83 protein-coding genes, 4 tRNA genes and 1 pseudogene are annotated in these 82,192 nt (G+C 71.1%); 50 read left to right on the forward strand and 38 right to left on the reverse strand.

Annotated features, from left to right (window positions below; translation table 11 throughout):
• Positions 1–198: 198 nt before the first annotated feature.
• The 3 genes from Dsi01nite_RS08240 to Dsi01nite_RS08250 form a co-directional block, all read right to left on the reverse strand.
• The gene (locus Dsi01nite_RS08240) at positions 199–1,008 is read right to left on the reverse strand and encodes a M20/M25/M40 family metallo-hydrolase (protein WP_203845446.1); all 810 of its coding nucleotides are present in this window, start codon (positions 1,006–1,008) and stop codon (positions 199–201) included.
• A gap of 231 nt (positions 1,009–1,239) precedes the next feature.
• The gene (locus tag Dsi01nite_RS08245; RefSeq protein ID WP_203845447.1) at positions 1,240–1,764 is read right to left on the reverse strand and encodes a hypothetical protein; all 525 of its coding nucleotides are present in this window, start codon (positions 1,762–1,764) and stop codon (positions 1,240–1,242) included.
• Positions 1,765–1,960: 196 nt separating this feature from the next.
• Positions 1,961–2,533 carry a hypothetical protein gene (locus Dsi01nite_RS08250; RefSeq protein ID WP_203845448.1) on the reverse strand — a complete coding sequence of 191 codons (573 nt, stop codon included), beginning with the start codon at positions 2,531–2,533 and terminating at the stop codon, positions 1,961–1,963.
• A gap of 144 nt (positions 2,534–2,677) precedes the next feature.
• Here Dsi01nite_RS08250 and Dsi01nite_RS08255 point away from each other — a divergent pair, with 144 nt between their 5' ends.
• Both Dsi01nite_RS08255 and Dsi01nite_RS08260 read left to right on the forward strand, forming a co-directional pair.
• Positions 2,678–3,028: an ankyrin repeat domain-containing protein gene (locus Dsi01nite_RS08255; RefSeq protein ID WP_373318744.1), complete on the forward strand. Its 351-nt coding sequence runs from the start codon at positions 2,678–2,680 to the stop codon at positions 3,026–3,028.
• On the forward strand, positions 3,025–3,231 hold the full coding sequence (locus tag Dsi01nite_RS08260) for an RNA-binding S4 domain-containing protein (RefSeq protein ID WP_203845450.1): 207 nt from the start codon (positions 3,025–3,027) through the stop codon (positions 3,229–3,231). The genes Dsi01nite_RS08255 and Dsi01nite_RS08260 overlap by 4 nt, the downstream gene beginning before the upstream one ends.
• Here the strand turns inward: Dsi01nite_RS08260 and Dsi01nite_RS08265 are convergent.
• The 4 genes from Dsi01nite_RS08265 to Dsi01nite_RS08280 form a co-directional block, all read right to left on the reverse strand.
• Positions 3,228–4,190: an acetylxylan esterase gene (locus tag Dsi01nite_RS08265; protein WP_203845451.1), complete on the reverse strand. Its 963-nt coding sequence runs from the start codon at positions 4,188–4,190 to the stop codon at positions 3,228–3,230. The two genes, Dsi01nite_RS08260 and Dsi01nite_RS08265, sit on opposite strands and share 4 nt — an antisense overlap.
• A gap of 176 nt (positions 4,191–4,366) precedes the next feature.
• Positions 4,367–5,080 (reverse strand): carbohydrate-binding protein, encoded by a 714-nt coding sequence (locus tag Dsi01nite_RS08270; protein WP_203845452.1) that lies wholly within the window; start codon positions 5,078–5,080, stop codon positions 4,367–4,369.
• Between the two features lie 30 nt (positions 5,081–5,110).
• A complete protein-coding gene (locus Dsi01nite_RS08275; RefSeq protein ID WP_203845453.1) occupies positions 5,111–5,698 on the reverse strand; it encodes a transcriptional regulator in 588 nt (195 codons plus the stop codon).
• A gap of 37 nt (positions 5,699–5,735) precedes the next feature.
• Entirely contained in the window at positions 5,736–6,740 is a 1,005-nt protein-coding gene (locus Dsi01nite_RS08280) for a LacI family DNA-binding transcriptional regulator (RefSeq protein ID WP_203845454.1), read from the reverse strand.
• Between the two features lie 204 nt (positions 6,741–6,944).
• Here Dsi01nite_RS08280 and Dsi01nite_RS08285 point away from each other — a divergent pair, with 204 nt between their 5' ends.
• The gene (locus Dsi01nite_RS08285; protein ID WP_203845455.1) at positions 6,945–7,268 is read left to right on the forward strand and encodes a hypothetical protein; all 324 of its coding nucleotides are present in this window, start codon (positions 6,945–6,947) and stop codon (positions 7,266–7,268) included.
• 127 nt (positions 7,269–7,395) lie between these two features.
• Complete coding sequence (gene ctaD / locus Dsi01nite_RS08290) at positions 7,396–9,132, forward strand: aa3-type cytochrome oxidase subunit I (RefSeq protein ID WP_203845456.1); 1,737 nt, start codon at positions 7,396–7,398, stop codon at positions 9,130–9,132.
• A 577-nt stretch (positions 9,133–9,709) separates the two neighbouring features.
• On the opposite strand, the gene Dsi01nite_RS08295 is transcribed toward ctaD, so the two are convergent.
• From Dsi01nite_RS08295 to Dsi01nite_RS08315, 5 genes are all read right to left on the reverse strand, one after another.
• Complete coding sequence (locus tag Dsi01nite_RS08295; protein ID WP_203845457.1) at positions 9,710–9,985, reverse strand: hypothetical protein; 276 nt, start codon at positions 9,983–9,985, stop codon at positions 9,710–9,712.
• A gap of 772 nt (positions 9,986–10,757) precedes the next feature.
• Positions 10,758–11,135 carry an STAS domain-containing protein gene (locus tag Dsi01nite_RS08300; RefSeq protein ID WP_203845458.1) on the reverse strand — a complete coding sequence of 126 codons (378 nt, stop codon included), beginning with the start codon at positions 11,133–11,135 and terminating at the stop codon, positions 10,758–10,760.
• A gap of 213 nt (positions 11,136–11,348) precedes the next feature.
• Positions 11,349–11,921, reverse strand: a complete 573-nt coding sequence (locus Dsi01nite_RS08305) for an isochorismatase family protein (RefSeq protein WP_203845459.1) — start codon at positions 11,919–11,921, stop codon at positions 11,349–11,351.
• Positions 11,918–13,204 (reverse strand): nicotinate phosphoribosyltransferase, encoded by a 1,287-nt coding sequence (locus Dsi01nite_RS08310; RefSeq protein WP_373318743.1) that lies wholly within the window; start codon positions 13,202–13,204, stop codon positions 11,918–11,920. The genes Dsi01nite_RS08305 and Dsi01nite_RS08310 overlap by 4 nt, the downstream gene beginning before the upstream one ends.
• 14 nt (positions 13,205–13,218) lie before the next feature.
• On the reverse strand, positions 13,219–15,843 hold the full coding sequence (locus Dsi01nite_RS08315; RefSeq protein WP_203845461.1) for a LuxR C-terminal-related transcriptional regulator: 2,625 nt from the start codon (positions 15,841–15,843) through the stop codon (positions 13,219–13,221).
• Between the two features lie 160 nt (positions 15,844–16,003).
• Here Dsi01nite_RS08315 and Dsi01nite_RS08320 point away from each other — a divergent pair, with 160 nt between their 5' ends.
• The 6 genes from Dsi01nite_RS08320 to Dsi01nite_RS08345 all read left to right on the forward strand — a co-directional run bounded on the left by Dsi01nite_RS08320 (position 16,004) and on the right by Dsi01nite_RS08345 (position 20,200).
• Positions 16,004–17,497: a dynamin family protein gene (locus Dsi01nite_RS08320; RefSeq protein ID WP_203845462.1), complete on the forward strand. Its 1,494-nt coding sequence runs from the start codon at positions 16,004–16,006 to the stop codon at positions 17,495–17,497.
• Positions 17,498–17,512: 15 nt separating this feature from the next.
• Positions 17,513–17,809, forward strand: a complete 297-nt coding sequence (gene clpS, locus Dsi01nite_RS08325) for an ATP-dependent Clp protease adapter ClpS (RefSeq protein WP_033366007.1) — start codon at positions 17,513–17,515, stop codon at positions 17,807–17,809.
• Entirely contained in the window at positions 17,785–18,306 is a 522-nt protein-coding gene (locus Dsi01nite_RS08330) for a DUF2017 domain-containing protein (RefSeq protein WP_203845521.1), read from the forward strand. Before clpS ends, Dsi01nite_RS08330 begins: the two co-directional genes overlap by 25 nt.
• 68 nt (positions 18,307–18,374) lie before the next feature.
• Complete coding sequence (locus Dsi01nite_RS08335) at positions 18,375–18,866, forward strand: M67 family metallopeptidase (RefSeq protein WP_203845463.1); 492 nt, start codon at positions 18,375–18,377, stop codon at positions 18,864–18,866.
• Between the two features lie 66 nt (positions 18,867–18,932).
• On the forward strand, positions 18,933–19,244 hold the full coding sequence (locus tag Dsi01nite_RS08340) for a MoaD family protein (RefSeq protein ID WP_203845464.1): 312 nt from the start codon (positions 18,933–18,935) through the stop codon (positions 19,242–19,244).
• Between the two features lie 5 nt (positions 19,245–19,249).
• Positions 19,250–20,200 (forward strand): PLP-dependent cysteine synthase family protein, encoded by a 951-nt coding sequence (locus Dsi01nite_RS08345; protein ID WP_203845465.1) that lies wholly within the window; start codon positions 19,250–19,252, stop codon positions 20,198–20,200.
• Positions 20,201–20,252: 52 nt separating this feature from the next.
• Here Dsi01nite_RS08345 and Dsi01nite_RS08350 read toward each other — a convergent pair whose 3' ends face one another.
• Complete coding sequence (locus Dsi01nite_RS08350; RefSeq protein WP_203845466.1) at positions 20,253–20,603, reverse strand: hypothetical protein; 351 nt, start codon at positions 20,601–20,603, stop codon at positions 20,253–20,255.
• Positions 20,604–20,946: 343 nt separating this feature from the next.
• Between Dsi01nite_RS08350 and Dsi01nite_RS08355 the strand changes: the two genes are divergently transcribed.
• The 6 genes from Dsi01nite_RS08355 to rdgB all read left to right on the forward strand — a co-directional run bounded on the left by Dsi01nite_RS08355 (position 20,947) and on the right by rdgB (position 26,276).
• On the forward strand, positions 20,947–21,699 hold the full coding sequence (locus Dsi01nite_RS08355; protein ID WP_203845467.1) for an MBL fold metallo-hydrolase: 753 nt from the start codon (positions 20,947–20,949) through the stop codon (positions 21,697–21,699).
• 66 nt (positions 21,700–21,765) lie between these two features.
• Positions 21,766–22,917 (forward strand): glycosyltransferase family 4 protein, encoded by a 1,152-nt coding sequence (locus tag Dsi01nite_RS08360; protein ID WP_203845468.1) that lies wholly within the window; start codon positions 21,766–21,768, stop codon positions 22,915–22,917.
• Complete coding sequence (locus tag Dsi01nite_RS08365) at positions 22,914–24,110, forward strand: glycosyltransferase (RefSeq protein WP_203845469.1); 1,197 nt, start codon at positions 22,914–22,916, stop codon at positions 24,108–24,110. Before Dsi01nite_RS08360 ends, Dsi01nite_RS08365 begins: the two co-directional genes overlap by 4 nt.
• Complete coding sequence (locus Dsi01nite_RS08370; RefSeq protein ID WP_203845470.1) at positions 24,107–24,940, forward strand: SGNH/GDSL hydrolase family protein; 834 nt, start codon at positions 24,107–24,109, stop codon at positions 24,938–24,940. Before Dsi01nite_RS08365 ends, Dsi01nite_RS08370 begins: the two co-directional genes overlap by 4 nt.
• Positions 24,941–24,954: 14 nt before the next feature.
• On the forward strand, positions 24,955–25,683 hold the full coding sequence (gene rph, locus Dsi01nite_RS08375; RefSeq protein WP_203845471.1) for a ribonuclease PH: 729 nt from the start codon (positions 24,955–24,957) through the stop codon (positions 25,681–25,683).
• Positions 25,680–26,276, forward strand: coding sequence for an RdgB/HAM1 family non-canonical purine NTP pyrophosphatase (rdgB, locus tag Dsi01nite_RS08380; RefSeq protein WP_203845472.1), 597 nt, complete (start codon positions 25,680–25,682; stop codon positions 26,274–26,276). Before rph ends, rdgB begins: the two co-directional genes overlap by 4 nt.
• A 564-nt stretch (positions 26,277–26,840) precedes the next feature.
• Here rdgB and hutH read toward each other — a convergent pair.
• The 6 genes and pseudogenes from hutH to Dsi01nite_RS08410 form a co-directional block, all read right to left on the reverse strand.
• Positions 26,841–28,361, reverse strand: a complete 1,521-nt coding sequence (hutH, locus tag Dsi01nite_RS08385) for a histidine ammonia-lyase (protein ID WP_203845473.1) — start codon at positions 28,359–28,361, stop codon at positions 26,841–26,843.
• The gene (gene hutI / locus Dsi01nite_RS08390) at positions 28,358–29,527 is read right to left on the reverse strand and encodes an imidazolonepropionase (RefSeq protein WP_203845474.1); all 1,170 of its coding nucleotides are present in this window, start codon (positions 29,525–29,527) and stop codon (positions 28,358–28,360) included. Before hutI ends, hutH begins: the two co-directional genes overlap by 4 nt.
• Before the next feature lie 647 nt (positions 29,528–30,174).
• Positions 30,175–31,491 (reverse strand): annotated as a pseudogene (locus Dsi01nite_RS57220) (formimidoylglutamate deiminase); the annotation flags it as partial.
• Positions 31,488–32,693, reverse strand: a complete 1,206-nt coding sequence (locus Dsi01nite_RS08400; protein WP_203845522.1) for an allantoate amidohydrolase — start codon at positions 32,691–32,693, stop codon at positions 31,488–31,490. The gene Dsi01nite_RS08400 and the pseudogene Dsi01nite_RS57220, both read right to left, overlap by 4 nt.
• A 109-nt stretch (positions 32,694–32,802) precedes the next feature.
• The gene (gene hutU / locus Dsi01nite_RS08405) at positions 32,803–34,452 is read right to left on the reverse strand and encodes a urocanate hydratase (protein ID WP_203845476.1); all 1,650 of its coding nucleotides are present in this window, start codon (positions 34,450–34,452) and stop codon (positions 32,803–32,805) included.
• 13 nt (positions 34,453–34,465) lie between these two features.
• Positions 34,466–35,314, reverse strand: a complete 849-nt coding sequence (locus Dsi01nite_RS08410) for a MurR/RpiR family transcriptional regulator (RefSeq protein ID WP_203845523.1) — start codon at positions 35,312–35,314, stop codon at positions 34,466–34,468.
• A gap of 108 nt (positions 35,315–35,422) precedes the next feature.
• Here Dsi01nite_RS08410 and Dsi01nite_RS08415 point away from each other — a divergent pair, with 108 nt between their 5' ends.
• The 3 genes from Dsi01nite_RS08415 to Dsi01nite_RS08425 are packed head-to-tail and all read left to right on the forward strand — an operon-like array spanning position 35,423 to position 37,516.
• The gene (locus Dsi01nite_RS08415) at positions 35,423–36,238 is read left to right on the forward strand and encodes an MOSC domain-containing protein (protein WP_203845477.1); all 816 of its coding nucleotides are present in this window, start codon (positions 35,423–35,425) and stop codon (positions 36,236–36,238) included.
• A 38-nt stretch (positions 36,239–36,276) separates the two neighbouring features.
• Positions 36,277–36,966, forward strand: a complete 690-nt coding sequence (locus Dsi01nite_RS08420; protein ID WP_203845478.1) for an HAD family hydrolase — start codon at positions 36,277–36,279, stop codon at positions 36,964–36,966.
• Positions 36,967–37,024: 58 nt separating this feature from the next.
• A complete protein-coding gene (locus Dsi01nite_RS08425) occupies positions 37,025–37,516 on the forward strand; it encodes a hypothetical protein (protein WP_203845479.1) in 492 nt (163 codons plus the stop codon).
• Positions 37,517–37,909: 393 nt separating this feature from the next.
• Here Dsi01nite_RS08425 and Dsi01nite_RS08430 read toward each other — a convergent pair whose 3' ends face one another.
• From Dsi01nite_RS08430 to bcp, 6 genes are all read right to left on the reverse strand, one after another.
• Positions 37,910–38,641 carry a DUF7873 family protein gene (locus tag Dsi01nite_RS08430; RefSeq protein WP_203845480.1) on the reverse strand — a complete coding sequence of 244 codons (732 nt, stop codon included), beginning with the start codon at positions 38,639–38,641 and terminating at the stop codon, positions 37,910–37,912.
• A gap of 50 nt (positions 38,642–38,691) precedes the next feature.
• Positions 38,692–38,764 (reverse strand) — tRNA-Leu (locus Dsi01nite_RS08435).
• Positions 38,765–38,790: 26 nt separating this feature from the next.
• Positions 38,791–39,645 carry a transglutaminase family protein gene (locus Dsi01nite_RS08440; protein ID WP_275423342.1) on the reverse strand — a complete coding sequence of 285 codons (855 nt, stop codon included), beginning with the start codon at positions 39,643–39,645 and terminating at the stop codon, positions 38,791–38,793.
• A complete protein-coding gene (locus Dsi01nite_RS08445; RefSeq protein WP_203845481.1) occupies positions 39,630–40,577 on the reverse strand; it encodes an alpha-E domain-containing protein in 948 nt (315 codons plus the stop codon). The genes Dsi01nite_RS08440 and Dsi01nite_RS08445 overlap by 16 nt, the downstream gene beginning before the upstream one ends.
• A gap of 8 nt (positions 40,578–40,585) precedes the next feature.
• Positions 40,586–42,154 carry a circularly permuted type 2 ATP-grasp protein gene (locus Dsi01nite_RS08450; RefSeq protein WP_239135771.1) on the reverse strand — a complete coding sequence of 523 codons (1,569 nt, stop codon included), beginning with the start codon at positions 42,152–42,154 and terminating at the stop codon, positions 40,586–40,588.
• Positions 42,155–42,230: 76 nt separating this feature from the next.
• A complete protein-coding gene (gene bcp / locus Dsi01nite_RS08455; protein ID WP_203845482.1) occupies positions 42,231–42,713 on the reverse strand; it encodes a thioredoxin-dependent thiol peroxidase in 483 nt (160 codons plus the stop codon).
• Positions 42,714–42,835: 122 nt separating this feature from the next.
• On the opposite strand from bcp, the gene Dsi01nite_RS08460 reads away from it, so the two are divergent.
• From Dsi01nite_RS08460 to Dsi01nite_RS08475, 4 genes are all read left to right on the forward strand, one after another.
• Positions 42,836–44,569 carry a copper resistance CopC/CopD family protein gene (locus tag Dsi01nite_RS08460; RefSeq protein ID WP_203845483.1) on the forward strand — a complete coding sequence of 578 codons (1,734 nt, stop codon included), beginning with the start codon at positions 42,836–42,838 and terminating at the stop codon, positions 44,567–44,569.
• 538 nt (positions 44,570–45,107) lie between these two features.
• On the forward strand, positions 45,108–46,916 hold the full coding sequence (locus Dsi01nite_RS08465) for a hypothetical protein (RefSeq protein WP_203845484.1): 1,809 nt from the start codon (positions 45,108–45,110) through the stop codon (positions 46,914–46,916).
• 257 nt (positions 46,917–47,173) lie between these two features.
• Positions 47,174–47,812 carry an oligoribonuclease gene (gene orn, locus Dsi01nite_RS08470; RefSeq protein WP_203845485.1) on the forward strand — a complete coding sequence of 213 codons (639 nt, stop codon included), beginning with the start codon at positions 47,174–47,176 and terminating at the stop codon, positions 47,810–47,812.
• Positions 47,813–47,865: 53 nt separating this feature from the next.
• Positions 47,866–47,941: transfer RNA gene (locus Dsi01nite_RS08475), tRNA-His, on the forward strand.
• A gap of 61 nt (positions 47,942–48,002) precedes the next feature.
• Here the strand turns inward: Dsi01nite_RS08475 and Dsi01nite_RS08480 are convergent.
• The 4 genes from Dsi01nite_RS08480 to Dsi01nite_RS08495 all read right to left on the reverse strand — a co-directional run bounded on the left by Dsi01nite_RS08480 (position 48,003) and on the right by Dsi01nite_RS08495 (position 52,521).
• Entirely contained in the window at positions 48,003–49,256 is a 1,254-nt protein-coding gene (locus tag Dsi01nite_RS08480; protein ID WP_203845486.1) for a delta-60 repeat domain-containing protein, read from the reverse strand.
• Positions 49,257–49,331: 75 nt separating this feature from the next.
• The gene (locus Dsi01nite_RS08485; RefSeq protein WP_203845487.1) at positions 49,332–49,742 is read right to left on the reverse strand and encodes a globin; all 411 of its coding nucleotides are present in this window, start codon (positions 49,740–49,742) and stop codon (positions 49,332–49,334) included.
• Complete coding sequence (locus tag Dsi01nite_RS08490) at positions 49,739–51,241, reverse strand: MFS transporter (RefSeq protein ID WP_203845488.1); 1,503 nt, start codon at positions 51,239–51,241, stop codon at positions 49,739–49,741. The genes Dsi01nite_RS08485 and Dsi01nite_RS08490 overlap by 4 nt, the downstream gene beginning before the upstream one ends.
• A 242-nt stretch (positions 51,242–51,483) precedes the next feature.
• On the reverse strand, positions 51,484–52,521 hold the full coding sequence (locus tag Dsi01nite_RS08495; RefSeq protein WP_239135773.1) for a mechanosensitive ion channel family protein: 1,038 nt from the start codon (positions 52,519–52,521) through the stop codon (positions 51,484–51,486).
• 201 nt (positions 52,522–52,722) lie between these two features.
• Between Dsi01nite_RS08495 and Dsi01nite_RS08500 the strand changes: the two genes are divergently transcribed.
• Positions 52,723–53,265 carry an HNH endonuclease gene (locus Dsi01nite_RS08500; protein WP_203845489.1) on the forward strand — a complete coding sequence of 181 codons (543 nt, stop codon included), beginning with the start codon at positions 52,723–52,725 and terminating at the stop codon, positions 53,263–53,265.
• A 13-nt stretch (positions 53,266–53,278) separates the two neighbouring features.
• On the opposite strand, the gene kynU is transcribed toward Dsi01nite_RS08500, so the two are convergent.
• Positions 53,279–54,529 (reverse strand): kynureninase, encoded by a 1,251-nt coding sequence (gene kynU / locus Dsi01nite_RS08505; protein ID WP_203845490.1) that lies wholly within the window; start codon positions 54,527–54,529, stop codon positions 53,279–53,281.
• A gap of 115 nt (positions 54,530–54,644) precedes the next feature.
• On the opposite strand from kynU, the gene ctaJ reads away from it, so the two are divergent.
• Positions 54,645–54,947 (forward strand): aa3-type cytochrome oxidase subunit CtaJ, encoded by a 303-nt coding sequence (gene ctaJ / locus Dsi01nite_RS08510; RefSeq protein WP_239135774.1) that lies wholly within the window; start codon positions 54,645–54,647, stop codon positions 54,945–54,947.
• A complete protein-coding gene (locus Dsi01nite_RS08515) occupies positions 54,934–55,338 on the forward strand; it encodes a DUF5130 family protein (protein WP_203845491.1) in 405 nt (134 codons plus the stop codon). Before ctaJ ends, Dsi01nite_RS08515 begins: the two co-directional genes overlap by 14 nt.
• Before the next feature lie 254 nt (positions 55,339–55,592).
• On the opposite strand, the gene pepN is transcribed toward Dsi01nite_RS08515, so the two are convergent.
• Entirely contained in the window at positions 55,593–58,136 is a 2,544-nt protein-coding gene (gene pepN, locus Dsi01nite_RS08520; protein ID WP_203845492.1) for an aminopeptidase N, read from the reverse strand.
• Positions 58,137–58,344: 208 nt separating this feature from the next.
• Between pepN and Dsi01nite_RS08525 the strand changes: the two genes are divergently transcribed.
• From Dsi01nite_RS08525 to Dsi01nite_RS08535, 3 genes are read left to right on the forward strand one after another with little or no spacing between them, the layout of a single operon-like run.
• Entirely contained in the window at positions 58,345–58,974 is a 630-nt protein-coding gene (locus Dsi01nite_RS08525) for a DsbA family protein (RefSeq protein WP_203845493.1), read from the forward strand.
• Positions 58,975–59,000: 26 nt separating this feature from the next.
• A complete protein-coding gene (locus tag Dsi01nite_RS08530) occupies positions 59,001–59,357 on the forward strand; it encodes a hypothetical protein (RefSeq protein ID WP_203845494.1) in 357 nt (118 codons plus the stop codon).
• A gap of 14 nt (positions 59,358–59,371) precedes the next feature.
• On the forward strand, positions 59,372–59,689 hold the full coding sequence (locus Dsi01nite_RS08535) for a DUF3817 domain-containing protein (protein ID WP_203845528.1): 318 nt from the start codon (positions 59,372–59,374) through the stop codon (positions 59,687–59,689).
• On the opposite strand, the gene Dsi01nite_RS08540 is transcribed toward Dsi01nite_RS08535, so the two are convergent.
• Positions 59,657–60,589 carry a cation diffusion facilitator family transporter gene (locus Dsi01nite_RS08540; RefSeq protein ID WP_203845495.1) on the reverse strand — a complete coding sequence of 311 codons (933 nt, stop codon included), beginning with the start codon at positions 60,587–60,589 and terminating at the stop codon, positions 59,657–59,659. The genes Dsi01nite_RS08535 and Dsi01nite_RS08540 overlap by 33 nt on opposite strands.
• 120 nt (positions 60,590–60,709) lie before the next feature.
• Between Dsi01nite_RS08540 and Dsi01nite_RS08545 the strand changes: the two genes are divergently transcribed.
• From Dsi01nite_RS08545 to Dsi01nite_RS08565, 5 genes are all read left to right on the forward strand, one after another.
• Entirely contained in the window at positions 60,710–61,135 is a 426-nt protein-coding gene (locus Dsi01nite_RS08545; RefSeq protein ID WP_203845496.1) for an ATP-binding protein, read from the forward strand.
• Positions 61,136–61,278: 143 nt separating this feature from the next.
• Positions 61,279–61,470, forward strand: coding sequence for a hypothetical protein (locus Dsi01nite_RS08550; RefSeq protein ID WP_203845497.1), 192 nt, complete (start codon positions 61,279–61,281; stop codon positions 61,468–61,470).
• Between the two features lie 17 nt (positions 61,471–61,487).
• Positions 61,488–62,654, forward strand: coding sequence for a DUF1015 family protein (locus Dsi01nite_RS08555; protein ID WP_203845498.1), 1,167 nt, complete (start codon positions 61,488–61,490; stop codon positions 62,652–62,654).
• Positions 62,655–62,710: 56 nt separating this feature from the next.
• Entirely contained in the window at positions 62,711–62,899 is a 189-nt protein-coding gene (locus Dsi01nite_RS08560) for a hypothetical protein (RefSeq protein ID WP_203845499.1), read from the forward strand.
• 12 nt (positions 62,900–62,911) lie between these two features.
• Entirely contained in the window at positions 62,912–63,385 is a 474-nt protein-coding gene (locus Dsi01nite_RS08565; protein WP_203845500.1) for a ribose-5-phosphate isomerase, read from the forward strand.
• Positions 63,386–63,423: 38 nt separating this feature from the next.
• On the opposite strand, the gene Dsi01nite_RS58695 is transcribed toward Dsi01nite_RS08565, so the two are convergent.
• Complete coding sequence (locus Dsi01nite_RS58695; protein ID WP_308442027.1) at positions 63,424–63,771, reverse strand: hypothetical protein; 348 nt, start codon at positions 63,769–63,771, stop codon at positions 63,424–63,426.
• A gap of 526 nt (positions 63,772–64,297) precedes the next feature.
• The gene (locus Dsi01nite_RS08575; protein WP_203845501.1) at positions 64,298–65,524 is read right to left on the reverse strand and encodes a GNAT family N-acetyltransferase; all 1,227 of its coding nucleotides are present in this window, start codon (positions 65,522–65,524) and stop codon (positions 64,298–64,300) included.
• A 105-nt stretch (positions 65,525–65,629) separates the two neighbouring features.
• Here Dsi01nite_RS08575 and Dsi01nite_RS08580 point away from each other — a divergent pair, with 105 nt between their 5' ends.
• Positions 65,630–67,324, forward strand: coding sequence for a protein kinase domain-containing protein (locus Dsi01nite_RS08580; RefSeq protein ID WP_203845502.1), 1,695 nt, complete (start codon positions 65,630–65,632; stop codon positions 67,322–67,324).
• Entirely contained in the window at positions 67,324–68,037 is a 714-nt protein-coding gene (locus Dsi01nite_RS08585; protein WP_239135780.1) for a tyrosine-protein phosphatase, read from the forward strand. Before Dsi01nite_RS08580 ends, Dsi01nite_RS08585 begins: the two co-directional genes overlap by 1 nt.
• 33 nt (positions 68,038–68,070) lie before the next feature.
• Here Dsi01nite_RS08585 and Dsi01nite_RS08590 read toward each other — a convergent pair whose 3' ends face one another.
• Positions 68,071–68,454, reverse strand: coding sequence for an excalibur calcium-binding domain-containing protein (locus Dsi01nite_RS08590; protein WP_203845504.1), 384 nt, complete (start codon positions 68,452–68,454; stop codon positions 68,071–68,073).
• A 151-nt stretch (positions 68,455–68,605) separates the two neighbouring features.
• Between Dsi01nite_RS08590 and Dsi01nite_RS08595 the strand changes: the two genes are divergently transcribed.
• On the forward strand, positions 68,606–69,451 hold the full coding sequence (locus Dsi01nite_RS08595) for a hypothetical protein (protein ID WP_239135776.1): 846 nt from the start codon (positions 68,606–68,608) through the stop codon (positions 69,449–69,451).
• Positions 69,452–69,722: 271 nt separating this feature from the next.
• Positions 69,723–70,472, forward strand: a complete 750-nt coding sequence (locus tag Dsi01nite_RS08600; protein WP_203845505.1) for an SDR family NAD(P)-dependent oxidoreductase — start codon at positions 69,723–69,725, stop codon at positions 70,470–70,472.
• Positions 70,473–70,495: 23 nt separating this feature from the next.
• Here Dsi01nite_RS08600 and Dsi01nite_RS08605 read toward each other — a convergent pair whose 3' ends face one another.
• On the reverse strand, positions 70,496–71,308 hold the full coding sequence (locus tag Dsi01nite_RS08605; protein WP_203845506.1) for an SDR family oxidoreductase: 813 nt from the start codon (positions 71,306–71,308) through the stop codon (positions 70,496–70,498).
• A gap of 130 nt (positions 71,309–71,438) precedes the next feature.
• On the opposite strand from Dsi01nite_RS08605, the gene Dsi01nite_RS08610 reads away from it, so the two are divergent.
• From Dsi01nite_RS08610 to Dsi01nite_RS08630, 5 genes are all read left to right on the forward strand, one after another.
• The gene (locus Dsi01nite_RS08610; protein ID WP_203845507.1) at positions 71,439–72,086 is read left to right on the forward strand and encodes a DUF2625 family protein; all 648 of its coding nucleotides are present in this window, start codon (positions 71,439–71,441) and stop codon (positions 72,084–72,086) included.
• On the forward strand, positions 72,087–72,842 hold the full coding sequence (locus tag Dsi01nite_RS08615; protein ID WP_203845508.1) for an alpha/beta fold hydrolase: 756 nt from the start codon (positions 72,087–72,089) through the stop codon (positions 72,840–72,842).
• A 5-nt stretch (positions 72,843–72,847) separates the two neighbouring features.
• Positions 72,848–73,249, forward strand: coding sequence for a YciI family protein (locus Dsi01nite_RS08620; RefSeq protein WP_203845530.1), 402 nt, complete (start codon positions 72,848–72,850; stop codon positions 73,247–73,249).
• A complete protein-coding gene (locus tag Dsi01nite_RS08625) occupies positions 73,233–74,435 on the forward strand; it encodes an RNA polymerase sigma factor (protein ID WP_203845509.1) in 1,203 nt (400 codons plus the stop codon). Before Dsi01nite_RS08620 ends, Dsi01nite_RS08625 begins: the two co-directional genes overlap by 17 nt.
• A gap of 70 nt (positions 74,436–74,505) precedes the next feature.
• Positions 74,506–74,661 (forward strand): hypothetical protein, encoded by a 156-nt coding sequence (locus tag Dsi01nite_RS08630; RefSeq protein WP_203845510.1) that lies wholly within the window; start codon positions 74,506–74,508, stop codon positions 74,659–74,661.
• Between the two features lie 77 nt (positions 74,662–74,738).
• On the opposite strand, the gene Dsi01nite_RS08635 is transcribed toward Dsi01nite_RS08630, so the two are convergent.
• Positions 74,739–74,812, reverse strand: a tRNA-Gly gene (locus tag Dsi01nite_RS08635).
• 142 nt (positions 74,813–74,954) lie between these two features.
• Here Dsi01nite_RS08635 and Dsi01nite_RS08640 point away from each other — a divergent pair.
• From Dsi01nite_RS08640 to Dsi01nite_RS08670, 7 genes are all read left to right on the forward strand, one after another.
• A tRNA-Pro gene (locus tag Dsi01nite_RS08640) sits at positions 74,955–75,028 on the forward strand.
• Between the two features lie 74 nt (positions 75,029–75,102).
• The gene (gene tig / locus Dsi01nite_RS08645) at positions 75,103–76,473 is read left to right on the forward strand and encodes a trigger factor (protein ID WP_203845511.1); all 1,371 of its coding nucleotides are present in this window, start codon (positions 75,103–75,105) and stop codon (positions 76,471–76,473) included.
• A gap of 139 nt (positions 76,474–76,612) precedes the next feature.
• Positions 76,613–77,263 carry an ATP-dependent Clp protease proteolytic subunit gene (locus Dsi01nite_RS08650; RefSeq protein WP_203845512.1) on the forward strand — a complete coding sequence of 217 codons (651 nt, stop codon included), beginning with the start codon at positions 76,613–76,615 and terminating at the stop codon, positions 77,261–77,263.
• 11 nt (positions 77,264–77,274) lie between these two features.
• Positions 77,275–77,934, forward strand: a complete 660-nt coding sequence (locus tag Dsi01nite_RS08655) for an ATP-dependent Clp protease proteolytic subunit (protein ID WP_203845513.1) — start codon at positions 77,275–77,277, stop codon at positions 77,932–77,934.
• A gap of 246 nt (positions 77,935–78,180) precedes the next feature.
• On the forward strand, positions 78,181–79,479 hold the full coding sequence (clpX, locus tag Dsi01nite_RS08660) for an ATP-dependent Clp protease ATP-binding subunit ClpX (RefSeq protein WP_203845514.1): 1,299 nt from the start codon (positions 78,181–78,183) through the stop codon (positions 79,477–79,479).
• Between the two features lie 194 nt (positions 79,480–79,673).
• On the forward strand, positions 79,674–80,507 hold the full coding sequence (locus Dsi01nite_RS08665) for an EamA family transporter (RefSeq protein ID WP_203845515.1): 834 nt from the start codon (positions 79,674–79,676) through the stop codon (positions 80,505–80,507).
• A 16-nt stretch (positions 80,508–80,523) separates the two neighbouring features.
• Positions 80,524–81,318: a carbon-nitrogen hydrolase family protein gene (locus tag Dsi01nite_RS08670; RefSeq protein WP_203845516.1), complete on the forward strand. Its 795-nt coding sequence runs from the start codon at positions 80,524–80,526 to the stop codon at positions 81,316–81,318.
• Positions 81,319–81,380: 62 nt separating this feature from the next.
• Here Dsi01nite_RS08670 and Dsi01nite_RS08675 read toward each other — a convergent pair whose 3' ends face one another.
• Positions 81,381–81,593 (reverse strand): hypothetical protein, encoded by a 213-nt coding sequence (locus tag Dsi01nite_RS08675; RefSeq protein WP_203845517.1) that lies wholly within the window; start codon positions 81,591–81,593, stop codon positions 81,381–81,383.
• Positions 81,594–82,192 lie beyond the last annotated feature (599 nt).

Below are 82,192 nucleotides of genomic sequence, written 5' to 3' on the forward strand. Positions count from 1 at the left end.
ACCTCCGCCTCAGCCGCGCCTGCGGCTGTGTCCGTGGTCCGGCGGCATGCTGCGTTCGTCGACCCGCGACCTCGATCACCCGCGACCTCGATCACCCGCGACCTCGATCACCCGCGACCTCGATCACCCGCGACCTCGATCACCCGCGACCTCGATCACGCCGGCCGGGACACCCCGGCCGGGATCGACGGCGGGGGGTCAGCCGGCCAGGCGGGTGACGGTCCTGACCGCGGCGGCCGTCACGCGGGCCGCGAAGTCCAGGTCGAGCCGGTCGAGGGTGTCGGTGTCCGCGTGGTAGTCCGGGTTGCGGAACTCGGCGGTGTCGGTGACCAGCAGCGAGCGTCGGCCCGTCGACCAGTACGGCACGTGGTCGCTGCGCAGCACGACCTCCATCGCCTCGGTCGGCATGACCAGCGGAAACGTGGGCAGGTGCGGCGTCGCCGCGGCCGCGAACAGGTCGGCGAGCCCGGCGGAGGCCGGGTTGGCGATCAACGCGATGAAGTCGCCGACCGTCGGCGGGTCCAGCAGGAACGACGGCGCGGACTGCGTCGGGGACGTCCGCCCGATCATCTCGAACACGATCGACTCCGTGTCGGGGGTGATCTGCCGGACGTGGGCGGTGCTGCCCTGGAACCCGTCCTCCTCGCCGCCGAACAGGCAGAAGCGGATCGTGCGGGCCGGCAGGTCCAGGTCGCGCAGCGCGCGGGCGGCCTCCAGAACCCCGGCGACCCCGCTGGCGTTGTCGTCCGCGCCGGGGGTGCCCTCGACCGTGTCCCAGTGCGCGGCCAGCTCGACCGCGTCGTCGGACGTGCCGCCCTCGATCTCGGCGACGAGGTTCACGTCGTGCAGTTCGCTGCCATACCGCTCGACCCGCACCACCAGGCCGAGACTGCTGAGCTCGTCGGTGATGTACCGCAGCGCGGCGGGCACACCGGGCAGATCGCCGCAGCGTGGCCCGTGAGCGACGAGCGCGGCGACGTGGTCGCGGAGACGGTCGGCGGAGATCATGTGCACCAGGATATGGAACAGCCCCCGAGGTTCCTGCGCTGGCTGCGCGCGGGCCGGTTGGACTGACACCGGAAAGCCTCGGGGGCTGGGAAACTGTCTCGTATTCGCCTGCCACCATCCGGGCGGCCGCACGAAGTGCGAGTCCAGAGGACGGCGGCTAGCGGACAGTCACCTCATGAGTCCCATTGCTACACAACGTTGGACCACCTCCTTTCCCATGTACGACCCAACTTAGCCACGGGCGTCGAGGCTCTGCAACGGTTTTTCGGGAGCAGGCTGGTTGTCTTCCCGCTCGAGGCGCTTGATCAGCCGCCGGACGATCAGCAGGGGGATGATGCCGAACACGCCGAACGAGATGTCCAGCACCGTCCACCAGCCCGGGATCCCGCGGACCGGCCCGGCGAACAGGGCCAGGGGCACGATGCCGACGCAGGCGATCATCCCGAACTCGATCACCCAGATGTTGCGCACCGGGTCGCGCAGCGGCCCCCAGAACGCGACCGCGATCACCAGGTGCGCGAAGGCCAGCCAGTCGGTGCCGTACATGATGAACGGGTAGCGGTCGTTGGTCTCGGTGATGCCCTGGTCGACCCGCGCGATCCAGGCGACCAGGGCATCGGGTGCGACGTCGATCCGGTCGAGCACGGACCGCAGCCAATGCACCTCGTGCTCGAGGGGGAACGCGGTCACCCCGCTGGCCACCAGGCCGATCAGGAACAGCACGAGCCAGACGCGGATCTTGCGCCGTGTGGTCATGCCCGCAGCGTAGGACCGGGCAAAGCGCCGCAACGGCCCCCGACACGAGATCTGCACAACATGAGGCACGACACGTGAAGCACGACACATGAAGCACGACACATGAAGCACGACATGTGAGGCACGACACGTGAAATACGGCACGACGACGCCGCGCTCCCAAGGGGGTAGGAGCGCGGCGCCGCGGTGAGGGAGATCAGTACCCGCCGTTGCCGCTGTCCCCGGTGACGGCCTGGGCCTTCTTCCCCTCGGGCGTGAAGGCGAACCACACGCCGCCCACGCCCTGTCCCTTGGTCTCGCCGACCTTCGTGTCCCCGGCGAACCGGTACGCGGGCCAGCTGTTGATGGTCAGCTGCAGCGAGCCGTCGCTGCGGGTGACCTTGCCGATCAGCTTCTGGTCGACGCCCTCGATCTTCATGTTCTCCACATATGGGACGTACGGCCACTTCGCCAGGCAGTCCGCCTCGCAGTTGGACTTCGGCGGCTTCGGGGTGTCCTTCTCGAAGCGGTACAGGGTCCAGCCCTTCCAGTCGGTCACCACCTTGCCGAGCGTGGCGTCCTCGTGGACCTTCACGCCGGCGACGTTCGCGGCGGCCGAGGGCGCGGCGCTGGTCGCGGCGGCGGCCGGGGCCTCGGTGCCCGCGGCGGCCGCCGGGGCCTCGGCACCGGAAGCGGCCTGGCCACCCTTGGTCAGGTCGATCGAGTCACAGGCGCTCAACGAGAGGGCGGCCGCGGCGGCCACCGCAAGGGTCAGGACGATCTTCCGCATGTTCGGTCTCCTAGTTCGCAGCGTTGCCCAGTGACACGGCGGGCGTCTCACCCCGGTTCGGCGGCCGGGGGTCGGCTGGGCGACAGCTACGCTGCGAGCGTGAGTGAACCGATCGACCCGGACGTGCTGGAGTTCGCGCACCGCATGTTCGACCTGGCTCGCTCCGGTGCCGCCGACGAGCTCGCCGCCAACGTCGACGCCGGGCTGCCGGTGAACCTGACCAACGACAAGGGCGACACGCTGCTGCTGCTGGCCGCGTATTACAACCACCCGCCGGCGGTCGCCGCGCTGCTGGCCCGGGGCGCCGACCCCGACCGGGCCAACGACCGCGGTCAGACCGCCCTGGCCGCCGCGGTCTTCCGCCGGTCCGCGGACTCGGTGCGCACCCTGCTGGACGCCGGCGCGGACCCCGCCGCCGGTGGGCCGTCGGCCCTGGAGACGGCCCGCTTCTTCGACCTGCCCGAGATGCTGACGCTGCTGGAGCGTGCCCGATGATCGACGTTCAGATCCGTGACGACATGATCCGGCTGGGGCAGTTCCTGAAGCTCGCCAACGTGCTGGAGACCGGCGGCGAGGGCAAGGACCTGATCGCCTACGGCGAGGTCACCGTCAACGGCGAGGTCGACCGGCGGCGCGGCCGCCAGCTGCACCGCGGGGACGTCGTGCACACGCTCGGCCAGACGTTCAGAGTTGCCTAGACCAGCGCGTTGGCGAAGGCCACCGCACGGGACGAGAAGTGGCCCTGGCCTCCGTCGTGGCCGTCCCACTCGTACAGCTCCAGCTCCTTGGGCCCGCGCAGCGCGTTGTACGCCGCGAACACCGTCGACGGCGGGCAGGTCAGGTCCATCAGCGCCGCGGACAGCAGGGCCGGTGCGGTGATCCGGGCCGCGAAGTGCGCCCCGTCCACGTAATCCACAGTGGACAGCGCGAGGGCGGCCCGGGACGGGTTCAGCCGGCAGAAGGCGGCGAACTCCGCGTAGGGCGCGCGGTCGGTGATCGTCACCGCGCGGCGGATGTCGCACAGGAACGGCACGCCGGCGATGACGCCCGCGAGGTCGCCGGGGGAGCTCAGGCCGGCCGCGGCGAGGGCCAGGCCGCCGCCCTGGCTGATGCCGCTGACCAGCACACCCGACGCGAACGGCAGCGCCCGGGCGGTCTCGACGGCCCGGACGGCGTCGGTGATGAGCCGGCGGTAGTAGTAGGTCTGCGGGTCGAGCACGCCTCGGGTGAGGAAGCCCGGCGTCTGCGGCCCGGAGCCGTCCGGGTCCGGGGTGTCGCCGGCCCGCCAGCCGCCGCCCTGGCCGCGGGTGTCCATGACGAGGTGGGCGTACCCGGCCGCGGACCACAGCAGCCAGTCGTGCGGGTAGCCGCGGCCTCCGCCGTACCCGATGAACTCGACGACGACCGGAAGCGGCCCCTCGACACCCGCGGGCCGGTTGAGCCACGCCTTCACGGGCTGGCCGCCGAAGCCGGTGAACGTGACATCGGTCGTGTCGACGGCGCGCAGGCCGGTGTCGACCGGGCTGAGGACGGCGGGCGCGGCGAGCCGGCGGGCCTCGTCGAGGGTCGCGGCCCAGAACGCGTCGAAGTCGGTGGGCTCGGGCGTCGCGCAGCGGTGCTGTCGCAGCTCGGCGAGGGGCAGGTCGAAGAGCGCCATGCCGGCGACCCTATTACCAGGAACTTCCCAGCGCGATTACGGGTCCGACACAGGTCCGGCCCGCATATTTGAGATGTGACCGGCGCCGGACAAAACCGGAAGCCTCCCTGGATGGTCCACCCGGCGCACGGTCACGCCAAACGTTCCACATCAACATGTTGCCGCGGCTGGGGTGGTCAGCGGGGGGCAACGGTGATGCGATCGAGGTCGGGACACCATCTGCCGGTGGTGTTTCCGGCCTCGATCGTGTTCTGCCCCACCTCGAGGCGGACGGTCAGTGTGACGGTCGCCACCCGGTCCCAGGCGCCGCTGGCGGGGAACCGGATCTGCTGCCAGGCGCCCCGGCCGGTGCGCAGCCGGCAGGAGCGCTCCTCGGTGGACAGGTAGGCGACGGTGACGGTGGCCTCGCCGGCGCGCTGCGCGGTGATTCCGGTGAACTCCAGGACGCGGTTGTTGCCGACCCCCGTGACGGCCCGGCCGCCCGACGCGGTGGAGACCTCGCGGACGGTCATCTGACTGGGCCGCCGGTTCGCCGAAGCTTCCGCTTCTATCGTTTTGGCAGGTGTACCGCCGGCGCTCGGCGAAGTCGTCGGCGACGACGACGGTGGGCTGCTGGACGCCGGGGCGCCGGTGACGCTGCGGCTGGGCCTGGCGCTGGGGGACTGGGCGGCGGCGGACGTCGCGGCCGCGGTGCTCTCCATGGGTGGCACGACCGGCGCCGGCGCTTCGAACGACACCTCGGCCTGGGGACGCGGGGCGCTGTCACCGCCGGCCATGGTCCGCAGCAGCAGTGCCACCAGCGCGACGACGACGAGCACCGCGACGAACACGTAGCGTGGCGGACCTGCCCTGCGCCTTCCGGTGTACGCGGGCGGGCCCACCTCGATCATGCCCGGCACGCTAGCGGGTTCCGGTGACGTTTAGGAGTCGGGGACCCGACCGGCGGCCACCGGTACACACGCGGAGACTGCGATCTCGATCGACGTCAGGTGGGGCAGCCCGGCCGGCGCCGGGTCCCAGCCGGGTCCGGCCGCCGCGAACCGGGTGCCCGGGAACCGGTCCGCGAACGCGAGCAGCGTGGCCGGGTCGGCGGTGCCCGGCTGCTGCGACCACACGATCGCGGTGCCGGGCACGGTCCGCCGCACCGCCGCCCTCAGCGCGCTCCACGGCACCTCGGCGCCGAGCAGGAACGTGCCGATCCGCCGCTCGAACAGTGCCGCGGCCAGGGCGCGCAGCGGCAGCGAGTGCGCCTCGCGGGGCGCGCACGCCAGCAGGACGTGGTTGGTCCTGATGTCGTCGTGGCGGGGCGCGCTGACCAGGTCGAGACCGTGCGCGACGCCCTGGCTGAGCGCGTGCTCGACGGCGACGTCCCCGGTCACCTGGTGCAGCGCCGGGACGCACACCTCGCTCCAGATCCGCAGCACGCCGTGTTCGTCCATCAGCTCCCGGACGGTGCGTGCGACCGTGCCGGTGTCGAGCGACCGGGCCGCCTCCAGTAGCCGTTGCATACTCTTCTGTTCGTGCGGCGGGCGCTGTTTGGATGCGCTATGCCGACTGCCTCCTTACCAGGGTGGTCGGCAGCACCGGGCACGGCTCCGCGTGGTCGCCGTTCATGAGTGCCAGCAGCTGGCGGGCCGCGGCGGCGCCGATCTCCTCGACCGGCTGCTTGATCGTGGTCAGCGGTGGCTGGGTGAAGGCGGCCAGGGGCAGGTCGTCGAAGCCGATGACCGCGACGTCCTCCGGCACCCGCCGGCCCGCCTGCCGCAGCGCGTGCAGCGCCCCGACGGCCATCAGGTCCGACGCGGCGAACACCGCGTCGAGGGTCGGCCGGTGGTCGAGCAGCCTGGTCATGGCGTGCACGCCCGCGGGCCGGGTGAAGTCGCCGTAGGCGATCGGACCCGGCTCCAGCCCGGCCCGCTCCAGTCCCTCGCGGAACCCGGCGAGCCGGTCCACGCCGGCGGAGACGTCCGGCGGTCCGGCGATCGTGACGATCCGTTTCCGTCCGGTGCGGGCGAGGTGCTCGACGGCCTGCCGGGCGCCGCCGCGGTTGTCGGCGTCGACATACGGCAGCGTGCTGGTCTGCAGCGGCCGGCCGATGAGCGTGACCGGCACGCCCAGGGCGGGCAGCGTCACGACCAGCGGGTGGCTGCTGCGGCAGTAGATCAGCAGCACCCCGTCGATGTGGCCGCTGCTGAGGTACCGCTGCAGCGACGCCGGTCGTTCCCCGGCGGCGAGCAGCATGGGCATGTCGCGTTCGGCGAACGCGGCACTGGCGCCCGCGAGGACGCGGGAGTAGAACGGATCGGCGAACAGTCGTGCGTTGGGCTCGCAGACCACGGCGGCGACCGAGCGGGGGCGACGGTCGACGGCGCGGGCGGCGCGCTGCCGGACGTAGCCGAGCCGGTCGACGGCGTCACGGACCTGCTGGCGGGCAGTGGGGCTGACTCGGGCGGAGCCGTTGAGGACGCGGGATGCGGTGGCGGAAGAAACACCGGCGAGCGCGGCGACATGGGCAAGGGTGGGGTGTTCGGCAGCGGCGGTAATCGACATCGCGACCTCCTCGGATAGCAAGGCGTCGATTTTGGGAGCGCTTCCATACCGGAGCGTCGTACACGGTTTCCGCACTGTCAACACGAGATTGCCGCCAGGTTTCACCACCGGCGTTTCGACTGTAAATTTCACCGGCCGTCACGCGGGAGATCACTGCGGTGACGGCTCTGGTGTGACCTGCGTGGATCTCCTAGCCTGCATGGCATGCGTGACTGGATAGCCGTCATCATCACTGTCCTGGGCGTCCTGCTGGTGCTCGCCGGCGCGACCCTGATCCTGCTCCGGGCTCTTCCGGCCCGGACACCCGCGCCCGTCGCGGCGCCGCTCGTCGCGGACGCGGACGATGCGGCCTTTGAACCCACCCCGGTGCCGGTGGGAGCTCGCCTCGCGAGCGTCTGGAAGGAGCCGACCGCGGCCGACCGGTTGATCTTCTGGGGCATCGTCCTTCTGGTGCTGGCCGCGATCGCCGCGGGCGCCATCACCTTCAACCTCGGCGCGGCGGGAGGCTCGGTGCCTGCTACCCGGTAGGTCTTGTGCCCCCAGCGTTTTTGTGTCGGAGCGGGAGACTATTCTGCCTCCGAGGTGACGTGTTGATCGTGCGGGCACCTCGCGGAGCTGGCTCGCCAGCGGGTTCAACAGCCTCAGGAGGCCTTTCGTGACCACCGTTGCACCAAAGCCGATCGTCACCAGGCCTTGGCCGGTGCATCAGCCGGTCAAGGGCTCGGCGTTCGCTCGGCTGTTGCGCACCACGGACGCGAAGCAGATCGGCCTGATGTATCTCATCACGTCGTTCGTGTTCTTCATGGTGGGCGGCTTCATGGCGCTGCTCATGCGCGCCGAGCTGGCCCGGCCGGGTCTGCAGTTCCTCTCCCCGGAGCAGTACAACCAGCTGTTCACGATGCACGGCACGATCATGCTGCTGTTCTTCGCGACGCCGATCGTGTTCGCCTTCGCGAACTACATCACGCCGCTGCAGATCGGTGCGCCGGACGTGTCGTTCCCCCGGCTCAACGCGTTCGCCTACTGGCTCTACGCGTTCGGTGGATCGATCACCCTGATCGGCTTCATCACGCCGGGCGGCGCCGCGGACTTCGGCTGGTTCGCCTATGCCCCGCTCAACAGCATCATCCACTCGCCCGGCGTCGGTGCCGACCTGTGGATCGTCGGCCTGGTCCTCTCCGGCCTCGGCACCATCCTCGGCGCCGTCAACATGATCACCACCGTGCTGACCCTCCGGGCGCCCGGCATGACCATGTTCCGCATGCCGATGTTCACGTGGAACATCCTGGTCACCAGCGTCCTGGTCATCATGGTCTTCCCGATCCTGGCCGCCGCCCTGCTCGCCCTGGAGGCCGACCGCCGCCTCGGCGCCCACGTCTACGACGCGGAGACCGGCGGCGCGATGCTCTGGCAGCACCTGTTCTGGTTCTTCGGCCACCCCGAGGTCTACATCGTGGCGCTGCCGTTCTTCGGCATCATCACGGAGGTCATCCCGGTCTTCAGCCGCAAGCCCGTCTTCGGCTACAAGGGCCTCGTCGGCGCGACCATCGCGATCGGTGCCCTGTCGATGAGCGTGTGGGCCCACCACATGTTCGCGACCGGTCAAGTGCTCATGCCGTTCTTCTCGTTCCTGAGCTTCGTCATCGCCGTCCCGACCGGCATGAAGTTCTTCAACTGGATCGGCACCATGTGGCGCGGCCAGATCACCTTCGAGACACCGATGCTCTTCGCCATCGGCTTCCTGGTGACCTTCCTCTTCGGTGGTCTCTCCGGCGTCCTGCTCGCCAGCCCCCCGATCGACTTCCACGTCTCGGACACGTATTTCGTGGTCGCCCACTTCCACTACGTGCTCTTCGGCACGATCGTCTTCGCGGTCTACGCCGGCATCTACTTCTGGTTCCCGAAGATGACCGGCCGCATGCTCGACGACCGGCTCGGCAAGGTCCACTTCTGGCTCACCACGATCGGCTTCCACACCACGTTCCTGGTGCAGCACTGGCTCGGCACGCAGGGCATGCCCCGCCGCTACGCCGACTACCTGGCGTCCGACGGCTTCACCACGCTGAACACGATCTCGACCATCGGCTCGTTCATCACCGGCCTCTCCACGCTGCCCTTCCTCTGGAACGTGTGGAAGTCCTACAAGACCGGCCGCGTCGTCGAGGTCAACGACCCGTGGGGCCACGGCATGTCCCTCGAGTGGGCCACCTCCTGCCCGCCCCCGCTGCGCAACTTCGACAGCATGCCCCGCATCCGCTCGGAGCGCCCCGCCTTCGACGCCCGCTTCCCGGCCCACGCCCCAGGTCACTCCCTGGACGCTCCGCCGCCCGGCGGTGCCCGCCCCTTGAGCCATGAGGCCGACGGCGGCGCCACCTACGAGGAACAGCGCTGACCAGTTCGACCCCGAGCAGCCCCGATCTCCCAAGGCCACCGTTCCAGGCCGCGGGAGGCCGGGGCTCGCTTTTTTCTGTCGCGCCTTGTGGTTCGCCGCTCCTGGTCGTCATTCGGGTGCTGCCACACCGTCGCTGAAACGACCCGGTGGATTCGGGCCTGGCCTGGGATCACCGCGACCACGGCACGGGCCATGCCCACGCCACCCTGTCGCCTGGCCGCGTGGTGCCACGAAAGTCCGCCGCCGTGTGGGCGAATATTTGAAGGTCTGGACGACCGGCACCCACGGACCGCAACGCACCCGGCAGTGCGACAAGGGCTGCATGGCCGGTCGGTAATGCCACACCGCCGGGCGGCAGGAACTTCGGACACATAGCCCAGATCGGGGCGCGGATACGCCCGCGCCAGGGTCTGTCGATCTTGCGGGTTGCTTCTCGAAGCCGGCGACGTGTGGGGTCGTGTCCGCTGTCGTGGTGTTCGAGTGGCCGGGTGGCGCCTTGGATCACGAACGATCCGTCGCATCCGCTGCCGCGTCTCGGTGAAAGGGCGGGAGGCGTCCGCATGCCCCCTCACACCCTTCACGCTTCCCGGCGGACATCCGCGCGATGTCCCGTCCCGGGCCCTCGGTCGGTGCCGGCACGGTGACCGCTCGCGACGTGCGTCGCCCAGACCGTCGCCTGCCGCGCGGGGTCGAGCGGTCGGGCGGGCAGATCGAGGTTGTGCACGGGCGATGCGGACAGCCAGCCCGCGACTTCGATCACCAGGAAGATCGGCTCCCGGCGGGGGAACAAGCAGGCGAACAGGCTGATCCCGGGGCCTCGGCAGCGCCGGATCGTGTGCCGGACTTTCTCCACAACCGGAAGCATCCCCGGGCCCCCGACCCTGGACATCGTTCCGCTTGTCGCGTCACCGCCCGCTGGACAAGGCTCCGCACGGCTCGACGGTGCGGACCGGTCGTCCCGGCGGGCCACGGGACGACTTCGATCCAGCCGTGAGCAGGTGTCACGGCCGCGTGCGCGGGGCCACAGCACGGAACGGCGGTGTGGGCCGAAGTGCAGCGGGTCTGCCATCAGGCTGCCTGAAGCGGGCGGGCCCGCACAGCCCTACACCACCTCCGTGGACGCGACCGCACGGCACGACCGAGGGCTGCCGGAACCACCGGACCGAGGACCCCGGCCAGCCCGCCGCAATGTCAATCCGCAACAGCCTCCCGGGCGACCGGTCTCGGTCTTCGATCACCTACAAGCGCCGGCACTGGGGCGACGAAGGCCCGGTGCGATCACGGCAGGTAAGCGGGTGCCCGGCCGGGGAGTCCGCTGCGTCCCGGGTCCACGTCTTGAGGTCGGCCACCAAGAGCGGATCCCGCGACCAGCCGAACGATGTTCGAGGTCCGGCACGGCGTCGACCGGATTCACGCTTCCGGGTGAATCGGTGCAAGTGCGGAGGTATCGGAGATGGCGTCAGGGTGCGCGGTGGGCAGGCATGCGGGATGGGGCCTAGGAAGCGTTCAGTGGATCGCTGCGGGCCGTAACGGGCCGGCCGGTACCCCGGGAACCAGAATGGAGAGCGGCAGCGCGGACCTTGGACGTGCGGGGTCCAAGGTCCGGACCGTGTCTTCCTTCGTGGTCAGGCGGGCTGGGTGACGCCGCGCTCGCGGGGCTGGGGGAGCCGGCCGGAAACGGTGCCCGGCGGGATCGGAACCCCGAGGATGTCGCTGACGCCGACCACCGCGAAGAGGCGCGCGATGAACGGGTTGGGGCGCCGGATGTGCAGCTTGACGCCCATGCTGTGGCAGATGCGCTTGGCGACCACGAGGGTGCCGATGCCGGTGGAGTCGAGGAACGTTACGCCGGCGAGGTCGATGACGAGCGTGTCGATGTTGCCGTCGAGCACTGAACTCACCGCTGTGCGGAGCTCCTGAGCGGTCTCATAGTCGATTTCGCCGCTCAGGCTCAGCAGTGCTTCCCGCTGATCTGAAGGACGATTTTCGATCGACAACTTCACGTGACCCTCCTGGTGCTGAGTCGTCCACCATGGACGACCCTTCGAGGTCCCGCAAGCGTAGCGAAGTCTTCCCTTTTTCGCCACGCTCCGTGTAGGTGGTCCTTACGTTGTGACGTGAGAAGTCCTCACATCGGGTGCGGAACCGCTTGCCGGGATGACGGTACACGTCGGTTGTTACACGGCAAGTCCAGTTACGTGCCATCCACCGGATGGTCAGCTTGATGCCACGACCGGTTCACCCACGAGCGTCACCCCGGCGGCGCGCAGCTCATCAAGGGCGGCGTCCACGGTTGGCCGGGCGACCCCCGCGGTCAGGTTCAGCAGCACAGATGTAACAAATCCCGCGCGCTGGGCATCGATCGCGGTCGCTCGCACGCAGTGGTCGGTGGCGATGCCCACCACGTCGACGGCGGTGACCGATCGGGCGCGGAGCCAGGACGCGAGGTCGACGCCGGACGAGGATCCCTGGAAGCCCGAGTACGCCGCGGTGTACTCACCTTTGGTGAACACGGCCTCGACGTGGGATACGTCCAGTGACGGATGGAGATCAACGCCGCCGGTGCCGACCACGCAGTGCACGGGCCAGGTGTTGACGTAGTCCGGCGGGTCGCCGAAGTGCCCGGCGGGGTTGATGTGGTGGTCCTGGGTGGCCACCACGTGGTCCCAGGAGCCGGCGGCCACGGCGGCGGAGATCGCGACCGCGACCCCGGCGCCGCCGCCGACGGCCAGGGAGCCGCCCTCGCAGAAGTCGTTCTGGACGTCGACGATCACCAAGGCGCGAGTCATGCGGAGCCCCCAAGCATCTGGACGGGAACCGCCGGGTCGCCGGCGGACAGCTTCAGCCCCTCCCAGGGGATCGAGATGAGGCACTGGCGCAGGTGCTCGCGGGAGGCGGCCAGGTCGGGCAGGTCGGGCACCAGCGCACCGCCGCGGACGAAGGCCCGCTGCAGCGCGCGGTCGTTGGGCTCCGGGGCGGGGGTGCCCATCGACACGACCACCTCCTCGGTGGCGGTGCCGGTCGGCTTGTGCCGGCGGACGGCGGTCTTGCGGCCGCCGACGGTGCCCTTGTTCTCGGAGCGCTTGACCACCGGCCGGCCGTCGACCTCGACCAGCTTGTAGACCAGGCCGGCGGTCGGGGCGCCGGAGCCGACCACGACGGCGGTGCCGGCGCCGTACGCGTCGACGGGCTCGGCGGCCAGGGCGGCGATCGCGTACTCGTCGAGGTCGCCGGAGACGATGATCTGGGTCTCGGTCGCGCCGAGGGAGTCGAGCAGGGCCCGGGAGTGCGCGGCGAGGACGGACAGGTCGCCGGAGTCGATGCGCACGGCGCGCAGGTCGGGGCCGGCGACCGCGATCGCGTTGCGGATGCCCTGAGCGATGTCATACGTGTCGACCAGCAGCGTGGTCTGCTTGCCGAGCGTGGCCACCTGCGAGGCGAACGCGGCCTGCTCGGTGTCGTGCAGCAGCGTGAAGGCGTGCGCCGCGGTGCCGGTCGTCGGGATGGCATAGCGCCTGCCCGCCTCCATGTTGGAGGTGTACGCGAAGCCGGCCAGATACGCGGCCCGCGCCGCTGCGACCGCGGCCTCCTCGTGGGTGCGGCGGGAACCCATCTCGATCACGGAGCGGCCGCGGGCGGCGGTGACCATGCGGGCCGCACCGGCGGCGATCGCGCTGTCGTGGTTGAGGACCGACAGGATCAGCGTCTCGAGGACCACGCACTCGGCGAACGTGCCGCTGACGGTGAGGATCGGCGAGCCGGGGAAGAACAGCTCGCCCTCGGCGTAGCCGTCGATGTCGCCGGTGAACCGGTACGCCGCCAGCCACTCGGCCGTCGGCGCGTCCACGATCCCGCGGTCGAGCAGGAACTCGACCTCGGCCGCGGCGAACCGGAAGTCGGCCAGATGCGCGAGCAGCCGTCCGGTGCCGGCCACGACGCCGTAGCGCCGCCCCGTCGGCAGGCGGCGGGCGAACACCTCGAAGACGCAGCTGCGCGACGCGGTGCCGTCGCGCAGCGCCGCCGACAGCATCGTCAGCTCGTAATGGTCGGTCAGCAGCGCGCTACTCGTCACGCCACCAAGACTATTCACTCCTCCGGGGGCAGCGAGCGCAGGGCCGCGGCCAGTTCTGCGCGACCGGTCACACCGAGCTTGGCGTAGACCCGCATGAGGTGGTTGTCGACGGTCCGGGAGGACAGGTACAGCTGGTCCGCGATCTCCTTCGAGGGGACACCCGCGGCGGCGAGCCGGGCGATCTGCCGCTCCCGGCCGGTGAGCATGGGCTGCGGCACGACCAGCGCGGGCGTGACCGCGGTCGGGCACAGCGTGCGCAGCTCGGCGAGGCGCTGCGCGGCCCGCGGCGTCTGCGGGGAGCGGATGCCCCGCAGCAGGGTGACGGAGCCGGCGGCGGCCTCCGCGGCGTACAGGTTGAGCTCCTGATCGGCGAGTTCCTCGGCGACGGCCAGGAGGCTGCCGCCGTCCTCGCCGGCGATCGCGCGGATGTGCCAGGCCATCGCGGGGGCGGTGCGGCCCTCGACGCTGTGCGACAGCGCGTCGAGCCGGTCGCAGACCTCGCCGGCGAAGCCCAGCCGGCCCAGGTGGTACAGCGCGAACATCTCGTGCGCGGCGAACCCGTCGCTGCGCGTGCGCGCCGCGAGCAGCCGGAGCACCTCGGCGGCGGTCGACAGGTCACCGGAGGCGACGGCGACCCACGCGCGGGCCTCCTCGAGCCAGGGGTACAGGCACTCCATGGAGCGGTAGTGGGAGCTCTCGGCGATCGCGAAGGCCTCGGCGGCGGCGGGCCCGTCGCCGGTGAGGGCGGCGACGTGCGCGCGTTCGGCGTGCGCGAGGGCGACGAAGACCTTCCCGGTGGCCAGGGCGGCACACGCCTGTGCCGCGGCGCGGGCGGCCTCGGGCAGCCGGCCGCGGAGCCGGGCCGCCTGGGCGCGGACGATCTGCAGATAGCCCGAGCCCATGTTGAAGTTGCCGGCGTCGGCCATGCCGGCGAACTCGGCGGCGACGATCGCGTCGACGGCCTCGAGGTCGGCGGCGAGGATCATCGCGGTGCCGCGGGCGAGCTCGATGCCGAGCTGGATGTAGGGGACCTCGGCCCGCCACTGGGCGGCCTCGGCGTCGATCGCGGCCATCGCCTTGACGGTCTGCACCGGGGTGCCGCGCATCGCCTGGAGCTGGCCCATGTTGCTGCGGGCCAGGGCCCGGGGGCCGGGTGCGCTGGCGGCGCTGTCGAGGACCTGGCGGGCCAGGGTCAGCGCCTGCGCGTTGTCGCCGCGGTGCAGCCGCATCGTCGACTCGACGGCCAGGACCAGGGAACGCTCGCGCAGGTCGTTGAGCTTGTACGCCTGCCGGTTGATGTCCTCGATGGTGCCCGTGTCGCCGAGCCCCCACTGCGCGGTGATGTGCCGGATGGCCAGCCACCGGCTGCGCTGGGACTCGTCGACGGTCTGCTCCTCGTTGGCGTCGAGGATCGCGACGGCCTCCTCGGGCATGTTGACGAACATGAGGATCGTCGCGAGGGTCTCCGCGGCGTCGAACCCGCCGCCGGCGGCGAGGGCGGCCTTGCCCAGCCGCATGGCCAGGGCCATGTCGTAGGTGGCGAACGCGAGCCGGCACGCCATCAGCAGCTGCTGCGGGTCGCGGGCGGTGTCGCTGTCCAGGCGCCACACGGCGACGCGGAGCAGGTCGTCGCGGCGCCGGGCGCCGCTGCTCTCCACGAGGGTGGCCAGGTCGGCGAGGAGCCGGCGGACCCGGGTGACCGGGCAGCGGCGGCGCACGACCTCGCCGTACAGGGGATGGGCCAGGCGGACCGTGGTGCGCCGGTCCTCCACGACGACCCGGATCAGCTGCCGCTCCTCGGCGGTCTCCACGGTGTTCAGGTCGGTGGCGTTGACCAGCAGCGGCAGGCCGATCGGCTCACCGAACGCCACCAGCTCCAGCACGGCGCGCTCCTGCGGGGTGAGCTTGCCGATGCGGGCGTCGACGACCTCGGTCAGCGTCGGGGCGAGGTCGACCTTGCCCGTCCAGCGCTGCATCCCGTAGCTCTCGATGATCTCGCCGCTGGCGTGCGCGGCGATGACCAGCTCGCGCAGCAGCAGCGCGTTGCCCTGCGACAGCTGCTGGAGCCGGTCGACGGAGGCCGAGTCGACCGGGCCGCCGAGCACCTGCAGCAGCAGGTCGGAGGTCTCCTGCAGGGTCAGCGGGGTGAGCTCGATCCGCTCGACCAGGTCGTCCTTCCACAGGGCGCTGATCGGGTCGTGCACCGGCTCGCCGGTGCGCACGGTGCCGATCACCGTCGCGTTCTCGGACCGGGCCACGTAGTAGACGAGGGCGGCGGACAGCGGGTCGAGCAGATGGGCGTCGTCGATCGCCACGACGATCGGCCGGCCGGCGGCCTGGCGGTGCAGCGCGTCGACGGCCCAGCGCAGCAGGCCGGCCGGCGAGCCACCCGCCGGCTGGTCGGGCGGCAGCACCTGGGCCAGCCCGCCGAGCGGGAGACCCGCCGTGGCGGCGTTGGCCGTCGCGGTCCAGACGGCGAGCCGGTCCTGGTCAAGGGCGTTGACGCCCTCACGCAGCAATCGGCTCTTGCCGATGCCTGGCGGGCCGCCCAGAATTAAGCCGCGACCGGTTGAGCCGGTGGCTGCCTCGGAGAGACGGACCAGTTCAGCGTTTCGACCGACAAAGCTCCAGGGGGGCACCGTCGCAGCATATCGATAGCTCGATTACTGCGCGTACCCGCCGAAGCACGAACTTGAGTAGTGCGTTCGGACCCGTTTGAGTAGCCGGAGTACTGCCTCCGTAAGTGGCTGTTCACGTAGCGTTCCGATGCTTACCGGCCCGTGCACAAGGAGGTCGCACATGGGGTCTGGGATCATGCAGGCGCCGCTGATCGATCTGACAGTCACGACGCCCGGGGGTCCAGTGTCCGCCATGCCGGTCCGCGGCAGCAGGAGTCATCGACAGGCGGAGCCCCGTTCCGCTTCGGGTGCCCGCAGCTACGCGGTGATCGCCGGCTCGCCCCGCAGCGGCAAGACGGCACTGCTCAACGCGCTGATCCGGCGCGCCGAACCGGTCCCGGCCGGTGACGCCTGGCTGGTCTACCGGCACGGCGACAAGCCCGAGACCAGGGCGTTCGTCCCCGGGCACCGGGAGCCGCGCACGGTCGTCGGCGCCTTCGTCCCCACCCAGCGCGACCCGCGTCCCGGACCGACCCGTCCCGCCCGGCGCATCGAGATCACCCACCCGGCGAGCCTGCTCAAGCGCGTCGCGTTGGTCGACACGCCCGGCAGCGGGGGCCTGGACGCGGCCAACGCCGAGATCATCCTCGACGCGGCCGAGCGGGGCCTCGGGCTGCTGTTCGTCGTCGACGCCGCCGCCCCGCTGGCCCGGGCCGACCTGGACCTGCTCGCCGCCGCCGTGGAGCGGGTCGAGCGGGTCGCGTTCGTGCTGACCCGCATCGACCAGCACGACACCTGGCCGGAGATGCTGGTCGCCAACCGGGCGCTGCTCGCCTCCCGCGGCCAGATCCTGGCCGCCGCGCCCTGGTTCCCGGTGTCGCTGGACCCCGACGCGGTCTTCGGTGTCGCCGAGCTGCGCCACGAGCTGGAGACCTGGGCCGAGGCGCGGCCCGCGCCGGTCGGGGTCGCCGCCGCGACCGTCTCCGGCGCCGGCGACGAGTGGCAGGACCTGCTCGAGCGCGAGATCGCCAACCGGCGGGTCGCCGCGGTCCAGCGGGTCTCGATCGATCTGGCGACGATCCACGTGCGGTGCGTGCAGGAGCTCGGCTCGGGCAAGGGCTGCCCGGAGCTGCCGCACGTGCTCGACCGGGAGCTGCACGCGCTGTCCGTGCGCACCACCCGCCAGCTGCACGCCGACACCCGCGAGGCGATCGGCGCGGTCTTCACCGAGCTGCTGGACACCGCGCCCGACGAGGTGGTCCTGGCCAGGGTCGCCGCGGCCGCCCGCCGCACGGTGGACTCCCTGCGTGAGGACGACCGCGACCGCAACCACGCGCTGCTGCTCACCGCCACGTCGGCGGTGGCCTCGGTGGCCGGTGCGACGGCCGTGGACAACCTCTCCGCCGTCGGCGGCGCCGAACCCGCCGACCAGGTGCTCCCCTCGCTGGGCATCGCCCTCAACGCCAGCTGCTACGCGCTGTGGCAGCCGAAGGTCGCCCCGGGCGGTCCGCCCAAGCACGCCGACAAGAAGGACTGCCGCCGCTGGTTGCAACACGCACTGCGCGAGATCGAGGTCGAAGTGGGTCACGAGCTGGGCGAGCGCTACGCCGGACTGCGTCAGGCGCTGCTCATCATCGGTGGGGACGCGGTCGACCATGGCGTGCTGCTCGCTTGATGGCACCATGTTGGTATGGCGGCGCCGCAGGTCGTACCGATCGAAGAGACCCGTCTCGAGGCTGACGAGGTGCCCGAGACCGACCGTCCGTGGGTGACCGTGGTCTGGAACGATCCGGTCAACCTCATGAGCTATGTGACCTGGGTCCTGCAGAAACTGTTCGGATTCAGCAAGGAGAAGGCTGAGCGCCTCATGCTCGATGTGCACCACAAGGGCAAGGCGATCGTCTCCAGCGGTCCCCGGGAGAAGATGGAGTACGACGCCTCCAGGCTGCAGGCCTACGGGCTCTGGGCGACGGTGGACAAATCGTGACGATGTTCGTCCGGAACGGCACCGTGTGCGTCGCCCGGTTCGGGCCGGCCGAGGCGGCCGTGCTCAACGAGGTCATGCTCGAGGTCATCACGCTGCTGTCGGAGGGGTTCGACCGCACGGATCCGGTGATCACGCGGCTCTTCCCGGACATGTACCGCAACGACGCCTCCGCGTCCGAGGAGTTGCGGCGCTACCTGGAGGACGACCTGCGCTCGGCGAAGCTGGAGCAGGCCGCGTTGCTGCTGGACGTGCTCCCGGTCGAGGGTGGCGAGGTGGCCCTCGACGAGGAGCAGGCCGAGGCCTGGCTGCGCGCCCTCACCGACGTGCGGCTCACCCTGGGGTCCCGGCTCGGCATCGATGACGATGACGTCGACGTCGAGGAGGAGCTGGACGAGGCGATCCTGAAGGACCCCACGTCGGCGCGTGTCGGGCAGCTCTCGGTGTACCAGTATCTGACGTATCTGCAGGAGAGCCTGGTCGGCGCGCTCATGGGGTGAGGCCGGCGCACTCACGTGGTGAGGTCGGTCACGAGCGAGTTGCGCTCAGGTTTCGGTAGGCTGTGGGCGTGCTGACCATCGACGCCGCGATCCTCGACGCGATCGTTGCGCACGCCCGGCGGGATCACCCCGACGAGGCGTGCGGGATCGTCGCGGGTCCGGCCGGCTCGGACAGCCCGACCCGGCACGTGCCGATGGCCAACGCGGCCCGCTCGATGACGTTCTACGAGTTCGACTCGGTGGAGCAGCTGCGGCTGTGGCGCGAGATGGACGACGCCGACGAGGAGCCGGTGATCGTCTACCACTCGCACACCGCCACCGAGGCGTATCCGTCCCGGACGGACGTGTCGTTCGCCGGTGAGCCGAATGCCCACTATCTGCTGGTTTCGACCAGGGATCCCGAGCGGACCGAGATCAGGTCGTTCCGCATCGTGGACGGAGCCGTCACCGAAGAGCCGGTTCAGGTAGTTAATGCAGTCGTGGACTCACACGCCGTCCAGTCATATCTCTTCGGGCAGAGCCCGACGACCGTCGACTACGAGTGTCGCGCAGGCAGTTGATCGCCGCCTGCCGTCGCACCGTATCCAGTCGTCCTGTTCGCCGCTCGTACACAAGAGGAAATGATCATGGCTATCGAGGTTCGCATCCCGACCATCCTGCGCACCTACACCGGCGGTGCCAAGACCGTCGAGGGCGCTGGTGACACCATCGCCGACCTGCTCTCCGACCTGGACAGCCGGCACTCGGGCATCAAGGCCCGCCTGCTGACGCCGGAGGGCGGCCTGCACCGCTTCGTCAACGTCTACGTCAACGACGAGGATGTCCGCTTCCTGGGCGCGCTCGACGCGAAGCTCAACGACGGCGACTCGGTGACGATCCTGCCCGCCGTGGCGGGTGGCGCGTTCGCGTTCGCGGCCGCCCACGCACTGCGGGGCTGATCTTCGTGGCGCGCTACGAGTCCGTGCTCGAGGCGTGCGGAAACACGCCGCTCGTCGGGTTGCCCAGGCTTTCGCCGAGTCCCGAGGTCCGTCTGTGGGCCAAGCTCGAGGACCGCAACCCGACGGGCAGCGTGAAGGACCGGGTCGCACTGTGGATGGTGAAGGCGGCCGAGGAAGCGGGCCGCCTCCGCGCCGGTGACACGATCATCGAGCCGACCAGCGGCAACACCGGCATCGCCCTCGCCATGGTGGCCAAGCTGCGCGGCTACCGCCTCGTGTGCGTCATGCCGGAGAACGTGTCGGCCGAGCGGACCACGCTGCTGCGGATGTATGGCGCTGAGATCATCTTCTCGGAGGCCGCCGGCGGGTCCAACCGGGCCGTCGCGGTCGCGAAGGAGATCGCCGCGGAGCACCCGGACTGGGTGATGCTCTACCAGTACGGCAACGAGGCCAACGCCAGGGCGCACTACGAGTCGACCGGTCCGGAGATCCTGCGGGACCTGCCGACCATCACGCACTTCGTGGCCGGGCTCGGCACCACGGGCACGCTGATGGGCGTCGGGCGCTACCTGCGCGAGAAGGTCGAGGACATCGAGATCATCGCCGCCGAGCCACGATACGGCGAGCTGGTCTACGGCCTGCGCAACCTCGACGAGGGCTACGTGCCGGAGCTGTACGACGCGAAGGTCCTCACCCGGCGCTTCTCCGTCGGCACCCGCGACTCGGTGCTGCGCACCCGGCAGCTGGTCGAGGTCGAGGGCATGTTCGTGGGCTTCTCCGCGGGCGCGGTGCTGCACGCCGCGCTCGCCGTCGCCCACCAGGCGCTCAAGGCCGGCAAGCGGGCCGACGTGGTGTTCCTGGTCGCCGACGGCGGCTGGAAGTACCTGTCGACCGGCGCCTACGGCGGCACCCTCGCCGACGCGGAAAGCGCCCTCGACGGGCAACTCTGGGCGTAAGCCTGGGTCGAGGTAGGAGCCCCGGGCGCCGACACCTACCTCGACCTGGGCCTTACAGCCCGGTCACGATCCAGCCCAGCACCAGACTGACCGACGCGGTGCCCAGCAGCGCGAAGGGCAGCCGTCGCTTGTGCACGCTGGCGAACGCGGCGATCGTGCACGTCAGCCCGATCAGCCCGATGACGGTGACGGTCGGCGCGTACCAGGCCCGGGACGCGCTGACCAGCCCGACGAACGCCCGCAGCGCCACCGCCATCCCGCCCAGGCCGAGCACCGCCGCCCAGCCGCACACGGCGGCCAGGTGACGCGGCTCCGGCGAGGGGTCCCGCTCGGTCGGTAGCCGGAAGGCGTCGGGAAGGTGCCGGCGCAGCCGCCTGGTCGTCCTGGACACGTCAACGGGCACGTCCACTCCTGCGGGGGTCGTTTGGTGGCTTACGAATCTCAACGAGCCCGGGCGTGAGGCGTCACGCAACCCTGTCACGTTGGCGACATCTGCCGTCCGATCGTTCAGCCTTGCCTGCCAGTCCGGCGTAGGCTGCGCCACGTGACGGACTTGCCCATCGGCAGCAACCGGCCGGGCAACCCCCGCCGGTGGCGTCCGTCCACGCCCGGTTGTTGTGCAGGTGCCGTCATCCGGCGCCCCGGGGTCACGAACTATCCTCACCTGACCGGCGTGATCCACACTGGCGCGGCGACGTGACCAGAGCGATGGGAGACGACGTCTTGGCGTTGTTGTTGGGGGAAGCATGAGGCTCACCGTTCTCGGCTGCGCCGGCAGCTTCCCGGGTCCCGAGGCGCCCTGCTCGGCGTATCTCGTCGAGGCGGACGGATTCCGGCTCCTGGTGGACTTCGGCCCCGGGTCGATGTCGACACTGCAGCGGTTCTCAGGCCTGTACAACGTCGATGCCATCCTGCTGACGCACCTGCACTGCGATCACATGCTCGACGCGTGCTCCTACATCGTGGCCCGGCGCTACGCGCCGTCCGGCCCGCTGCCGCCGCTGCCGGTCTACGCGCCGGTCGCCGCGCCCGAGCGCATCTCGGCCGCGTACGGCGGGGAGAACGAGCCGATGGCGATCAGCGACGTCTACACGTTCTACGCGTTGCAGCCGGGCAGCTTCCCGATCGGGCCGCTCCACGTCACCGTCGACCGGGTCAACCACCCCATAGAGACCTACGGCGTGCGCATCGAGCACGAGGGCCGGGTCATCACGTACTCCGCCGACACCGCCGCCTGCGACCAGCTGATCCGCCTCGCCCAGGGCGCGGACCTGTTCCTGTGCGAGGCGAGCTACCTCGACGGCGCCGACAACCCGCCGGACCTGCACCTCACCGGGCGCGAGGCGGCGGAACACGCCACGAAGGCGGAGGTCGGGCGGCTGCTGCTGACGCACCTGGTGCCGGCGTGGGGGAGCGAGGCGCTCACCCTGGAGGCCGCGCAGGCCGCGTTCGAGGGGCCGATCGACATCGTCCGACCAGGCGCGAGGTACGACATTTAGGCAGCGTTTGCCGATTCGTCAGTCGATGGTGGCCGCCCGCACGGTCTCCGCCCCCATGGTGACGGCATGCGGATCGCGATCGTCACCGAATCGTTCCCGCCCGATGTGAACGGCGTCGCCCACTCCGTCGTCCGGGTCGCCGAACACCTCGTCGCGCGTGGCCACGAGCCGCTCGTGATCGCACCTCAGCCCTCCTCAGGGGCGCGGTCGGTCACCGGCGCCTTCCCGTACGAGATCATCCGGGTCCCCTCGGTCGCCACCCCCGGCTATGGGACCTTCCGCCTAGGGTTGCCCAGCCGCCGCCTGGCCGCCGCCCTGCGCGCCCACCGCACCGACCTGGTCCACCTGGCCAGCCCGTTCGTGCTCGGCGCCCGCGGCATGACGGTCGCCGCGTCGCTCGGGCTGCCGACGGTCGCGGTGTACCAGACCGACGTGCCCGCGTACGCCCGCCTGTACTACCACTCCGGCCTCGGCGAGCAGGCCGCGTGGCGCTGGCTGCGCCGCATCCACAACGCCGCCGACCGGACCCTCGCACCGTCGACCGCGGCCGCCACCGCCCTGCACAGCCACGGCATCGAACGGGTCTGGCTGTGGCGCCGCGGCGTCGACGCGGCCCGCTTCGACCCCGGCCGCCGTAGCGACGGCCTCCGCCGGGCACTGCTCGGCGCCGATCGGACCGTGCTCGTCGGATACGTCGGCCGCCTCGCCGTGGAGAAGCGCGTCGACCTCCTCGCCCCGGTCAGCCGCATCCCCGGCGTCCGGGTGGTGGTGGTCGGCGACGGACCGGCCCGCCCGGCCCTGGAACGCGCCATGCCCGGCGCGGTCTTCCTGGGCGAACGCCGGGGTGACCAGCTCGCCCGGATCTTCGCCAGCCTGGACGTGTTCGCGCACACCGGACCGTTCGAGACGTTCGGCCAGACCGTTCAGGAGGCGCTCGCATCGGGCGTGCCGGTGGTCGCGCCCGCTCAGGGCGGCCCCCTCGACCTGGTCGACGACGGCCGCACCGGGATCCTCGTGCCGCCCTGCGACGCGCTCGCGCTGCGCGACGCGGTCGCGGGGTTGGCCGCGGAACCCGAGCGGCGGCAGGCGATGGGTCTCGCGGCCCGGGTCGCCGTCGCCTCCCGCAGCTGGGCGGCCGTCGGCGACCAACTGATCCGGCACTACACCGACGTGCTGCCCCTGTCCGGGGCGACGGCCGTGCCGGCGGTGTCTGCGTGAGGATCGTGCGCCTGGCGAACTTCGTCATGCCCCGCTCCGGCGGCCTCCGCACCGCCCTTCGCGCCCTAGGCGAGGGGTACGTCGCCGCCGGGCACGAGTCGATCCTGATCGTGCCCGGAGAGGCGCACTCCGACGTGTCGGACGCGCAGGGCCGGGTGATCACGCTGCCCGGCCCGGTCGTGCCCGGCACCGGCGGCTACCGGGTGCTCATCCACCGGCGCCGGCTCGCCCGGTTGCTGGACCGGCTCCAGCCGGACCGGCTCGAGGTCTCCGACCGGTTCACGCTGCGCTGGACCGGCCGGTGGGCCCGCGACCGGGGCATCCCCGCGGTCATGGTGTCCCACGAGAGCCTCGCCGGCCTGCTGAGCTTCGCCGGGCCGGCCGGTGCGGCGTGCGCGGACCTGCTCAACGCCCGGAGCCACCGCGCCTATGACCAGGTCCTGTGCACCACCGCCTGGGCCGCCGCCGAGTTCGACCGGATCGGTGCGGGCAACCTTGTGCGCGTACCACTCGGCGTGGATCTTGATCTTTTCCACCCTTCGCGATCGTCCGCCGCGGTGCGGGCGCGCTTCGCGACCCCGGACCAGGTGCTGCTGGTGCACTGCGGGCGGCTGTCGACCGAGAAACGGCCCGAACGCTCCGTCGAGGCGCTCATCGCGCTGCGTGCCAGGGGCGTCGACGCGGTCCTCGTCGTGGCCGGCGACGGCCCGCTGCGGCCCCGGCTGCAGGAGCAGGCCGCCGGCCACGCGGTGCACTTCACCGAGTTCGTCGCCGACCGCACCGCCGTCGCCACCCTCCTGGCGACCGCCGACGTGGTCCTCGCTCCCGGCCCGATCGAGACGTTCGGCCTGGCGGCCCTCGAAGCCCTCGCGTGCGGGACGCCGGTCGTGGTGTCCGCCGAGTCGGCCCTCCCCGAGGTGGTCGGAGACGCCGGTGCGGCCGTTCACTCGGATTTCGCGGATGGGGTACAGCAGGTGCTCGCGCTGCCGTCCTCCGAACGCCGGCTGGTCGCCCGCGACCGCGCCATGCGGTTCTCCTGGCCCGTCGCGGTCGCGGGGTTCCTCCGCGTCCACGGGGCGGCTCCGTCGTTGCCGGCCGGTGCTGTGGCCGTTCACGGGGCGGCGGCGTCGTTGCCGGCCGGTGTTGTGGCCGTTCACGGGGCGGCGTCGTCGTTGCCGGCCGGTGTGCCGTGACCGTCTTCGTCGCGCTCGGTGACTCCACCACCGTCGGCTTCGGCGACCGGTTGCCCGACGGCTCCTGGCGCGGGTGGGCCCAGATCCTCGCCGCCGCGCTCGGTGCCCGCCTGCACAACCTCGCCGACAGCGGCGCGCAGACCGCCGACGTGGTCGCGGGGCAGCTGCCCCGGGCCCTCGACCTGCGCCCCGACATCGCCGCCGTCCTCGTCGGCACCAACGACACGCTGCGCAGCCCGTTCGACCCGGCGCGGGTCGCGGCGAACCTGGAGCGCACCGTGGCGGCCCTGCGCGCCGGCGGCGCCGAGGTCCTCACCATCCGGTTGCCCGACCCGGGCCGCATGTTCGGGCTGCCCGGACCCCTGGCCCGTCCCCTCGCCCGCCGGATGCGCGACCTCAACGCCGCCGCCGACCTTGTCGCCGACCGCCACCGCACCGTGCACTTCGACGCGGCCGGCCACTCCGACTCGTACGACCGCCGCATGTGGAGCGTCGACCGGCTCCACCCGAGCGAACGCGGTCACCGCTTCCTCGCCTGCTCGTTCTTCGACCTGCTCGCCGCCCGCCTCGGCCCCGGCATCGGCAACCGCCCGGACCCGTCGCCGAGCAGCCCACCCCCGACCCGCGCCGCGCAGGCCTGGTGGATGGCGACCCAGGGCACCCGCTGGATGATCCGCCGCTCGACGGACCTGCTGCCGGGCCTGCTCGGCCTCGCGTACGCCGAACTGCGCACCCCCACCGCCTCGCCTGCGGGGCTCCCCACCGCCTCGCCCGCGGGGTTCCCCACCGCCTCGCCTGCGGGGCTGCCGCTGTCCGACCGGGTCGCTTGACTAGGCTGGACGGCATGGCTCGACCGGATGCTCGCGCAGCAGATCAACTTCGACCCGTATCGATCACCCGCCAGTGGAGCATGCACCCGGAGGGGTCCGTGCTCGTCGAGTTCGGTAACACCCGGGTCCTGTGCACGGCCAGTGTCACCGAGGGGGTGCCCCGCTGGCGCAAGGGCTCCGGCCTGGGCTGGCTCACCGCCGAATACGCGATGCTGCCCCGCGCCACGACCACCCGCAACGACCGCGAGAGCGTCAAGGGCAAGATCGGCGGGCGCACCCACGAGATCTCCCGCCTCATCGGCCGCAGCCTCCGCGCCTGCATCGACCTCAAGGCGCTCGGCGAGAACTCGATCGTCCTGGACTGCGACGTCCTGCAGGCCGACGGCGGCACCCGCACCGCGGCCATCACCGGCGCCTACGTCGCCCTCGCCGACGCCGTCGGCTTCCTGGCCGCCAACAAGAAGCTCGCCGGCAAGCCCGCGCAGGTCCTGCACCGCTCCGTCGCCGCGGTCAGCGTCGGCATCATCGCCGGCGAGCCCCGCCTCGACCTCTGCTACGAGGAAGACGTCATCGCCGACGTCGACATGAACGTCGTCTGCACCGGCACCGGCGACTTCGTCGAGGTCCAGGGCACCGGCGAGCAGGCCGTCTTCTCCCGCGCCGAGCTCGACCTGCTCGTCGACCTCGGCGCCCTCGGCTGCGCGGAGCTGACCGCCCTCCAGCAGAAGGCGATCGCCGGATGAAGCTGCTGCTCGCGACCCGCAACCAGAAGAAGCTCGTCGAGCTGCGCCGCGTCCTCGCTGAGGCCGCGCCGCACGTCTCGCTCGTCGGCCTCGACGACGTGCCGCCCTACCCGGAGTCGCCGGAGACCGGCCTCACCTTCGAGGACAACGCGCTGCTCAAGGCCCGCGAGGCGGCGTCCATCACCGGCCTGCCCAGCGTCGGCGACGATTCCGGCCTCGCGGTCGACGCCCTCAACGGCATGCCAGGCGTCTTCAGCGCCCGCTGGTCCGGCCTGCCCAGCGGCACCCCCGACCGCGACGGCGCCAACCTCCGCCTCGTCCTCGCCCAGATCGCCGACGTCCCCGACGAGCACCTGGGCGGCGCCTTCGTCTGCGCCGCCGCCATCGTCTGGCCCGACGGCCGCGAGGCGGTCCACCGCGGCGAGATGCGCGGCCGCCTGATCAGAGCCCCCCGCGGCGACGGAGGTTTCGGCTACGACCCGATCTTCGTCGCCGAGGGCTACGACCTGACCACCGCCGAACTCCCACCCGCGGAGAAGGACGCCATCAGCCACCGCGGCAAGGCCTTCCGCGCCCTGGCCGCCACGCTCTGACGCTTCCCGCTCGCTCGTCCGCACGCAGGTGATCGACGGGCGGTCCCCGCTCGTCGTTCGCCCGCGTGCCGGTGGCGGTTGCTGCTGGTCGTTTGTCCGCGTGCTGGTGGCGGTTGCTGCTGGTTGTTCGTCGTGTGCTGATGGTCGACGGGCGGTTGCTGCTGGTCGTTTGTCCGCGTGCTGGTGGCGGTTGCTGCTGGTTGTTCGTCGTGTGCTGATGGTCGACGGGCGGTTTCTGCTCGTCGTTCGTCCGTGCGTTGGTGGCGGTTGCTGCCGGTCGTTCGTCCGCGTGCTGGTGGTCGGGGACGGGTTTGCTCGTCGTTCGTCCGCGTGCCGGTGGTCGAGGGGCAGTTCCCGTCCGTCGCTCGTCCGCGTGCCGGTGATCGACGGACGGCTCCGGTCGCGCGGACGACCGGAACTGTCCGTCGATCCCGTCCGTGGATCAACGGCGGCCTGAGCCGTCCGGAGGGGCTTCGACGCAGCCGAGCGGGGGCCAAGCCGTCGTGCATTCCACCGGCGATGGCTGAGCCCTGTGTCCCGCAAGGGCGCGGCTGGGAGCGGGGATCAGGCCAGGGTGCCGACCTCCCGTTCGATGGCGGCCAGCAGGTCGCGGCCCGAGACCGTGGCGCGCATCGACTCCAGCACCGGGGCGAGGAAGACGTCCGGACCCGGCTGGCCCGCGTGCCGCTCGACGGCGGCCATCGCGATGCGGCCGGCGACGGACGGGGTCAGCGGGGCGCGGAGCTGGAGGCCCCGGACCGCGGAGAGCAACTCGACCGCGAGGATGCTGCACAGGTTGTCCAGGACGGTGCGCAACTTACGGGTCGCGGCCCAGCCCATGGAGACGTGGTCCTCCTGCATGCCCGACGTCGGCAGCGAGTCGACGCTGGCCGGTGACGCGAGGCGCCGGTTCTCCGCGACGATGCCCGCGGCCGTGTACTGCGCGATCATCAGTCCCGAGTTGACACCGGCGTCGGGGGTGAGGAACGGCGGCAGGTCCCGTGACCGGCACACGTCGAGCATCCGGTCGACCCGGCGTTCGGCGATCGCGCCGACCTCGGCCGCCGCGATCGCGAGGAAGTCGGCGGCGAACCCCAGCGGCGCCCCGTGGAAGTTGCCGGTCGACTCGACCCGCCCGTCGGGGAGCACGACCGGGTTGTCGACGATCGACAGCAGCTCCCGGGCCGCGACGGTGCTCGCGAACTCGAGTGTGTCCCGGGCGGCGCCGGCGACCTGCGGTGCGCAGCGCATCGAGTACGCGTCCTGCACGGCGTGCTCGAGGTCGTCGCGGTGCGAGTCCATGATCGGGGAGTCCTGCAGCAGGCGGTGCAGGTTCGCCGCGGAGGCGGCCTGGCCGGGGTGGGGCCGGATCGTGTGCAGCTCCGGCATGAACGGCCGGTCGGAGCCGAGCATCGCCTCGATCGACAGCGCGGCGGTGACGTCGGCCATCGTGAACAGGTGTGCCGCGTCGGCGATCGCCAGCAGCAGCATGCCGAGCATGCCGTCGGTACCGTTGATCAGCGCGAGGCCCTCCTTCGAGGACAACTGCAGGGGATTGACCCCGGCGTCTGCGGCGCTGATGCGGGCGCCGTCCTTGGCGAGGACCCAGCCCTCGCCGATGAGCACGAGCGCGCAGTGCGCGAGCGGGGCCAGGTCCCCGGACGCCCCGAGCGAGCCGTGCTCCGGCACCCAGGGCGTGATGTCCGCGTTGAGCAGGTCGACGAGGCCGGTGGCGATCTCGGGGCGTACCCCGGAACGTCCCATGGCCAGGGACCTGATGCGCAGCAGCATCATCGCCCGGACCACCTCCCGCGGCATGGGCGCGCCGATGCCGGCCGCGTGCGAGCGGATCAGCGCGTGCTGCAACTCGGCGCGCCGTTGCGGTGCGATGAACGTGTTGGCGAGGGCGCCGAACCCGGTGGACACGCCGTAGACCGGCCGGCCGTCGCGCTCGATGGCGTCGACGATCGACCGGCTGGTGCGCATCGCGTCGAGCGCGTCCTGCGCGAGGGTCACCCGCGCGTTGCCCCGGGCGACCGCGATGAGGTCGGCGGGGGTGATGCCTGAAGCGGTGACGGTGATCAAACCAGCTCCCCATTGAGCATGACGGTGGATATCAGGGGTACGCCCGGCCGGTACGCCAGGTGCAGATACGACGGCGCGTCAAGGATCGCGAGGTCCGCCCGCGAGCCGAGCCGCAGCCGCCCGACGTCGTCGCGGCGCAACGCGGTGGCGCCGCCGGTCGTGGCCGCGAGCACCGCCTCCGCCGGTGTCATGGCCATCTCGCGAACCGCGAGCGCCACGCAGAACGGCATCGACGTCGTGTACGACGATCCCGGGTTGCAGTCGGTGGCGAGCGCGACGGTCGCACCGGCGTCGAGGAGCGCCCGCGCCGGTGGATACGGCGAGCGGGTCGAGAACTCGGCGCCGGGCAGCAGCGTCGCCACGGTCGCGGACCCGGCGAGCGCGTCCACGTCGGCCGGGGTCAGGTGCGTGCAGTGGTCCGCGGACGCCGCACCGAGCTCGACGGCGAGCCGCACCCCCGGCCCGGCCGTCAGCTGGTTGGCGTGGACCCGGGTGCCGAGCCCGGCGGCGGCGCCGACGGTCAGGATGGCGCGGGAGTGATCGGCGTCGAACGCGCCCCGCTCGCAGAACACGTCGATCCATCGCGCCCCGGCGGACCTCGCCGCCGACAGCATCGGACCGCAGACGAGGCTGACGTAGTCGTCGGTGCGCCCCGCGTATTCGGCGGGAACCACGTGCGCCCCGAGGAACGTCGTCTCGGCGCTGAACTCCCGCGCGATCCGCAGCGACCGGGCCTCGTCCGCCACGGTCAGCCCGTATCCGGACTTGATCTCCATGGTCGTGGTGCCCTGCCGCAGCGCCTCCCGCCGCAGCCGCGCCACGTTGGTCCGGAGCTGCTCGTCGTCGGCGGCCCTGGTCGCGCCGACCGTCGTGCGGATCCCCCCGCCCGTGTACGCCTCGCCCGCCATCCGAGCGGCGAACTCCGCGGCCCGGTCCCCGGCGAACACCAGGTGTGCGTGGCTGTCGACGAACCCCGGCAGGACCGCACCCCCGCCGGCGTCGACCCGCGCGTCCGCCGGCGGCGCGTCCGCGGCCCGCCCGATCCACGCCACCTTGCGGTCGTCGACGACGAGCGCCGCCTGCCGGCGGATGCCCAGTGGCCCGTCACCGAACCCCGGCACGCACGTGACCAGCTCGCCGATGTTGGTGACCAGCATCGACCTCATCGCTGCCCACCGATCAACGACCCGCCACCCGCCGCCGCCCGCACTACCGCGTCCCGCGCCGCCGTGGCTGGGGCCGTCTGCTGCTTTGCCGTGGCTGGGGCCGTCTGCTGCTTTGCCGTGGCTGGGGCCGTCTGTTGTGCTGCCGGGGGCGCGTCGTGCGCCGTGGTGACGGGGGTCGTCTGCTGCGCCGCTGGGGCTACGTCGTGCGCTGCTGTGGCCGGGGCTGTCTGTTGTGCCGCCGGGGCCGCGTGGTGCGCCGCCGACAGGCGTGCGGCTTGCGTGGCAGACAAGGGTCCGCTGGGGGGTGGTGCCGTCGCCGGTAGAGGCGCGGTCTGTGGGACAGCGAGCGGGGACGGTCCTGCGGCTTGTGGGCCAGCCCGGCGTGCTGCGGGAGATGGCGGTGCCGTGCCTCGTGGTGTGGCTTGGGGCGGTGTGGTGGGCGGTGGTCCGGCGGGGGCTGCCGGTGGTGTGTGCGGCGTTGAGGTCTGTGGTGGGGCGGCCTGTGGTGGTGCGGGGGACGCAGGCGTCGTGGCTGGCGTCGTGGCACGAGATGGTGTAGCGGGCGATGGTGCGGTGGGCGGTGGGCCGGCGGGGGTCGGTGGTGGTGTGAGCGGCGTTGAGGGCCGCGGTGGAGCGGTGGACGCGTCGACGGCGTGCAGGGCGGCCGTCAGGGCGGCGCCGACGTCGGGCACCGTGAGGTGGATGCCGTCGCGGACGGTGACGCGGCCGTCGATGACGACGTGCTGGATGTCGGCGGCGGTTGCGGTGAACAGGATCGACGAGGGGGTGCTGCCGGCGGTGCGGGGTGAGGTGAGGCTGACCGTGACGAGGTCGGCGCGGGCGCCCGGGGTGATGCCGCCCGCATCGGTCCAGCCGAGGGAGGCGTGGCCGGTGGTGGTCGCGGCGGTGAGCAGCTCGGCGGCGGTGAAGTGGCCGCGGTGCTCGGTGTGCAGGCGCTCGTGCATCTCGACGCCGCGGGCCTCCTCGAACAGGTCGATGACGGCGTGGCTGTCGCTGCCGAGGGACAGCGGGCTGCCGGCGTCGACCAGGGCCCGCGCGTGGCCGATGCCGTCGGCGAGGTCGCGCTCGGTGGTGGGGCAGAAGCACACACCGGTGCCGGAGTCGCCGAGCTCGGTGCGGTCGGTGTCGGTGAGGTGGGTCGCGTGCACGACGGTCACGGTCGGGCCGGTCAGCCCGCGGTCGGCGAGCAGCTCCGTCGGGGTGCGGCCGTGCACCGCGAGGCAGGCGTCGTTTTCGGCGCGCTGCTCCGAGAGGTGCACGTGGGTCGGCCGGCCCTCCGTGTGCCGCGCGAACTCGCCGAGCGCGGCGGCGGGGACGGCCCGGACGCTGTGTGCGGCGGCGCCGATCTTCGCGTGTGGCCGGGGGGTGAGGCGTGCGACCCGGTCCGCCCAGCCGTCGACGCCGGTGTCGCCGAAGCGGCGCTGGATCCCTTCGAGCGGCCTGCCGTCGACGGTCGAGGTCAGGTACAGCGTGTCGAGCAGCGTGATCCGGATCCCGGCGGCGGACGCGGCGGCGATCAGGGCCTCGCCCATCGCGTTGGGGTCCGCATACGGCGTGCCGCCGGGACCGTGGTGCAGGTAGTGGAACTCGCCGACGCAGGTGATGCCGGCGAGGGCCATCTCGGCGTAGACGGCCGTGGCGAGGCGATGGTAGGAGTCGGGGTCGAGGGCGCCGGCGACGGAATACATCTGCTCACGCCAGGTCCAGAACGTGCCCCGTCCACCCTGGGTCCGCCCGCGCAGCGCCCGGTGGAACGCGTGCGAGTGCGCGTCGGCGAACCCCGGCAGCGTCACCCCGGCCAGCCGCACCACGTCTGGTGCCGCGCCGGCCGGCGTGCCGGGGGTGATCGTGGCGAACCTGCCGTCCACCACCTCGATCAGCACGTCGGCCGCGACACCTCCCGGCAGCCACGCCCACTCGCAATGGAACCGGACGGAGGTCATTGACTCAGCCGGGCCAGCAGGTCGGTGAGCTTCTCGACGCCCACCGCACAGTCCGCGTCGGACGCCGACTCCTGTGGTGCGTGCGAGATGCCGGTCGGGTTGCGCACGAACAGCATGCCCGTGTCGACGTGCTTCGACAGGACCCCGGCGTCGTGGCCGGCACCGGTCGGCAGGACCGGGGCACCGAGCTCCAGGGCGGCCAGCCGGCTGACGTCACCGGCGAACGCGACCTCACCGGTCACCGACTCCGCCGCGAGGGTGACCCGGGTGCCGTCGTGGCGGGCCCGCTCCTCCGCCCGCTGCTGGATCGCGCCGACGAGCCGGTCGAGGGTGTCCCCGTCGGCGGCCCTCGCGTCCAGCCACGCGGAGGCGCGCGCGGCGATGGCGTTGGTGGCGTTGGGGGCGACGTCGACGCGCCCGACGGTGGCGTGCGCCCCGTGCGCCCGCGCAGCCTCGTCGGCAGCGAGGACGGTGTGCGCCAGGGTCAGCATCGGGTCGTGCCGGTCGCGCATCCTGGTCGTGCCGGCGTGGTTGCCCTCGCCGGAGAAGTCGAGCCGATACCGACCGTGCGGCCAGATCCCGCTCGCGACGCCGACGGGTGCGTCGAGCACGTCCAGGGCGCGGCCCTGCTCGACGTGCAGCTCGACGAACGCGCCGATGCGGGCCAGCCGGGAAGGGTCGGGGCCGAGCGCGTCGACGTCGAGCCCGGCCTTGCCCATCGCGTCGGCCAGGTAGATCCCGTCGCGGTCCTGCAGCCGCAGCGCCTGGGCCGGGTCGAACGCGCCGGTGAGCAGGCGGGAGCCGAGGCACGGCACGCCGAACCGGGCGCCCTCCTCCTCGGTGAAGACGACGACGGCGATCGGCCGGGACGGTGTCACGCCGCGCTCGCGGAGCCGGTCGACGGCGAGCAGCCCGGAGACGACGCCGAGCGGCCCGTCGTAGCCGCCGCCGTGCGGCACCGAGTCGAGGTGGCTGCCGGTGACGACCGCGCCGTCACCCTCGGGGGAGCCCCACCACGCCCACAGGTTGCCGTTGCGGTCGACCTCAACCTCGAGGTCGCGGTCGAGGGCCTCCTCGACGAACCACTCCCGGCAGACCAGGTCGGTGTCGGTCCAGGAGTGCCGCAGGTAGCCGCCGTCGCCGCCGGCCCGGCCGATGGGGCTGAGTGAACCCCACAGCGCCGCGAACCGCTCACCGGTCATCGTCATGCCGCCACCTCCGTCACGCTCCGGCGCCCGCCTGACCGGCAGCGCCCCTGAAGAACCGTCCCGCCGCCTCCGCCTCCGCCTCCGCGGCCGCGCCGCGCGCGGGTCATGACGTCTCCCGCATCGGCACGCGCAGCCCGGCCTGATCGGCGACCTCGGCGGCCTCGTCGTAGCCGGCGTCGACGTGGCGCAGCACGCCCATCGCCGGGTCGTTGGACAGCACCCGGGCCAGCTTCTGCGCCGCGAGCTCGGTGCCGTCGGCGACCGAGACCTGCCCGGCGTGGATCGACCGGCCGATCCCGACGCCGCCGCCGTGGTGGATCGACACCCACGAGGCGCCCGAGGCGGTGTTGACCAGCGCGTTGAGCAGGGGCCAGTCGGCGATCGCGTCGGAGCCGTCGCGCATCGCCTCGGTCTCCCGGTAGGGCGAGGCGACGGAGCCGGTGTCCAGGTGGTCGCGGCCGATCACGAGCGGCGCCTCGACGGTGCCGTCGGCGACCATCTCGTTGAACCTGAGACCGGCCCTGTCCCGCTCGCCCTGCCCGAGCCAGCAGATCCTGGCCGGCAGCCCCTGGAACGCGACCCGCTCGCCGGCCATGCGGATCCAGCGGTGCAGCGAGTCGTTGTCCGGGAACAGGTCGAGCACGGCCCGGTCGGTGGCGGCGATGTCGGCCGGGTTGCCCGACAGCGCGGCCCAGCGGAACGGGCCCTTGCCCTCGCAGAACAGCGGCCGGATGTAGGCGGGGACGAATCCGGGGAACGCGAACGCCCGGTCGAACCCGCCCAGCTGCGCCTCGCCGCGGATCGAGTTGCCGTAGTCGAAGACCTCGGCGCCCCGGTCGAGGAACCCGACCATGGCCTCCACGTGCCGGGCCATCGAGTGGCGGGCCCGGTCGGTGTACTCCTCGGGCTTCGTCGCGGCGTAGTCGGCGGCGTCGCCGGGCTCGACCCCGCTCGGCACGTAGGACAGCGGGTCGTGTGCGGAGGTCTGGTCGGTGACGATGTCGACCGGCACGCCCATGCGCAGCAGCTCGGGCAGCAGCAGGGCGGCGTTGCCGACGACACCGACCGACAGGGCGCGGCGGGCGATCTGGGCCTCGACCGCGAGCCGCACCCCCTCTTCGAGGGAGTCGGCGACGACATCGAGGTAGCGGGTCGCGACCCGCCGCTCCAGGCGGGACCGGTCGACGTCGACGATCAGGCAGGCCCCACCGTTCATGGTGACGGCGAGAGGCTGGGCGCCGCCCATGCCACCACAGCCGGCGGTGAGTGTCAGCGTGCCGGCGAGGGTGCCGCCGAACCGCTTCTCCGCCACCGCGGCGAACGTCTCATAGGTGCCCTGCAGGATGCCCTGCGTGCCGATGTAGATCCAGGAGCCGGCGGTCATCTGCCCATACATGGTCAGGCCGAGCGCCTCGAGGCGGCGGAACTCGGGCCAGGTCGCCCAGTCGCCGACGAGGTTGGAGTTGGCGATCAGCACCCGCGGCGCCCACTCATGGGTCTGCAGCACACCGACCGGGCGGCCGGACTGCACCAGCATCGTCTCGTCGGGGCCCAGCGTGGTGAGGGTCCGCATCAGCGCCCGGAAGGACGGCCAGTCGCGCGCCGCCTTGCCGGTGCCGCCATAGACGACCAGGTCCTGCGGTCGCTCGGCGACGTCGGGATCGAGGTTGTTCATCAACATGCGCAGCGCGGCTTCCTGCTGCCAGCCACGGGCCGTCAGCTTGGTGCCGCGAGGGGCACGGACCGTCTCCATGGAACTCCTCGGGTTAGGGCAGGAAGACCTGGCGGGTGGCGGCGGACCGCTCGAACGACTCGAGGCGGGCCTGGGTGTCGGTCGGCGCGGCGTCGCACATGGCTTGCAGCAGCATCGTCACCATCGCCGTCGGGGCGCTGTGGGAGTCGAACACCAGTCGCGACCCCACCGGCGCCGGCAGGATCAGGTCGGACTCGGCGGCAGCCGGGCTGACGGGCGAGTCGGTGACGGTCACGACGGTCAGACCGGCGGCGCGTGCCTCCCGCAGCGCGTCGACCGCCTCTCGCGGATACCGGGGCAGCACAAACGCCAGCATCGCAACTGCGCCCGCCGCGCGTGCCTGATCCAGCCGATCCGCCAGCAGGCTGCCGTGCTCGTGCAGCAGCCGCACGTCGGGGTGGACCTTCGCGGCGAAATAGCTGAATGCGGTCGCCAGCGCGCGGGCCGCCCGCATGCCGAACACGGGCAGCGGCCGGCTGCCGATCAGCAGCCGGCCCGCCTCGGCGAGCGGCCCGGGGTCGGCGAGCGCGGCGGCGAGACGCTGCAGGTTGGCGATCTCGGCGCCCAGCGCCCGCTGGAACTGGTTGGTCCCGGTCTCGGCCGGCTCGTCGTCGCGGGGCGGGCGGTGCGAATAGCCGTCGAAGGTGACCCGGATCTCGTCGCGGAGCGAGTGGTAGCCGTCGAAGCCGAGCGCGGTCGCGAAGCGGGTGACCGACGGCTGGCTCACCCCGGCGAGCGTCGCCAGGTCGCCGCTGGAGAGGTAGCCGGCCTGGCCGGCGTTGTCGACCAGGCAGCGGGCGATGCGCCGCTGGGCGGGCGTGAGCCGCTGCCCGTCGAACAGCTCCAGCAGTCGCCGCTCCATCTCCGTCGTCACGCCCCCGAATGTAAGACTCCATTCAAAATCAAGTCAAGTGCATGAGAGCATTCATAGTGTTGCCTAACCTGGGGGTCCGCGTGCGACCCTCGCGGCGTGCGGTTGACCTATCTGGCTACGTATCCCGTCAAGAGCTGCTACCGGGTGGAGGCCGACGCCGCGGAGGTGGAGCCGTGGGGGCTGGCCGGCGACCGGCGCTGGCTGATCGTCGACGGCGACGCCAAGCTCATCACCCAGCGGGACACCCCTGAGCTGGGACGCATCCACCCCGAGCCGCGCGACGGCGGCCTGTTGCTGAGGGCATCCGGCGCGCAGGATCTATGGGTACCCAATCCATCCGGGGAAACCGTCGACGTCCGGCATTTCTTTCTCTGGGTCGCCGCCACCCCGGCGGGGCAGCGCGCCGACCGGTGGATCTCGGACGTGATCGGCCGCCCCGTCACGCTGGTCCACCTGGACGACCCGACCCGCCGGCCGGTCGACCCCGAATACGGCGAGCCGGGCGACCGGGTAAGTTTCGCCGACGGCTATCCGCTGCTGCTGGTCAACTCGGCCTCGCTCGACGCCGTCAACGACTGGCTGGTCGAGGGCGGTGACGAGCCGGTCGAAATGACCCGGTTCCGGCCCAACGTGGTCGTCGACGGGGCGCCCGCGTGGGCGGAGGACGGGTGGATCGGCGGCCGCATCGTCATCGGTGACGTGTCGTTCCGGGTGCCGAAGGCGTGCAGCCGGTGCGTCCTGACCACCATCGACCCCGAGACTCAGGAGAAGGGCCGGCAGCCGCTGCGCGTCCTGGGTCAGCGCCGCCGGTTCCCCGAGGGGCTGCTGTTCGGCGTCAACCTGATCCCGGACCTGGAGGGGTTCGACGGACGGGGAAAGATCGCCGTGGGAGACGAGGTGATCGTGGCATAACGGGCCCGGGGAGGCGGGTGACGCGTCATGATCAAGGGGTGACGCCCCTGCGGGTCCGGCCCCACCTCGCCGAGATCCTCGACCGGACCCGGCACGTGGTGCTGACGTTCAGCGTGCTCGGCAACCTGCTGCCCGAGCCCGAGACGGTCGCCGGGCAGGTCCGCGACATGCTGCTCGACACCGGTCACCAGATGTCGATCCTCGTCAGCGCGAGCGGCAACCCGTTCGACATGCTGGCGGAGGCCTACGCGGCGGGCGAGGACCTGGGCAGGCGCGCCGAGCAGCTCGTCCACGACGCGGAGCTCGACGCCGCGGGCCGGGCACCGATCACGAACGGGGCTCCCGCGCTCCTCGACGCGTGCCGGGCCACCGGCCGTGCCGTCACCGTCTACGCCCCCCACAGCGAGTCCGCGGTGGGGCGCTTCCTGCACCGCCACGGGCTGCGCCCGCTGGTCGGGCCGGCGCTGGGCCGGGGCTTCGCCATGCGGCACCCGGCGGTGCGCACGATGGCTCCGGTCATCGAGTCGATCGGCGCGTTGCCGGGCGAGACCGCGGTGGTCTGCGCGACGTTCTCGGCCATGTCCGCGACCCAGCGGGCCGGCGCCCACGCCATCGGCGTCGAGCGCCTCCGAGAGCCGCGGAAGATGCTGCACGGAGGCGAGGGCAGCAACGCCGTCGTGCAGTCCCTGACCCACCTCGCCGACGCGGTCAGGGCCCGCGTCGCATAACGGCGGGCGTGTGGATGGTCACAGCATCGGTGCGCGTCGCTCTGGTAGAACAACCCGCGTGTCATTTCTCCTGTGGTCGGGACAGGCCGTCGGGCACCGCCGTGCCGGTGTCGGGCTCGCCGTCGGTGTGGTCTGCGCCGCTGCCGCGGTGAAGCTGTTCCCGGAGCATCCCCTCGACCGGCCCAACGCCCTGGCCGCCGCCGCACTGCTGAGCGCGGCGGGTCTCGCCGCCCTGGTCTGGGCCGCCGCGATGGCACACGTCGGCGTGCAGATCAGCATGTACAACGTGCGCATCCGCCACGGGCTGCTGCCGATGCCACCGATCACGGTGCCGCTGCGGATGGTCACCAGCATGCGCGCCGTCGACGTGCAGTCCAACATCGCCCAGCGGTGGGGGTGGACCTGGGTGCCCGGGCGGGGACGTGCGGTCATTGTGCGGTCTGGCCCGGCCCTGCTGTTCGACTTCGCCGGCCGGCAGTTCACGGTCAGCGTCGACGACCCTGACGAGGCCGAGGCCGCCCTCAACCGGATGCGCAGCCCGGCCCGCTGACCCGGAATTGGTGAAGCCCGGGGAGTGTCCATCCCCGGGCCTCGGTTTGCCGCCCACTTGCACACACCGGCACGTTTAAGGTCACAGGTCAACTTGAAGGCGTCGCGCTCTGCGATTGAGCTATCGGACCAGGTTGGAGGTCCGAACGGGAGTTGAACCCGTAGCCTCGACGACAATGCCTGTGATCGGTCGATCCGGTGTTGAGCGGCGAATGCTCAGACTGGAGCGAGAAGTTGAGTTTGTGTTTCGGCTCCCGCGGCCGCCTCTGCCATTGGGCTACGCCGTCACGAATGACGGCGGAAGGGATCGAACCTCCACATTGACACCGCGCGCACCTGTCAAACTGAGCCTCAGGTTCAGTCTGCGCTCCTTGCGCACCGCCGATCCTAGCCGTCAGGCGAAGAGGAAGCGAAACACTTTCTCGCCGGCCTCCTGCTGCACGACCTCGGCGGCGTTGGCCTCCTCGCGGGCGAACTTCACCGCGGACTGGAGCTTCTCGACCCGCTCGACCAGCTCGTTGATCCGCTGCGCGGGCAGCGCGCCGGAGAACTTCACGGTCTTCCAGTAGCCGATGACGACGTCCTCGTAATACACCTCGACCTGCGCCGGGTGCTTCTCCGTCGCCTCGGCCTTGACGTGGTTGCGGGGGATCCGCTTGGTGCGGGTCGTCTGCGTCGGCTCGGTCGCGAAGCAGTCGGCGGACGCGTCATACACCCACGACTCGGCCGCGTCGAGGACCGGCAGCTTCCGGACGAACGTCAGCAGGTCGACCAGCTGCTTCTCCAGGAACAGCAGGTAGGACACCGGCACGTCGCGCAGCAGCGGCGTGCCGTCCACGACGACGTCGGCCCGGGCGACGCAGTTGGTCCAGTCCTTCGTCGCGGTCACGTCGAAGAGCCGGGTCAGGATGGTGGCGGTCTGGCGCATGACCTCGTCGGCCTTGACCTGCACGCGGGTCGACTCGGGCGGCAGCTGCTCGCCCTCCTCGTCCTTCGGGCGATAGGTGCGCGCGATGCCGGCCAGCAGGGCGGGCTTCTGCAGCACGTGGTGCGCGTCGGTCAGTTCCTGGAAGGAGCGCGACTTGACGCCCTTCTCCACCGCGATGATCTGATTGAGCTTCGTCATAATGCGCCGAGTGTACGAGTCCGGTACGACGAAAATCATCCGAGAAAACGTGGGGCCGGTGAGAGTCGAACTCACACTGGCACGGACCTAAACCGTGTGCCTCTGCCATTGGGCTACGGCCCCACCGCTATGACCGGGCCTCACTTTACTCACGCCAGGCGGGTGATCTCCACGGTGACCCCGAGGTGCTTGCTCGGCGCGCCGTGATAGACCCCACGCAGTGGCGGGACGTCGTCGTAGTCGCGCCCGCGGGCCACCACGACGTGCCGGGAGCCGACCGGGACGCCGTTCGTCGGATCGAATCCGGTCCATTCTCCGGCCCACCATTCGACCCAGGCGTGGCTCTGCCCGGCGACCGTCTCGCCGACCTCGGCCTCGACCTTGGGGTGCAGGTAGCCGGACACGTACCGGGCCGGGATCCCGCGGGCCCGCAGCAGCCCGACGGTCAGGTGCGCGATGTCCTGGCAGACACCCTTGCGCAGTTTCCACGCCTCCTGCGCGCTCGTCTGCACACCCGTGGACCCTGGAACGTAGTCGACGTGCTCCCGTACCCAATGCGACAACGCCTCGGCAGAAGCCTGTGGAGACCTGCCGGCGATCGCGTCCCATGCCTCGTCGACCAGAGCGGCGTCGACGGCCGTCAGCGGGCTCTCGGTCAGCAGCTCCGCATGCGCGTCCAGCACCGCGTCGCCGGTCAGTTCGGACCAGGAGAGGTTGACGACGGGCAGCGGCGGCGGCGACACCTCGACCAGGCTGCTGGACACGACCCGCAGTTGCTGGTGCGGCCGGTGCAGGTCGAACGCGGTGACCTGGGTCGCCCAGTAGTCGTAGTACCGGTAGGTGGTGGCGCCGGGCGTCACCTCGACCTGGCTGAACAGCGTGGTCTGCCACGGCAGCGTGAGCGGGGTCAGCCGGGCCTCGTTGTAGGACGCCGAGACGCTGCCCGCGTATTTGTACCCGGTCACGTGCCGGATTTTGAGACGCCAGCTCATGATCCACCCCATGCGACGGTGCCCCAGGTGACGGGCGTGGACTGCGGGAAGTAGCGGGCCGTGATCGCCGCGCTCGCCGTGGCACACGTCTGCTGCAGCGCCCGCAGGTGTTGCGGCAGCTCGGCCAGGAGGGTGGTGGTGTCGGCGTACTCGAGGCGCGTCCTGATCTGCCCGATCGGCCGGCGGGCGGCATCGGTCACGCCGGCCCGCTCCATCGTCGGCGCCAGCTCGCGCAGGCATTGCTCGGCGGTGCCCAGCGCGTGCAGCGCGGACCTGGGGAACAACCGGTCCAGTAGCAGGAACTCCGTGACCCGCTGAGGGTCGAACGTGCCGCCGTGGGTGCGCAGGAACGCCTCGTCGGCGCCGCAGGAGCGCAGGACCGTCCGCCAGCCCGTGATCTCGTCGGTGGTGTTGGTCTGGATCGACAGCAGGCGGGCGGTCATGTCGACGCGTTCCAGGCTGCGGCCCAGCACCAGGAACCGCCAGCCGTCGTCGCGGCTCATCGTCGACTCCGCGAGCCCGGCCAGGACGGCGGCGCGTTCCCGTACATAACTGAGGAAGACGGTTGGACCGAGACGTTCGGCGGCGACCCGGCGCGACGCGAGGGTGTGCCACGTGACGTTGAGGCACTCCCACATCTCGCTGGAGATCGTCTCGCGCACCCCACGCGCGTTGTCCCGTGCGGCGACGATCGCACCCGAGATGGCGCTGGGGTCCTCGGCGTCGAACGCGAGCAGCTCGAGGACGTCACCGGTGGTGATCCGCCGGTCCTGCGGCGCCGGCGCGCCGAGCACCGACATCAACGTCCGGCAGGCGGCGTCCTCGTCGGCCCACGGGTCCTCCAGGAGCCGGCCGAGGAACGCGTCGAGGATGCGGGCGGTGTCGTCGGCGCGCTCGATGTAGCGGCCGATCCAGAACAGGGACTCTGCGATGCGACTGAGCACGGCCCCTCCTACTGCTGCTGCTGTCCGGCGAGCTGCGTGGCGGCCGGTCCGCTGTCGCGGGGGCTGCCACCGGCCTCCCGCGGCTCCGGCACGATCTTCGTCCGCGGGGCCGACGGCGCCGGCTCGCTGTGGTGCGCGAGCACCCAGGTGTCCTTCGAGCCGCCGCCCTGGCTGGAGTTGACGACCAACGCCCCTTCCGGCAGCGCCACGCGGGTCAGCCCGCCGGGCACCAGCCAGATCTCGTTGCCGTCGTTGACCGCGAACGGCCGCAGGTCGATGTGGCGCGGCGCGACCCGGTCACCGAGCAGGGTCGGCGACGTCGACAGGGCCACGGGCCGCTGCGCGATCCAGCCCCGCGGGTCCTTCTCGACCTGCTTCCTCAGGTTTTTCAGCGTCTCCTCCGACGCCTGCGGGCCGATCACGATGCCCTTGCCGCCGGCGCCGTCGACCGGCTTGAGCACGAGCTGGTCGAGCCGGCCGAGCACGTCGTGGAGGACCTCGGGGTCGCGGTCGTCGAGCCGGTACGTCTCCACGTTGTCGATGAGCGGCTCCTCCGACAGGTAGTACCGGATCAGGTCCGGCACGTATGTGTAGACGAGCTTGTCGTCGGCGACGCCGTTGCCGACCGCGTTGGCGAGGGTCACCTGTCCGGCGCGGGCCGCGTTGACGATGCCGGGGCAGCCGATCACCGAGTCGGGCCGGAAGTGCAGCGGGTCGATGAAGTCGTCGTCGACCCGCCGGTACACCACGTGCACCGGGCGCTCGCCCTGCGTGGTGCGCATCCGCACCCGGTTGCCGCTGCAGACCAGGTCGCGGCCCTCGACCAGCTCCACGCCCATGAGCCGGGCGAGCAGCGCGTGCTCGAAGTAGGCCGCGTTGTAGACGCCCGGGGTGAGCACGACGACCGTGGGATCCTCGACGCCCTCCGGCGCCGCGGCCCGCAGCGCGGCGAGGAGCCGGGCCGGGTAGTCGTCGACCGGCCTGACCCGCGCCTCGGCGAACAGTGCCGGCATGGTGTGGGTCAGGGCCCGCCGGTTCTCGATCACGTAGGACACGCCGGAGGGGATGCGCAGGTTGTCCTCCAGGACGCGGAACCTGCCCTCCTCGTCCCGGATCAGGTCGACGCCGCTGATGTGCACCCGCACCCCGTTGGCGGGCTCGATGCCATATGCCTGCCGGTGGAAGTGTGCGCTGGTGGTGATGAGCTTGCGGGGCACGACGCCGTCGGCGAACACACGCCCGGCGCCGTAGATGTCGGCGAGGAACGCCTCGAGCGCCTTGACCCGCTGCTGGACGGCGGCCGTCAGCAGGTCCCACTCGTTGGCGTCGAGGATGCGGGGGATCAGGTCCAGCGGGAAGGGTCGCTCCTCGCCCGCGTAGGCGAACGTGACCCCCCGGTCGGTGAAGACCCGGGCCAGTTGGTCGGCACGGAACCGTAGATCGGCCGGGGCGAGCGGCTGCAGCGCGGCGAACAGCGAACGATAGGGCGAGCGCGGTTGCCCGGGGCGCTCGAACATCTCGTCCCACGCTTCGAACATGGCCCCGGACATCGAGTAGTCGTCGAAGATGTCCGCCATGACGAGAGCCTAGGCACGAACGGTTTCAACCGCATTACCTGTGTGTTTTCGCCGCCGATCTTGCTCTTGGCCGCTGTCAGTCGCCTTTGTCCAGGCCGAGGTCGCGGCGGAGCTTCGCCACGTGCCCCGTCGCCTTGACGTTGTAGAGAGCGCGCTCGATCTGTCCCTTCTCGTCGATGACGAAGGTCGAGCGGATCACGCCCAGCACGGTGCGCCCGTAGTTCTGCTTCTCGCCGAACGCGCCGTAGATCTTTAAGACCGCCCGGTCGGGGTCCGACACGAGCGGGAACGTGATCGCGTCGCGCTCGCGGAACTGGGCGAGCTTCGCCGGGGAGTCCGGCGAGATGCCGATCACCTCATAGCCGGCGGCCTTCAGTGAGGCGAGATTGTCACGGAAGTCGCACGCCTGCTTCGTGCAGCCGGGCGTCATCGCCGCCGGATAGGCATAGAGGACGACCTTGCGCCCCCGGAGGTCGGCGAGCGACAGGGGCTCGTCGTGATCCGTCTGCAGCGTGAACTCGGGAGCCGTGTCACCCGGCTCCAGGCGTGTCGTCGTCATGGTTCGGGACTCTATCGCGTGCCGGTGACATCCACGGCGGCGGATAGCGTTACGTCCACGTGTCGTGACGGATCGTATAAACTCGACCCCCGCAGCGGCATAAACCACGAAAGCGCGAAATCATGGTCGGCATGACCCGCCGCGCATGGTCCATCCCCCTGGCGACGCTCTTCGGGGCGCTGCTGATTCTGGTGCTGCCAGCGGCGCCCGCCAGCGCGCACGCGCTGGTGGAGCGCACGGCTCCGGTCGCCGGCAGCGTCGTGGACCAGTTGCCCGGCGAGATCACGCTCACATTCAGTGAGCCGGTGCGGATCGTCGCGGACAAGATCCGGGTCACCGCGCCCGACGGCAGCCGCGCCGACACCGGCAAGCCCGTCGCCCGCGACGCCGAGCTCGTGATCCCGATCAAACCCGGCGGGCCGAAGGGCACCTATCTGGTCAGCTACCGGGTCATCTCCGCCGACAGCCACCCCGTGAGCGGCGGCTACAGCTTCTCCTACGGCCAGGTCTCCGCCGTGCCCAACGCCAATGACGCCGGCGCCGACGTCAAGACCGACGCCCTGGTGAAGAACGCGATGTCCGTCGCCCGCTTCATCGGCTTCGCCGGCCTGGTCCTGCTGGTCGGCCCGGCCCTCGTCCTGTTCGCCCTGTGGCCCCGCCGGCTCTCCGCCCGCGATCCGGGCAGGGTGGCGTTGACGGGTGCCGGCCTGCTCGCGTTCAGCGCGGTGCTCGAGTTGTACCTGCAGATTCCGTACACCTCCGGCACGACGCTGTTCGACGTCTCCTCGACGGCCGCGCGTGAGGTGCTCGGGACCCCGTTCGGCGCCGCCCACCTGATCCGCATCGCGGTCGCGATCGCTGTCGCGGTGCTGCTCCGCCCCCTGATCGCCGGTCGTGCCGGCAAGATCGACCAGACTTTACTGATCATCCTGGGCGTGGTCGGGCTCGCCACCTGGCCGATCTCCGGCCATCCGAGTGCCTCGCCGGTGCCGACCCTCACCGTCGTCGCCGACGTCGCGCACCTCGCGTCGATGGCGGTGTGGCTCGGCGGGCTGGTGATGCTGTTCGCGTTCCTGCTGCGCCGTGCCGACACCCGCGAGCTGACGGCCATCGTGCCGGTCTGGTCCGGGTGGGCGCTGCTGGCGATCACCGTGCTGGTCCTGGCCGGCACCGCGCAGGCGCTGGTCGAGATCGGCACCGTCGACGCGTTGACCGGCACCACCTACGGCCGGATCGTGATGGTGAAGGTCGCGCTCCTGGCCGTCATCCTCGGCGTGGCGGCCTACTCCCGGCGGATCACCAACCAGCGCTTCACGCCCGCGTCCGAAGTGCCGTCCGATGAGGCGCCGGACGAGCCGTACGACGAGCCGGCCCCGCAGGACGCGTCCGCCGAGCCCGCCGACCGGGCCCGGCTGCGCCGGGCGGTGATGATCGAGGTGTTGATCGCCGTCGTCGTGCTGGGCTTCACTTCGGTGCTGGTCCAGACGAGCCCTGCCCGCAGCGCGCAGGCCGGCGACAACGCGACGACGGGGCCGTTCACCACGACGGTCACGACCAACCTGGTGAAGCTGGAGGTTGACGTCTCGCCGGGCAGGGTCGGGCCGAACACCGTGCACCTGTATGCGCTCAAGCCGGACGGGTCGGGGCCGCTGTCGGTCGCGGAGTGGAAGGCGACGGCGGCGCTGCCGGCCAAGGGCATCGAGCCGATCGTGCTGCCGACGCTGGGGATAACGCCTGACCATGCCTATGGCACGGTGACGCTCACGCCGGCGGGCACGTGGGAGCTGAAGTTCACCGTCCGTGTCGACGAGCTGAACCAGACCACGATCGCTGTGCAGGTCCCGATCCGCGGCTGACCGGCTCCGGGAGGGCCGGTGCTGTGGTTGACCGGTTTCGGTGGCACCGGGCGGCCTGGTGATCGTGCGGCAGGGGTCACCGCTCGTGCCGTCGGCGCGCGGTGATGTTCCCCGTGCTCCGGGCTCACATGATCGAGCGCCGTCGAGGGCTCGTTGGGCATCGTTGTTGGTGAAGAGGCCGGCCAGGGATCACCGTCGCCGCGGCTTCTCGTGATCCGGACGGTATTGCGCTTCCCTGAGGCGAGGTTGCTCGGTTGCCGTTGTGGGAGCACGTCCTTTTGTCGGGCCTGTGGGAGCGCCGACAACCGGGGAGATCCACTTCTGAAGCGGAGCAACTGCGCTAAGGGGTGGTTTCTGGACAGCGGTGGCGTGAGGTCGGACGCTCCCGGTGTCCTGTGTGCTTTCCAATGCGCCTTGGCGACAAGGGGATGGCGGGGTAATTCGGAGCCGATCAGTGGGTTTGGTCAAAAGAGGGCAATTCGTAGGGTTTTTGGCGGTATTGTCAGCTTCGGATCGCTGGGGGGAAGGGGCCGCTGCCATGGTCGTGCGTCTGGTTCGGGCAGGTGTCGGCGCGCTGCTGCTGCTCATCGCGGTGCCGCTGGCGCTTGCCGGTGGCGGACTCTGGGTGGCCATGGAGCATCGCGCCGCCGATGACACCTTCACGGCGCGGCTGGAGCGGCTGCGCTCCGGGGGCCGCGCGGTGGTTGTGCCTGACATCGACGCGTTGCTGCGAGCCGACGCGCCGTTCGCGCGGGGTGGGCAGACGACGCTCAACCTGTCGGCGGTCGGCTCCAGCGGCCCCCTGTTCATCGGGTTGGCTCCGGACACGGCGGTGCAGCGGTACCTCGACGGGCTGGTCCAGGCTCGGGTGTCGCGGGTCCGCCTCGCGCGTGGCCCACTGCCGGTCGAGTTCACCGAGATCGAGACCCGCGCCGCCGCCGCGAGCGTCGGCCGGCCGGGCGCCGGAACGCAGGGCGCCGGCCCGGTGCAGGGTGGCGGCCCGGCGGTGGCAGGTCCCGGCATCGACCCGGGTTCCGGCGCCGGAACCGCGGCTCCCGGGACCGCCGGCACCGGCGACCCGAACGCGAGCAACCCCGACGCGACAACCGCCGACCCGGGCGCCTCGAACGCCGACCCAGGCGCGACGAACGCCGACCCGGACGCGACGAACGCCGACCCGGGTGCGGCGGCCGGCGACCCGAACACGACCCCCGCTGACCCGAACGCCCCCGCTGACCCGAACACGATCCCCGGCGACCCGAGTGCCACGGACCCGAATGCCGTAAACCCGAGCGCCGGCGACCCGAACGCCGCGGGCGCTGCCTTCTCGGTGCCGGCGGGGCAGGAGTTCTGGCTGGCGAAGAGCATCGCGGTGGACGGGGTGGCGCAGCTGACCTGGTCGCCGTCGGCGCTGCGGGGGAGGCACCTGGCGCTCGTGGTCATGAACGCGGACGGCACCGCCGGGATCAACGCGACGGTGACGGCCCGGCTCGCGCCGGCGTGGATCGGGCCGACGGCCGGGGGGCTGCTCATGCTCGGCACGGCGCTGTTCCTGCTGGCGTTGCTGATCCTCGCGTGGCCCCAGCGGCGCGCCGAGGCGCGGCTCGTGCTGCCGGCGTTGCCGACCCAGCCGACCAAGAGCCGGCTGAGCCTGCGGCGCACGCTGTCGGACCCGATCGCGGCGCTGCTCAATCCGGTCGTGCCGAAGAACCGTGACGCGGAGCCGGCGGTTGCGATCGCGGTGACGTGCCAGACCGACGTCGAGGACGACCGGCAGACCACCACGGTCGGCGTCGTGGTGACGGACGAACGTGCCACTGCCGTCGTGACGGACGAGAGTTCGACCGGCGTGGTCGTGACGGGCGAGAGCGCGACTGGCGTCGTCGTAACGGGCGAGAGCGCGACTGGCGTCGTCATGACGGGCGAGAGCGCCCCGGTGGCGACGGGCGAGAGCGCCGCAGTGGTGACGGGCGGGAACGCCGCAGTGGTGACGGGCGAGTGCGTCGCGGTGGCGACGGGCGATAGCGCCGCAGTGGTGACGAAGGAGAGCGCCGGCGAGCCCGCCACGGCGGAAGTGGGCGTCCCGGAGCCACAGGAAGCAAACGATCAAACCGGCCCCGCGCAGGGCACGGCACTCGCCGAGTCCGAGCTGGACCGTCCCGCCCCCGAGGCCGGCATCGACGACGGTCCCGGACCGTTGGCCCTGCCGCCGTTGCCGAAGTTGCCGGCGATCGAGCTCCAGTTCACCTGGGCACCCGTAGCGGTGGACGAGCGGGTGGACGAGCCGGCGGGCGAGCGGCCCGGCGAGCGGGTCGGCGAGCAGCAGAAGGCCGCCACCACCCGCTGAGCGCCCGCGTGCCGCCGTCGTCGCGGACCGTTACCGCCAGGACGACCCGGCAGGTGTCACCGAACGTGAGCCGCGCCACTTCCTGACCGTGCCGCCGACCGCTGGGTTCATCGACCGCAAGCGGTGGCCGGAGTGGCGCCGAGCAGGCCGCCGGCGAGCGCACCTGCGGCGATGGAGGGCGGCCATGGCTGTGTCCGGGAGGTCACGAGCGAAGGATAAAGGTAACGAGGAGTCATTGAGTGTGAGAAGTCGGCCAGATGAACACTAGGCTGTGGGACGTGGGTGATCTTTTGGTCTGGATCGACTGTGAGATGACAGGGCTTGATCTGGGTAAGGACGCGCTGATCGAAGTGGCGGCGCTGGTCACGGACCCGGATCTCAACGTGCTGGGTGACGGCGTCGACGTGGTGATCCACGCCGAGGACACGCTGCTGGACGGGATGCTCGACGTGGTGCGCGACATGCACGCCAAGTCGGGGCTGACCGAAGCGGTGCGGGCGTCTGCGGTCACCGTGGCCGAGGCCGAGGACCTCGTCATGTCCTACATCACCACCCACGTGCCCGATCCGCGCACGGCGCCGCTGTGTGGCAACTCGATCGCCACGGACCGGGGGTTCCTGGCGCGGGACATGCCGCGGCTCGACAACCACCTGCACTACCGGATGATCGACGTCTCCTCGATCAAGGAGCTGTGCCGCCGGTGGTATCCGCGGGTCTACTTCGGTCAGCCGCCGAAGGGCCTCGCGCACCGGGCGCTCGCGGACATCCGGGAGAGCATCCGTGAGCTGGAGTATTACCGCCGGACGCTGTTCGTCCCGCTGCCGGGACCGGACGTGGAGGCGGCCAAGGCCATCGGCGCGGAGCTGAGCCGGGAAACCGACACCCGGACGCGCTAACCCAGTCGACGGATCCCCGTGCTCATGCCCTATTATTGGCGAGCACGTTCATGGTGGCTGTAGCTCAGTTGGCAGAGCACCGGGTTGTGGTCCCGGGTGTCGTGGGTTCAAATCCCATCAGTCACCCCATGCAGTAAGCAGAAGGCCCCCGTCACGCTTGTGACGGGGGCCTTCTTCTGGCATGAGGGTGTTACAGGGGCAGCATCGCCAGGCGGGCGTGCCACTCACCGCCGATCTTCTCGGTGTCCGAGCCGACCAGCAGGCCGTAAGGCGTCGCGAGCAGCGCCCTGGCGCCGACGCCGCGCGGCTCCCGCTTGGGGTTGAACGCGGTGGCCTTGCCGGTGACCGGGCTGATGGCGGCGATGCCGGGCCGGCTGACCGCGCCCTTGCCGGCGGTCTCCTTGCCGAACGGGTTGTCCATCCAGCGCTGGTGGCCGCCGACGTAGATGGCGGCGCCGGTGTCCGCGACCGAGTACAGCGAGTCCCCGCCGGTCCAGTTGGTCCAGAGCGGCTTGTGCAGCCCGGCGCCGCGCAGGTCGAAGCGGGACGCCGTGTCGCACATGAGGTGGTCGCCCCACTTGCGGCCGGTGGAGACGATCGTCGCGTACGTGCCGGTCGGGTCGAAGTCGATGCCGCGCAGGTACGTCTCGAACCCGGCGCGGCAGGGCTTGGTGTACACGTCGGTGTACCAGTCGGCGAGTCGGGCCGAGTTGGCCGCGTTCTCGATCACGACGACCTGGGCGCGGTACTGGCCGAACGCCTGCTCGACGGCGCCGACCGCGGCGAGCCGGTTGCCGTCCGGGCTGATCGCCAGGTCCTCGAGCTTGACCCGGGTCAGGTTCGGCGCGGCGAGCTTGGCGTCGAACGTGGTGTCGGCCCAGCCGCTGGTGGCGTTGAGACGGGCCAGGCCGGCGCGCTTCTGCCCGCCGATGCTGGTGAACGAGCCGGCGGCGAACAGCCACGGGCCGAACGTGACGATGCTGCGGGTGTCGCCCCAGTTGATCTCGCCGGTGAAGGCCGGCACGCGGCGGCCGTCGGCGAGGCTGAGCTGCGCGATCCCGCGCTGGGCGCCGCCGCCGATCTTCTGGAACGCGCCACCCGCGTAGACGGTGTTGTTCGGTCCGGCGGCGAGCGTGAGGACCACGTCGTCGGCCTCCGGGGCGAACGGCAGGATCTCGCCGGTCGTCGCCCGGTACGCGAAGATGTTCTTGCGCTTGAGCTTCGCGCTCTTGCCGGCCGGGACGACGGTGGTGAAGTCGCCGCCGACCACGACCACGTCGCCGACGAGCGCGAACGCGCGCACCTCGCCGTCCAGGACGTTCGGCGTGTAGTCGACGGGGTTCGTCGACACGGTCGCGGCGTGGTTCAGCGCGGCGGAGGCGGGGATTGCGACCGCGATCGCGGCCAGTGCGGTTGCGGCGGCGGCGAGCAATCGTCGGCGCATACGTGCGACTCCTTCGTCAGTTCATGGGAATGCGCCCAACATGGGGCGCATACCCCGCTAACGAAGGAAAGTTACCTAAGACACTATGTGTCCGATATAGCCACTCTCAGGAGCGTTGACCATGAAGTGGGCCGCGCGTTCCAGGTACTCCCACAGCACGGCCTCGGCCTCCGGTGACAGGGCGATCGCGTCGACCGCCCGGCGCATCTGCCGCAGCCACGCGTCGCGCTCCGCCGGGCCGATCACGAACGGCGCGTGGCGCATCCGCAGGCGCGGGTGGCCGCGGGTGTCGGAGTAGGTGGTGGGGCCGCCCCAGTACTGGATCAGGAAGAGCCGGAACCGTTCGTTGGCCGGCCCCAGGTCCTCCTCCGGATACAGGGGCCGCAGGATCGGGTCGTCGGCCACGCCGGCGTAGAACTCGTCGACCAGTTTGCGGAACGTCGGCTCGCCGCCGACGAGCTCGTAGAAGTTCGGGGAGGACGTCACCCGTCAACTATGCCGCGCCCGCGGCTGAGCGAGCGCGGCGGGAGCGAGCCGAGCTCCGTGGTGCGTTCGCTGAGGTCGACCGTGCGCTCCGACGGGTCGACGGCCGGCATCCGGCGCTGTGACGGGCCCGGGCTGGGCCGGGGGCGGCGGGTGGGCAACGGCGCTCGGCCGAGGTCGATGGTGACCTCGCCGAACTGCTCGTCGGTGCCGTGGGTGCCGGCGTGCTCGTCGGCGGCGACCCGCACCTTGTTGGCGGCGATCGCGTCGGCGACGGTCGCGTGCGCCGGCCAGGTGGCGACGACGGCCGCCATGATGACCACGCCGACGATCGCGAAGTATCCGACGACCTGCGGCAGCGGGTTGTGGCTGGCGAGCCAGCCCGTGAAGAGGATCGAGCCGCCCTGGATGAGGTGGACGCCGCTCTGCATCACGCCGAACGCGCGCGCCCGGTACGCCGGCGGCAGCACCTGCACGAACAGCCCGTTCGTGGCGGGCAGCGTGCCGGCCAGCGCCCCGCCGGAGATCAGGGTCATCGCCACGACGCCGTAGATGTTGAGGTCGAACAGGGCGGGCACCAGTGCCAGAGGGGTGATGAGCGCGAACGGCCGGATGTACGCGTTGCGCCGCTGCGGCTTGACCAGCCAGGTCATCACGATGCTGCCGGCGAGGAAGCCGACCGCCGAGGCGACCATGATGGTGCCGAGGTAGACAGCGTTGGGGCCGTTGGCGAGGTCGGCGGCCCAGGCCGCGGCGAGGCCCTCCGGGACCACGCCGAAGCAGACGCCGCAGAACACGACGAGGGCGATGGAGCGCATCACGGGGGAGCGGAACACCACGGTGTAGCCCTCGGCGGTCTCCCGCAAGAGGTTGGTGCGCTTGTCGGCGGTGAGGCTCGGCGTGCGCTCCTTCACCCGCACCGTCACCAGCAGCGCGGAGACGCCGAAGGTGGCGGCGTTGAGCAGCAGCGCATACCTGGCGTCGAGCGCCGTCAGTGCCGCGCCCGCCGCGTAGCCGGCGATCAGGGCGAACTGGCCGGCGGTGCGCTGCAGGGTCAGGGCGGTGACATACCGCTCGCCCTGCAGGATCCGTGGGAGCAGGGCCGAGCGGGCGCTGTCGAACGGCGGGCTCAGCAGCGCGCTGACGAAGAGCAGTCCGATCAGCCCGGCGACCGGCAGGCCGCCGAAGACCGCGAGCGCGACCATGATGCCCATCCGGATCAGGTCCGAGAGGATCATGATTTTGCGGTACGAGTGCCGCTCGGTGATCGCGGACAGCACCGCGCCGATGCCGAGCCACGGCAGGTAGCTGATCGCGAACGCCGCCGCCGACGCGATCGGCGACTGGGTGCGCTGGTAGACCAGTGCGATGACGGCCGCCCGCGCGGCGCTGTCACCGAACCACGACAGCGCGCTGGCGGCGAAGACCGCCAGGTATTCGCGATTGGTAAGGGCCTCCCGAGCGCTGGCCGGGCCGTCGGTGGACTCGTCGGGATCGGACACCGGCGGAGCCCCCTTTCCATCGGTCACGACAGCGGCGTCGAACGTTCGCGGGCGCGGCCGGACCGGTCTGCTCCGGCGTCGGAGGGGTTGACGGCGCCGGACCGGAACATCGTGCAGCGATGCACCTGAACGAACGGACGATAACCGACTAGCCACCCGATGCGCGACCCTACCCATCGGGCTGGCCGCAACTAACCGCAAGATCGGACAAATGTGTCGTCAGCGCGTCGCCCGAAGGAACCTCAGGTCGGGCCGCCCTGGCCGGTGTCCGAGGCGGCGCCGGTGTCGGCGGGCGGCCGGATGAACATCCGCGACGCGGTGATCTGCGCGGCGATCCCGGCCTTCTCCAGCGCGTCGGTCAACCGCCGGCGCAGCTCGCGGCCGACCCGCCACTGCGCCTCGGTCGACGTCTTCACCGTCGTGCGCAGCACCGCGCCCTCGGCGGTGAGCTGCTCGACGCCCAGCACCTTCGGCGGGTCGATGAAGTCGTCGACGAAGTCGGGGTCCTCGGCGACCGCCTCGGCCGCCTCCCGCAGTACTGCGGTGGCCTGGTCGACCGCGACGAACCCGACGGGCACGTCGATGTTGACCACGGCCCAGCCCTGGCTCTTGTTGCCGACCCGGACGATCTCGCCGTTGCGCACGTACCAGACGACACCGGAGGCGTCGCGGATGGTGGTGATCCGCAGCCCGACCGCCTCGACGGTGCCGACCGTCTCGCCGATGTCGACCACGTCACCGATCCCGTACTGGTCCTCGAGCAGCATGAACAGCCCGGCGATGAAGTCCTTGACGAGGTTCTGCGCGCCGAAGCCGATCGCCAGACCGGCGATGCCCGCGCTGGCCAGCAGCGGCCCCAGGTTGAGGCCGATCTCACCGAGCACCAGCATGGCGGAGATGCTGAACACCACCGCCGAGGCGATGCTGCGCAGCACCGAGCCGAGTGCGCGGGCCCGCTGGTTGCGCCGCTCCCACGGCGCGGTGAGCGAGTTGGGCAGCCGCCGGCGCAGCGGGCGCAGCAGCGAGCCGCCGGTCTCGTTGTCCGACACGGTGTGCCTGATCAGGCGGTCGATCGCCCGGTGGACGATCGCCCGGATCAGGAACGCCAGGATGATGATCATGACGATCGTCAGCGGTTTGACCAGCACCCAGTAGCTGCTTTCGGCCAGCCAGGTGATCTTGGTCTGCTCGTACACGAACTCGCAGAACCCGTTGTTGGAGCAGCTCGGGGTGGGGTCGGGCGCCGGGGTGGGCGACAGGGCGAGCACGCTGCTCAACAAGCACTCCTTGGCAAACCGGTGCGAACGGGGGGAAGTCCGCACAAACGCTCTTGCGGGCGGGCGAAGGTTCACCCGCCGGCCGCAAATAGTACGTGCAATCCGAGGATCTATCAGGGACGATTAGCGCACGGACCCCCACCTCGGTGGCCCGCTACACAGACCTTCTCCAGGGAGTTTCCTTCACGCACTAGGGGGACGGCGATGCCTGACATACGACCCGCACGAGTATCGGGTGCGCTGGTTCTGAATGCCACCTATGAGCCGCTGTGTGTCGTGTCTGTCAGACGTGCCACCATCCTGGTCCTCACTGCGAAGGCGGTCACCGTCGCGGACGGTGAGGGCATCCTGCACAGTGCGATGAATGAGCTCCCGGTCCCCTCTGTGGTCCGGCTCACGCGCTACGTTCGAGTGCCGTACCGCACGCACATAGGCCTGTCCCGCCGCGGCATCTTCGCCCGCGACGGCTGGCGGTGCGCCTACTGCCGAGGCCCGGCCGAGACCATCGACCACGTGATGCCACGCAGCCGCGGTGGGCGGCACGCATGGGAGAACGTCGTCGCCGCCTGCGCCCGCTGCAACCACACCAAAGGTGACAAAACGCCAGCCGAACTCGGCTGGCGTTTGCTTGCCACCCCTCATGCGCCGAAGGGCGTCGCGTGGCGGGTCCTCGGCCACCGCACCCCCGACCCGCGCTGGGCGGACTGGCTCGACGTGCCGCTGGACGGTCAGCAACTCGCGGCCTGATCGGGCGGGTGGCTCAGGTCACCCGCCCGCGCACCGCCTCGAACTCGCGGTAGGACCCGCTGGTCACGATGTCGCGCAGCCGCGCCATGCCCTCCCACACATCCACGAACCGGGTGTAGAGCGGCGCCAGCCCGATCCGCAGCCGCTCCGGCGTCCGGAAGTCCGGGATGACCTTGGCGGCCTTCAGTGCCTGGCAGATCTGCCACGCCTGCGGGTGGTGGAACGTCACATGTGATCCCCGCTGCCCGGGGTCACTTGGCGAGGCCAGTGCGAGACGGTCGCCGAGCCACGCTTCGCCGAGTTGGATGGTGTACGAGCTGAGCTCGGCGCTCTTGTCGTACAGGCACGGTATTCCGGCCTCGGCGGTGATCCGTGCGCCTTCGAGCACCGCGTATCCGCCGAGCACCGGTGGCGTGCCGACCTGGAAGCGTTCGATCGACTCGACCGGGTCATAGCCGGCGTCCATCGCGAACTGGTCCCGCTGGCCGAACCAGCCCCAGATCGGCTGCCGCAGTCTGGCCTGCAGGTCGCGGCGGACGTACAGGAACGCCGGCGCGCCCGGCCCCGCGTTGAGGTACTTGTATGTGCAGCCGACCGCCAGGTCGGCCCCCGACTCCCGCAGCGGCACCGGCACCGAGCCCGCGGAGTGGCACAGATCCCACAGTGTGAGGGCCCCCACCCGGTGCGCGGCAGTGGTGATCGCCACCATGTCGGCGAGCGCGCCGGACCGGTACGCCACGTGCGACAGGCACACCAGGGCGACGTCGTCGTCGAGGGCGGCCGCGATCCGCGCCGGGTCGACGCCCGCGTCGATGTCGGTCGCCACGATCCGCAGCTCCAGCCCGCGGGCCCGGGCCAGGCCCTCCAGGACGTAACGGTCGGTAGGGAAGTTGTCGTCGTCGGTCACGATGACGTGCCGCCCCGGGCTGGCGTCCAGCGCCGCAGACGCCAGCTTGAACAGGTTGACGCTGGACGAATCCGACAGGATCACCTCGCCCCTGGCGACGCCCAGCACCCCCTCGGCGATCACGTCACCGGCCCGTCCGGCCAGGTCGATCCACGTGTCCCAGCCGCGGATGAGCTCGCCGCCCCACTCCCGGTCGATCGCGTCGTGCAGCCGGTCACGCGTGGTGAGCGGCAGCCGGCCGAGCGAGTTGCCGTCGAAGTACACGAGGCGCTCGTCCGGGATGTGGAAACGCGTGCGGAAGTGACCGATCGGGTCCTGTGCGTCACGGGTTTCGGCATACTGGCGGCTGAGGTCCATGGAGCTGACGGTATCGTCCGAAGATCGGCAATACCCCCCGGCAACGCGCTGGTCATCATGGCCCGCTAACGTGAAGCCGGTCTTTTAGTCCCTTCGACGCCTGGGGGCGTTGAGCTTGTCCATCATCGAGACGACGCTGATCTTCGCCGGCATTCCGGTAGCGGTCATCGTGCTCATCGCGGGCGCCAGCTATGCCGGGAGCGCCCGGCGCAGCAAGCGTTACCGGCCCGGCCGGCCGTTCGACTTCACGCCGGTCTGGTTCCTGTCCGTGCCCGAGCAGGTGACCCAGACGGCGAATGCCCGTGAGCTCACCGGCGCGCGGCGGGCCGAACTGACCGCCGGCGCGCCGGCCGTGACCGAATGGTCCGGCGACCGGGCGCAGCCGCACGTCATGGGAGGCGCAAGTGACCGGTGGTAACGGAGCTGGCCTGAAGGGTCAGCCCGACGTCCTCAACGGGCCGTTCACCACGCGCCAGTTGCTCCGCCTCGACGAGGCACTGCGGCTGGCCGACTCGTCGACCGGCCTGACCTTCAGCATCTACGTCGGCGAGCTCGCCGAGCCGATGCGGGCCTCGGCCGAGGAGCTGCACGGTCAGCTCGCCGACCCACCGCACTCGGTGCTCATCGCGGTCTCGCCCAACCAGCGGACCCTCGAGATCATCACCGGTGGCGAGGCCCGTCGCCGGCTGCCCGACCGCGCGGCGAAGCTGGCCGCCCTGTCGATGGCGGCGGCCTTCGGCGGCGGCGACCTCGCCGGCGGCCTCGTGGCCGGGCTGTCCCAGCTCGCCGACCACGCCGGCCGGCACTGACCGCACCCAAACGCTGCTCCGTCGGCGCGCCGCTTCCCGCCCAGGGAACCGGCGCGCCGCCGTCTTCCCATGATCCCGAAGACCTCGTGCACCCCCGGCTACACAACCTCTTCCGGATCACGAGCTCGGGCTTCCCATGATCCGGAAGAGGCTGTGCACCCCTGGGTGCACAGCCTCTTCCGGATTATGAGGTGGTGGGACGGCGAAAGGGCGGGCGGTCAGTCGACCGGCCCGCCCTTCGGAGTGTGACGGTGTCAGCTGGTGGCGGCGTCCTTGGCCCGGGCCTTCAGGGCGCGGACGATGCCGTCGCGGCCCTCGCCGACCAGGCGGCGCAGCGGGGCGGGGCGGCCGGGCTCGGCGAGCCACGCCTCGGTCCGGGCCACCGTGTCCTCGCTGACCTGGAACGACGGGTAGCCGAGCTCGACGAACTCGGCGGCCGGCTCCGAGTCGCGGTGCTCCCACACGGGCATGAGGGCGTCGAAGAACGCGGGCAGGAACGTCGCTGTCAGCGGGACCTGCGCCGAGTGCTGGAAGCCCTGCAGCAGCGAGCGCTGCAGCCAGTTCGGCAGATGGTGGTCCTCGACGAGGCGGCGCCACGTCTCGGCCTTCGACTCGGCGGTGGGGATCAGGGCGCGGGCGAGTGCCGCCTGGCGCTCGCCGCTCGCGGTGCGGTCCCGGTCGAGCTCGGACTCGATCTCGGCCGGGTCGGCGGCACCGTTGGCGATCAGGGCGTGCAGGATGCCCCAGCGCAGGTCCGCCTGGATCGTCAGGCCCGAGGGCACGTCGACCCCGTCCAGCCAGCCCGTCAGGACCGCCAGGTCCTCCGGTGTGCGGGCGGCCGCGGCGAACGAGCGCGCCCACGCCAGCTGGAAGCCGCTGCCGGGGATCGCGTCGCGCAGCGCGTCGCGGGCGGTCGTCGCCAGGACGCGCCAGCCCTCGGGCACCCACGCCGGGTCGGCGTAGAAGACCAGGGCCGACTGGGCCTGCCGGATGGTGGCGGTGACCAGGTTGATGTCGCGCTCGGCGGGCAGGCCGGACGCGATCAGCTTGATGTAGTCGCGCACGGCGAGCTCGGCGTCGCGGACCATGTCCCACGCCGCGGTCCAGACCAGCGCCCGGGCGAGGGAGTTGTCCATGCCGAGGATGTGGTTGCCGACGGTGTCCATGGAGCGGGCGTCGAGGCGCAGCTTCGCGTAGGTCAGGTCGTCGTCGTTGAGCAGCAGGACGTCCGCGGCGCGGCGCCCGGCGAGGGTGGTGATCTCGGTGCGCTCGCCGTCGACGTCGGCCTCGATGAGCTCGCGGCGGATCAGGGCGCCGTCGACGACGTCATACAGGCCGATGCCGATGCGGTGGGTGCGCAGCGTGGGATACGCGGCGGGGGCCTCCTGCAGGACGAGGACCTGCTCATACGTGCCGTCGGCGGCGATGGTCAGCTCGGGCCGCAGCGTGTTGACCTGGGCGGTCTCCAGCCACTGCGCCGCGAACTTGCGCAGCTCCTTGCCCGAGGCGGACTCCAGCGCCGACAGCAGGTCGTCGAACGTGGCGTTGCCCCACTGGTGCTGCCGGAAGTAGGCGCGCAGGCCGGTGAGGAACGGGTCGATCCCCACATACGCCACCAGCTGCTTGACGACGCTGGCGCCCTTGGCGTAGGTGATGCCGTCGAAGTTGACCTCGACCGCCTCGACGTCGGGCATCTCGCAGTAGACGGGGTGGGTGGAGGACAGCTGGTCCTGCCGGTAGCCCCAGTTCTTGCGGATCGACAGGAACGTCGTCCACGCGTCGGTGAAGCGGGTCGCGCGGGTGTTGCACCAGTGGCTCGCCCACTCCGCGAACGACTCGTTCAGCCACAGGTCGTCCCACCAGCGCATGGTGACGAGGTCGCCGAACCACATGTGGGCGAGCTCGTGCAGGATCGTGTTGGCGCGCTGCTCGTATTCGAAGTCGGTGACCGGCGAGCGGAAGATGTAGTGCTGCTCGGCGTGCACGACGCAGCCGAAGTTCTCCATCGCGCCGGCGTTGAACTCCGGCGAGTACACCTGGTCGTACTTCGGCAGCGGGTAGCGGATGCCGAACTCCTGGTGGAAGAAGTCGAAGCCCTGCTTCGTGATGAGCAGGATGTCGTCGGCGTCCAGGTACTGCTTCATCGACTGGCGGCAGAAGACGCCCAGGTCGATGCCGTCGTGGCTGTCCCGGACCTCGTGATACGGCCCGGCGCAGATCGCCGTGACGTAGGTGCTCATCCGCGGCGTGGGCGGGAAGTGCACGGTGAGGCCGTCGCGCCGCTCCGGCGGCATGTTGGAGATGACCCGCCAGTGCGCCGGCGCGGTCACGTGGAACGTGAAGCTGGCCTTCAGGTCGGGCTGGTCGAAGCACGCGTAGACGCGCTGCGCGTCGGTCGTCTCGAACTGGCTGTAGAGATACACCTCCTTGTCGACGGGGTCGACGCTGCGGTGCAGCCCCTGCCCGGTCGTGGAGTAGGTGCCCTCGGCCTCGACGACCAGGAGGTTGTCGGCGGCGAGGCCGGGCAGGCGCAGCCCGGTCTGCGGGGACCAGTCGGACGTGTCGAGGGCGGCGCCGTTGAGCGTCGCGCTGTGCACCGTCGTGACCGCCAGCTCGATGAAGGTGTCGGCGCCCGGTTCGGTGCAGGTGAACCGCACCTCGGTGGTCGTCCGGAACGTGCCCTCACCTGGGTAGCCGGCGCCGTCCGTCAGGTCGAGACTGATGTCGTACGCCGCAACGTCGAGCAGGCGGGCCCGGTCGACCGCCTCAACCTGGCGTAGGTTGCGTACACCGGCCACGTGTCGTCTCCTGTCGTTCGCTGTGGCCGTCCCCGTCGACGGCGCCACCACTGAGTCTTCCACGTCCACGGCGGACAACGGGGGAGTGGCTCAGGTCACCCAGAGCCCGGCTGGCACCGGGAGCCCCCGAAGCGTAAGGATCGAACCGGGTTTCCGACTCTTTCAGTAGCGTTTCCGGAGTGCTTCTCCGAAGTGAGGTGTCGCCGCCATGGCAGAAGAGCGCATCATCGCAGACATGTGGTTCGACCCACGGTGCCCGTGGGCCTGGATCACCTCCCGCTGGCTGCTCGAGGTGGAGCGGGTTCGCCCAGTTGACGTGCGGTTCCACGTCATGAGTCTGTCGATCCTCAACGAGGGTCGCGACGACATCCCGCAGCGATACAAAGAGGGTCTGGCCAAGGGTTGGGGCCCCGTCCGGGTCGCGATCGCGGCCGAGCAGAAGTTCGGCAACGAGGTGCTCCGCCCGCTGTACACCGCCCTGGGCACCCGGATCCACCACGAGAAGCAGGAGCTCGGGCGGGAGCTGTACGAGACCGTGCTCACCGACGCGGGCCTGCCGGCGCAGCTCGCGGACTACGCCGACTCGACCGAGTTCGACGAGCAGCTGCGGGAGAGCCACTTCGCCGGGATGAACCCGGTGGGCATGGACGTCGGCACGCCCGTCATCCACGTGCCGGGCGAGGACGGCAAGCTCATCGCCTTCTTCGGCCCGGTCATCACACCGGCCCCGAAGGGCGAGGCGGCCGGCCGGCTCTGGGACGGCACGCTGCTGGTGGCCGGCACCCCGGGCTTCTTCGAGATCAAGCGCAGCCGGGACGTGGGGCCGGTCTTCGACTGATCCACCTAGAGGTAGGCTGCCTACCTGTGCGGCGGTTCCTGACTCCCCGGTGGGTGCTCTGGCATGTCCTGGCGCTCGCCGGGATTGCCGTGTGCCTGCTCGCCGGTCGCTGGCAGTATCAGCGGGCGGCCGCCGGCAACATGTTGAGCTGGGCATACACCGTACAATGGCCGCTTTTTGCGCTGTTCGTGGGGTTTTTGTGGGTGCGGGCCGTCCGGGATGTGCTCGGGCCCCGGCCCGTGAAGACCCAGGAGCCCCTGCGCCCACGGGTCGCGCCCCCGGTCGCTGTCACGGACGACGATCCGCAGCTGGCCGAATACAACCGCATGCTGGCCTGGCTCGCCGCCAACCCTGACCGCCGCCCTGGCGACTTCCCCGGATGAGGTACCCCATGCCGCTGAAGAACGCGCTCACCCGCTTCCGGGTCATCGCCTGGATCGTCGGTGTCCTGCTGGTCGTGCTCACCGTCGGCACCGTGCTGAAGTACACGACCGACGACGACACGATCGTGGCCCTGGTCGGCCCCGCGCACGGCTTCCTCTACATGGCCTACCTGGTCCTGGCCGCCGACCTGGCCCGCCGCGCGAAGTGGAAGCTCGGCTTCACGGCGCTGGTGCTGCTGGCGGGCACGGTGCCGTTCCTGTCCTTCGTGGCCGAACGGGTCGTCACCCGCCGGGTGCAGTCAGCCGGAGCCCTTGTAGGAAGCACCGTGTGAGTCCACGCAGTGCTCGGCGTCGAGCGTGTGGTCGACCTGCAGCGTGGTGTGCTCGATCGCGTAGCGCTCCCGCAGGTGCGTCTCGATCGCCTCGCGCACCGCGTGGCAGTCCTGCGACGGCGCCACCAGCACGTGCGCGGACAGCGCCGGATAGCCCGAGGTGACCTGCCAGACGTGCAGGTCGTGCAGCTCGACCACGCCCGGCACGCCGCACAGCTCACGGCCGAGCGCGGCCGGGTCCATCCCCGCCGGCGCCGCCTCCAGGAAGATCCGGCCCGAGTCGCGGACCAGCCCGACCCCTGAGCGGACCATGAGCGCGGCCACGACCAGCGACGCGATCGCGTCCGCCCGGTGGAAGCCGGTGAGCAGCACGACCAGGCCGGAGATCGCCGCCGCGACGAACGCGAACAGGTCCGTCAGCACGTGCTGGAAGGCGCCCTCGATGTTGAGGCTGGACCGGTCCGCCCGGCCGAGGACCCACACCACGAGCAGGTTGACGGCGATGCCCGCGAGGGCCGTGACCAGGACCGCGCCGCCGCCGACCGCGGGCGGGTGGATCAGCCGGACCACCGACTCGTAGGCGATCCAGGCCGCGAGCAGCAGCAGGGTCAGCCCGTTGGCCTGCGCGGAGAGGATCTCGGCCCGCTTCAACCCGAACGTGAACCCGCCCGACGGTGGCCGGGCCGCGAGCCGGGTCGCGAACAGGGCCAGGGCGATCGCGGCGGCGTCCGACAGCATGTGCGCCGCGTCGGAGAGCAGCGCCAGGGAATCGACCAGCAGGCCCACGGTCACCTCGACCGCCATGAACCCGGTGATCAGCACCAGCGCGACCGCCAGCAGCCGCCGGTCGGCGTTGGCCGACGGCGCGTGGTGGTGGTCGTGATCGTGGTCGTGACCCATGTCCGACATCTTATGCGTACTTCGCTATATGACGGCAGTCGTTTCTGCCACCGTATGCCGGGGAACTAGTCAGGTACGAGGTCGCAAGCAGGAACGAAGGAAGGGGCAGGACCCGTGGGCATGGAAATCCGCCTGACGCTTTCATTGCCACGCGACCGGTCCACCGTCCCGCTCACCCGCCGGGTCCTCGACGCCGCCCTCGGGGTGTTCTCCGTCACCCGGGACTGCCGCGACGACATCGGTCTCGCTGTCGGGGAGGCCTGCGCCAACGCGGTCCAGCACGCCGACCTCGGTGCCGACTACCAGGTCACGGTCACCATCCACGAGGACCGCTGCGTGATCGACGTGGTCGACGAGGGGATCGGCATGGACGCCGCGACCGGCGCCGACGCCGACGCACATGCCGCGATCGACGCCGAGAGCGGCCGGGGGCTGCGCATCATCCACGCGCTCGCCGACATGGTCGAGTTCCGCCGGCACCAACCCCATGGGGTGGCGCTGCGCATCGTGAAGATGCTGACCAGGGTGACGCCGGCGACCGCCTGAGCACGTCCTGGTGATTTCTCGACAGAACCATGCCGTCGATTCATCCGTGGGTTTGCAATGGATGCGCACAGCCGGTGCGACTCCGGCACACGTGGGCAGCGTTGCGCAGTGTGCAACGTCACCCTGCTACTCCGGAGGAACCCGTGAGCACCGTCGCTCTCCACACCGAACTCGACGACGTTGAAACCCGCTGGACCGTGCAGGAACGCGCCTGGAAGCAGGACCTGCCCGACCTGCCCGACGACGTGATCGCGCTGCTCGCCCCGCCGGTCGTGGTGCTCGCGTCCACCATCGCGGGACGCGCCGTCCCCCGTGCCATGTCGCAGGCCGTCTGAGCTATACCGTTTCGTCCATGACGGTTGCGTACCCGATCGCCCACGCCTGGCTCTCCACCGGAGGCACCGGCGCGCAGAACTACGACGAGTTCGCCGACGACGCGGAGATCACCGCGATCATCGCGGCGAACCCGTCCAGCGCCCTCGCCATCGAGATGCCCCACCGGGCGCCGGACAATGTCGGCCGCTCGTTCCGCGACAGCCTCCCCGACGCCGTGACCCGCCTCCAGGCGGCCAAGGACGACGGGCACTACGCCGCCGCCGCCGACGTGGTGGTGCTCTACCGGATCACCGCACCCGACGGCGCCCGCGCGTACGGGCTGTGGTGCATGGTCGCCACCGACCAGATCTCCACCAGCGCCGACGAGCCCGGTGCCGTCATCCGCAACGAGGACGTCTTCATCGAGAAGGTCCGCGAGCGGGTCGCCCTCGCCGAGGCCACCCAGCACCTGCTGTCGCCGGTGCTGCTGCTGCAGACCGCGCACGGCGACGCCCTGCACGCGGCCCTCGCCCACGCCAGCGCCGACGCGGGCACGCCAGTGGTCACCGACACCGACCCGGCCGGGCGCACCCACGAGATCTGGCCCGTCTCCGCCGGCACCACCCGCGACCGGCTCCTCGCCCTCGCCGGCGGTGGCGAGCTCGTCGTCGCCGACGGCAACCACCGCAGCCTCGCCGCGCAGACCGCCGGCTACCCGCGCTTCCTCGCCGTGGTCACCACGCCCGAGTCGGTGGCGATCCAGCCCTACAACCGCCTGGTCTCCGAGCTGCCCGACGGCGTCACCTTCACCGGTGCCGAGCTGGACGGCGCGGAGATCCCGGCGACCGGCGGCCGGGTCCACCTCTACACCCGCGGCGGCGCCTGGTCGGTCGAGCTGCCCCGCGACGCTGCCGGCGGCGTCATCGACAACCTCGACCACGCCCTCGTCGAGCGCCGCCTCTTCGCCGAGACCCTCGGACTGGAGCCCGGCGACAAGCGCATCACGTACGTCGGCGGCGACTACCCGGCGTCATGGCTGCGTGACGAGGTCGACGCGGGCCGGGCCGAACTGGCGGTGCTCATCGCCCCCGTCACCGTCGAGGACTTCGTCGCGGTCAACCTCGCCCGGCAGAAGATGCCCCGCAAGAGCACCTGGTTCACCCCGAAGGCCCGCGCGGGACTGGTCGTCGCCCAACTGTCGTAGCGTCACCCGATCGTGGTAGACACTAGGCCGTTTCGTCTTCGGCCTGGGGTGTGCACATGCGGATCTTCATCGCGGCCATGGTCGCGGCCTTCGGTATCGGCGCCTTCGCCGCCGCCGCCCTCGTCTGGGACCGGCGGCGGCACTGGCGTCTTTCCGGCGGCGCCACCACCGGGTGGGTTTCCGGGCTGCTGTTCGTGGGGCTCGCGTTGGTGGTGGGTTCCTGCCTGGGTCTGATCCAGTTCTGACAGACTTCCGGTATGCGCGTCTATCTTGGATCGGATCACGCCGGCTATGAGCTGAAGGTGCACCTGGCCGGCGCCCTGGGGCTGCAGGGATATGAGGTCGTCGACATCGGCCCGGCGAAGTTCGACCCCGAGGACGACTACCCGGTCTTCTGCTTCCACACCGGCGCCCGCGTCGTCGCCGACCCGGGCAGCCTCGGCGTCGTCATCGGTGGCTCCGGCAACGGGGAGCAGATCGCGGCCAACAAGGTGCCCGGTGTCAGGGCCGCCCTCGCGTGGAACCTGGACACGGCCCGGCTCGGCCGTGAGCACAACGACGCGAACATCGTCGCCGTCGGGGCCCGCCAGCACACCCTCGACGAGGCCACGGCGCTGGTGACGGCGTTCCTGTCGACGGCCTTCTCCGGCAGCGAACGGCATGCCCGGCGCATCGCGCAGGTCCTGGACTACGACACGACCCGCGTCCTGCCGCCCCTGCCCGACGCCTGATCCCCGCGCCCGCCCGGTGGGGCGGGTGGCGGCGACGGTCAGGTGCGCGGGCGGTGGCCGGGACGGGTCAGCTCCTCGCGGGGGACCCAGCCGCGGCGGACGATCTGCAGGTCACGGTCGGCCGCCGCCAGATCGTCGTCGCTGGGGCGGGCCGCGTCCCGGGCGCGCATCGCGGCCGAGACGCTCACCTGTGAGGCACCGCCGCCGACGAGGCCACGCAGGCCACGCTCGGACACGACCTCGTCGTGGTGGTGATGGTGATGGTGGGCGTCGTGATGATGGTGATCGTGGTCATGGTCGTGGTCGTCCTTGGCGTGCCCGCCGGGGCGCTCACCCGCCGGGGTCTCCGCCTCCGTCGCCTCGGGGTCGTGGACGTTGGCGGTCATCGCGAACGCCCCTGCCAGCTCGGCCAGCTGCGCGGGACTCGGCGGCGCGGGGCTGGTCGGCGCGGCGCTCGGCGTGGGCGCCACGGCCCGCTCCGTCGTGGCGGGTCCGTGGTGGACCGCCGGGTCGGCGTCGCGGGGAAACACTGCCGGCGCCGCGGGAGGACCTGACGTCGGCTGGGTGCTGACCGGCGGATGGATCGGTGGCCGCGGGACCGGCGGATGCGGCTTCGCCGCGATCGCGTCGACCGCCTCGGGCGCCGCGGCGTTCTCGGCCGGTTCGTCCTCGGCCGTCTGGTCCGCGGTCGCCGCGACCTCGGCCGGGTCGTCGGCGGGCGGGTCAACGGCCGCGTCGCCGACGGGCGCGTAGCCGGCGGGCGCGTCAACGGCCGGGTCGCCTGCGGGCGGGTCCTGGCCGGGCGACTGGGCGTCGGTGGTCACCGGTTGGTGATGCCGCATGCGGCGCCGCCGGCGCTGGATCCCACCCACACCCCAGACCCTACCCGCTCCACGCCCACCAGCCGAGGTATCAGAAGATCTCGATCGATGCCGGGCTGACGTGCCAGCCGAAGGCGGTGCTGGCCGCGGCCACGGCGCCGGGACGGTGCTCCCTGACCCGGCCGGTCGCGGCGAGGGCGCCGAGCTTCGTGCCGCCGAGATAGGCCGCGCCCAGCTCGAGGACGTCGCAGCTCAGGTCGGCCGGCGCATCGGTGGGCGAGCAGTTGACCAGGGCGCCGCCGGCGCCGACGCGCAGGCGCCAGCGGCCCGCGTTGGCGGGCAGGAGCTCGTCGGTGACCTCGAGCACGACGTCGACCGGTGCCGCATACCGGCGGGAGACGAGCGCCCTCGGCAGGTCGACGATCCGGACCCAGAGGCCGTCGCCGATCTTGCCGCCGAGCCGGCGGGGCTCGTCGACGAGGTGGAAGATCGGCTCGTCGACGCTCGACAGGCCCTTGACGACGGTGCGGGTCAGGTCCACGCGGAGCAGGAACCGCCACAGCGCGGCCTCCGCGGCCGGGGTGGCGGCGACCAGCTCGACGACGTTGACCTCGCCCTTCGGGCCGTTGTCGTCCCATTCGCTGCGGACGCGGTACCGCGTGAAGCCCTCGACGACACCTTCGGCGTTCTCGTACAGCACGGCCCGGGTCGCAGTGAACCCGTCCCGGTGCTTCTCCAGATCGGTGGTCAGGTGGCCCCACCACGCGTCGTCGCGGCTGGACCAGCCGGGGCGTTCGGCGAGGACCCGCCCGTACACCTCGGAAAGCTCCTTGAGCACCTCGGACGGGGCCGCGCTGCGCAGGGTGCCCGTGTCGCCACCTACGGTGCTCCGGATCGACAGCTCGCGGCGGTCGGCGCGGAGGGTGACGTTCTGCGAGGCGAGCCCGTAGCCGAACCGCTGGTAGATGCGGCCCTCCGACGCCCACAGCACGGCGATCGCCTCGGGCACGCTCGTCAGCTGGTCGGTCATCATGCGCCGCAGCAGCCCCTTGCGGGTGTGCGCCGGGGCCACCGACACGCCCGTGACGTGCGCGGCGGGGATGACGGCGCCCGGCACGGCGAGATCGCGGGTGAAGATGCCGGCGGTGCCGACGATCTGGCCGCCGAACTCGGCGAGGGTGTATCTGGAGGGATCGAGCACGGTGCGGATCGAGTCGCTCGGATCCGGCTCGCTCGTCACGAAGAACGCGCCGCGGATCACCCGGCTGAACGCGTCGATGTCGGCGGTGGTGGCAGCACGCAGCGAGTATCCGGTCACGCAGTCGTGTCTACCTCGTGACCTCCACTGAGCGCGACCGATTTCGTGGGCTGGTTACTCTCAGAAGTGTCCGGGGGCGGAAGTTCATCTGGGGGGAGTCGCACGATGACGCAGGGTGCGTTGCTGGACCTCGTATGTGGTCCGGCGAGCCCTTTGCCGGAGACGTTCCAGCGCTATCGGCTCGTCGCCCATCTGGGTTCCGGCGGTCAGGCAGACGTCTACCGGGCGGTGCGCATCTGCGGTGGGGTGACGTCCGCGCCGATGACCGTGAAGGTGTTCCGGATCGACCCGCAACGCCCGATCGCCGACGAGCTGCGCTCCTGGGACAAGGGCGACGCCGCCCTCATGGACCTCAACAACCGGGGGGTCGGCGGCATCTGCCGGCGCGCGGACGGCTTCTACGGCCCGCCGCCGCACCGGCCGGGGGAGCGCCCCGCACCGGGCGACGCCGTGCCGTATCAGGTCTATGACTATCTGCACGGGGTCAACCTGCGCGAGTACATCGCCCAGCGCGCCGGCATGGCACCCGGCGGCCGCCGGCTCAACGCCGTGGGCGCGTTGAAGACCCTGAGCTCGGTGCTGCAGGCGCTGCACCACCCGCAGCAGTCGGGCGCGACGGCCGTCCTGCACATGGACGTCAAGCCGTCCAACGTCATGGTCCTCGCCACCGGCGAGGTGCGGCTGATCGACTTCACCGGTGCGCGCTACTTCCGCGAGGAGGAGATCACCCAGATCGCGTACACCCCGGAGTCCGGCGGCCCGGAGGCGTTCGGCGGCGTGAAGTACGTCGGACCCGCGTATGACGTTCACGGCTTCGGCGCCGTCGCGTACTTCATGGTCACCGGCGCCTACCCGCGGGTCGACGGCCGCACCGACCAGCGCGGCCCGCAGGAGGCGTCCCCGCCGCAGTGGAACGTGCTGCGCCGCCACCCGCTGCTGGAGCGCATCCCGGCCCTGCGGGACCACCTGCACGCGCCGCTCGCCGACCGCCCGTCGGAGCGACCCGACACCAGGGAGCTGCCGGCCTGGCTGGGCCACCTGGCGGAGCTGGTCCGCCGGTCCGGGCTGCCGGACGTCGGCTGCGACTGGGTCGAGCCCGAGAGCTCGGAGACTTCGCGCGCCATCGGCCGGGCCCGGCCGTCGGTGACGGGCACGGAGACCGATGCGTATCAACGCATCGAACGCCTGGAGCGCGAGCTCGTCGCCCTCAGGGCCGGCAGCTCCGCCCCGACGGCCTTCTACACCTCGGTGCCGGTCTCGAGCCCGCCGGTCTCCGCTCCGCCGGTTTCGGCTCCACCGGTCAGCGGCGTGCCGGTGTCGCCCGCCGTGCACGTCTCCGACACCGGGGTCCCCCAGATGCGCGGCCGGGCGAAGGTCATCCAGCGTCCCGCTCCCGACCCGACCGGCATGATGCCGTCCGAGCCGGAGCTCGATCGCCCCGTGTACCGCCCGGAACCCGGCGAACGCGCCCGCACGCTGAAGATCGGCTGGGAGCTGACCGGCACCGGCGCGTTCATCGCCTTCATCTGCTGGGGCCTGTGGGCCCTGGACAGTGACGGCAGCCTCAGCGGCCCGTTCTTCGCGTTCCTGGTCGTGCTCGCCGTCGCCGTCGGCGTCTTCGCCCTGACCCGTCTCGTCGGCCGGCTCGTCCTGGAGCAGCGCTTCGGCCGGGTCCGCCGCAGCGCGAAGGGCGCCCACGCCCTCACCGGCCTCTTCCTCGCCGGCGCGGGGATCGCCTACCTGCGCGAGGTCGGCTGGTTCATGCACTTCTGGCACTGGGTGACAGGCCTGTCCGGGTGATGCGCTGGCGCCGCCGCCGTCGCCTGGAGGGGCTCATCAACTTCCGCGACCTCGGCGGCCTTCCGGCGGCCGGCGGCGCGATCCGCCCGGGTCGCCTGTTTCGCAGCGACTCCCTCGCGTACGCGACGGAGTCCGACGCCGCGCACCTCGTCAAGGACCTCCGCCTGGCGACCGTCATCGACCTGCGCGGCGAGCACGAGGTCACCCAGCTCGGCCGCGGCCCTCTCGCCGCGGCCGCGGTCGACTACGTCTCCGCCCCGATCACCGACGTCAGCGGCGCCACCGACCTGGTCGGCCACTACATCGCGATGCTCGCCGAGAAGGGCGACGTCCTCGCCGGCGCCGTCCGGCTCCTGACCCGCCCCGCGACCCTGCCCGCCGTCTTCCACTGCGAGGCGGGCTGCGACCGCACCGGGGTGCTCGCCGCGGTGGTCCTCAGCCTGCTCGGCGTGCCGGACGAGGTCATCGCCGCCGACTACGCGGCCACGGCGGCCGCGATGCCCCGCATTCACGAGCGGGTCGCGGTGGTCGTCGACCGCCTCGGCCTGCCACCCCGCCCGGCGTCCGTCCTGGACTGGATCCCGCAGGCGGCGATGATGCTGGAGACCCTGGAGCTGGCGAAGGACCGGTGGGGCTCGATCCAGGACTGGGCGCACGTGCACGGCCTGAAGGACGACGACCTGTCAGCCCTCCGCGCCGCGCTGGTGGCCTGAGCCTGTCGCGCTCCGGGTCCTCCGCGCTCGCTGCTACTCGCAGGCGACGCCGTCGCCGTCGCGGTCCAGGGCCTTGCGGTAGCCGGGCTCGCCGCGGTGCAGCGGCGCCGCGCCCGCCTGCCTCGCCTCGGTGCAGTTCGCGTAGTACACGTCCTTCGGCTCCTCGTCCGTCGGGTCCGTCGCGGCTCCGGCCATCGTCGGCACCGGCGGCACCGCGACCGACGGCGCCGTCACGGCAGCCGGTGACACGGACGGTGACGGCGAGGGCGACGGCGACGGCGAGGGAGCCGACGACGGGGACGGCGGAGCGGAGGAAGTCCCGGTCAGCGGCTCACCGGCGTCCTTCTGCCCGGTGGACCCGCATCCGACCAGCGCGAACAGGACGACCACGGCGGCAACGAGACGGCGACGGCTCATGACGTGATCTTCCGCCGGAAGTGACCGGCTGGGATCCGCCGATCGCCCCGGGGAACGATCACGTCAGGTCAGAACTCCGCCACGTTCGGTCCGCCATTTCCGGGTTCCCCCCAGCAGGCGGAGGTCGGCTGAGCTCGTACAGTGCCGGTTCATGGGGTGGTACGGAACGCTGCTGCTCTCAAGGCCCGCCGACGGCATGCTTCCGGCGTGCCAGGAGGTGCGGCAGGCGTTCGGGTCGCGGTTCGTCACGCCGAGCGTGATGCCGGCCTTCGGCAACCGGCTGGGGCTGCACGACGTGGGCGGCGGCTGGCAGCGGGTCGGTGTGCGGTTGTTCGGCAGGGAGCGGTTGCGGTTGGCGGCAGGCGTCCAGGAGCTGGTCGCCGCGACCGCCGCTCCGGCGCTGGCGGCGTGGGTGTCCGAGAGCACATGTGTGCATCTGGAAGCCCGTACTCCAGCGGGTGTGGCCCTGTCCATGCACCTGCCGAACGGCGGCGGGAGCTGTGCATACCAGCACCCGGATGGCCGGCCCGCGCGGGTCGACCCACGCCGTGCCGTCGAAGCGCTCGAGGCCTGGGCGCATGAGGCCGGGCGGAGCCCGGTGCCGGAGACCATCTCGTCCATCGTCCACGGCACCTGGGACGGATCGCCGTTCGCGGAGGACCAGGTGCTTGGGTTGTTCGACGCGCTCGGTTGTCCCTCTGAGCGGGAAGTCCTGCCGGTCATCGACCCGCAGGATCCGGCGTTCGGAGACTACGACCTCTGGAGCTATTTCGCCGACAACAGCGCCGGCGCGCTGATCCTCGCCGCCGAGAAGGGCTGGGTGCTGGGTCCCGAGCACGACGTGACCCCGATGGAGCGGGACTACCTGCGCTTCGAAGACCTGGTGTGGGGCTCGGTCTACGGCGGCGGTCTGAGCCGCGAGGAGCTGATCGCCGAGTATCAGCACCTGACGTCGCGATGGCCGGACCCGAGATCGAGTCGTCGCCGGAAGGCCTGACCTCGTCACGGCGAGTCCTTCCGACACCGTCATGACATACCGTGCGAGCCGGTCGGGATCCTCGTCGGCGGCAAGATCACCCTCTCGGATCGCCCGCCGGACCCGCTCCGCCATGGCCGGTTCGCCGCTCCTACGGGAGGCGGCGAGGTCTCGCATAGGCCATCTCCACCCGGGCATAGCGGGCGAGTGGCCTTGTCGAACAGCTCACGCTTGTTGCCGAAGGCCGCGTACATGCTGGTCTTGTTGATTTTCATGGCGGCGAGGGACTCCCATGGCACAACTGACAGGTAAGACCGCCGTCGTCACCGGCGCCACGAGCGGCATCGGCCTGGCCGCGGCGCGGCGCCTCGCGGATGAGGGCGCCACCGTCTTCATCGCCGGCCGGCGAAAGCCGAAGCTGGACGCCGCCGCGATCCACGTCGGCCCGAACGCGATCCCGGTCCAGACCGACGTCTCCGACCTCGACGACCTGGACCGCCTGTACACCGCGGTCCGCCAGCACGGCAAGGGCATCGACGTCCTGTTCGCCAACGCCGGCGGCGGCGAGTTCGCCACCCTGGAGCAGGTCACGGAGCAGCACTTCGACCGGACCTTCGGCATCAACGTCCGCGGCACGCTCTTCACCGTGCAGAAGTCCGTCCCCCTGCTCAATGAGGGTGCCTCGATCATCCTGACGTCGTCCACGGCCGCCTCGACCGGCGGCGCCGCGTTCGGCGTCTACGCGGCCTCGAAGGCGGCCATCCGCTCCTTCGCCCGCACCTGGGCCACCGAGTTGAAGGATCGCGGTGTCCGGGTCAACGCGATCTCGCCAGGCCCGGTGGACACCCCCGGCCTGACCGGCCTGGCCCCGACCGCCGATCAGGCCGGCGCCCTGAAGGACTTCCTGGCCGGCACCGTGCCGCTGGGCCGGATGGGTCGCCCGGACGAGATCGCCGCCGCGGTCCTGTTCCTGGCCTCGTCGCAGAGCAGCTTCGTCACCGGCTCGGAGTTGATGGTCGACGGCGGTCAGAACCAGGTCTGATCGACCGCCGTCGCCGGAGGATGTCAGACAGTGACGGGGCGGGCGTTGAGCAGGGCGGTGTGGTCGCGCTGGGCGGCGTCCAGCAGGGCCTGCCAGGCGTCGGCGCCGATGGGGAGACGGGTGGGGCGGTCGTCGGAGGCGATGAGCCGCAGCACCTCGTCGGCGAACAGCGACGGTGGATTGGCGATCGGCAGCTGCTTCATCGCGCGGGAGCCGGCGAGCATGGGGGCGGTGACGTCGCGGTACGTGTCGAGGTGGCTCGACTCGGTCAGCGTGGTGCCCCACTCGGTGGCGAACATGCCGGGCTCGACCGCCACGACGTGCACGCCGGTGCCGGTGAGTTCCTGGGATAGTGCCTCGACCATGCCTTCGAGGGCGTACTTGGCGGCGGTGTAGGCGCCGAGGCCCGGATACGCGAGCCGGCCCGCCGTCGAGGAGACCATGACGACGTCGCCGTGACCCTGGGCGCGCATGTGCGGCAGGACCAGGCGGGTCAGCCGCCACGGCGCGAAGAGGTTCGTGGCGAACTGGGCCTCCAGCTCGGCGTCGGTGACCTCCTCGACGGCGCCGAAGTGGCCGTAGCCGGCGTTGTTGACCAGGACGTCGATGCCACCGAAGCGGGCGATGGCGGCGTGCACGGCGTTGTGGCAGTCGTCCGGGTCCCGCACGTCGAGCGCGCAGGTGGCGAGCGTCTTCGGGTACGCGTCGCGGAGACCCTCGAGCGTCTCGGGCCGGCGGGCGGTGGCGAGGACCTGCTGGCCGGACGCGGCGACCGCCTCGGCGAGGGCGCGGCCGAGGCCGGTGGAACATCCAGTGATCAACCAGCGGCGAGTCATGTTCGACATAGTGACTCTCAGTATCCGCTCGAAAACAGTGCGAGAACGTGAATGACTGTCATTCACCGGGGGAAAATCCGCCGTTCGGGGACACGGAGTGCGATGGGGCCGACGGCCGTACAGTTGCGGCATGCGCTCGCTCGCCGAGCTGATCTCCGAGGACCGGTCGGCGTGGGCCGAGGTCGAGGCGGCGGTCAGCGGGTCACCGTTCGCGGTGGAGATCCTGTCGACCGATCCCGATCGGGCGGCCGCCTGCCTGCAACGGCTCCAGGTCACCACGAAGTCGTGGCTCGGCTCCCTGGTGTACCTGTCCGGCGGGCTCGTCGTCGACGACGGCTGGCTCCGGGTGCTCGGCTCCGGCCACCCCCAGCGCCGGCTGCCGGACATCCACACGGTCAACGCCGGGTTCACCGGTGCCGGGCTGGTCGTCGCCCAGGACGTGATGGGCGGCGAGTTCGTGTGGCGGCAGGGTGATGGGCCGACGCCGTCGATCCACTACTTCGCGCCCGACACGCTCGGCTGGGAGGACCTCGGTCTCGGGTACACCGACTGGCTGTACGGCATGCTCAACGGCGCGATCGACCAGTTCTACCTGAGCTGGCGCTGGCCGGGCTGGCAGGACGAGGTCGCCGGGATCCCGTTCGACGCGGGGCTGCACACGCTGCCGCCGCTGTTCACCGCGGAGGGCAAGGACATCGCCGAGGTGAGCCGCCGGCCGATCCCGATGACCCAGCTGGTCAGCGTCCTGCACGACTTCGCCGACCAGCTGGGGGCCTGAGTGGCCGTCGCCCTGCACCACCGGGTGGACGGGCCCGCGGATGCGCCGGCCGTGGTCCTGCTGCACGGCGGCGGCAGTCGCGGTGCGACCTGGGACCTGTTCGCCCCGGCGCTGGTCGCGGCCGGGCACCGGGTCGTGGTGCCGGACCTGCGCGGCCACGCCGACAGTCCACGCTGCCGCCCGTACACCTTGGAACACCACCGCGACGATGTCCTCGCGCTGCTCGACCGGCTCGAACTCCACCGGGTGACGCTCGTCGGGCACTCGCTCGGCGGGTTCGCCGCGACGCTGGTGGCGCAGGAGCAGCCGGAGCGGATCCGGCGGCTGGTGCTGGAGGACCCGCCGGCGCCGCCGCGACGCAGCGCCGGGAAGCTGTCGCTGGGGCGCCTGCTCCTGCTGTCGATCGGGACGGCCGATCCGCGCCGCCGGTACGACCGGCTGGCGCTCACCTCCGCGATCACCCAACTGCGCCAGGCGCACTCCGGGTGGTGGGACGCGCTGCCGACGATCACCGCGCCGACCCTGCTGCTGTCCGGCGGGCCGGGAAGCCACATCGCCCCGGCGCGGCTGGCCGAGGTGGCGGCGCTCATCCCACGGTGCGACCTGGTCACCGTGCCGGTCGGGCACCGCATCCACAGCACCGCTCCGGAGGACTTCCGCAGGACGGTGCTGAACTTTCTCGGCGAAGCTGTCCTGGACGGCGACCCCGCTCCGACGTCTCCGGCGGAAGATGCCGTTCGAGAGGAGCAACCGTGAAGTACATGATCCTGAGCTACGCGTCGCAGCGGGACTACGACGAGATGGCCGGCAAACCCGGGGACGCCCCGGTCTGGTCCGGCGAGGACTTCGCCGCCATGGGCGCGTTCATGGCGAAGTTCAACCAGGACCTCGAGGCGTCCGGTGAGCTGGTCGAGACCCGGGCGCTGGACGCGCCGGTGCACACCCGGCGCATCAGCGGCGCGCCGGCGCTGGTCACCGACGGGCCGTATGCGGAGACGCAGGAGGTCCTCGCCGGCTACTGGATCATCGACGTCGACAGCTTCGACCGGGCCACCGAGATCGCGGCCCGCCTCAGCGAGTGCCCGGCGCCGCCGGAGGTGGCGAAGACCGCGTACGCCGACGTCCGGCCGATCATCGAGCACGCGAGTGAGATCGGGCTCTGACGCCCGGCTCGAGGACCTGCTGCGCGAGCTGGCGCCGCAGGTCCTCGGCGCGCTCGTGCGCCGCTACGGGCACTTCGACCACGCCGAGGACGCCGTCCAGGAGGCCCTGATCGCGGCCGCGGCGCAGTGGCCGGCCGCCGGCGTGCCCGACTCGCCCCGCGGCTGGCTGATCACCGTCGCGGCGCGGCGGCTGACGGACCTGCTGCGCAGCGAGTCGGCGAGGCTGCGCCGCGAGGCGGAGTGGGTGCCGCCCCCACCGGTCGACGCCCACCAGGACGACAGCCTCATCCTCCTGGCCATGTGCTGCCACCCGTCGCTGCAGGCACCCGACCAGATCGCGCTGACCCTGCGAGCGGTCGGCGGGCTCAGCACCGCCGAGGTCGCCCGGGCGTTTCTGGTCCCGGAAGCGACGATGGCCCGCCGGATCGGTCGCGCGAAGCAGCGGATCAAGACCAGCGGGGTGCCCTTCGCGCTGCCGGTCGCGTACTCCGCCGCCGTGCTGCACGTGCTCTACCTGATGTTCAACGAGGGTTACGCCGCCACCGCCGGGCCCGACCTGCACCGGCCCGACCTCGCGGCGGAGGCGATCCGGCTGGCGCGGCTCGTGCACCGGCTGCTGCCGAACGACAGCGAGGTCGCCGGCCTGCTCGCGCTGATGCTGCTCACCGATGCGCGGCGGCCCGCCCGCACCGCACCGGACGGCACTCCGGTCCCCATGGACGCGCAGGACCGCACGCTGTGGGACGCGGAGCTCATCGCCGAGGGGGTCGCCCTGGTCACCGCGGCGCTGCCCCGCGGCCCGGTCGGCCCCTACCAGCTGCAGGCGGCGATCGCGGCCCTGCACGACGAGGCGCCGTCGGCCGACGCGACCGACTGGCCGCAGATCGTCGCCCTGTACGAGCTGCTGCTCACCCTCACCGACAACCCGATGGTCGCGCTGAACCACGCGGTGGCGGTGACGATGGCGTCTGGTCCGGCGGCGGGCCTGGCACTGCTGTCGTCGTTGCCTTTGCTCACAGATCACCGTTTCCACGCCGTGCGCGGCCACCTGCTGGAGATGTCGGGCGCGATCGAGGAGGCGGGCGCGGCGTACACGACCGCGGCCGGACTGACGGGCAGTGTCCCGTTGCAGCGGTACCTGCACGACCGCGCCGCCCGGCTCCAATCCGGACGCTCGGGCACGTAGCGGACGTTTGCCCAGGTCAATTCCATGATCAGGCTGATTTCGAACGCTTGTACGAGTAGGGTTCCGGGGCATGGAGATCACCTGCGCCGCCGTGAAACTGACCCCGACCGCCACCGGGGACCTCTCGGTCCGCTGCACGAAACACCCGGACCACGTCAGCGCCGGCGACCCCGTGCACGAGGCTCGGGTGGGTGTCTTCCCGGTCCGGTGGACCGACGCCCGATGAACGGCCGACCGGGTCCGTTGACCGGGAGGTCGAGACCCCCGCGTCGGGTGAGTCTCTGCTGACCTGCTGAAAGTAGGTGGAGCGGGCGATGAGAATCGAACTCACACCGTCAGTTTGGAAGACTGAAGCTCTGCCATTGAGCTACGCCCGCGTGCACCCGGTGCTCCCGGGTGCGCCTCCAAGCGTACCGAATCCCGTCGCGAAGGACAGACGGCGGGTCCATGCAGTGCGACACCGCCATACCGAGCGGCGGGCTGTCGGACCCAACGCATACACTTGCCGACGCACAGCACCGGGGTGTAGCGCAGTTTGGTAGCGCACTCGCTTTGGGAGCGAGGGGCCGTGGGTTCAAATCCCGCCACCCCGACCGGGACATACGAGGCAGCCGCCAGTCCACCCAGCCGTTGGAGCGGCTGACCGCGACCTATGAGGAGAAGTTCTGTGAAGAGCACCGTCGAGACCCTGAGCCCGACGCGCGTGCGGCTCGAAATCGAGGTGCCGTTCGCCGAGCTGGAGCCCAGCTTGAAGAAGGCCTACCGGGAGATCGGCTCGCAGGTCGTGATTCCCGGGTTCCGCCGTGGCAAGGTGCCCACCGCCGTGATCGACCAGCGGGTCGGCCGGGGCGCGGTGCTCAACGAGGCCGTGCAGGAGGTCATCCCGACGCAGATCCTCGCCGCGGTCCGCGAGCACGAGGTGAAGACGCTGGGCCGGCCCGAGGTGGAGATCACCGAGTTCGCCGACGGGCAGCCGTTGAAGTTCACCGCCGAGGTGGACGTGCGGCCGGAGATCACGCTGCCGGACCTGAGCGCGATCGAGGTGACCGTGGACGCCCTCGTGGTGAACGAGGACGACGTCGACGAGCAGCTCAAGGGCCTGCGGGACCGGTTCGCGACGCTGAAGACGGTGGAGCGGCCGGCGCTCGTCGGCGACTTCGTGCAGATCGACCTGGTCGCGACCGTGGACGGCGAAGAGGTGCCGGGCGGCAGCGCCAACAACATCTCCCACGAGGTCGGCAGCGGTCAGCTGGTGCCGGGTCTGGACGACGTGCTGGCCGGCATGTCGGCCGGTGACTCGACGACGTTCACGACGCAGCTGGTCGGCGGGGACTTCGAGGGGCGCGACGCCGAGGTGTCGGTGTCCGTCAAGTCGGTCAAGGACAAGCAGCTGCCGCCGGTCGACGACGAGTTCGCGCAGCTGGCGAGCGAGTTCGACACCCTCGACGAGCTGAAGGACGACCTGCGGACGCGGCTCAGCCGGGTCAAGCGGATGGAGCAGCTCTACTCGGCCCGTGACCTGGCCCTGAAGGCCGTCATCGACGCCACCGAGGTCCCCGCGCCGGAGGGCGTGGTGAAGGACGAGGTGGAGTCGCGCAAGGAGTCGATGAACGACCAGCTCCAGCGCATCGGTGCCTCCTTCGAGGACTACCTGTCCACGGAGGGCAAGACCGAGGAGGAGATGGACGCCGAGCTCAACGAGGCGGCCGTCGAGGGCGTGAAGGTGCAGCTGGTGCTCGACACCCTGGCCGACGCCGAGGACATCCAGGTCAGCGACGACGAGTTCGGGCACGAGATCGTGCACCGGGCGCAGCGTGCCGGGGTCGGCCCGCAGCAGTACTACGACCAGCTGGTCCAGGCCGGTGTCGCCGGTGCGGTCTTCGGTGACGTGCGGCGTGGCAAGGCGCTGGGTCTGGTGCTCGAGCGGGTGAAGATCGTCGACTCCGAGGGCACCGCGCTGTCGCTGGACGACCTGCGTGGCCCGACGGACGAGCACGAGGGTCACGACCACGGTGACCACGAGGGTCACAACCACTGACCTGAGCGACCGGGCCCGTCAAACGCAGCGGGCCCGGTCGACCACGGTGCGCTCATAGCGAAATGCGGTGAGCATGGGAAGCTCCGGCTCCCCACACCGGTTAGGGTCGGCAAGTACAAGACTCTTGCGAAGGGCTGCCATGACCGACCTGCATATTCCAGCGTCGCCAGTCAGTCCCGCGCCCTACGGGCGCGGTCGTGGCGCGGACTCGAGCCTGACGCTCGACGACTCGGTGTTCAACCGGCTGCTCAAGGAACGCATCATCTTCCTTGGTAGCGAGGTCAACGATCAGGTCGCCAACCGGATCTGTGCCCAGATGCTCCTCCTCGCCGCCGAGGATGAGGAGCGCGACATCTGGCTCTACATCAACTCGCCCGGTGGCTCCGTCTACTCGGGCATGGCGATCTACGACATCATGCAGTTCGTCACCAACGACGTGGCGACGGTCGCGATGGGCATGGCGGCGTCGATGGGCCAGCTGCTGCTGTGCGCCGGGGCGGCCGGCAAGCGTATGGCGCTGCCGCACGCGCGGATCATGATGCACCAGCCCTCGGGCGGCATCGGCGGCACGGCCTCGGACATCGCGATCCAGGCCGAGCAGATGCTCTACACCAAGCGGATGTTCCAGGAGCGGGTGTCGTTCCACACGGGACAGAGCCTGGAGCAGATCGAGTCCGACTCCGACCGCGACCGTTGGTTCACCGCCGAAGAGGCGCGCGACTACGGCTTCATCGACAAGGTGATCACCGGGGCCCAGCAGGCTCCGGAAGGCGCCGGAACCCTGGCTTGAGGAGCGAAGCGATGACCGATCTGAGCCTGCCCCCGGCGATGCGCGAGGTGCACAACCGCTACATCCTCCCGTCCTACGTGGAGCGCACGTCGTATGGGATCAAGGAGACGAACCCGTACAACAAGCTGTTCGAGGACCGGATCATCTTCCTCGGTGTGCAGATCGACGACGCGTCGGCCAACGACGTGATGGCGCAGCTGCTGACGCTGGAGAGCAACGAGCCGGACCGCGACATCATCATGTACATCAACTCGCCCGGTGGCTCGTTCACGGCCATGACGGCGATCTACGACACGATGCTGTATGTGCGGCCCGACGTCATGACGGTCTGCCTGGGCCAGGCGGCCAGCGCCGCCGCGGTGCTCCTCGCCGCCGGCACGCCCGGCAAGCGTCTGGCGCTGCCCAACTCGCGGATCATCATCCACCAGCCGGCCACCGAGGGCGGTTACGGACAGGGATCCGACATCGAGATCCAGGCCCGCGAGATCATGCGGATGCGCACGAATCTCGAGGAGATGGTGTCCCGCCACACCGGTCAGCCGATCGAGAAGGTCCGCAAGGACATCGACCGCGACAAGATCCTGACGGCCGATGAGGCCAAGGAATACGGCCTGGTCGACAACATCCTCGTCAGCCGCAAGAAGTCGGCGCTCGTCGCTTCCGGGGCGTAGCCCACAAGATTGCCGGTCGGCCCGCCTCACCTCACGGTCTGGCGGGCCGATGTGGCCCTCCGGAAAGACACCACCGCTCAGGGGGTCGGAATACTGCCGACCACCAGGTAACGTCGAGGCAGCACCAAGCAACACGCACGAAGCAGGACGCACGCGGCAGCGGGCGTCACACGCGCAGCGCCGCGAAGCGGCGACAGCACGATGCGATCCGGGCAGTCAGTCCGGCTGAAGGCAGGGAGATCGTAGGTGGCACGGATCGGCGACGGCGGCGACCTACTGAAATGCTCCTTCTGCGGCAAGTCGCAGAAGCAGGTGAAGAAGCTGATCGCGGGACCTGGCGTCTACATCTGCGATGAGTGCATCGACCTCTGCAACGAGATCATCGAGGAAGAGCTCGCCGAGTCCGGCGACGTCAAGTTCGACGAGCTGCCCAAGCCGATGGAGATCTGCGCCTTCCTCGACCAGTACGTTGTGGGTCAGGACCAGGCGAAGAAGGCCCTCGCGGTGGCGGTGTACAACCACTACAAGCGGGTCCAGGCGGAGTCCGGCGGCAACTCGGGCAGCGACGGCGTGGAGCTGGCCAAGTCCAACATTCTGCTGATCGGCCCGACCGGCTGCGGCAAGACGCACCTGGCGCAGACGCTCGCGCGGATGCTCAACGTGCCGTTCGCGATCGCGGACGCCACGGCGCTGACCGAGGCCGGCTATGTCGGCGAGGACGTCGAGAACATCCTGCTGAAGCTGATCCAGGCCGCGGACTACGACATCCGCCGCGCCGAGACCGGCATCGTCTACATCGACGAGGTCGACAAGATCGCCCGCAAGTCGGAGAACCCGAGCATCACCCGGGACGTGTCCGGCGAGGGCGTGCAGCAGGCGCTGCTGAAGATCATCGAGGGCACGGTCGCCAACGTGCCGCCGCAGGGCGGCCGCAAGCACCCGCACCAGGAGTTCATCCAGATCGACACGTCCAACGTGTTGTTCATCTGCGGTGGCGCGTTCGCGGGGCTCGACCGGATCGTCCAGGCCCGGGTGGGCAAGGGCGGCACCGGCTTCGGCGCCAACCTGCGCTCGATCACCGACCGCACCCAGGACGACAGCTTCGGCGACGTGATGCCGGAGGACATGCTGAAGTTCGGGCTCATCCCCGAGTTCATCGGCCGCCTCCCGGTCATCACCAGCGTGAAGAGCCTCGACCGCGACGCGCTGGTCAAGATCCTCACGGAGCCGCGCAACGCGCTCGTCCGGCAGTATCAGCGGCTGTTCGAGCTCGACGGCGTCGAGCTGGAGTTCAACGCCGAGGCCCTCGAGTCGATCGCCGACCAGGCGATCCTCCGTGGCACCGGCGCCCGCGGGCTCCGCGCGATCATGGAGGAGGTCCTCCTGAGCGTGATGTACGAGGTGCCCAGCAACCCGAACATCGCCCGCGTCCTGATCACCCGCGAGGTCGTCCTCGAGAAGGTCATCCCGACGATCGTCCCGCGCGACCTCGCCGCTCACCGGGCCGGTCGCCGCCGCGCGGACCGCGAGGAGAAGTCGGCCTGAGCTGACCCGATCCACCGCACGCCGTCCACCTTCCGAGGTGGGCGGCGTGTTTCGTGCCACGTCGAGTTTCGTGATCGCTTGGTGTTACGGTGCGGCTCAGGCGCAGGTCAGGCCACGGAAAAGTGGCTTGTGTCGGGCTTCGGCAACGGAAAACGCGGTGGCAGGGTTGATTTGCGACGCATATCGTGGCTCACGTGCTGTCACTCGTCTTCGCCGTCACGTCCGCGCTCATCTGGGGTGCGGGTGACTTCGCCGGCGGCAAGGCGAGCCAGCGCACCAACTCGTTCGGCATCGCGCTCGTCGCCGAACTGGCCGGCATCCCGCTGGTCATCGGCTGGCTGCTCGTCACGCGGCCGGGCCTGCCCACCGTCGCCGACCTCGCCTGGGGCGCGGCGGCCGGGGTGCTCGGCAACGCCGGCCTGGTCGTCTTCTACCGGGGGCTCGCCGGAGGCGCCATGTCGATCGTCGCGCCGCTGACCGCGACGACGACGGCGGCCGTGCCGCTGCTGCTCGGTCTTGTTCTTGATCGCCGTCCGTCGGCGCTGGCCTTCGGCGGTGCCGTGCTGGCCGTCGTCGCGATCACACTCGTCAGCGCCGGGCCGAGCGGCGGGGTGAAGCTCTCGAGGGGGCTGGTTGTCGCGGCGCTCACGGCCGGGGTGCTGTTCGGCGGGTACTTCACGCTGATCGCGCAGACGTCGCACGAGTCCGGCATGTGGCCGCTGCTGTCGGGACGGGTCGTCGGGGCGGTCGGACTGCTCGCGGCGATGCGTCTCATGCGGCTGCCGCTGGCGATGGACCGTTCCTCGCTCGGCCTCGCGAGCACCGCCGGCGCGTTCGACGTGACGGCGAACGCCTTCTATTTGATGGCGGTCCGCGACGGGATGTTGAGCATCACCGCGCCGATCGCTTCGCTCTACCCGGTGAGCACCGTCTTCCTCGCGATGGCCGTCGACCGCGAGCGGATGCGCCCGCTGCAGATCACCGGGCTCGGCCTGGCTGCCGCGGCACTCGTGCTCACCGCCGCCTGATCGATAGGCTGGAGGCATGCGCGTAGCGGTGTGTCAGCTCAACGCCCGTGACGACCGGGCCGAGAACCTAAGGGTGGCCAGAAGCCTGCTGGAGCGTGCCGCCGCCGGTGGTGCGGATCTGGCGGTGCTGCCGGAATACGTGGACTACCTCGGCCGCGCCGACGGATCGCCGAAGCCGGAGCCGATCGACGGCGAGTTCGCGACCTTCTTCGCCGACGCCGCGCGGGAGCTCGGGATCTGGGTGCACGCCGGCTCGTTCCACGAGACCGGGCCCGACGCGGAGCACACGTTCAACACGACGCTGGTCTTCGACCGCCAGGGCGCGCTCGCCGGCACGTATCGGAAGATCCACCTGTACGACGTCGAGATCCCGGGCCGTGTCTCGTATCACGAGTCCGCGACCGTGGCGCCCGGCACGCAGACCGCGCTGCTCCCCGTCGACGAGGCGGTGGTGGGCCTGTCGATCTGCTACGACCTTCGCTTTCCGGAGTTGTACCGGCAGCTCGCGATCGACGGGGCCACCGTGCTCGTGGTGCCGGCGGCGTTCATGCTGCACACGGGCCGCGATCACTGGGAGCCGCTGCTGCGTGCCCGGGCGATCGAGAACCAGTGCTACGTGCTGGCCGCGGGGCAGGTCGGCAACCATGATCCGGACCGGACCTGCTTCGGGCGCAGCATGGTGATCGACCCGTGGGGGACGGTCGTGGCGCTGGCACCGGATGTCGTGGGTGTCACGTTCGCGGATCTGGATTTCGAGCGGCTCGCGGAGATCCGGGCCACGCTGCCGAGTTTGGCGAATAGGCGGCTCTGACGCCGTCTGTTGCCTTTCCGGCCTTGCGCGTGTTCGCCGGGTCCTGCTCGTCGGGGGTGCTGTCAGGCCTGGCGGGCGCTGAGGATCCCGAAGACGGTGATGCCGACGATGGCGGCGCCGGTGATGAGCAGCACGGTGCGCATGCGCGAAGGTCCGCGCAGCGCCAGTCGATAGGTGGCGACGACCAGCACCAACGCGACGACGACGCCGATGACGAGCTGCCACAGGGGGAAGAGCAGCTCCAGGAGTGCGTCCGCGCGGGGGCTCGGCGTCATACCGCCATCCTCCCTGTTCCGCGGGGGTGGCGCACGGCCGATTTGACGCAGCTTCGCCGTTCCCCGTACGGTTCTCCAGGTCCGAGGGACTGGTCGGAAACGACCGGTTCGCGGAGGTTATGCCTGGGTGGTGCGATAACAGACGGTGTAAGCCTGATTTGCGATCGCGAAGCCGACCGGGTAGCTTGATCCAGCCGGCAGGGAGCCGGGCGGGTGAGCGCCGAGAGGTGCGAGCCGGCCGGTCCAGCCGGAAATCCGAGCAGGTCTCCACACCGGAAACGGTGTGACTGACGTGCGCGGGAAACGTTCCAGAAGGTCGACAAGCGGATAACGCGAACTTGACAGGATGGAACGGACTGGTAAAGTAACAAAGCCGGCAGGGAGCCGGGCGGGCAAGCGAGCGAAACGCTCCAGTGCCGGCCGGTCCTACCGGAATCCCGAAACAAGATCACCGGAAACGGTGTCCTTGTTATGCTCGGGAAAGCCGCTTGAAGTTGAATAGCCCGGAAATACGGACTTGACAACGGCGAGCGACCTGGTAAAGTAGAGAAGTTGCCCCGGATGAAGTGAGCTTCGCTAAGCGAGCTTCAGCGGTGTGT

It is taken from the genome of Dactylosporangium siamense, assembly GCF_016862795.1.
Classification (GTDB): domain Bacteria; phylum Actinomycetota; class Actinomycetes; order Mycobacteriales; family Micromonosporaceae; genus Dactylosporangium; species Dactylosporangium siamense.

Excerpts from the sequence above, each read along its gene's own strand:
- Dsi01nite_RS08360 (WP_203845468.1), top strand. The coding sequence starts at position 21,766 with ATGCGGATCGCGATCGTCACCGAATCGTTCCCGCCCGATGTGAACGGC.
- Dsi01nite_RS08285 (WP_203845455.1), top strand. The coding sequence starts at position 6,945 with ATGCGTGACTGGATAGCCGTCATCATCACTGTCCTGGGCGTCCTGCTG.
- Dsi01nite_RS08245 (WP_203845447.1), bottom strand. The coding sequence starts at position 1,764 with ATGACCACACGGCGCAAGATCCGCGTCTGGCTCGTGCTGTTCCTGATC.
- Dsi01nite_RS08620 (WP_203845530.1), top strand. The coding sequence starts at position 72,848 with ATGATCCTGAGCTACGCGTCGCAGCGGGACTACGACGAGATGGCCGGC.
- hutI (WP_203845474.1), bottom strand. The coding sequence starts at position 29,527 with ATGAGGTCGATGCTGGTCACCAACATCGGCGAGCTGGTCACGTGCGTG.
- Dsi01nite_RS58695 (WP_308442027.1), bottom strand. The coding sequence starts at position 63,771 with ATGACCGCCAACGTCCACGACCCCGAGGCGACGGAGGCGGAGACCCCG.
- orn (WP_203845485.1), top strand. The coding sequence starts at position 47,174 with ATGAACACTAGGCTGTGGGACGTGGGTGATCTTTTGGTCTGGATCGAC.
- Dsi01nite_RS08260 (WP_203845450.1), top strand. The coding sequence starts at position 3,025 with ATGATCGACGTTCAGATCCGTGACGACATGATCCGGCTGGGGCAGTTC.
- Dsi01nite_RS08595 (WP_239135776.1), top strand. The coding sequence starts at position 68,606 with ATGGGGTGGTACGGAACGCTGCTGCTCTCAAGGCCCGCCGACGGCATG.
- Dsi01nite_RS08585 (WP_239135780.1), top strand. The coding sequence starts at position 67,324 with ATGCGCTGGCGCCGCCGCCGTCGCCTGGAGGGGCTCATCAACTTCCGC.
- Dsi01nite_RS08480 (WP_203845486.1), bottom strand. The coding sequence starts at position 49,256 with ATGCGCCGACGATTGCTCGCCGCCGCCGCAACCGCACTGGCCGCGATC.
- Dsi01nite_RS08270 (WP_203845452.1), bottom strand. The coding sequence starts at position 5,080 with ATGATCGAGGTGGGCCCGCCCGCGTACACCGGAAGGCGCAGGGCAGGT.
- Dsi01nite_RS08465 (WP_203845484.1), top strand. The coding sequence starts at position 45,108 with ATGGTCGTGCGTCTGGTTCGGGCAGGTGTCGGCGCGCTGCTGCTGCTC.
- Dsi01nite_RS08250 (WP_203845448.1), bottom strand. The coding sequence starts at position 2,533 with ATGCGGAAGATCGTCCTGACCCTTGCGGTGGCCGCCGCGGCCGCCCTC.
- Dsi01nite_RS08440 (WP_275423342.1), bottom strand. The coding sequence starts at position 39,645 with ATGGGGTGGATCATGAGCTGGCGTCTCAAAATCCGGCACGTGACCGGG.
- Dsi01nite_RS08600 (WP_203845505.1), top strand. The coding sequence starts at position 69,723 with ATGGCACAACTGACAGGTAAGACCGCCGTCGTCACCGGCGCCACGAGC.
- Dsi01nite_RS08590 (WP_203845504.1), bottom strand. The coding sequence starts at position 68,454 with ATGAGCCGTCGCCGTCTCGTTGCCGCCGTGGTCGTCCTGTTCGCGCTG.
- Dsi01nite_RS08400 (WP_203845522.1), bottom strand. The coding sequence starts at position 32,693 with ATGACCGGTGAGCGGTTCGCGGCGCTGTGGGGTTCACTCAGCCCCATC.
- Dsi01nite_RS08565 (WP_203845500.1), top strand. The coding sequence starts at position 62,912 with ATGCGCGTCTATCTTGGATCGGATCACGCCGGCTATGAGCTGAAGGTG.
- rph (WP_203845471.1), top strand. The coding sequence starts at position 24,955 with ATGGCTCGACCGGATGCTCGCGCAGCAGATCAACTTCGACCCGTATCG.
- Dsi01nite_RS08460 (WP_203845483.1), top strand. The coding sequence starts at position 42,836 with ATGGTCGGCATGACCCGCCGCGCATGGTCCATCCCCCTGGCGACGCTC.
- Dsi01nite_RS08355 (WP_203845467.1), top strand. The coding sequence starts at position 20,947 with ATGAGGCTCACCGTTCTCGGCTGCGCCGGCAGCTTCCCGGGTCCCGAG.
- Dsi01nite_RS08580 (WP_203845502.1), top strand. The coding sequence starts at position 65,630 with ATGACGCAGGGTGCGTTGCTGGACCTCGTATGTGGTCCGGCGAGCCCT.
- Dsi01nite_RS08280 (WP_203845454.1), bottom strand. The coding sequence starts at position 6,740 with ATGTCGATTACCGCCGCTGCCGAACACCCCACCCTTGCCCATGTCGCC.
- Dsi01nite_RS08240 (WP_203845446.1), bottom strand. The coding sequence starts at position 1,008 with ATGATCTCCGCCGACCGTCTCCGCGACCACGTCGCCGCGCTCGTCGCT.
- clpS (WP_033366007.1), top strand. The coding sequence starts at position 17,513 with ATGGCGGCGCCGCAGGTCGTACCGATCGAAGAGACCCGTCTCGAGGCT.
- kynU (WP_203845490.1), bottom strand. The coding sequence starts at position 54,529 with ATGGACCTCAGCCGCCAGTATGCCGAAACCCGTGACGCACAGGACCCG.
- Dsi01nite_RS08560 (WP_203845499.1), top strand. The coding sequence starts at position 62,711 with ATGCGGATCTTCATCGCGGCCATGGTCGCGGCCTTCGGTATCGGCGCC.
- Dsi01nite_RS08555 (WP_203845498.1), top strand. The coding sequence starts at position 61,488 with ATGACGGTTGCGTACCCGATCGCCCACGCCTGGCTCTCCACCGGAGGC.
- Dsi01nite_RS08255 (WP_373318744.1), top strand. The coding sequence starts at position 2,678 with ATGTTCGACCTGGCTCGCTCCGGTGCCGCCGACGAGCTCGCCGCCAAC.
- Dsi01nite_RS08500 (WP_203845489.1), top strand. The coding sequence starts at position 52,723 with ATGCCTGACATACGACCCGCACGAGTATCGGGTGCGCTGGTTCTGAAT.
- Dsi01nite_RS08450 (WP_239135771.1), bottom strand. The coding sequence starts at position 42,154 with ATGGCGGACATCTTCGACGACTACTCGATGTCCGGGGCCATGTTCGAA.
- Dsi01nite_RS08540 (WP_203845495.1), bottom strand. The coding sequence starts at position 60,589 with ATGGGTCACGACCACGATCACGACCACCACCACGCGCCGTCGGCCAAC.
- Dsi01nite_RS08650 (WP_203845512.1), top strand. The coding sequence starts at position 76,613 with ATGACCGACCTGCATATTCCAGCGTCGCCAGTCAGTCCCGCGCCCTAC.
- rdgB (WP_203845472.1), top strand. The coding sequence starts at position 25,680 with ATGAAGCTGCTGCTCGCGACCCGCAACCAGAAGAAGCTCGTCGAGCTG.
- Dsi01nite_RS08655 (WP_203845513.1), top strand. The coding sequence starts at position 77,275 with ATGACCGATCTGAGCCTGCCCCCGGCGATGCGCGAGGTGCACAACCGC.
- bcp (WP_203845482.1), bottom strand. The coding sequence starts at position 42,713 with ATGACGACGACACGCCTGGAGCCGGGTGACACGGCTCCCGAGTTCACG.
- hutU (WP_203845476.1), bottom strand. The coding sequence starts at position 34,452 with ATGGAGACGGTCCGTGCCCCTCGCGGCACCAAGCTGACGGCCCGTGGC.
- Dsi01nite_RS08340 (WP_203845464.1), top strand. The coding sequence starts at position 18,933 with ATGGCTATCGAGGTTCGCATCCCGACCATCCTGCGCACCTACACCGGC.
- Dsi01nite_RS08630 (WP_203845510.1), top strand. The coding sequence starts at position 74,506 with ATGGAGATCACCTGCGCCGCCGTGAAACTGACCCCGACCGCCACCGGG.
- Dsi01nite_RS08670 (WP_203845516.1), top strand. The coding sequence starts at position 80,524 with ATGCGCGTAGCGGTGTGTCAGCTCAACGCCCGTGACGACCGGGCCGAG.
- Dsi01nite_RS08675 (WP_203845517.1), bottom strand. The coding sequence starts at position 81,593 with ATGACGCCGAGCCCCCGCGCGGACGCACTCCTGGAGCTGCTCTTCCCC.
- Dsi01nite_RS08430 (WP_203845480.1), bottom strand. The coding sequence starts at position 38,641 with ATGACGAAGCTCAATCAGATCATCGCGGTGGAGAAGGGCGTCAAGTCG.
- Dsi01nite_RS08275 (WP_203845453.1), bottom strand. The coding sequence starts at position 5,698 with ATGCAACGGCTACTGGAGGCGGCCCGGTCGCTCGACACCGGCACGGTC.
- Dsi01nite_RS08265 (WP_203845451.1), bottom strand. The coding sequence starts at position 4,190 with ATGGCGCTCTTCGACCTGCCCCTCGCCGAGCTGCGACAGCACCGCTGC.
- Dsi01nite_RS08525 (WP_203845493.1), top strand. The coding sequence starts at position 58,345 with ATGGCAGAAGAGCGCATCATCGCAGACATGTGGTTCGACCCACGGTGC.
- Dsi01nite_RS08610 (WP_203845507.1), top strand. The coding sequence starts at position 71,439 with ATGCGCTCGCTCGCCGAGCTGATCTCCGAGGACCGGTCGGCGTGGGCC.
- Dsi01nite_RS08605 (WP_203845506.1), bottom strand. The coding sequence starts at position 71,308 with ATGACTCGCCGCTGGTTGATCACTGGATGTTCCACCGGCCTCGGCCGC.
- Dsi01nite_RS08545 (WP_203845496.1), top strand. The coding sequence starts at position 60,710 with ATGGAAATCCGCCTGACGCTTTCATTGCCACGCGACCGGTCCACCGTC.
- Dsi01nite_RS08320 (WP_203845462.1), top strand. The coding sequence starts at position 16,004 with ATGGGGTCTGGGATCATGCAGGCGCCGCTGATCGATCTGACAGTCACG.
- Dsi01nite_RS08410 (WP_203845523.1), bottom strand. The coding sequence starts at position 35,314 with ATGGAGCGGCGACTGCTGGAGCTGTTCGACGGGCAGCGGCTCACGCCC.
- Dsi01nite_RS08305 (WP_203845459.1), bottom strand. The coding sequence starts at position 11,921 with ATGACTCGCGCCTTGGTGATCGTCGACGTCCAGAACGACTTCTGCGAG.